The organism is Xanthomonas sp. NCPPB 3442, from assembly GCF_056725145.1.
Genome location: NZ_CM161514.1, coordinates 1,267,564 through 1,382,906 on the forward strand (window position 1 = coordinate 1,267,564; position 115,343 = coordinate 1,382,906).

Below are 115,343 nucleotides of genomic sequence, written 5' to 3' on the forward strand. Positions count from 1 at the left end.
CCGCACTCTCGCCAGACACCGATGTCTTCGATGCCGTTCTCGTCCCCTGAAGCCGCCACCTCGCCAGTCGCTGGCGATGGAGTGCGCCCAGCGCTTGCAGAACTGATTGCGCTGCGCGGTACTGCAATCCATCGCGGTCAACCGGGACGTGGCCGGCACGGGGTGGTGGGGCCGGTGCCGGCCGCCACGCGCGGGCGCGGCATGGAATATGCCGAGTCGCGTGAGTACGTGGCTGGCGATGATGCGCGGCATATCGATTGGCGCGTGACCGCGCGAACCGGGCGAGCGCACACCAAATTGTTTCAGGCTGAGCGCGAGCGTTTGAGCCTGATCGTGGCCGATACCTCGCCTGCGCTCTTCTTCGGTACGCGCGTGCGCTACAAATCGGTGCAGGCCGCACGCGCCGGCGCGGTCGCCGCATGGCTGGCGCAGCGCCAGGGCGATCGTATTGCAGCCTTGCGCGGCACCGCGAGCGAGGCGCCGATTGCGCCGCGGTCCGGTCAGCGTGGTGTGCTGCCGGTGTTGGATGCCTTGGCGCGTTGGTATGCCCAGCCGCCGTCCGGCGATGCGGGGCTGGAGGTGGCGCTGGATCATGCGGCGCGCCTGTTGCGCCCCGGCGCGCGCCTGACCGTGCTGGCCGATGCGCGCAGCGCCGGCCGGATTTCTGCCACGCGCTGGTCGGGCTTGGCCTTGCATCACGAGGTGGTGGTGATCGTGCTGGTCGATCCGCTGGAACTGGCGCCACCGGCACGTGCAGTCACCTTCGACGTGCGTGGCGAGCGCATCGCGATCGATCTGTCGACCCAGGCCGGACGTGCACGCTGGCAGGCCGAATTCGTCGCGCCGCTGGAGCATTTGGGATCGCTCCTGCAGGCACGCGGCGTGCGCTTGCATCGCCTGTCCACCGACGATGCCAGCGATGCGTGGTTGGGCGGCAGCCCTGCCGCGCGGAGTCGCTGACGATGTCCCCGCAGTCGCTGCCGCTGCGTGATGTGCATCTGCCGCCGTCGCCGTCGTGGTGGCCGCTGGCACCGGGCTGGTGGCTGGTGATCGCGGTTGTCGTGCTGGTGGTGGGGAGCGCATGGGTCTGGTGGTGGCGCCGGCGTCAGTGCCAGCGCCGCTGGCTGGCTGCGTTCGATGCGGAACTAGCGCGCGCCACGACGCCTGCGCAGCGCTTGGCGGCCGTGTCGGTGTTGCTGCGACGTGCGGCGCGGCGCGTCGACCCGCAGGCCGACCGCTTGCAGGGCGAGGCGTGGTTGCAGTTTCTGGATGGGCGCAAGCGCAAGGACCAGGTGTTTTCGCAGGGGCCGGGCCGGGCTGTACTGGAAGGCGGCTTTCAGCGCGCACCCACCATCAGCGATCTGCCTGCGGTAGAAGCGTTGGCGCGGCAGCGCTTTGTGGCGTTGATGCGGGGCCGGCGATGAACTGGTTGCAGTGGTCGCAATGGCAGGATGCGTTGGCGCACTGCGCCTGGCCGTGGGCGTGGTGGCTGATGCCCTTGCCGTTGCTGATGTGGTTCTGGCCCCAACGCCGCGCCGATGCGGCCGCACTCCGCGTGCCATATGCGGAGCAGTTGCAGGCGGTGGCGCAGGCCAAAAGCGCGCCGGTGCTGCGGATGCCGCGTTGGCTGGCGTGGCTGGCTTGGTTTTTGTTGTGTGCCGCGCTGGCACGTCCGCAGCAATTGGGCGAGGTGATTCAACCACCGCGCGAGGCGCGCCAGATGATGTTGGCGGTGGATCTTTCGGGCAGCATGAGCGAGCCCGACATGGTGCTTGGTGGCAAGGTGGTAGACCGGCTCACCGCCGCCAAGGCCGTGCTGTCGGACTTTCTGGATCGGCGCGACGGCGACCGCGTCGGTCTGCTGGTATTCGGCCAACGCGCGTATGCGCTGACACCGTTGACCGCGGATCTGACCTCCGTGCGCGATCAGTTGAGCGACAGCGTGGTGGGCTTGGCCGGGCGCGAAACCGCGATTGGCGATGCGATCGCCTTGTCGGTCAAGCGCCTGCGCGAACAGAAGCAGGGCCAGCGCGTGGTGGTGTTGCTCACCGATGGCGTCAATACCGCTGGCGTGCTCAATCCCCTGAAGGCCGCGGAACTGGCCAAGGCCGAAGGCGTGCGCGTGCATACCATTGCCTTCGGCGGCAGTGGCGGCTATTCCTTGTTCGGGGTACCGATTCCGGCCGGTGGCAACGACGACATCGACGAAGACGGGCTGCGCAAGATCGCCCAGCAGACCGGCGGGCGCTTCTTCCGCGCCCGCGATACCGAGGAGCTTGCCGGCATCTATGCCGAGCTGGATCGGCTGGAACCGGTCAAGGGACTGGGGCCTTCGGTGCAGCCGCGCGTCGAGCGTTACTACTGGCCATTGGGCGCGGCAATCGTCGTTGCCCTGTTGGCCTATATGCTGCCGCGGAGGTGGCAATGGACGCGCTGACCGAGCTGGCGGGGTGGCTGCAGTCGTTACATCTGTTGCGCCCGACGCTGTTGTGGGCGCTGTTGGCGATCGTACCGGCGGCTGCGCTGTGGCACTGGCGTCGCCGCGATGCCGACGTCTGGCGGCAAAGCGTGGATGCGCATCTGTTGCCGAAGCTGTTGGTCTCCGGCGGTCGGCGCGGATGGCTGGGATTCGTGCTGGCTGCGCTGACCTATGCGTTGGCCGTGATTGCGATGAGCGGGCCGAGCTGGCGGCAGACCGAGCGCCCGGTGTTTCAATCGAGCATGCCGCTGGTGGTGGTGCTGGACCTGTCGTCCAGTGCCAACGCAACCGACCTGCCGCCTTCGCGCCTGCTGCAGGCGCGCGCCAAGCTGGCGACGCTGCTGCGCAAACGTGCCGGTGGCGAAGTGGCATTGCTGGTCTATGCAGGCGAGAGCTTCACGGTTGCGCCATTGACCGAAGACAGTGCCAACGTGGCCTTGTTTCTGGATGCGCTGTCGCCGTCGGTCATGCCGGTCGATGGCAAGCGTGCCGACCGGGCGATCGATGCGGCCGCGCAGTTATTGCAGCAGGCCGGCTTCAAGCAAGGCGAGATCCTGCTTGTCAGCGATAGCGCAGATCGCTCCGCCGAAAGTTCGGCGCGGGTGGCACGTTCGCGCGGCTTCAGTGTCTCTGCGCTCGGTGTGGGCGGCGAGCGCGGTGCGGCGTATCGCACGGCCAGCGGTGAAATTGCGCAGGCCAAGCTCGACGAGGGCAGTCTGCGCACCCTGGCCGCGCAGGGGGGCGGGCGCTATGCGCGCATTGCGGCGGACGATGCAGACCTGCGGACGTTGGGCGTGCTCGATCCATCGCAACAGCCGTTGGCCGATGAAACCGCCGAGTCCGATGGCGGCAAGAGCTGGCTCGATGAAGGCTATTGGCTGGTGCTGCCGGTGATGCTGCTGTCCCTGCTGGCGTTTCGTCGCCGCGCGGTGGTGGCCGTGCTGGCGATGGTGTGCGTGCTGGCGATGGTGTGCGTGCTGCCGCTGGCGCAGCCCGCGCACGCGGCCGATGGCACCTTGTGGCAGCGTGCCGATCAGGTGCAACAACAGCGCCTGGATGCCGGGGTGCAGGCGTATCGCAAGGGCGATTTCGCAGCGGCGCAGAAGGCCTTCGAAGCGGTACCGACCGATGAGGGGCTGTACAACCTCGGTAACGCGCTGGCGCGACAAGGCCAGTACGACGCGGCGATCGCGGCCTACGACCGTGCGCTCAAGCAACATCCGAATCAGCAGGACGCCATCGCCAATCGCGCGGCGGTCGATGCGGCGCGCAAGCGCCAGCAGCAGAACAATAAGGATGGCGAGGGGCAGTCCAAGGACCAGAAGCCATCCGGCCAGGATGGGAAGGGGCAACAGCAGGCGGGCCAGAATCAGCAGGACAAGCAATCCGGCCAGGATGGGCAGAATCAGCACGACAGCAAGAACCAACCCTCTGAGGCGCAGCCGCCACAGGACGGCAGGCCACAAGATGCGCAGGCCAAGAACGGGCAGGGCGAGCAACGCAAGCAGGACACGCCGCCGCAATCTGCCGATGCCAAGGCGCAGCAGCAGGCCGATGAGGCACAGCGTCGCAAGATGCAGCAGGCCATGGCGCAGGCGGGCAACAAGCAGGCCGATGCCAGCGGCAAGCAGGAGGCCGCCGTCGCGGGCGAGACGCCGGAACAACGCGAGCAACGTCAGGCGGTGGACGCATGGCTGCGGCGGGTGCCGGACGATCCGGGCAGCCTGCTGCGTACCAAATTCAGGCTGGAATACGAACGCAGGCAACGGGACGGACGATGATCGGCAGACAGCATTTACGTCGCGCGGCAATCGGCATGCTGGCCAGCGTGGCACTGTTGGCGTGCGCGCCGGTGGGTGCGGTCACGCGCGCGTGGCTGGATCGCGACAGCGTCAATGTCGGCGATGTGGCGATGTTGAATATCGAAACCGACCAACGCGGCGTCGACCCGGATTACACGCCGCTGCGCAGCGATTTTTCGCTGGGCGCCAAGAGCGCCAATCAGCAGATGCAGGTGACCAATGGGTCGGTGACGGTGCGTGCCTTGTTCGGCGTGGTACTGACGCCGCGCAGGAGCGGCGAACTCATCGTGCCGGCGATACGCGTGGGCAATGAACGCACCGAACCGCTGCGCCTGCAGGTGGTTGGCGCGGCGAACGATCCCGCGAGCAGCTCCGGCAACGCTGCCGGCGCGCCGAGTGCGGCGCAGGGCAATGAAGAAGCCTTCGTCCAAACCCAGGTGGACGACCCGCAACCCTACGTGCAGCAAAGCGTGGGCGTGGTGGTGCGGTTGTACTTCGCCACCCAACTGGCATCGGGCGAATTGGATCTTGAGGCACCCGATGGGGCATCGATGCAGCGCGTCGGCGACGACGTCAGCTCGGTCAAGGTCGTCAATGGACGCCAATACAATGTGGTGGAGCGGCGCTACCTGCTGGTGCCCGAGCGCAGCGGTCGCCTGCTACTGCCGCCGGCACGTTTCAACGGGCGTTCGGTAGGCGGGTTTTTCGACGATTACTTCGGGCGTGGCAACGGTGAGTTGAGTGCGCGCAGTGCGAGCATTCCGCTGCAGGTGCGCGCGCAACCGGCCAATGCGCCGCAGCCGTGGCTGCCGTTGCGCAGCCTGCAGTTGCGCTACACGACCACGCCTCAGCGGGCGAGAGCCGGTGAGGCGGCCCAATTCGTGGTGGAAGCCAGTGCGCGCGGCGCGACCCAGGCGCAGTTTCCCGAATTGCCCACGCCCAGCGTGCCCGACGCGCAGGTATTCGCCGAGCCGCCGCAATTCGAGGAGCGCTTTGTGGACGGCTCGCCGCAACTGCGACTGACCCGGCGCTATTCGATCGTGCCCAACCGCGCCGGTCCGTTGGTGGTGCCCGGGCTGCAGATGGCATGGTGGGATGTGGGGGCAGGCGCAGCCAAGACCGCGTCACTGCCCGGCCTGACGCTTGATGTGGCGGCAGGTAGCGGTGCGTTTGCGACGCCTGCGCCGGCATCGGCGCCGACTCCGGCACCCGATCAATCGGCGCCGACACCCGATCGCACGCTCACCCTGCAAGCACCATCTCCCGCGCGAACGCCGTGGGGATGGATCGCGGCGGCGATCGGATTTGCGCTTTTGTGGATCGCCACGCTGGTGTGGGCGTTATTGCGTCGGCGCGGTGCTCCGCGCGGTGCATCAGGCGGCAATGAGGGCAACGGCAGCAACGTGCCAGCCCAGGGCAGACGTGCGACCCACGGCGTTGCCGAGTTGCGCCGCGCGCTCGACACCGGCGGCATGGACGAGGTAGCGGCGGTGCTCTGCGGCATGGCCGGCGTTGCCGATATCGATGCAGTGATGGCGGCATTGGCCGACCCGGCGCAGCGTGCAGCCGTGGCGCGCATGCAGCGGGCACGCTGGGGCGGCGACGGCGATGTGACCGGCGCGCGCGCTGCCTTGCGTGAAGCGTTCGCCAAGGGGCCGCGCTGGCGGCATGCAAGTGCGGCCGAACCGGAGGTGCTGGCGCCGCTGTATCCGCCTGCGCCTTGACTGACGGGTTGCTTTGGTGGCGTCCTGGAACGACTGACATATTGGCCGCGCAGTTGCAGCCGGTGTGACGAAGGGTCTGCAACAACGGTACTTCGATTGCTGGTGGGGGATCTGCACACCTAGCAGTGGCTCGTTAGATTTTGTTGGCCGCCATTACTTGCTCTGAGCGGCGACATTGCCTTCCAGCGCGGATAACGCGTCGATTTTGGATGCGCGTGATCTGCAAACTATGGGGCACAGAGCAAGGAGTATTGGCGCTAGGTTAGCCGCAGTGCCCTTGCCCGCCCACCCTCGCCGGACACGCTGCAAGTACGTCCTTGTAAGCTCGGTGGCGGCATCCATGGCGCCAAGGGTCCCGCGACGGTGGGCAAGGACCGGTCAAGTTGGTCGGTGTGCAGAGTTTTCAACAAGCGATCAGCGCTGTCGACACGGCGTATTCGCTCTTCAACGAAACCACCAGCCAACTGTCTAGTGTGGTGTCCTTGCCGATTGCGGGACCGTTGGCGGCATGGACGCTGCCATCGAGCCCCCAGGGATGGGTTTACGGCGTGTCCCGCGAGCGGCGAGGGCAGGCATCGCGCACTCGACAGGCGGGCTCTCGCTTTCAGCCATCTGATTTCATCTGAACGCCGCGACGGCTCGAAATGCCGGCCGTCCTGCTTTGCGCCTAAACAGCAACTCCTACAGCCAACTGCAAAACGCCTGCCTCACCCGACAGCGAGAAGCTCGCCTACCCGCACCAGGCATATAGCAGCACCCGGGTAGGTGGCCGCATCCATGGCGTTTGTTAAGCTCCGGTCTTTGTGTCCACCAAGGCCTGACCAGATGACAGCATCCCCAGCCACGCGCCGCCCGGGCCTGCCCCTGCATTGGAAGATGGGAATTGGCTTTGCCGTTGGCCTGTTGTTGGGCCTGGCTGTCTATTACCTGGCCGGCAGCGACGCTGAGTGGGTGCGCCTGGCGACCAAGTACGTCACCACGCCGTTTTCGCAGGTCTTCCTCAATCTTATCTTCATGCTGATCGTGCCGCTGCTGTTCTCGGCGCTGGTCATGGGCATTTCCGAAATGGGCGACATCCGCGCGCTCGGGCGGGTGGGGTGGCGCACCCTGGGCTATACCGTGGTGCTGTCCGGTGTGGCGGTGTTGCTGGGGCTGGTGCTGGTCAACGTGCTCAAGCCCGGTGCGGGCGTGGACCCGCAACTGGCCAGTCAGCTGATCCAGGAAAATGCCGAGCGCACCCGCGAGATCATTTCCAGCTCCGGCACGCAGCCGCAGGGCATGGACATGCTGCTGTCGATCGTGCCCAGCAACGTGATTGCCGCCGCGTCGAGCAACGGCGCGATTCTGTCGCTGATGTTTTTTGCGGTGATGTTCGGCGTGGGCATGGTGCTGACCGAAGACGAAAAGGTCGCCACATTGCGGCGCGGCATCGAAGGGGTCTTCGAGATTTCGATGACCTTGATCGGGCTGGTGATCCGCCTGGCGCCGTATGCGGTGGCGTGTTTCATGTTCAACCTGGCCGCGCTGTTCGGCTTCGATCTGCTGATTCGTCTGGGCGCCTACGTGGGCGTGGTGGTGTTGGCGCTGGGCCTGCACATGGTGGTCAGTTACGGCATTGCGGTGAAATTCGCCGGACGCTCGCCGCTGGGCTTTTTCCGCCAGACCCAGGAAGCGACGGTGATGGCGTTCTCGACCGCGTCCAGCAACGCAACCCTGCCGACGGCGCTACGCGTGGCCGACGAGATGGGCCTGCCGCCGCGCGTGTCGCGTTTCGTGCTGACCGTGGGCGCCACCGCCAACCAGAACGGCACCGCACTCTTCGAAGGCGTCACGGTGATCTTCCTGGCGCAGTTCTTCAACGTGGACCTGAGCCTGGGCCAGCAGTTCATGGTGATGCTGGTCTGCATCCTGGGCGGGATCGGCACGGCCGGCGTGCCGTCCGGCTCGCTGCCGGTGGTGGCGCTGATCTGCGCGATGGTCGGGGTCAACCCGGTGGGTATCGGCATGATCCTGGGCGTCAACCACTTCCTGGACATGTGCCGCACGGCGCTGAACGTGACCGGGGATCTGGCGCTGACGACCTTGGTGGCCAAGGGCGAAGAGTAGGGATTTGGGAGTCAGGATTGGGGATTCGCTAAAGCGGGCTGTTGCGATCGTGTGGTGCCATCGGGCCTTCCTGGATGAAGGTCAGGTCGCCCGTGCCTTCGCCAATCCCGATTCTCCAATCACCAATCCCGGCCCCCTAACGCTGTGTATGGGAGAATAGGGGCCTCCGCTTCCAGCGGTGTTCCCTCCGCTTCCATAGACGCCCATGACCCAGCCCACCCGCCGCCAGCTGGCCAACGCCATCCGTTTTCTTGCCGCAGACGCGGTCGAAGCCGCCAAGTCCGGTCATCCCGGCATGCCGATGGGCATGGCCGATATCGCCGAAGTGCTGTGGAACGACTTCTACCGGCACAACCCGAACAACCCTCAGTGGTTCAACCGCGACCGTTTCGTGCTCTCCAACGGCCACGGTTCGATGCTGCAGTACGCGCTATTGCACCTGTCCGGTTACGACCTGCCGATCGAGCAGCTCAAGCAGTTCCGCCAGCTGCACAGCAAGACCGCCGGCCACCCCGAGCGCAGCGAAACTCCCGGCGTGGAAACCACCACAGGTCCGCTCGGCCAGGGCTTCGCCAATGCGGTCGGTTTCGCGTTGGCCGAGAAGTTGCTGGCGCAGCGCTACAACCGCCCGGAGCTGGAAATCGTCGATCACCGCACCTGGGTGTTCATGGGCGACGGCTGCCTGATGGAGGGCATTTCGCACGAAGCCGCATCGCTGGCCGGTACCTGGGGCCTGGGCAAGCTGGTGGCGTTCTGGGACAACAACCAGATTTCCATCGACGGCAATACGGCCGGCTGGTTCAGCGACGACACCCCGGCGCGTTTCGAGGCCTATGGCTGGCACGTGATCCGCGATGTGGACGGGCATGACGCCGACAAGATCAAGGCCGCCATCGAGGCGGCGCTGGAAAACACCGACAAGCCCACGCTGATCTGCTGCCGTACCAAGATCGGCTTCGGTGCGCCGACCAAGGCCGGCAAGGAATCCTCGCATGGCGCGCCGCTGGGCAAGGACGAACTGGAAGGCGCACGCAAGGCGTTGGAATGGCCGTACGGCCCGTTCGAAATTCCCGAAGAGATCTACGCCGGCTGGCGTGCCGGCGGTACCGGTACCTTGCGTCAGGCCGAATGGGAACAGCTGTTCGACAAGTATGCCAAGCAGTACGCCAGCGAAGCCGACGAGCTGACCCGTCGCTCGCACGGCGAGTTGCCGGCCGACTTCATCGCCAAGGCCGATGCCTACATCGCCAAGGCGCAGGAAGAGGGCCAGACCATTGCCTCGCGCAAGGCTTCGCAGCTGGCGATCGAAGCGTTTGCGCCGCTGCTGCCGGAGTTGATCGGTGGTTCGGCCGACCTGGCGCATTCCAACCTGACCTTGTGGAAGGCCAGCAAGTCGGTCGCCACCGACGACCCGGATGCCAACTACGTGTACTACGGCGTGCGCGAGTTCGGCATGACCGCCATTGCCAACGGTCTGGCGCTGCATGGCGGGTTCATTCCCTTCGACGCCACCTTCCTGGTGTTCAGCGACTACGCACGCAACGGCGTGCGCATGAGCGCGTTGAACCCGGCGCATGCGATTCATGTGTACACGCATGACTCGATCGGCCTGGGCGAGGACGGCCCGACCCATCAGCCGGTGGAACACCTGGCATCGCTGCGCTACATCCCCAACAACGATGTGTGGCGCCCGGGCGATGCGGTGGAATCGGCAGTGAGCTGGAAGGCGGCCATTACCCGCAAGGACGGCCCGAGCTGCCTGATCTTCAGCCGTCAGAACCTGCAGCATCAGCCGCGCAGCGCCGAGCAGATCAAGTTGATCGAACGCGGTGGTTACGTGCTGGCCGATGCCCAAGACGGTACGCCGGACGTGATCCTGATCGCCACCGGCTCGGAGGTAGGCCTGGCAGTAGAAGCCAAAAAGACGCTGGATGCGGCCGGCCTCAAGACGCGCGTGGTGTCGATGCCGTCGACCGATGTGTTCGACCGCCAGGATGCGGCCTATCGCGAGTCGGTGTTGCCGAATGCCGTGCGCAAGCGCGTGGCGGTGGAAGCGGGCGTGACCGGCTTCTGGCGCAAGTACGTCGGCCTGGATGGCGATGTCGTCGGCATGGATACCTTCGGCGCCTCGGCACCGGCCGATCAGCTGTATGCGTACTTCAAGATCACTGCCGAGCACGTGGTGGCCGCAGCGAAGGCGCTGTAGCGCGCTGATATGAGTCACAAAGACGCCGGCGAAAGCCGGCGTTTTTGTTTGTGGCGGATGTCCCAACGCGCTGCGTTTCGCGCACTCGCGGTGCGATGTCTCCATTTCGAGTGCTGCGTGGCCGGCGGAGGGGGGCGCCCGCATCTCTGGCAACGCCGCATGTCGCGAGAATTTGCGCAATTCGATGCGAGCGCTTCCTGCAGCGGTGGATCGGAGCGCCGCAGTCTTAGGGACGATCGCCATCGCAACAGTACGCAAACCCGCGGCATGCATCATTGCGGCAACCGTGGCGGCCGACGGGTTGCCAGATGCATGTGTAACCGCAATGGCTGCGCGGGAGGGCCTGCACAGGGTGGCGCCAACGCGCGAGGCCATGCCCGCCACGTATGACGGCTGATGGCAGAAGCGGGACAGCTGCGGCCCGTGGACCTGGCGCCGGCGAGCCGATGCGTACGCGGCGGCTCTTGCACGCCATGGTCTCCCACGCGTGATATCGCGACCCGGCAGGGCGTGGAGCCAGGGAGCCAGGGAGCCAGGGAGCCAGCGTTCGCCTTGTGGCGGTCGATACCAACGAGGTGCTACGCGGGCTATTTAAAATGTGAATCATTCCCATTAAAATGATGCGCTGCCGATGGTATGGCGCACCGTTCCTCCCCCTTGTTGCCGGCGCTGCGCCTATGCGGTGCGTACGGCCCGATCCGCCTGCGTTGGAGTCACCCGATGATCCGTAGTACCGAAATGCGTCTTATTTCTGTGGGCGCACGCCGCCACGCCCTGCCCCGCGCACTGTTCGCTGCGCTTTGTACGCTGGCCGCCGGCCAGGTCTTGGCAGAAGCGCCCACCGCCGATGCCGAGGTCACCACACTGGACCGGATGACCGTGCAGGGTGAGCAGGCCAAGGGCTATACGGTGGAGAAAACCTCTGCCGGGACGCGGATGAACCTGGCGCTGCGCGAGATTCCGCAGTCGGTCACCGTGATCACCCGCGAGCGCATGGACGACCAGAACCTGCAGAGCATCACCGACGTGCTCAACAACGTCACCGGTATCTCGGCTTCGCAGAATGACAGCGAACGGTTGGACTTCTATGCACGCGGCTTCTATATCGATAACTACCAATTCGATGGCATCCCGGCCTACATGGAGCAGGCGTGGAGCTACGGCGATTCGGCACTGGACGTAGCGCTGTACGACCGGGTGGAAGTGGTGCGCGGCGCAACCGGTTTATTGACCGGCTCGGGTAATCCGTCGGCCTCGATCAATCTGGTACGCAAGCATGCGCTCAGCCGCGACTTCACCGGCACCGTGTCGGTGGGCGGGGGAGACTTCAACAAGACCCGCAGCGTGGCCGATCTCACCGTGCCGCTGAGTCCCGAAGGCACCGTGCGCGCACGCGTGGCGGGCGTGTATCAGGATGGCGAATCGGACATGGATCGCTACAGCCTGCGCAAGAAGATCGGCTCGGCCATCATCGATGCCGACCTCACCGAGAGCACGCTGTTGAGCGTGGGCTATGAGTACCAGAAAAAGGAATCGGACGATGTCACCTGGGGCGGCTTCCCGCTGTTCTACAGCGATGGCACGCGTACCGACTACAAGCGCTCGTTCAATCCGGCGGCCGACTGGACGTTCTGGGACACGCGCCTGCAGCGCACCTTCGCCAGCCTGCAACAGAGCTTCGACAACGGCTGGACCCTCAAGGCCAATGTGAGCCACGAAAACACCGAAGCGACGAACCACCTGTTCTATCCGTTCTACACCATCTTCGGCTTCGACCGCACCACCGGCGGTGGGGTGGTGCCGTATTCGGGCAACTACCAGACCGAGCGCAAGGCCGACGGCGCCGACGTGTATGCCCAGGGCCCGTTCCAGCTGTTCGGCCGCGAACATCAACTGGTCGCCGGCGCCAGCTACAACCGGCGCGAGTACGTCAATAACGGTACCTTCGACTTCCCCGCACCCCTGGACAGCTACCTGGGCTGGAATGGCGCGTATCCGGAGCCCAACTGGAGCCCGCGCACGGTGCAGAGCGATGGCACCATCAAGCAGAAGGCCGCCTACGTGGCCGCACGCTTTTCGCTGGCCGATCCACTGACGTTGCTGGTGGGCGCGCGCTATACCGATTGGCAGATTGACGGCCGTAACGCCGATGCGACGCAGGGGCTGGTGCCGTTCTCCGACACCCAGACCGAAGTCACTCCATACGCCGGGCTGGTCTACGACATCGACGATGTCTGGTCGACCTATGTCAGCTACACCGAGATCTTCAACCCGCAGACCTTGCGCGATGCCAATGGCGGCTACCTGGATCCGTTGAGCGGCAAGGGCTACGAAGCCGGCGTCAAGGCGGCCTGGTTCGACGACCAGCTCAATGCCTCGCTGGCCCTGTTCCGCATCGAGCAGGACAATCTGGGTGTAGCGACGAGCACGCTGGTGCCGGGCAGCAGCGATTTTGCTTACGTCGCTGCCAATGGTGTGGTCAGCGAAGGCTTCGATTTCGAACTCTCCGGCCGCCTGACTCAGGGCTGGAACGCGACTTTGGGCGCCTCGCATTACACCGCACGCGACGACAGCGGTGCCTCGATCAACACGCAACTGCCGCGCACCACCATCAAGCTGTTCAGTAGCTACACCCCGCAGGACGCGTGGAGCGATCTGACCGTGGGCGGTGGCGTCAACTGGCAGAACCGTACGTACTATGTGGACCCGGTGTATGGCACCTTCCAGCAGAGCCCGTACGCAGTGGTCAGCGCGTTTGCGCGCTATCGCCTGTCGCCGCAGTTTTCGGTGCAGCTCAATATCGACAACCTGCTCGACAAGCGTTATTACGCGCAGTTCAACAATGGCTATGGTGCGTGGGGCGCTTCGCGCAACGGCATGCTGACCTTCAACTACACGTTCTGATCTGAAGCGACATCGGGCGTCTGCAACGCTCGCTGCGATTGCGCCATGGCACGGGCATCTTGCGAAAGATGCTTGTGCTTTTTGGTGTTCCGAGTTTCAGCAGATTGCAGGGAATTGCACTGCCGAACAGGGCCTCTGTCAGCCGCGCTGATTGCGCGATCAGGGCGCGCGGTGCATCGAGACCTCGATTGTCGTGAGGCAGCGTGTCGCGTCATCGAGTCAACATGCATGCGATGCACTAGACATCAGCGCCACACGTGCGCTGCGAAGTCCGCAATGCAAGGGGTTCGCTGTGCATGACTGCCGATCGGCGTAGCGCGCTGCGCCGATGTACCTGCTGCTTATTGCACAAGCGGCTGCAGATACGGTGCCATGACCTCTGCCAACCAGTCGATGAAGGCGCGCAGGCGTTGCGGCAGATGGCGGCGCTGTGCAACAAACGCAGGCCGTAGCGAGGCCCATTTGGGCGACCATCTCACTGCAGGAGCTGGTCCCCGTGCAACACCGGATAGGGATTGAGCGCCTCGCCCTTCCACCATTGTTTTTCCGGCCCCAACCGATGGATCTCGAAGTGCAGATGCGGTGCGGCAGGATTGGCGTTGCCAGTGCTGCCGACATAGCCGATGACCTGGCCTCGCTTGATCGATTGTTTCTCCGCCAGGCCGTCGGCATAGCGCTCCAGGTGCGCGTAGTAATAGCAGTATTTGCCGCCAGGCTCGAACTGGTAAATCGTCAGGCCGCCCCGGTCGCTGGTGAACAGTTTCTCCACCGTGCCGTCGGCAACTGCCACAACCGGTGTGCCGGTAGGAGCGAGGATGTCGATGGCATCGTGCACGCGGCCTTCGCTGCGCGCATCGGTGAAGGTGTCCTGCAACTGGCTGGCGCCGATGCCCTCTACCGGAATCAGCAAGTCGCTGCCCGGTGCCGCAGCGGCAGGCGGCTGCGCTGGCGTTGTTGCGGCAGGCATGCCGGCCGGCGCGGGATCGGACAGTGGTGCTGAGGCAGCCATCGGTGCCGCCGTGGCGGCCGCTGCAGGGGCTGCCATCGGCGCAGCACTCGCTGCGCTGCGATCTGTTGCGATGGGTGCAGCGCTGGATGAGGGTTCTACTTTCGCTTCCGGTGCGGTGCGTTCCAGCCACCAAAAGCCGGCCGCGCCCAGCACGACGCCCACCACCAAGGTCATCAGCAGTTTCATGTCTATTCCTGCATCACCACCGGCACCGACGGGCCGACCACGCTGGCGAGGTTGACCACGTCCCAGTTGGTCAGACGCACACAGCCATGCGATTCGGTCTTGCCGACATGGCCGGGCTCGGGCGTGCCATGCAAGCCGTAATGCGGTTTGGACAGATCGATCCAGACACGGCCGACCGGATTGTTTGGGCCCGCTGGCAAGGTGGCCTTCTGATCGCCCTTTTTCGCATCCCAGAACAGTTTGGGGTTGTACTTGAAAACCGGGTCGCGCGAGATGCCGAGAATTTTCCAACGGCCAATGGGCAGCGGGTCGTGCTTGCTGCCGGAAGACACCGGGAATTGCGCATAGACCTTGCCGTCGGCGTCCAATAGCCGCAGCGTCGAATCGGACTTATCCACCACTAGCTTGGCTGGCTTGGCCAGGGGCGGCACCCCGTCGATGTTGGGTACCTGAATCACGCTGCCGGCCTTGCTCAGATCCACGCCAGGGTTGAGTTGGGCCAGCAGCGCGGGGTCTGCGTGGAAACGTTCGCCCAGCGCTTCGTCGACGGAGGCATAGCCAAGCGCAGTCAGCTTGGCCTGCTCGGCAGGCCCCTTGGGAATGGGTTGGAACGGGCCGGCGACATCGGCGTCGGTAAGCGTGTACTGCACCAGGGCCGGTGTGGTGTCGGCCTGCAGGGCTTGCCAGGTCGCGTCATCCAGCTCGCCGGTGGCCTTGATGTTGTGGGCGGCCTGGAACCCTGACACTGCGCGCTTTTGATTGGAGCCGCGCTCGCCGTCGATCTGGCCCGGCGAAAAATGCGCGCGATCCAGCAACACCTGCGCGTGCAGGTCCGAGCGCGCCCCGGTGGGAACAACCTTGGCCGCGGGAGCTGCGGCCGATGCAGGCGCAGCGGCAGGCGCGGGCTGTTGCGCCTGCGCCAGCGCAGACAAGGAAGTACCCAATGCAAGGGCAAGCAAGCAGGCGCGAGCGTAGGGGCGTGGTGGCATGTGCAGGTCCGAAAGAGGCATGCGCGCACCTTGCCGCAGCCGCCTGCGTTTTCTGCGTGAAATCGCTGCACCGGTACTGACTGGGCAAGCGGCGCGATGCGGCATTGCGGTGGGCATTGCGCGCCGCGCAATCGACTGACGCAGTACACCTGTGATGGAGCCTCACTACCGATACCGATACCGATACCGCGGCGCGATGATGCGGCGGCGCAATCGCGGATCGAGCAATGGCGCTGCGACAGCCGCTGGATAGCAGGTGGCAATCGCCGCAGCGGCGTACTTTCCGTTGAAAGATCACCGCTGCAGCGTGCCGGCCTATGATCAGTACGTGTAGCCCAAGGTCAGCATGTAGGTGCGCCCGGTTTGCACATAGGCACCGTCGGCGCCGGGATCGTAGGCCATGTAGCGCTTGGACTTGCCCTGCGTTTCGTAGAACGTGGCGGCATTGAGCAGGTTCTTTGCCGACACGCCGACATCGAGATGGTGCGGCAAGTGATAGGTCGCATTGAAATCCAGCGACTTCACCGGCTGCAGGTAGTAATTGAGGCGGTCGGTGGTGAGCCCCAGCAGTTGCAGGCCGGTGTAGTTGTAGCTCAGGTCCGTGCGCAGGTGCGTGTCGTCGTAGAACAGATCCAGGTTGTAGATGCGTTCGGGTGCGCGCGGCAGCCAGGTCTTTTCCGGCTGGTCGCTGCGTTTGCTATCTGCCTGGCTGTGCTGCAGCGTAAGGTTGGCGGTGACGCCGAAGTTGCTCCAGAGGCCGGGCAACTGTTGCAGGCGCTTGCTCGCCGCCAACTCCAGCCCATAGAGCTTTGCGGTGCCGCCATTTTGCGGCATGGTCACCGGCACGCCATTTTCGAAGGTCGTGCCGGTTGGCACCAGGCCGCCCAGGGTGCTGTCGTTGCTGGTGGCCGATTGCGAGGTATAGATGAACCCATTGATGCGCTTGTAGTACGTCGAGGCGCTGAGCACGCCGCCCTGATGATCGTAGAACTCGGCAGACAGGTCGGCGTTGTCGGCGGTGCTCGCCTGCAGGTTGGGGTTGGGCTTGGAGATGCCGACCACTTTTTGGGTGTCATCGATCGAATACACCGTCTCGCCGGAAATCAGCCCGAATGCCGGGCGACTGAAACTGCGGCGCAACGACGCGCGATATACGGTGAGATCGTCCGGCCGATAGTTGACGCTGATGCCTGGCAAGACCTTGCCGTAGGTACTGCCGCTGCCGACGAAACTGCCGGTGCTGCCATCGCCGCTGGATTGCCAGGAGTCGGCCGAATACTGGGTCAGTTCGTAACGCACGCCGGGCAGTATGCTCACCTTGCCAAGATGCAGCGCGGCCATCGCATAGCCCGAATAGATCGCTTCGGTGCTGGAGGTGGTGTTGGCGTTGTAGTCGTTGGCGGTATAGATGCCTGCGCCGTTCGGGTCGTCGATGTACTTGTAAGGCAGCGCCTGCGCGCGCATCCAGCCGCGATCGAGCAGCTTGAACGGCCCCGCATAGTGACCATCGAATGCGTTGTACGTGATGCGGCCGGGAATCGCGCTCAGCGGCGGGCCGCCGGCGGTGGGAAACGCGTAATTGGGGCCGCCAAAGTACGGGCCGTTGGTGACGAAGTTGCCATCCTTGTGGAAGAACGGGTGGTCATAGGCGTCGCGCTCGGAGTGATCGGCCGACAGGCCAAGTTTGACGCTGTCCAGCACAGCGCCATCGACCTGGTACGCAATGTCGGTATGCGCGTTGAAGCGGTTATCGTGACTGCCGGCGTCGTGGCCCTGCACCTTCCACAACAGCGAAGAATCCAGGTTGTAAAAGAAGTCCTTCAACGCCGGCGAGCTTGGGCCGATGCTCGGGTAGGTGGGGTCGCTGAGGTCGAAGGCGAAGCTGCCCGGGGTAAACCCATACAGACTGGCCGACACATAATCCGGTCGGCTGCGCGTGCCGCGGCCGAACGAGGTACCGTAGTCCAGGTGCAGCCGGTCGAGCGTGGTCTGCCCGCCCAGTTGCACCGTGGCCAGCGTCTCGTCGATATCGTGGGTATTGAAGTACCCGCCGCGCACCGCCGTGGGCTGGTTGCGATAGGTCTCCAGGCGCGCACTGGACTGGTCCTGCGTGCCGGTGACGCCGTAACTGCCGTAGATGGCACGTGCATACAACGCGCTCGTGTCGCCCTGCCAATCCAGCGACAGGTTGCCGCCATAGCGTTCGATCTGGCTGGCGTAGAGGCTGTACTTGTAGCGGGTGCTGATCAGCGGGCCGACATCGCGCAAATCGGTGGCGGCGGCGAGCGCAGGGTCGGCGGGCACGTATTTGCTGTTGGGCGCAGGGGCCTGCGCCATGTTGTTGTTCTTGCCGTAATAGGCCGAGGCGTAGATGCCGAACGCATCGCCTTCCCCGAACTTCCAGGCCAGCTCTTGCTGGAAGGTGCCGCCGCTGTCCTTGCCACCCAGGTGGTGGGCCAATGCATTGAACTGACCTTGCGCGGTGCTCTTGGCATAGAGGTCTTGGTCGAAATCAAATGCATTGGGGGTGCGCATATCGATCGCGCCGCCGATCGAATCGCCGGGCATGTCGGGCGTCGGCGATTTGGAGACCTGCACCGACTGGATGCCGAATGGCGCCAGCATGTTCAAGGAAATGGCGCGCGTCGAGGAGTCGGTTTCCGGCATGCCAAAGCCGTTGAGCGTGTATGCGTTATAGCTGGCGTCCATGCCGCGGATGCTGACGTAGGCGTTCTCGCCGGTGGTGGCCTGGCCAAGATGCATGTCGCTGTAGGCCGATAATCCCGGCATGTGCGCCACCACATCGGCAATGCCGCCGGAGGGAATCGCATCGATCTGCTGCTTGCTCATCACGCTGTTGACGCTATTGGACAGGCGCTGTTCGTTGAGCGAGCCCGGCGCCGCGGCCTGGGTGGCTTGCACGTTGACCGAGTCCAACGTGGTGGTGGTCATCTCTGCAGCGCACGCCAGCGATGGCGCGCAAAGCGCCGCGGCAATGGCGCAGGTCAAGCGATGGAGGGGGCGGGAAAACTGCATCTTGATGCTCGCGTGATGGGGAAGGGGAGGCTCGCGCCCGGGCAGCGGGCACGGCCATGGATCGCCGACGCTTCCATTGCGACAGGGCTGATGCGTAGGGCCGCTTGTGCGCGTTGCTGCCCTCAGTGGTGCAGGTCGATGCCGTCGCAACCCGGGTCCGGTCGCTGCGGATTGCAACGCGCCACCGCGCCGCCATCGAAGCGCACCACGTAGCCGTTATCGGCCGGCTCGTTGATCGGGAAGTCGGTACTGAGCAATTGCGCGCCGCTGGCCAGCATGGCGTCGCGCCGGGCGGTGTCGTTGTGCTGGGCTTCCTGCAAATCCGCATCGGTGCGTGTACGTACCAGATAGCCCGCCTTGACCAGCTTTTTGATGTCATCGGCAGGGCCGTCGTTGCGTTCGACGAAGGCCGCATCGTCTTCGCCTGGCACCGCATTGGTGAAACACACCCGGCCACGCAGCGATGGGTGGCCGGGCAGATAGCTGGCACCGGCAACGCGTTGGTCGAGCAGAAATACCACCTTGCCGCGCGCCTGGGCCAACGACGGCCAGCCATGCGCGAGCACGCCTGCGTTGAGCGTAGGCGCGCGGCCCCGCACCTGATCGGGGCTGATGTATTCACCGGGCTGGAAGACCGAACGCAGTTCGGCATCCAGTGCATCCATCGCCTTTGCATCGAAGGGTTCGGGTTGTACGGTGGGAAACGTCAACTGGATCGGCGCCTGCTTGGTTTCGAGCAGGATGAAGATGGGCACGTGGCCCGGGTGCTGCTTCGACCAGGTGCGGATTTCCTGCAGGCAGGCAATCAACGGTTGGCAGTTGCTGCGCTGGTCCAGATCCTGCACATGCATGACCTTGAAGCCGGGCCTGTCCATCACTCCGGTGGGCGCGCTTGCCGGTGCGGTCGGCAGACCGGCCTTGGCGATCTGCGCAACGATGGCCGGATGTGCGTAGCGCCCGCCCTGTGCATCGGCGAAGACGTCCAGTTCAAGTTGGCGCACGCCATCGTCAAGTTGCTGCGTCAAGGCGGGATGGCGGTAATCCAGCGCGGCAAACAGTGTCGGGTCCAGTTGCTTCAATAACGCCGCTTCGCTGGGCGCAAAGCCGGCGTGGTAGCTGTTGTGGCTGCCGATGTACTGCAGGTCGGTCAGGCGCGGTGCGGCTTGCGCGACAAGACTGCTCAGCAACAGCACGGCGAAGATGGCGGTGCGCTGCGTCTTGCTTCGCTTTGGGCGCACCAACTTCGTTTTGCGATCGAACCCTGACGTGACAGCAGTAAACACGCGAAAAAGATGCATGCAGCACAGCCGGAAAGCGACGAGGTCGCCATCATCACGGCCCAGTTTGACGCATATCTTTCCGCTGTGTGTCCGTGATGCGTCAGTGCTTGCCGCGGTGCGTTCGAGCCGGTGGCAAATCGCGGCACTGTTTCTTCATGGCGCGGCGGTCTGTCGCAAGGCATGGGTCAGCAGCCGCGCCTGCAGGCGATCACCAAGGCTGTTTGGCGCATCCAGTGCCATGCGTTGCAGGCAGGCAACATCATCGGCACCGGGCGCTTGGCGCGTGAGCAGTGCGCGGGCCACCGTGGCGATCTTTCCGCCAGTGCTGGCAGTTGCGCCCTTGAGCCAGCCCAATGCGGGCAGCAGACGCCGTTCGATCTTCGTGAAGTCGCTGCCGAGCGGGTAATCGGGCAGGCTGCCGTCGCGTCGAAATGGGGCCAGTGCCTGTTCCAGTGCACGTGGTGTGTTGCGCTGCGCGCGTACCGGCAGTGCAGGCGCTGTGCGCAACTTGCGCGACCGTTCCGCCTGGGCAAGCAATTCACCCTGGAAGCGGGCATCGCAGATGGCGGCCATTTCCAGCACGCAGTCCTGGTCGGTCTTGTGGCGTAGATCGGCGATGCCGTATTCGGTGATGTAGAGGTCGCGCAGATGGCGTGGAATGGTGGTGTGGCCGTAGTTCCAGCGCAGGTTGCTGGCGGTGTGTGCGCCAGCCTCGCGGGTGGCGCGCAGCATCAAGGCGCTACGTGCCTGCGGCAGTGCATGCGCCATCGCCACGAAGTTGTACTGCCCGCCGACACCGGACACGATGCGGCCATCTTCCAGCCCGTCGGAGACTGCCGCGCCCAGCGCGGTCGCCATCATGCAGGAGTTGAAGAACCGTGCATCCTTGCGTTTCAAGCGGTTTAATGTCTCGTTGCCGCCGTAGAGCTGATTGATCTCGCTGATGCGGCGCATGCCGATCGCCGCGCGTGTCGGGGCATCCAGATCGCGCAGCCATTGATAGAACGCGGGCGAGCCGAGATAGAACGCGCCATGCAGGAACTCGCCTTCGGCGGCAAGACGTGCGTGATCGGCTATGTCGGCGCTGCCATCGGCAATGCGCTGCATCAGCGGCAGATCGTCGTGCACCTTGCGACGGATCACGCCGCTGTCCACCAATTGCTTGAAGCCTTCGTTGAGCATCTCGCTGCAACCGTACAAGCCGACGGAAAACGGCTCCAGGCCGCCGCTGGCCTGCACGGCCGGGTGGTGTTCCAGTGCCGGATCCAGCGCATGCAGCACACGGCGATAGGTCGCGTTATCGGTATGCCGCAGCACCAGTGCATGGCTCAGTGCATCGGCCAGCGTGCCGATGCCAATCTGCAAGGTGCCGCCATCGCGCACCAGGGCACTGGCATACAAGCCGATGGCGTAGTCGACGCTGCTCACCGCTTGCCGCGGCAAGCCGAACAGCTGTGGGAACGGGCCTGGCAAATCGATGATCAGATCGAAGAATGCGGCATCTACCGCTGCGGTGCCTCCCATCCACGGCAACAGCGGATCGACTTCCGCCACCAGCATCGGGCGCGGCAAGCCGAGTGCCTGCACCGCGTCCAGCGTGATGTCGTTGTTGCACGACAACGACAGCCGCGTGCTGCCCGGTTCGCGCGCCACTTTCTGCACGATCAGGTTGGGCGCGCGTTGCGCCACCGCTGCAGCGGCATGCGTGTAGTTGAGGCTTGTGTAGTCGGCCTGGGCCTGGGTGGAATGCAAGAGCCCGCCGGATTGCATGTAGAACTCTTCCACCTGCACATGCGCGGGCAAGGCATCGCGCAGCATGGCGTCGACATAGGCAAGGCGAGGGAAATCCTCGCCAAAGTGGCGCGCGATGAACGGTGCGGCAAAGCGCGCCTGGAGTCCGGTACCCGGCCTGGGGGGATTGAGCGAGAGCGCCGTGTAGATTGCCAGTGGCCGCGACGGCGTGTCCTTGAGCTGTGCGTAGAGCGCGTTCAACAGACGGTGCGGCTTGCCGATGCCCAGCGGCGCGCCCACGCGCAGCGGGCCGTCGATGCGTTGCAGGATCCGCTCCACGGCGGCGCTCAGGTCGGTGAGGTGCTCGGTCATCCACGCAGAGTAGCCGAGCCGGTCGCGTGCTGCCTGCATCCCGATACTCGTGCGCCATGCTTGGCCGCCATCAATGCGGGCAGGCGTCGGGAGCCCGTTCGATCACTGCTTGACAAGCAAGCTGTTTACGCGCGTAATCGATAAAAATTACGGATGTAATCGCATGCCGATCAGCGACGCCGAAGCGGTGGTGATGCAAGTGCTCTGGGATGGTGCGCCGCGCACCGCAGAAGAAGTGATCGCCGCGTTGGCGCACACCGGCTGGGCCGAGCCCACCATCAAGACCTTGCTGAATCGGCTGCTCACCAAGGGCGCCGTTGCGGCAGAAAAACACGGCCGCAGGTATCACTACGCGCCGCTGCTGGCGCGCGAACAGTGGGTGCAGCAGCAGAGCGAAGGATTGCTGCAGCGGCTGTTCGGCGGGCGCGTTGCACCGCTGGTGGCGCACTTCAGCGAACGCGGGCAACTCAGTGCCTCGGACATCGCAGAATTGAAGCGTCTGCTCAAGGAGTTGGACGATGCACCTTGAGCTGCCATTGCTGTTGCGCGTCACCTTGTATAGCAGTGCCGCATTGGTGGCCTGTCTGGTGCTGCGGCGCGCACTGCGTGGCTGGCTGGGCGCAACAGCGGCGTATGCGATCTGGCTCGCCGTGCCACTTGCCGTATTGGCAGCTGCAATACCAGGGCCGCCGCTCGCGTCAGCGTTGCCGAAGATGCCGGCGATGGTCGCGATGCCGCTCAACCTGCAGGAGGGCGATCACGCATGGGCGGGGACCTTGATGGCCACCTGGCTGGCCGGTGCGGTCGCGATGACCGTAGCGCTCTGGTGGCGACAGCGGCGATTCGTACGCAGCTTGGGCGCGTTGCATGCGCTCAAGGGCGAAGTATGGGCGGCAACGCACGATGTAGGCCTGCCGGTATCGTTGGGACTCTGGCGCCCACGCATCGTGCTGCCGATGGATTTCGATACGCGCTACAGCGCCGCCGAACGCACCTTGATCCTGACGCATGAGCGCCTGCATCTGCGGCGCGGTGATCTGTATGCCAATCTGCTGGCCGCGCTGTTGCTGTGCATCGGCTGGTGGAATCCGTTGATGCATCTGGCATTGCGCGCGTTCCGGCTGGATCAGGAACTGGCGTGCGACGCAGAGGTGCTGACGCGCTATCCGGGCAAGCGCCGCAGTTACGCCACCGCGATGCTCAAGACCCACTGTGGTGCCGGCTGGACGCCGACGGCCTGCCGTTGGAATGCGCCGCATGCGCTCACCCAACGCGTGGCAGCCTTGCTGAAGCCTACGGTGGAGGCGCCCCGCGCGCGATGGAGCCTGCGCGTGGTGGTGGCATTGGCGGTGATGGTCAGTGGCGCCTGCTGGGCCCTCCAACCTGCGCGATTGCATGGAATGCGCGTGCCCGGCGATGCGCTGGATTTTGGCACCATGCAGCCGCCCAGGTATCCGCCTGACGCCGTCGCTGCAGGCCTGGCGGGATTTGTCGAACTGCAGATCGCCGTGAGCCCGACTGGAACACCCGACCATATCGCCATCGTGCGCAGCACGCCGGCAGGCGTGTTCGATCAGACCGTGCTCGACGCAGCACGCCACTGGCGCTTCACACCTGCGCTGGAGGATGGCAAGGCGGTCGCGTCCGAGGTGCGCGTGCCGGTGAAATTCGAACTGGATCCACCAGATGCGGCATCGGCAGTTGCAGATATCCATTCCGGTACCGAAGCTGCTGCAGGCCCACACGCTGCCGACCGGTCCGAACGTGTGGCCAGCTGCGCACCTGCGGGATGCGCCTCACGCGGGGCGTTGCAATGAACCGCTGCCTGATCGGTAGCCTCGCCCTGATGCTGGCCATGAGTAGTTGCGCCACGCGCCAACTGGCCGAGCAGCAACGCAGCCAGCGCGAGGATTCGGTGGATCAACGCATGCTGCCTCCACAGCCGGACGGCGGCGGCGCTGCGGGCGTCCAATCCTATACGCTGGCACCAACGCAACGCTTTCGCATGCCACGCGCGGCGCGCAGCGACGCCCCGGTGCTGCCCCCCGATTCGCCACGCCAGAGCCTGGCGCCCACCACCGTCTGCGCGCATCTCATTCTGAGCGCAGAGGGCACGGTGCAGCGCGTGGATCCGATGTCCGACCGCGACGAATGCGCCGCCGGGCTGCTGCCGGACAACGCCGATCTCATGCAAGCGGTGCGCGCCGCCGCGCTGCGATGGCAGTTCGTTCCGGCGGCGATGTGCACGTATCCATCAGGCGCTGCGCAACCGTCAGTGCCAGACGATTGCACTGGCGCCGCCCAGATCGAGCCGGTACCGGTGACGTTGTCGTTCGCGTTCACCTTCGAGGTGCGGCAAGGCAAGGTGAGCGTGCGGACCGGGAAGGTGGTCCGATAGCTGCTGCAGCCGTTGCGCAGCATGTCCAGTCACCAACAACGCGGCGCCCTCTCATAACGCGTCAACCGCTAACGCCCTATCCCCGCCCACACCGCCTTCAATCCAGCACGTGCACGCTGTCGGCAATGCGCTGCACTTCATCGGGGTTGTGGCTGACGTAGAGCATTGGCAGGCGAATCTCGTCGCGCACGCGCTGCAGGTAAGGAATCAACTCTTCGCGGCGCGCATGATCCAGGGCCGACAACGGTTCGTCGAACAGCAGAATCGCCGGTTGCGCCAACAACGCTCGGCCAATCGCCACGCGCTGCGCTTCGCCGCCAGAGAGGTTGCGCGGCCGGCGTTGCAGCAGCGGTGCGATGCCGAGCAAGGCCACCACATCGTCGAAGCCGAACGGCGCCTTGCCGCGCGCATGCCGGCCGTAGCGCAGGTTGCGCCGCACATCCAGATGCGGAAACAGCCGCGCATCCTGGAACACATAACCAATCCGGCGCTGATGCGTCGGCAGGTCGATGCCTTGCCCGGCGTCGTACAGGCAGCGCCCATCGATGCGGATATGCCCGGCCTGCGGACGCACCAAGCCGGCAATTGCATTGAGCACCGTGGTCTTGCCCGCGCCGGAGGGCCCCACCAGCGCCACGACACGCGCATCGTCGTGGATGCGGATGCGGCGTTCGAAGGCGCCGCGCTGCAGCTGCAGGTCGATATCCAGCATCACGCGTCCTCGCGCGGATGCGGCCGGCGCACCAGCCATTCGGACAGCAGCAGCGCCGCCAGCGAGATCGCCAGCGCCACGCCGGCCAGCCGCCAGATGCCCGATTCCATCCCCGGGACCTGCATCAGCCCGTAGATGGCCGACGACAAGGTCTGCGTTTCGCCAGGGATATTGGACACGAAGGTGATGGTGGCGCCGAACTCGCCAAGCGCCTTGGCGAACGCGAGCACCATGCCGGCGACCAGGCCCGGCCAGGCCAGCGGCAAGGTGATGCTGAAGAACACCCGCCACGGCCCGGCCCCCAGCGTGGCGGCGGCCGCTTCCAGGCGACGATCGGTGGCTTCGATGGACAGACGGATCGCGCGCACCATCAGCGGAAATCCCATGACCGCGCACGCCAACGCCGCGCCGGTCCAGCGGAAGGCGAACTGGATACCGAGATGTTCCAGCAACCAACTGCCCACCGGCCCCTGCGTGCCCAGCACCACCAGCAGCGCATAGCCGGTGATCACTGGCGGCATCACCAGGGGCAGATGCAGCAGCGCGTCCAGCAGGGCCTTGCCGGGGAAGCGGCGGCGCGCCAGCAGCCAGCCGCAGGCAATGCCCGGCGGCAGGCTGGCGAGCGCTGCCACGATCGCGACCTTGAGACTCAAGCCGATCGCGGTCAGCTCTTCCGGGGTGAACATCGACAAACGGTGTGCCTCAATCCTTCAGCGAAAAACCACGGCGCGCAAAGATCGCCTTGGCCGGCTTGCTTCCCAGCCAGCTGACGAATGCGGCGGTGGCGGGGTTGTTGCTGTTCTTCAATGCAGCAACCGGATACACGATGGGGCCATGGCTGTCGTCGGGGAAGGTGGCGATGACGCGCACCTTGGCATCGGCGCGCGCGTCCGAGCCATACACGATGCCCAGCGGCGCTTCGCCACGCGAGACCAGCATCAAAGCCGCACGCACGCTTTCCGATTCGGCAAGCCGGTTGCCGACGCTGTCCCATTGGCCGAGCTTGCGCAGCGCGGCGGCTGCGTACTTGCCGGCCGGCACACTGGCGGTCTGGCCTACGGCCAGGCGTCCGCCCTGCCCAAGCGCCTTGGCAATGGCGCCGGGGGTGCGCAGGTCAACGTGCAGCTTGCTGTTCGCCGGCGCGATCAATACCAGTGTGTTGCCGAGCAGGTTGTGCCGCTGCGCCGGCAGCACCAGCCCACGCTGCTGCAGATAGTCCATCCACTCCAGGTCGGCCGAAAAGAACACGTCCGCCGGCGCGCCCTGTTCGATCTGGCGTGCAAGCGCAGAACTCGCTGCATACGACACGCGCACCGGCGTGCCGGTGGCTTTTTCGTACGCGGCCGCGGCTTCGTCCATCGATTCTTTCAGGCTCGCGGCCGCAAACACCGTCACCGGTGCGGTCTGCGCACTCGCCAGCAGGGGCAACGCCAGCATCAGCACGCACAACGCGCGCTGCCAGAAACCGATCATGCGCATCGAAGGCTCCTCACCAGGACAGGGCCCCGATCATAGCGGCTACGCGATGCGTACCGCGTGGCGAGCCTGCGCGCGCTACAGGACCACTCCGGCGCAACGCCCGGCCTGAAGATTGGTCTGCAGGGCCGGGCGGATTAGCTTGGGCTCGGGCAAGGTGGCATCGCGCGCCTGCCTCTGCGCCACGAAGGTCTCTACGTCCACGCCGTCGCGCACATGGATATTGCTGCGCCGCTGCGCGCCGATACTGGTCTGATGCGCCACCGCGCGCCCGCCCGGGCCATAGTCGTGGCAGACGAACACGCGGGTGCTTTCCGGCAGCGCATACAGGCGCTGGATCGAGGCAAACAGCTGGCGTGCATCGCCGCCGGGAAAATCGCAACGCGCCGTGCCCGCATCCGGCATGAACAACGAGTCGCCAGGAAACAACGCATCGCCGATCAGATACGCAATGCTGTCGCTGGTGTGGCCGGGCACCGCGATGACGCGTGCTTCGATATCGCCAAGCTTGAAGCGCTCGTCGTCGGCAAACAGATGATCGAATTGCGAGCCATCGGCGCGGAAGTCGGCCGGCAATGCGTACTGCGCGGCAAGGGTGCGTTGCACTTGGCAAATACCCTCGCCGATACCGATACGCGCCTGCGGCCAATGCTGCTTCAGCCACTGTGCTGCAGACAGGTGATCGGCATGCGCGTGAGTTTCCAGCAGCCATTGCACCTGCCATCCGTGTTGCTCGATGGCCGCAAGGATGGCCTGCGCCGACTGGCTGCCGACGCCGCCGCTCTCGGCCGCGTAGTCCAGCGCCGGGTCGATCACTGCCGCCGCACCGGTGGCCGCATCGGCGACCACGTAGGTGAAGGTGTTGCTGTCGGCATGAAAGAAGGCAAGCACCTGGGGCTGCATCGGCGTCTCCACGTCAGGGGCCGGCCAGCGCCGCGTTGAGGATGGCGGCAAGCCGGTCACCCGCGATGCGCAGCTGGGTTTCGGCGATCGGGCGATAGGTGGCGATGTAGGTGGCGGGCAACACGTGCGCGCTCGGGTAGACGCCCCGCGTGATGGCGATCTTGCACGAAGCCTGCGCCCATGCCGCAGCCGGCGGCGGCAGCGCCGCAGACCCGGCAGTGGCGGCCGGCAATGCCAGCAAGCGTTGCAGGTACGCATCGTCGCTCAGATGGCGGTCGTTGAGCATGCCGCTGTCCCACAGCGCATGCAGGTTGCTGCCCTTGCCGTCGATCTGCAGCTGGAAGTCGTTACCGCCCTTGTCGTGCGCATAGCCGGCGTGCATGGGCTGATGGATGTCGCCGACGAAATGCACCACGAACTTCAAGGCCTGGCGGCGTACGTCCAACGGCTGGGTGCGATCTGCGAGCAGGGCGGCTTGCTGGTCGAGCGCAGCGATCACGCAGTTGCCGTCCGGGCAGTCGCGCGGTGGCGAGTACGTGCAGTCGTGTTCGCCCAGGTTGACGTAGTGCCACGGCCCGGAGCGCTTGCCCAGGTCAGGGTCGTGCTCGCGCAGCTCATCGGCCCAGGTGGCCACGCCGTGCAGGGTCGGGTCCGGCTCGCCTGCCAGCAATTGCGCCACTTGCGTGCGTGCCTGCGGGCTAAGCTCGGTTTCGGCGATGCGCGCCACCAGGCGGTGGCCTTGCGGGCCCCAGGCCAGGGCGGTGCTTGGGTGGATTGTGGCGGCCATTGCCGTTGCAACAACGAATGCAGAGAGGGAACGTGTTTTCATCCGGCGATTGTACGCATCGGTCCGGGACGGTTTGATGGCCCTCCCGGAGCTGCGACAGCCACGCCTCAGCATGGTGCCGGCACGTGCCTGGAGCGCGCCCGGATGGAGCAAACAGTTGCACGCAAGCGGCAACTGCAGCATCCACGTGGGGGTATGCCGCAGCCGGCGCTGGCCGCGCCCATCTGGCGATGAGCGCAGTCGTGTTGCTAGGCGCTCTTAGTAATACACCAGGTACGACACGCCGAAGGTCAACGGATCGATCCGTGCCTTGCCCAGCCGCCCGCCGTTGAGGTCGACGTTGCTGCGCGAATCGGTCCAGCGCGCATCCACGCGCAGGCCGCTACGGTCGTTGAAGATGAAGTCCACGCCGACATGCGCAGTGGCGCCGACCGAATCGTCGAAACGCAGATCGCCGCTGGTAACCGTCGGCTCGGTGTCTTCGCCCAGGAACGTGGTGTAGTTGATGCCTATGCCCACGAACGGCGACACCGTGCCATAGCCATTGATGTGGTACTGCAGCAGCACGCTCGGTGGCACCGTCCAATAGCTGCCCACCTTGCCGATGCCCTGCAGCTCGAGGTCGTGCTTGCCCGCAACTGCCGCATGCACTTCGATACCCAGGTTGTTGCGCAGGAAGTATTCGTAGGTGAACGACAGTGCCGGCGCGCCCTTGATCTCGGCCTGGGTGCCGCCGAAAGTGCCGTTATTGGACTTGGGCGAGACATAGCCGGCACCGTAACCGGTCGTCCAATGACCGGCCGACTGTGCAAGGGCGGGTGCGGCCGAGGCGGCCAGTGCGATGGCGAGGGCGGTGCGAGTCAGCGTGTTCATGGAATCCCCGGTAGGTCGGACAGGCGGGCGACGTGACCGACCTGTCCGCAACTCCGGCGGTGATGCACGTCCCTGGACGGCAAGTGTGCCAGAGATGCGCCGCCCACGCCGCGGGGATCAGAACCGGTGCACGTAGGCCAGGCCGTAGACCAGCGGGTCGATATTGACCGTGCCGATACGGTTGCCGTCCAGGCGCGCTCGGGTATCGATATCGATCCAGCGCAGGTTGACGCGCAGCGCGCCGCGGTCGCTGAGCTTGTAGTCCACGCCTGCATGCAGTGCCAGGCCCCAGGAATCGTCCAGCTCCAGCTTGCTGCCGGCCAGCGCGCCGCGGGTGTCGGTGTCGAAGAAGCGCGTGTAGTTGATACCGGCGCCAACGAACGGCGATAGCGTGCCCTGGGCGTTGAAGTGGTACTGCAGTGAGATCACCGGCGGCAGATGCTTGGTGCTGCCCACCCGGCCCAGGCCGCCAATCGCAATGTCGTGCTCGAACGGCAGCGCAGCCAGCACCTCGATGCCCAGGTTGTCTGCGACGAAATATTCGGCGGTAAACGTGGGTTTGATGTCTTTGCCCACATCCACGTCGAGGGTGCCGCCGACCAGGCTGCCATTGTCGGATTTGGGAGCGACCTGGTGGGCACCGACGGCAACGGTCCAGTCGCCTTTGGATTGCGCCAGTGCGGGGAGGCTGACGCAAGAAGCGGCCAGAGCGGCGAACAGAAGGGTAGAGCGCATACGCATGAGAAGTCTCGTGGGGTGCAATGGACGTGGGAAGTCTTCGCGCTTGGCGTCGCCGCTGCCTTGATCCTGATCAATTTGGCCGTGCGCCCAGGTGTGCGGGCCTGCAATGGCTGTTGCCACACCCTGCGCGGAAGACGGCGTTGCGCGCCGTGCTGGGGCTCGCAGCGCGCATCGCACGCGTGGCATCGTGCGATGCGCTTGGCACAGCTGTCGGCGGCGGGAGGGACGCCGACGGTTGCGTGCGCAGTGGCGTCGACAGCGATCGATCGCCGGTGCGATGTACCGCTTACTTGACCTTGGCGACCTTGGGTGCATCCACTTCCGGCATCGCCGAGCTGTGGTGGTTGATGATCAGCCACTTGCCGTCGCGCTTTTCGTATACGAAGGTGTAGCGGGCCTGCACGTTGCTCTTGTTGCCGTGCTTGTCGGTCAGCGTGAAGGTGTACACGCCGGCATCCACGGCGCTGTCGTCATCGAGCACGCGCACGGTGCGGTAATTGACCACGCCCTGCGGCTTCTTGGTCAGGAACATCGCGAAGTAGTTTTCGATCTGCTCGCGCGAGGCGCGCACTTCGTTGGAGACCGTCGGCAGCAACACGCCGTCCGGTGCGTACAGGTCGGCCACCTTGTGCGGGTTGCCCGTGGCCAGCGCCGCGTTCCAGGTGTCGAACAGGGCAGCGACCTCGCGTTCTTCGCCGCCGGCCGGCAGCTTGGCCTTGTCGGTGTAATGCATCACGCCGCCAGCCAGCGCCGGGGTGGCAGCCAGAGCCAGAACCAGAGAGAAGAGGGTACGACGCATGGGAATCTCCGTGTGTTTGATGGGGGGTGCCTCAGCGGGCAGGGCCAGTATCGAAATCCACGGGGTGCCGAAATTCTGCTGTTCGGCATAGTATTGAATATGCTTTTCAGCGTATTCTATTATTCTTTAAGTGATTGAAATGTTTGGGCGTGTGACCGTTTTATCGTGCCCAATGCAATGTCGCTTGATGCGACCGGCATGGGCGCATCCGGACGCCGTCGGTCATCGATGCCGTGGCGCGCGGATCGGCCGCTCACGCGCGTTCCCGCAGGGACCGAGCGCAGTTGCGGCCCGGTGGCTCACCAGGCGACGCACAGAGCACTGGCGAGCCGCCACCAATCCCGAATGCCCATTCCCAATCCCGGCCCACAACAACACGGCTGCCGACAGTGACGCTGCTAGAATGACAGCCCCTTTCCATCCGCCGCGCTGTCGCGGTCGCAGGAGCTAGTGAACATGGCAATCAAGGTTGGCATCAACGGATTCGGTCGCATCGGACGCAACGTGCTGCGCTCTGCGGTGCAGAACTTCGCCAATGACATCGAGATCGTGGCCATCAATGACCTGCTCGAGCCCGACTACCTGGCCTACATGCTGCAGTACGACTCGGTGCATGGCCGCTTCAAGGCCGACGTCTCGGTCGACGGCAATACGCTGATCGTCAACGGCAAAAAGATCCGCCTGACCCAGGAGCGCGACCCGGCCAACCTCAAGTGGGATGCCGTCGGCGCCGACGTGGTGATCGAGTCCACCGGCCTGTTCCTGACCAAGGAAACCGCTCAGAAGCACATCGATGCAGGCGCCAAGAAAGTGATCCTGTCGGCGCCGTCCAAGGACGACACCCCGATGTTCGTCTATGGCGTCAACGACAAGACCTACAAAGGCGAAGCGATCATCTCCAACGCCTCGTGCACCACCAACTGCCTGGCGCCGCTCGCCAAGGTGATCAACGACAAGTGGGGCATCAAGCGCGGCCTGATGACCACCGTGCATGCGGCCACTGCGACGCAGAAGACCGTGGACGGCCCGTCCAACAAGGATTGGCGCGGCGGCCGCGGCATCCTGGAGAACATCATTCCGTCCTCCACCGGCGCGGCCAAGGCCGTGGGCGTGGTGATCCCCGAGCTCAACAAGAAGCTCACCGGCATGAGCTTTCGCGTGCCGACCTCGGACGTTTCGGTGGTCGACCTCACTGTCGAACTGGAAAAGCCGGCCACCTACGCCGAAATCTGCGCCGAAGTGAAGGCACAGAGCGAAGGCGCACTGAAGGGTGTGCTGGGGTATACCGAAGACAAGGTCGTGGCCACCGATTTCCGCGGCGAAACCTGCACCTCGGTGTTCGACGCCGACGCTGGCATCGCGCTGGACTCCACCTTCGTCAAGCTGGTGTCCTGGTACGACAACGAGTGGGGCTACTCCAACAAGTGCCTGGAGATGGTGCGGGTTGTCGCCAAGTAAGTGTCTGGCGCAGTGATGAAACAGGCCCCGGCATGCCGGGGCTTTTTCATTTGTAAGCGATGGATGTTGCGTTTCTTGCACTGCAACGCCTTCGGCGGCTGACCGGAAGTGGACTTTGCTGGACTCACGTGCGCTAATTTGCACGCACGGCGGCCGTTCCCGTGTCGTGTACGAAGGATCGGGGAACTCCATGGATCGAGAGAAGAGTGATGAATAAGTTTTTGGCAAGCGCCCTGGCGCTGAGCGTGGTAGTTGCGTGTTCCGTGCCGTCGACCAGCTGGGCTGCAAAAAAGCAGACCGGGACGCCGGCCTGGATGAATGCCGATGGTGAGGTGATCAAGTCGTCCGATGTCGAGGCGGGCTACGGCGAGACCGTCAAGGGCATCAACGATTACGAGGGCGAGATCACCGGCAAGCCGGCGCCTGGCAGCAAGTTCACCCAATTGAAAATCGGTATGCCGATGAAGCAGGTCACCGACCTGATTGGTCAGCCGGACGACCAGGGTGCTTACGTGACCGGCAAGGCATTTATCCCGTTTTTCTTCGGTGGCGACCGCTACCGTTATGAAATGGCCTACAAGGGCCAGGGACGCCTGGTGTTCGCGGGCAAGTCGATGGGGACCGGCGGCAACCTGATCTGGATCATCCATAACAAGAACGACAGCGGTTACCGCGAATAATCGTTCAAAGCGCCCGGTTTTCCGGGCGTTTTCTTGTGTGATGCATCCACGCAAGCACGCGTGCGACTGCAGCTTGCCGACGCTCCATCCGTCGTCTGAGCGAGAGGCTGGCTGCCCAGCCGTAGCCCGAGGCTGTATGGTGCGCGCATTCGGCTGGACGCCGGCTCGGGGATTGCTGCGTTGGAAACGATAATCGTGTTGGTGGCCCTGGTGCTGCTCGCCGTGCCGGTGGGTGTGGTGATCGCGCTGGTGTGGATGGCCGGGCTGCGGAGACGGGTGGCGGCGCTGGAGCAGCGGCTTGCGCAGTGGCAGCGCAGTGGTGCCGAGCCTGCGGATGCGCCAGCGCAAGCACCCGCGGACGCGCAGGGCAGGGCATGGGAACGACCGGGCGAGGCGTCCGCTGTCGGCACTGGTCCGGGCTTTATTGCCGACGGCGATCTACCTGGGTACCGCATCTCCGATGCAGCGCGTCAGGCCGTTGGCTGGCAGGCGCCGAGCGCGGACCACGACGCGGTTGGCGTGTCTGCCTCGGCGGTGCCGCCGCCATTGCCGGCGCAGGCACCCGCAGAGGCGATGGCGCACAGTGCGATCGCGGGGTCGGAACGTCCGAGCCCGCAAGCGCAGGCGACGCGCGCCGAGCCGGCGCAGTCGCAATCCGCACAATCGCAACCACCCCGGCCTCCGGCCGCGCCCAGCGCCATCGCGCGCGCGGCCAGCGCCTTGAAGCGTTGGTTCACCCAGGGCAATGTGCCGGTCAAGGTCGGCATGCTGGTGTTGTTGGCCGGCGTGGCGTCGCTGTTGAAGTACGCCAGCGACCAGGGCTGGATGCGCATGCCGATCGAGCTGCGCTTGGCCGGCATCAGCGTCCTGGCATTGGCCGGTCTGATCTTCGGTTGGAAGCAGCGCGCGCAGCGGCCGGGCTTTGCGTTGGCCTTGCAGGGCGGCGCCATCGGCGGCTTGTTGTTGACGGTGTTCGCGGCCTTCAAGTTGTACGGCTTGCTCGATGCCGGAACGGCGCTGGGCATCAGCGTGGTGCTGATCGCGGGCATGTGCGTGCTGGCGGTGCTGCAGGATTCGCGCACGTTGGCGGTGCTGGGCGTGCTGGCGGGTTTTCTTGCGCCGATCTGGTTGTCTACCGGCAGCGGCAATCATGTCGCGCTGTTTTCGTACTACGCCGTACTCAACGCCGGCATCGTGGCGATTGCATGGACACGCCCGTGGCGCGTGCTGAACCTGCTGGGGTTTGCTTTCACCTTCGGCATCGGCACCGTGTGGGGGGCGCTGCAGTACTCCCCGGCGAAATTCGCCACGACCGAGCCGTTCCTGTTGCTGTTTTTCGCCATGTACGTGGCGATTCCGGTCCTGCATGCGCGCCGCGGCGACGGCAGTGCCGGCAGGCTCATCGATGGCAGCCTGTTGTTCGGAACGCCGCTCGTCGCCTTCGCGTTGCAGGCGCGCCTGCTTGAAGGCGATCGGCTGCCATTGGCGTTGTGCGCGGTGGCGGTGGCAGCGTTGTACGCGGGCCTGGGCAGCTGGCTGCTGCGCCGCGCGTCCACGCGCGTGCTGGGCCAGGCGCACGCGATGCTGGCGGTCGGGTTTGCAACCCTGGCCGTACCGCTGGCGCTGTCGGCACGTGCCACTGCGAGCGTGTTTGCGCTGGAAGGCGTGGGGTTGCTGTGGCTGGGGCTTGGCCAACAACGGCGGGTCTCGCAGGTCGGCGGTGTCGCGCTGCAGGTGTTTGCGGCGGTGGGTGTCGCGTTCGGCGTGGATGCCTGGCGCTACGATGCGGTCGCGGTGGCCAACGCAACCTGCATGAGTACCGTGCTGCTGGCGCTTGCCGGCTGGGCCAGTGCCTGGTTCCTGCGCGATGCCGGGCATCGGCGGCGTGCGCTGCTGGCATATCTGTGGGGACTGGGCTGGTGGACGCTGTGCGGCGTGCACGAGATCGTGCGTTTTGCCGATCTGCGCAGCGAGCCGGATCTGCTGCTGGGCTTGGTCGCACTCAGTGTATGGCTGGCGGCCGAAGTGCATCGCCGCCGTCCTGCAGCGGCGCTGGTATGGACGGTGATGTCTGGTCTGGCGCTGGCGGCGCCATTGGCGCTGTGGCAGGGCGCAGCGCACACCCAGCCATTCGCGCATTGGGGCGCGCTGGCATGGGGTGTGTTTGCGGTGGCGGGCGCGCGTGCGCTGTGGTGCTTGCGCACGCAGCAGGGCGCTGGCGCGATGGCGGCGCAGTTCATCTGGTGGCTGCTGTGGCCGTTGGTCATCTCGTTGGGCGCGGCCTGGCTGGCCGACGCGTTCTTGCTGTCCAATGGCTGGCGTTGCGCCTTGCTGGCGGCACCGTGGTTGTTGGTGGCGACGCTGGGGCTGTTGCGTTGGCCATGGCTGGCCTGGCCGCAGGGAACCGGCTTCGACCCTGCACGCAACGCGTTGCTGAGTTGCGTGTTCGCGGTACTGGGACTCGGCTGGCTGCGCGCATTGCTGGATCCGGTGAGCGCCGCCCCGTTGCCATGGTTGCCGTTGCTCAATCCCGCCGAGCTGGCGCAATTGGCGGTCCTGGCCTTGCTTGCGCGCTGGGCCTGGTCGGCAGCTGCGCCGACAGTGCTGCAACGTTGGCGGGTGACCGCGCTGGGTGTGCTGGGTTGGGCGTTGATCACCGGCAGCACCTTGCACAGCGTGCACCACTGGGGCGGTGTGCCGTGGGATTCGGCGCTGATCGGCGCCACCTTGTCGCAGACCAGCCTCACCATTGTCTGGAGCGTACTTGGCGTGCTGGGCTGGGTGATCGGCTCGCGTCGTGGTCAACACGGGCTGTGGCTGAGCGGCGCGCTGCTGATGGGGCTGGTCCTGGCGAAGTTGGTGTTGGTCGACCGCCAGCATCTGGGCAATCTTCTCGGCATCGGCTCGTTCATGGCCTATGGCCTGTTGTGCACCGTGGTGGGCTATCTGGCGCCGGCGCCGCCGCGTGCGGTCGCGACCGAAGGTCATGCTGTCCAAGAGAACGGCGTCGAAAAGGATCAGGCATGAACACGATGCGATGGGCACTGCTGCTGATACTGATGCCGCTGCTGGCGCAGGCCGCCGATGTGCGGCAGGACTACCGCCAGCAGTGGCCGCTGCAGGTCACCGGCGCGGATGTCGGCCTCTATCAGGTGAGCTTGGATGCGGCGGTGTATCGCACCGCGCACGACGCGGCGTTGCGCGATGTCACGGTGATCGATGCGCGTGGACAAGAGCTGCCCACCGCCTGGCTGCCGATGGATGCAGCACCGGCGGCTGCGGTACGCCGTCAGCGCCTGCCCCTGTTTGCGCTGCCGGCCGGTGCCGCGCCGGCCAACGGCGACCTGCAGTTGATTGCCGAGCGCGACGCCAGTGGTGCGGTGCGCCGCCTGGAAGGTCGCTTTGCGACCGGGGCTGTCGCTGCGGGCCGCGGTGTCAGCTGGCTGATCGATGCCAGCGCGCTGCGCGATCGCCCGCGTGCGCTGGTGCTGGATTGGGAGGGCGACATGCCGGTGCAGGCCCAGGTGCGTGTGGAAGGCAGCGACGATCTGCGCGACTGGCGCGTGCTCGTCTCCAGCGCCACGGTCATGGCGCTGGACAATCAGGCGCAGCGACTGCAGCAGCGTCGTATCGCCCTGGACGATGGGGCGCGTTACTTGCGCCTGGTCACCGCATCGGGCGAGCTGCCAGCATTACGCGTGGTCGAGGCGGAGCTGGATGGCGTCGCCATGTCCACACCGCCGCAGTGGCTGGACTTGCCAGGCACCGCAACAGATGCGGCGCTGGTGTATGCCTTGCCCGGTCGCTTTCCGATCAGCCAACTGGATGTCGGCGGCAGTCAGGCCGAGGCGGTCGAGTGGATCGTGGCAAGTCGCGATAGCGACGATGCGCCGTGGCTGCAACGTGCCGGCCCCTGGTTGGCGTATCGACTGGGCCAGGGCACGGCAGCCGCGTCGCCGCCGCAACTGCTGACTGCCCCCGTGCGCGATCGCCAATGGCGGTTGGTCGCCGCCCAGGGGCGCAGCACCGCCGTGCCGACGCTGCGCGTCGGGTACCAACCGGAGCGGTTGATGTTTCTCGCCCAGGGCCAGCCGCCATATGCGCTGGTCGCCGGCAGTGCGCGTGCGCAGCGCACCGACGCACCACTGGGCGCAATGCTGCAGGCACTGCGGCGCGAACGCGGCGCACGGTGGCAGCCGGCGCAGGCCCGCCTGGCTGCGCAGGCACAGCCGCTGGCGGGGGATGCCGCGTTGCAACCGGCCGCCGCGCCGCGCGACTGGAAGCGTTGGCTGCTGTGGGGTCTGTTGGTCGGTGGCGCCTTGCTGGTCGGCGGTTTCGCGGTGAGCCTGTTGCGTAGCGCATCGGCCAATCGCAACGGCTGATCGCGCCCGCTTCGCATGGCGGTTTGCCGCTGCGGCGCGAAGGTCGGACAATAGGCGTCCCCCGTGACCAAGGCAGCCGTATTGCCCGTCGTGTTCGACCAAGCATCCCGCGCCTTGCCAGCCGTCCTGGCGGCCTGGCGCGTGGTGGGCAACCGGCGCTGCGCGGTCCACATGCGGGCGCAACGAAGGCGCGATGGCGACCCACAGCCGGTTGCCGCTAAGGCAAAGCGCTCACAATGTTTGCACCGGCGCCTCTGCTGGGTGCGTCTGCATGTCCATTCCCATTCCCCCTCCCTAGACCGAACGAGCTGAGCCCATGTCCATTGTCCGCATGACCGACCTCGATCTCTCCGGCAAGCGCGTGCTGATCCGCCAGGATCTCAACGTGCCGATCGACAACGGCCAGATCACCTCCGAACAGCGCATCACCGCCTCGGTGCCCACCATCAAGCTGGCCCTGGAAAAAGGCGCGGCCGTGATGGTGACCTCGCACCTGGGCCGCCCCAAGGAAGGCAGCTGGACCGAAGAAGATTCGCTGGCGCCGGTGGCCACGCGCCTGGCCGCGTTGCTGGGCGTGGACGTGCCGCTGGTGCGCGACTGGGTCGACGGCGTGGACGTCGCGCCGGGCCAGGTGGTGCTGCTGGAAAACTGCCGCATGAATGTCGGCGAGGGCAAGGACGATGAGACGCTGGCGCGCAAGTACGCCGCGTTGTGCGACGTGTTCGTGATGGATGCCTTCGGCACCGCGCACCGTGCGCAGGCCTCCACGCATGGCGTGATCCGCTTCGCGCCGGTCGCCGCAGGCGGCCCGCTGTTGATGGCCGAACTCGACGCCCTGGCCAAGGCGCTGGACAACCCGGCCAAGCCCCTGCTGGCGATCGTGGCCGGCAGCAAGGTCTCGACCAAGTTGGAGTTGCTGTCCAACCTGGTCAACAAGGTCGACCAACTGATCGTCGGCGGCGGCATCGCCAACACCTTCATCGCCGCGGCCGGGCATGCCGTGGGCAAGTCGTTGAACGAGCCGGACTTGATCCCGACCGCCAACCAGATCGTGGCCGATGCCAAGGCGCGTGGCGCCGAGATTCCGCTGCCCACCGATGTGGTCGTTGCCAAGCAGTTCCTGCCCGATGCGCAGGCCAGCGTGAAGTCGCTGGACGCGGTCGACGCGGACGATCTGATCCTGGATATCGGCCCGCAAACCGCGCAGCGCTACGCCGAGCTGATCGCCAGTGCCGGTACCGTGGTGTGGAACGGGCCGGTGGGCGTCTTCGAATTCGAGTCCTTCAGCCACGGCACCGAAACGCTGGCGCGCGCGATCGCCAGTTCCAAGGCGTTCTCGATCGCGGGCGGTGGCGACACCCTGGCCGCAGTGGACAAATACGACATCGCCCAGGACGTCACCTACATTTCCACGGGTGGCGGTGCGTTCCTGGAGTTTCTGGAAGGCAAGACCTTGCCGGCGGTGGCCGCACTCCAGGCCCGCGGTCAGTGAGTGCAGCCACGCTGTTTTTCGATCTGGACGGCACGCTGGTCGATTCGGAGCCAGGCATCGTTGCCAGCATCGTGCACGCCTTCGACGAACTCGGCCAGCCGCGTCCGTCGGCGCAGACCTTGCGCGCCTGGATCGGCCCGCCGTTGCGCGACAGCTTCACCGAGTGTTTTCCGGACGATCCGGAGTTGGTGCAGCGCGCGCTCGGGCTCTACCGCGCACGCTACGACGCGGTAGGCTGGACCGAACTCAGCGTGTTCGACGGCATCGGCGAGGTTGTCACCGGCCTGCAGCGCGCCGGTCATCGTCTGGCCGTGGTGACCTCGAAGAATGAGCGCTACGCGCGGCGCATCGTCGAGCATCTGCCCTTCGGCGCGTGCTTCGAAGAGGTGATCGGTGCCAGCGAAGACGGCGAACGTCGCTTCAAGCCGGATCTCATTGCCGAAGCGCTGCGCCGTTTGCAGATTGACAAGGCCGGCTGCGTGATGATCGGTGACCGGCGCATGGATATCGATGGCGCCAATCACCACGGCATCCACAGCATTGGCGTGTTGTGGGGCTTCGGCGACGAGGGCGAATTGCGCGCCGCCGGTGCCGGTGCGCTGGCACGCACGCCGGCTGAACTGGCGGCGTTGCTTCAGTGATGGGCAGTGCGCGTCGGCCGTTGCGTTCGCTTGGTCGCCGCGCCTGCAGTTGCGGTTCGAAGCGCGCAGAACACTCTTCACCGTCGCCGGGTTAGGGTGGCGACCGTTCGCATTGCTCATGGCAGCGCGGGCGCAGGCGTACGTACTGTCCCGCACTGTCTATAAGACATGCCGCAATCGGAGGAAGGCTATGCCGCAATGCCATCCTCGGTACGTGACGTGTGTGTTAAGTTTCGCGGCTTTTACAGGGAGGCCATCATGAAAGAACGTCAACGCCGCACCAAGATCCTCGCCACCCTCGGACCGGCAACGGATGCGCCCGGTGTGCTGGATACGCTGTTCAAGGCGGGCGTCAACGTGGTGCGCCTCAACTTCAGCCATGGCGACCCCTCTGGCCAGGCCAAGCGCGCCGCCGAAGTACGTGCCGCTGCGGCCCGCGTCGGTGCCGAGGTCGGCATCCTGGCCGACTTGCCGGGCCCGAAGATCCGTATCGAACGGTTTGCCGAAGGCAAGATCAAGCTGACCATGGGCGATCGCTTCGACCTGGTGGCCGATGCCAACGCGCCGGCTGGCGACCAGACGCAGGTTGGCGTCAGCTATCTGGGGCTGCCGCAGGACGTGACCGCCGGCGACGTGCTGCTGCTCGACGATGGTCTGATGCAGTTGCAGGTGACCGATGTGCAGGGCGAGCGCATCGTCACCAAGGTGTTGAACGATGGCGTGCTGTCCGACCGCAAGGGCCTCAACAAGCAGGGCGGTGGTCTGTCGCTGGGCGCATTGACCGAGCGCGACAAGGAACTGATCGGCATCGTGGCCAAGATCGGCGTGGACTTCATTGCGGTGTCGTTCTGTCGCAATGCGCAGGACATGCACGACGCGCGTCAGATCGCCCAGCAGCACGGCTGCGATGCGCAACTGGTGTCCAAGATCGAGCGCACCGAGGCGATCGAAAACCTGGTCGAGATCGTCGAAGCCTCCGATGTGGTGATGGTGGCGCGTGGCGATCTGGGCGTTGAGATCGGTGACGCTGAATTGCCCGGCCTGCAGAAGAAGATCATTCGCGAATCGCTGGCGCAGAACAAGGTGGTGATCACTGCCACGCAGATGCTGCAGTCGATGGTCGAAAGCCCGATCCCTACCCGCGCCGAAGTGCTGGACGTGGCCAACGCGGTCATCGACGGTACCGATGCGGTGATGCTCTCGGCCGAGACCGCCGCCGGCGCTTATCCGGTGCGTGCGGTGGAAGCGATGGCGCGCATCTGCCTGGGAGCCGAACACCAGTTCGAATTCGACACCGACTTCGAAGCGGCGCAACGCAACCTGCAGCGCGCCGACCAGGCGATTGCGATGGCAACCATGTTCCTGTCCGAGCACATCGGCCTAGGCGGCGTGGTGGCGTTGACCGAATCCGGCGGCACGCCGCGCTTCCTGTCGCGCTTCCGCTCCAATATGCCGATCTACGCCTTCACCCGTCATGATGGCGCGCGCCGCCAGATGGCCATGATGCGTGGCGTGTTCCCGATCAGCTTCGATAGCCGCGGCCTGACCCCGCGCGAAGCCGCGCGTGCGGCGATCCGTCTGCTGGTGGAGAACGAGCGCATGGGGCCTGGCGACCGCGTGGTGTTTACCAGTGGCGAGCACATGGAAACCCATGGCGCCACCAACACGCTGCGCCTGCTGGAAGTGGGCGAAGACGGTCGCGCCACTGGGCTGGGCGAGCTCTAACGCTTGTGGACTGCATCCGGCGCATGACCTGAGCCGGAACAGAGGCGACACACGACGGCGGCCCCAGGGCCGCCGTCGTGCTGTGTGGCGACCTGGCCGCTGGACGCGCACCCGGTCGTGGCCGGATCGTTGGTCAACGGCCGGATCCGGCAGGTACCCGGTCCCCACCACATCGCACGCGCGCTGCCGCAACGGTGCTGGTCATGGCGGAACAAGACGCTGTCTACGATGTAACGTACGCCGCAGGCGCAGCGCTATTGCGACGGACGAAGCAGCGACGCGGCCAACCTTCAAAAATGCCGGCTGACTCACGCATGGCTCCATATCAACGCGCCAGCGCAGTCATTGCAGCCATGCATCACGGCACCGCAAGCGCCGCGCCGCGCACCATGCTCAGCTTTCCCGATTCCCGATTCCCGATTCCCGCGATGCGAGCATCACCACACATCCTGTCACGCAGATCACGTGTAATCGGTTGCAGGCATTCCGTGAAGGAATGTGTACGACTTTCGTCGCTATACTTTCGTTCTCCCCCGCAGCTGCCACAGGAACTACATGAGCATCGAACAGCTTGCCGAAACCGCCCAGGCGATGGTCGCCCCGGGTAAGGGCATCATCGCCATCGACGAATCGACCAGTACGATCGCCAAGCGTTTTGCCAGCGTCGGCATCGAGAACATCGAAGAGAACCGTCGCGCCTACCGCGAACTGTTGCTGACCACGCCCAAGCTGAGCGACTACATCTCCGGCGCCATCCTGTTCGACGAGACCATCCGTCAGAAGACCAAGGATGGCGTGCCGTTCGCCGAGTACATGACCGCCCACGGCATCATCCCGGGCATCAAGGTCGACAAGGGCGCGCAGCCGCTGGCCGGCATGCCGGGCGAACTGGTCACCGAAGGCCTGGACGGCCTGCGTGCACGGCTGGAGGAGTACTACACGCTGGGTGCGCGCTTCGCCAAGTGGCGTGCGGTCATCAACATCGGCGAAGACATTCCGTCCGGCACCTGCATCGAGGCCAACTCGCATGCGTTGGCGCGCTACGCAGCGCTGTGCCAGGAACAAGGCCTGGTGCCGATGGTCGAGCCGGAAGTGATCATGGACGGCAGCCACGACATCGAAACCTGCTACGAAGTCACCGAAGCCACGCTGCGCTCGCTGTTCGGTGCGCTGTATGAGCAGAACGTCGTGCTGGAAGGCACCATCCTGAAGGCGTCGATGGTCATCTCCGGCAAGAGTTGCGAAGAGCAGGCCAGCATCGAAGAAGTGGCCGAGTCCACCGTGATGTGCCTGAAGTCCACCGTGCCGGCGATCCTGCCGGGCATCGTGTTCCTGTCCGGCGGCCAGACCGACGAGCAGTCCACCGCCCACCTCAACGAAATGCACCAGCTCGGCAATCTGCCCTGGCCGCTGAGCTTCTCCTACGGCCGCGCCATGCAGCAGGCCGCGCTGAAGCTGTGGGCCAAGGACATGACCGGCAACTTCGCCAAGGCGCAGCAGGTCATCTACGAACGCGCCAAGGAAAACGGCCTGGCCGCGCTGGGTAAGTGGAAAGGTTGATCGATTGATGGCGGCTGCAAGGCCGCCGCATCGATGAAACAAACACGCCGGCAGCGATGCCGGCGTTTTTTGTTTGCTGCATCCGCAGGTGCGCTTCGATGCCGCGCGAAAAAACGCAAAGGGCGCCTTTCGGCGCCCTTTGCTCAATCGGAATCGCTCAATGGCTTGTGCAATCCAGCCGGTCGATGCGGCAGGCCGCCAACGTCAATCCGATCTCAGGCCGCTGCAGTTTCCTGCGTGGCCAACGCCTGCTGATAGGCCTTGTAGGTCGCCTCGTTGTAGGCCACCAGGACGATGTGCTTAGGCACCTTGTGCGAGCGCTGCCAATCGCGTGTTTCGGTCACGGCGATGCGCGCTGCCTGATACAGCGGATAGCCGTAGATACCGCAGCTGATCGCCGGGAACGCGATCGAGTGCAGCATCATCTGTTCGGCGAGTTTCAGCGATTGCCAATAGCAGTTGGCCAGCTGTTCGGGTTCGTTGTGCTTGCCGTCGCGCCACACCGGGCCGACGGTATGAAAGACATGGCGGGCCTTCAAATTGAAACCGTCGGTGATGCGGATTTCGCCGGTGGGGCAACGCACGCCCGGGCGCACCTGCGGCAACGCTTCGCAGGCTTCCAGCAAGCGCGGGCCGGCGGCACGGTGGATGGCGCCATCGACGCCACCACCGCCGAGCAGTGATTCGTTGGCGGCGTTGACGATGACGTCAACGTCGAGTTCGGTGATGTCGCCTTGCCAGACTTCGATTCTCATAGCGCGATAATTATGCGAATTGCATGATGGGCGCGTGATGGGGAGCACGCTGCGGAATCCGCACGCTATCGGCCATTCATCTCATCTGCTGCGACTGTCCGACGGGGTGGAATGTATGCCGCCCCGCGACATCTGGGCGCTGCCTCGGGGCGATCGGCGACAACCTTCGCAACGCACGAGGCGATGCATGTCGGGTCTACAACCAGCGGCGGACACGCGCGCAGTAGTCGTTGTAGTGGCGGCCGAATTCGGCGCGCAGCCGCGCCTCTTCGAACGGAATGACATAGCGCTGCAGCGCAAGCCACGGCAGCGGCACCAACACAACCGCCCACAGCAAGCCGAGTTGCAGGCACAGGCCGACGTAGCTCAGCACCAAGGCCAGGTACATCGGGTTGCGGGTGACGCGATACGGGCCGTCCAGCACCAGGCGCGAGGGATGGCCGCTGGGCATGATGGTGGTGCGCCGACGCGCAAACAGCACGAAGCAGCTCACCGCCAACCCCAGGCCGAGACAGGCGATGCCGCCGCCAGCCAATTCGATCCAGGCCAGCGGCGCGGGAGGAGGGAGAGGCAGGTCCAGCGCCTCTTGCAACCACGCGCCCAGCCCCAGGGCGAGCGCAAAGTGGACCGGGGAGGTCATTTTTACCAGCCATGGCGCCCGTGCGGCACGGGTCTCGCTGTGTCCATACGGCTGGTTGCTCACACATCTCTCCCTACATTACGGCCGCCATCCTAACGTTTCCTTGACATGGACGGGAGTGCGGGCGTCCCGACATCCGGAAAACCGGGCGGATGCTGCGCCCAGCGCGAGGCGTGCCGGGCACGTGTCACGCCTGGTCTCGGCAATACCGCGTGCGCCTTCACCTCGGGGCGGTCACGGATCGTGGGCACGACGTGGCCGCCGCGACGCCGCGTCTTTCGGCGCAAGTGCACTGTTCGGCCGGGGCCAAAAAAAGCCGCGCATTGCGCGGCTTCGGGCCTGGTCATCGACTGCGCCCGATCAGGGCAGTCCGGCCAGCCAGTCGTCGTCGGAGCCTTCGTTGATGTCGGCAAAGAGCGGGGTCGAGAAGTAGCGTTCGCCGGTGTCCGGCAGCATCGCCAGGATGACGGCGCCAGATGCGGCGCCTTCTGCCACGCGCAGCGCGGTGGCGACGGTGGCACCGCCGGAGATGCCGGTGAAGATGCCTTCTTCGGCGGCCAGGCGCCGCGCGACGGTGATGGCGTCTGTGTCTTCCACGCTCAGAACCTGGTGGGCGGCCTCGCGGTTGAGCACCTCGGGCACGAAGTCCGGCGTCCAGCCCTGGATCTTGTGCGGCTTCCAGTCCTGGCCTTGCAGCAGGGCGGCGCCAGCCGGCTCCGAGGCGGTGATGCGCACTTCCGGTCGCGCAACGCGCAGGACCTCGCCCACGCCGGTGAGGGTGCCGCCGGTGCCCCAGCCGGTGACGAAATGGTCCAGCCGGTGGCCGGCGAAGTCACGCAGGATTTCGGCAGCGGTGGTGTTGCGGTGGTAGGCCGGGTTGGCCGGATTGGCGAACTGGCTGGCCAGGAACCAGCCGTGCTGTTCGGCCAGTTCCTTTGCTTTACGCACCATGCCGCTGCCGCGCTCGGCAGCCGGGGTCAGGATGACCTTGGCGCCGTAGGCACGCATCAGCTTGCGGCGTTCGATGGAGAAGGTTTCCACCATGGTGGCGACGAACTTGTAGCCGCGCGCTGCGGCCACCATCGCCAGTGCCACGCCGGTGTTGCCGGAGGTGGCTTCGACGATGGTGTCGCCGGGCTTGAGCAGGCCGCGTTGTTCGGCGTCGAGGATGATCGCCAGCGCCAGCCGGTCCTTGACCGAGCCGCCGGGATTGAACGATTCGACCTTGACGTACAAGGTCACGTTGTCCGGGGCGAGGCGTTGGAGCTTGATCACCGGGGTGTGGCCGATGGTGTCGAGAATGTTGTCGTACAGGGCCATGGGGTCTCCGTCGGGGTCAGGCTGCGTGGGCCAGTGTGGGCGTGTGGGGCGTTGCGCCGGGTGAGTGCGGCGGCGAGGCGCTCAGCGGCGCGCTGCCGAACCAGTGCAGCGTCTGCGCCAGCGTCGCCACCTCGCCCAGGATCAGCAGCGCCGGGGCGGTCACGGCATGCTGCCGGGCGCTGGCGGCCAGGCTGGCGAGCGTACCGAGGATCACGCGTTGCTGCGGGCGCGAGCCGTTTTCGACCAGCGCAAACGGGGTGGAGGCTGCGCGCCCGGCCTGCAGCAGCCGCTGCTGGATGGCGTCCAGGCCGGCCACGCCCATGTAGAAGGCCAGCGTCTGCCGCTCCTGGCCGAGCGCCTGCCAGTCCAGCGTGTCCAGCGAATCCTTGCAGTGCGCGGTGATCAGGCGCAGCGATTGCGCGTGGTCGCGGTGGGTGAGCGGGATGCCGGCATACGCAGCGCAGGCGATGGCGGCGGTGATGCCGGGAATCACCTGAAAGCCGATGCCGTGCGCGCGCAGGAATTCCAGCTCTTCGCCGCCGCGGCCGAACACGAACGGGTCGCCGCCCTTCAGCCGCACCACGCGGCGACCGGCGCGGGCGTGGTCCAACATCAGGGCGTGGATCTGTTCCTGCCGGGTGCTATGGCCTTGCGCCGACTTGCCCACCTCGATGAGGTGCGCGCCATGCCGAGCCAGGCGCAGGATCTGCGGGCTGACCAGGCGGTCGTGCAGCACCACCTCGGCCTGACGCAGTGCGCGCAGCGCATGCCGGGTGAGCAGGCCGGGATCGCCGGGGCCGGCGCCGACCAGGCTCACGTTGCCGGGTGCCAGCGTGCCGATCGGGCTGCGCGGTGCGGGGGAGCGCGCAGGAGCCGTTGCGGACGCCGCAGGCGTCGCGATGTGGGTCAGCAGCCGGCGGGCGCTGGCCGCATGGCGCAGGGCGTCGTTGAGCGCTTCCGATTCGCTGGCGGCGATGGTGAGCCACAGCGGTTGGTCGGGTTGCGCCAGCCATGCCGGGTCGAACCGACCGGCCAACCAGCGCAGTTGCCCGGCCTGCGCCCAGTGCCGCAGCTGCGCCGTGAGCTCGGGCGCGCCCACTAGCGGCAGCGCACCGGCCTGCAGCAGCTGGGCAGTGGCGCGTTCGGCATCGGCACCGCCGCCGACCACCAGGACGGCACGGCCACGCAGGTCGGCAAGCAGCGGGAACGCAGGAGTCACGGTTCGGCAGCATCCTTGAGGGAGGGCAGACCGTAACGCCGGCTTATAGCCGTCGGAAATGACTTCATCCATCCTAAAAATAGCGTTCGGTTATAAGCTGGCCCGCAGAACTCCTCTACAGTCGAAGTCCTTGTAGCGCCTCGCGCTTTTTTGGATATAAGCCATGACGCTGACCCAACTTCGCTATCTGGTGGCCATTGCCGATGCCGAGCTGAACATCACCCTGGCCGCCGCGCGCGTGCACGCGACCCAGCCCGGCCTGTCCAAGCAGCTCAAGCAGCTGGAGGACGAACTGGGCTTTCTGCTGTTCGTGCGCAAGGGACGTAGCCTGGACGCAGTGACGCCGGCCGGTGTGGAAGTGATCGAGCGCGCGCGCGCGGTGCTGTCGGAGGCCAACAACATCCGCACCTATGCGGCCAACCAGCGCCGCGAAAGCCAGGGCCAGCTGACCCTGACCACCACCCATACCCAGGCGCGCTTCGTGCTGCCGCCGGCGGTGGCACAGATCAAGAATGCCTACCCGCAAGTGAGCGTGCATCTGCAGCAGGCCGCCGAAAGTGCGGCCCTGGATTTGCTGAGCCAGGGCGATGCGGACATCGCGGTGGTCAGCACCGCCGGTGGCGAGCCGAGCGCCGGCATCGCAGTGCCGCTGTACCGCTGGCGGCGGCTGGTGGTGGTGCCGCGGGGGCATGCACTGGATCACCCGCGCACGGCACCGGACATGCAGGCGCTGGCCGAGCATCCGCTGATCAGCTACGAATCCTCCACCCGGCCGGGCTCGTCGCTGCAGCGCGCGTTTGCGCAGGTGGGGCTGGAGCCGAGCATTGCGCTGACCGCGCTGGATGCCGACCTGATCAAGACCTATGTGCGCGCAGGGCTTGGCGTGGGATTGGTCGCGGAAATGGCGGTCAATGCCTTCGACGAGGACCTGCGCGCCTGGCCGGCGCCGGCGCCGATCGCCGAGTGCATCGCCTGGGCGGTGCTGCCGCGCGACCGCGTGCTGCGCGACTACGCGCTGGACCTGGTGCATGTGCTCGCGCCGCAAATCGACAAGCGCGACCTACGCCGCGTGCTGGACGGCAATCAGGCGCCCAACTGGCCGTTGCCGCCGACCTGGGAATCGTTGACCCAGACCATCACCAGCTGAGCGGCACGATGACCGAGCCATTGCGCCCCGCACTGAGCAGGCTGTGGTCGTCCGAGCCGGACGGCGGCATGTCGCTGCAGCTGTCGGCCAGCATCGCGGGCCGCGAACATGAGGTGCTGACGGTGCTGGCCGACCCGCGCGACGAAGCGTTATGGGTGGCGGTGCAGGCAGCAGCACGCGCGTGCAGATCCCGCTGGAAGTGCTGCGCAAGGCGCTGGACGTTGCGGCCGCGGATGTGCATTCGGCCGAGTGGTTCGCGCGCCAGGATGCGGATGCGTCCGACGTCTGAGGCCGGGATATGGGCGGCTAGCACAGCCCACCGGGCAGTGGTCAGGCGATGTGGACGGCGCACGGGAGCCGGAGTGGACGTGCGTGCATGCCCCTTCCAAACGGTGGCGGCTTGGCCGTGTGATCGGTGCGTTCGCGATGACCTCGGTGCTGCACTGCAGCGCAATCGCCGCAAAAAAATATCCGCAGGATCAATGGGATGCGTGCCTGCCGGCAGCGCTGCCATGCGTGCTGTGGGTGATTTTCCCTACCCGTGTCAGGGCGATGCAGTCGGCGTCGACCGGGCGCATCAAGTTGCGCGCTGCGTTGTCGAAAACCCTTATAGCAACCATGACGCGACACTCTCGAACGTCTAGGGGTGGACGGCGCAGAGCTGGCGATGCAGGTGATCGCATTGCCGGTGTGTTTCGCGGTGTCGTCGAAGGGTTGCTAGCGCTGTCGCATCACTGTTGCGCGAGGCTGTGCACAGAGCGGCTGGCGCATCCGGGTCCCTGGGGAGAGGCCTGGCGTGCTTGGCGGCGGACCCGGGTCGGGAGCCCGGGTCCGCTTTTTTTATGTTCCGCAGCGAGCATCGGTTAAAGATGGAACAGCGCCAAGTCCTGCCCCATGCACGGCAGGCAGTGCGCGATCGGAGCCGGTGCTGGATTCTGACACCTGCGGCGAGTGGCCGGGTCTGAGCGGTCGCCACTGAGGCGCGACTTGGCGTGGCGCGGGCAGCTGCAACGTCGGCTCGATGGGATGGAGGGTTCGCGCGTTGAGGTCTGGCCACAGACCGGTGCCCCACTAGGTGAGACCCAGGCGTTTGCCGCGCAGCCCGAACACGCGGCGAGCCACACATCTTTAGGCCAACGGAATCCGCACCGAAAAACAGGTCCCGCCCTGCGGCCGCGGCCGGACGTCCACTTCACAGCCCAACGTCTCGGCAGTGCGATGCACGATCCACAGGCCGATGCCCAAACCGTCGCTGCGCGGGTCGGCCTGGCGGAACGCCTGGAAGACCTGCTCGGGTTGGTCCATGTTCAAGCCGATGCCGCTGTCGATGATCTCCACTTCCGCAAAACCGGGGCGGCGGCGGGTGCCGACCAGCACGCGGCCACGCTCGGTGTACTTGATGGCATTGCCGACCAGGTTGCCGATCAAGGTGGTCAGCAGTGTGGGGTGGCTGCGCACGCGCAGCGAGGTGTGCACATAGCGAAGGGCCAGGTACTTGTCGATGGCCGGTTGACGCCACACGCCGAGGATCGAATGCAGCACGTCTTCCAGCTGCAGTGGCTGCAGGTCCGGCATGGCGGCCTTGCTCGCGGCCGCCAGCGTGGCCAGCTCGTCCAGGCTGCGGCCCACCAGGCTGATCGCATCGCGCGCGGTGACCAGGTTGGGAACGGCGTCGACGTCGGCGTGCCGGCGCATCTTGTCGATGGCGTAGGCGGCAGTGCGCAATGGGGTCTTCAGATCGTGCCCGGCGATGGCCATCAGGCGGCTGCGGTAGCGATCGGATTCCTCGGCGATTGCCAGTGCGCGGCGCAATTCCAGCTGCGCCATGGTCTGGCGTGCCAATGCGCGCAGGGCTTCCACCTGCTCCTCGGTGAGTTGGCGCGGCTGCCGGTCGAGCACGCACACCGTGCCTAGCGGCAGGCCGTCGGGTGTCTTCAACAAGGCACCTGCATAGAAATGCAGCGGCGCCTCGCCGGTGACCAGCGGGTTGCGCGCGAAGCGGATGTCATGGCGCGTGTCGGGCACCACCAGCACATCGTTCTCGAGCAGCGCATGCGCGCACATCGACTTGAACAGCGGGGTTTCGCGCTCGCCCATCCCGAGCTCACTCTTGAACCACTGGCGGTCCGCATCGACCAGGCTGATCAGTGCGATCGGCGTCTGGCAAATGATCGAGGCAAGCCGGGTGATGTCATCGAAGGCCGCTTCGCGCGGGGTGTCGAGAATGCCGTAGCTGCGCAGCGCCTGCAGACGCAATGCTTCGCTGGGGGGCTTGGGTGCGCAGGGAAGCGGTTCGGCCGCTCGATCGGACAGGACGGTACTCATGCGCGCGGCTACAGGGTGGAAGCGGCAAGCATAGGGCATGCCAAGGCCGATCGTGTGCTTGCGGTCACAGAGGCGGGACGAAAGTGTGACTGCCGACCAGGACGGCGGCGCGTGGACGGGGCCGGCATGCGGTAAACGGGCCTGGGGCTGAAGCGGCAGGCCCATCCGGTTCTGGCGCGCCGGCTCCGGCGCATGCTTGGGCGCGGGTCATCCGGGGATGACCGGGACAGCCAGGTGCGACATGCGGTCGCGCATCGGCCGCGACCATCGCCCCGGCCTGCGTGGCGGCTTACACTTCGACGCATGCTGCGCTTGTCCCGTCGCCACCGGTTGTTGCCCCTGCTTGCCTGTCTGGCGGTGGTGCTGATGCTGGTCGCTCCGCTGATCAGCCGCTGGAGCCAGGCGCAGCCGATCGAGCCGATGTGCATGGGTGCTGCGGCACTGTCTGCAGAGCGCGCGCTGCATGCCGGTCATCGAACCCAGCCGCCCGGTCTGGCTGCGGACGTGCACTCCGGCGCCGTAGTGAACATGCCGCACGCCGGCACCCATGATGCAGCGACGCATGGCGAAGCCTGCGATTACTGCGTCCTGGCCGCACGCTTGCTGCCATTGCTCATCGTGGCGTTGCTGTGCCTGCTGCAACTGCGGCCGACGCCGGCTCCGGTGTTCACCCAGGCAAGCGCACGCTCGGTCTTTCGATGGGCCGCACTCGGCGCACGTGGGCCACCATTGGGCGCATAAGGTGGCCCCTGTGCGGGCGTCCACGCAGCAAGGCCCCGTACGCGCCTGAGGTTGTCGGCGCCGCTGCCGGGCAGTGCGGACGACTCGCTTCTTATCGAGTGATGCCGATGCGCGCCGCGATGATGGTAGCGCACGGCTGTGCGGCCGTGCAGTCACGGCGAAGGGTTGGTCATGCGTTTGCGGTTGTTGAAAACGATGTGGTATGCGCCGTCGTTGGCGCTGGTGTGGGGGCCTGCATGCGATGTGCAGGCGCAAGACGCCGCACTCACGCTGGGCAAGGTGCAGGTGAGCGAACATGCGCAGCGCAGCCCGAGCACGGCACGCGTGCTGAGCTCGGTGGATGTGATCGGCGGCGAGCTGCTGCACGATCAACATGTGGACTACAGCTGGGAACTGCTGATGCGCGCGCCCGGGGTGCAGGTCACCCAGTTCCGCATGGGCACCGATGCGGGGCGCTTTTCGTTCCGCGGATTCAATGGCGAGGGGCGCATCAATGCGGTGAAGCTGCTGATCGACGGCATCCCCAGCAACGATAACGCCGGCGCCATGCCGTACCTGGACGCGGTGTTCCCGCAGGACATCAGCGCCATCGAGATCGTGCGCGGCACCAACGACGCGCGCTATGGCCTGAATGCCATTGCCGGCAGCGTGGACGTGCTCACCCGTACCGGCGGCAACGACGGCCGCTTGAGCGTGACGGCCGGCAGCTTCGATGCGCGCGAGGTGCAACTGAGCAAAGGTTTCGAACAGGGCGCCTGGAGCCAGAACTACGTGCTGGCCTGGCGCGACTCGGACGGGTATCGCGATCATGCCGACGCACGCAAGCGCAGCGTGGCGGGCAAGTGGTTCTACACCGACCCGGACGGCGCATTCCGCGCGGGGCTCACCACGCGGTACTACGACAACCATGCCTTGGAAGCCGGCTATCTGGATGCCGCCACCGCGCGTGCGGCGCCGCGCAGTTCGCCGGACTATGCGCAGAACGACCGAAGCGAGCGTCGTCTGCGCCAGACTGCGTTGCATGCGGACGGTGCGCTCGGTGAGCAGGCGCAATGGAGCGCCAAGGCCTACCAGAACGACTACCGCAACCAACGCTGGGTGCGGTTTTCTGCGGCCGGGCTGCAGCAGGAACGCGATACCGACGAAACCCATCGCGGGCTGCTGCTGCGTAGCAACTGGCAGCCGGACTGGGGTGCGCTGCAGGCCAACCTGGAAGCCGGGGTGGATGCGCAGTGGCAGGCCAACCAATCGCAGCGGTATCGCACGGTGGCCCGTGTGCGCGGGGCACAGCTGCGCGATTGGGACTACGACCTGCGCACGCGTGGCGCGTATGTGCAGGCGGTGCTGACCCCCATTGCGCGCCTGCAGCTGGTGCCGGGGTATCGCATCGATCGTGTCGATGGACAGCTGCACGACGTGCTGGCCGGCAGCATTGCGCCGGTCTACGACTACGGCACCATCAAGCAACCCAAGTTCAGTGCGAGCTACCGCGTGGGCGAGCAGAGCAGCGTGTATGCGAACTGGGGGCGCACCTTCCAGATCGGCAGCGGCGATGGCGCCTACCGTCGCCAGCCCGGCAACCTCGGGCCCTCGATCAACGACGGTTGGGAGACCGGCTTCAAGTTCGCGCCGTCGTCCCTGCTGGATGGGCGCCTGGCGTATTGGGAGCAGCGCGCATCCGGGGAGGTGGCGACCGTTCTCGGCGTCAATGGCGTGGTCGGCATCGGCGATGTGGCCAATGTCGGCCGTACGCTGCGGCGCGGCTGGGATGCGCAGCTCAACCTGCAGCCGGCCGAGCATTGGCGTGCATGGGTTTCGTATTCGCGGCAGAAGGCCAGCATCGTCACGCCCGATCCGAGCGCCCCGGCCACGCGTGGCAAGGAGATCGAAAACGTGCCGCACTGGTTGGCCACCGCCGGGCTGGAGTGGCAGGTCAGTTCGTCGGTGCAGGTGAGCGCCTGGGGCAACGCACAAGGCGATTACTACCTGGAACGCACCAACACGTTGGGCCGCACCGGTGGCTACGCCTTGCTCAACCTGGGCGCGCGCTGGGCGGTGGACGCGCGCAATGCGCTCAGCCTGCAGCTACGCAATGTCACCGATCGCGCGTATGTGTACGCCTGGTACGACAGCGGCAGCTCCGGTTACTCGCCCGGCGATGGGCGTGCGTTGTCGGTGTCGTGGGATTGGAGCTTCTGATGCATGCAACGATTGACCACGGTGGCGTGGACGAGTCGCGCCAAGCCAGCCGCTGGCGCTTCTATCGCGCGGTGTGGCGTTGGCATTTTTATGCCGGGCTGCTTGTGCTGCCTTTCATCATCTGGCTGGCGGTGACCGGGGCTGCGTTCCTGTACCAGGACGCCATCGACCGCAGCGTGCACCACGGGTTGAAGGTGGTGCCGGTAGGCGATGCGCGCCTGCCCGCGCAGCAGTTGGTTGCCGCTGCACAAGGGCGCTACGGCGGCCGCTTGTTTGTGTACACCACGCCCAAACGCGCCGATGCGAGCGCGGAGATCGGGTTGGTGGATGCGCACGGCGTGCGCCAGGTGGTGTATGTCGATCCGTACCGTGCGCGGGTGTTGGGCGCCTTGCCCGAGCACGGCACGCTCAGCTGGACGATCCGCCGGCTGCATAGTCTTGCGCTGGTGGGGCCATATGCCCGTGGCCTTATCGAAATGGCCGGCGGATGGGCCATCGTGCTGGTGCTCACGGGCGTGTATCTGTGGTGGCCGCGCGGGCGACGCGGCGGCGTGATCAGCGTGCGCGGCAAGTCGACACAGCGGCTGTTCTGGCGCGACCTGCACGCAGTGACCGGTGCCGGGGTTGGTGCGATCCTGCTGTTCCTGGCGCTGACCGGCATGCCGTGGTCGTGGCTGTGGGGTGCGCAGGTCAATCGCTGGGTCAATGGGCATGATTTCGGCTATCCCGCCGGGCTGCGCGTGCAGCAGCCGATGTCGCAGCAGCGCTTGACCGACAGCGGCGAGCCGGCATGGTCGTTGCGGCAGGCGCGCCTGCCGGAATCTGTGGTGCCTGCACAGCCAACTGGCGCGGTGGATGAGCACGCGCATGGCGAGCACGCACGTGCGTTGCAGGTGGGCGACGAGCATCCCGAGCGTTCCCGGCAGGGAGCGCTCCCGACAAGCGCAGCGCATGCAGGCCATGAAGAACACGCAGGGCAAGCAGAATACGCAGAGCAAGCAGAATACGCAGGGCACCTGGCGCAGGCGGAGCACGCGGCCCAACACGCGCATTCGGCAGACAACGCGCATGCCGATCACGGCGATTCCGCTGGATTCGCTGCGCCGGGACGCGGCGCGATCGGTCTGGATGCAGCGATGGCGCGTTTCGAGGCACGCGGCATCCAGCCGGGATATAGCGTGGCGCCGCCGCGTGGTGCGACCGGGGTCTATACCGCGTCGGTGTACCCGGCCGATCTGCAGCGGCAGCGCGTGATCCACCTGGATCAATACAGCGGTGCGGTGCTGCTGGACATGCGTTACCGCGACTACGGGCCGCTGGCCAAGCTGCTGGAATGGGGCATCAACGTGCACCTGGGGCAGCAATACGGCACTGCCAACCAGTTGATCCTGTTGTTCGCCTGCATCGCCATTGTGCTGTTGTGCGTCAGCGCGGCGGTGATGTGGTGGAAGCGCCGCCCAAGCGGGGGCCTGGGTGTACCGTCGTTGCCGGCCGACCCGTGCACGCTACGCGGCCTGATGGTGCTGCTAGTGCTGTGCGGGCTGATCTTTCCGCTGGTCGGCCTGTCGTTGTTGCTGATGTGGGCGTTCGATCGTTACTGGATGCGGCGCACGCACGCCGGTGCCTCGGCGCGGTGACGGGCGCGCCGGTGCATGAGCACGGCGCGCAGTGCACCACCATTGCATCCTGGATGCAGCCTGCCCATGCAGCTGCAGCACATGCTGGTCAAGCGTCACCCGCACAGGTGCACGTGACCGCTGCCGCTAGATGTCTTCGTGGATGCCACACTCGCGCTTCAGGCCGAAGAAACGCGTGTCTTCCTCGCGCATGCCAGGCTCCCAGCGACGGGTGGTGTGGAAATCGCCGATGGACACGTAGCCTTGTTCCCAGAGCGGGTGATACGGCAGATCGTGTGCTTGCAGGTATTGCCACACATCGCGATCGGTCCAGTCGGCGATCGGGCTGATCTTGTAGCGCTCGCCGCGCTTCTGCACGATCGGCGTCTGCGCGCGGCCGCCGGACTGGCTGCGGCGCAGGCCGGTAAACCAGGTGCCCACCTCGAGTTCGTCCAGGGCGCGCCGCATCGGTTCGACCTTGCGCAGGTTGTTGTATTGATCGATGCCGACCATGCCCTGTTCCCACAGGCGGCCGTGGCGCGCTTCCATCCAGGCGCGGCTGACCAGCGGGCGATACACCTTGAGGTTGAGCTTGAGTCGCTCGGTCAGGGCATCGGCGAAGCGGTAGGTTTCCGGAAACAGATATCCGGTGTCGATCAGGATCACCGGAATGTCGGGGCGTTGCTGACTGAGCAGATGCAAGGTGACGGCCGATTGCGCGCCGAAGCTGGACGACAAGGCCGCGTTCTGCGGGCCATGCTGCAGCGCCCAGGCCACGCGTTGGTCGGCGCGCAGCCCTTCCAGCTGCGCATTGAGCGCGTCCAGATCGTCGAACGCAGAAGAGGTAATCGATGCAGCAGGCAGCGCGGTCATGCGAGCAATTCCAGGTCGAGGCGACGGTGCGTGGGGTAGGGTGGCAACGCGATCACGCCGGCGCGGTGCAGGAAATCGCCGAAGCCTTCATCGTTGGCGTGGTCGCCTTCGGTGGCATAGCGCGCCAGCAGCGGTTGCAATGCGGCCAGGATCTCCGGCTCGGTGATGTTTTCGCGATACAGCGTATTGAGGCGTTGGCCGCGGCGGTCGCCACCCAGCATCAGGTTGTAGCGCCCGGGGGCCTTGCCGACCAGCGCGATTTCGGCCAAATACGGGCGCGAGCAGCCGTTCGGGCAGCCAGACACGCGCAGCACGATCGGCGTGTCGGCCAGTCCGTGTTGTTGCAGCAGCGGCTGCAGCGCGGCGCTGAAATCGGGCAGGTAGCGCTCGGCCTCGGCCATCGCCAGGCCGCAGGTGGGCAGCGCCACGCAGGCCATTGCGCCGCGCGCCAGGGCGGTGGCGGCGCGGTTGCCGGCATCCAGCGCGTACTGCGCCACCAGCGCGTCGACGCGTGCGCGCTCGCTGGCCGGTACGCCGGCGATCACCAGGTTCTGGTTGGGCGTCATGCGGAATTCGCCGACGTTCAACTGCGCGATTGCGCGCAACCCGCTCAGATGCGCAGCGGTGTCGGTGTCGGCAATGCGGCCGGCCGGCAAGGAGAGGGTCAGGTGCCATCGCCCGTCTTCGCCTTCGACCCAGCCATAGCGGTCGCCGTTGTGGTCGAACGCGAACGGCTGCGCCGGTTGCAATGCGAAGCCGGCGCGGCGCGCGATTTCGGCCACGATGGTGTCCAGGCCGTGGTCGTCGATGGTGTATTTGAAGCGTGCGCGCTTGCGCACCGCCCGGTTGCCGAAGTCGCGCTGCGTGGTGACCACGGCCGTGGCGATATCGAGCAACTGGTCGCGGGTGACGAAGCCGATCACGTTGGCGACCCGCGGCCAGGTCTCCGCATCGCCGTGCGAGGCGCCCATGCCGCCACCGATGCTGACGTTGTAGCCCAGCAACTGCCCCTCGCGCAGGATGGCGATGAAGCCCAGATCGTTGGCGAAGACGTCCACATCGTTAAGCGGCGGTGCGGCGAAACCGATCTTGAACTTGCGTGGCAGATACCGCTCGCCATAGATCGGCTCCTCCTCGCTGCCGGAGCCGGACACGCGCTCTTCGTCCAGCCAGATTTCGTAGTACGCCCGCGTGTTGGGCAGCAGGTGCTCGGACACGCGCGCCGCATCGGCATACAGCGTGGCATGCGCCTGCGACAGCAGCGGATTTGCGGCCACCTGCACGTTGCGATTCACATCGCCGCAGGCGGCCAGCGTATCGATCAAGGTGGCATTGATGGCCTGCATGGTGGCCTTCAATTCGCGCTTGATCACGCCATGGAACTGGAAGGCCTGGCGCGTGGTGACGCGCAGCGAATGATTGGCATAACGGGTGGCGATGCCATCCAGTGCCAGCCACTGCGTGGGCGTGATCACTCCGCCCGGCGTGCGCGTGCGGATCATGAACTGGTACGCCGGCTCCAGCTTCTGCCGCCGCCGCTCATCGCGGATGTCGCGGTCGTCCTGCTGGTAGCTGCCGTGGTACTTGATCAGCGTCTGATCGTCCTCACGCAACGCCCCGGTCACCGCATCGGCCAGGCTCTGCTGCAACGATCCACGCAGACGGCGGCTTTCGGATTTGATGTCTTCGACGGAGTGGCTCATAACGGGATTCGGCATTCGTGATTGGGGATTAGCAACAGCAAAGCGCGGGCATTACCCACACAGCACAAAGATCGCGGACACCCGCTCTCACGAATCCCCAATCCCCACTCCCCAATCCCGGCACTAATAGACATCCCGCGCATAGCGCCCCTCCACCTGCAATTGGGTGAGATACGCGGCGGCGGCCTCGGCATCCAGGGCGCCGTGGGTGGCGACGATGTCGAGCAGCGCGGCGTGCACGTCCTTGCCCATGCGGGTGGCGCCGCACACATACACGTGCGCGCCGCCCTGCAGCCAGGCATGGACCTCGGCGCCACGCGCGCGCAGGCGGTGTTGCACGTAGAGCTTTTCGGCCTGGTCGCGCGAGAACGCCAGGTCCAGCGCGTGCAACTCGCCGCGTTGCAGGGCCAGCTGCCATTCGGCCTGGTACAGGAAATCGGTATTGAAATGCTGGGCGCCGAAGAACAACCAGTTACGGCCCTTGGCGCCGGTTTCCGCACGCTCCTGCACGAAGCCGCGGAACGGTGCCACGCCGGTGCCCGGGCCGATCATCAGGATGTCGCGATCGGTATCGGCCGGCACGCGGAAGCGGTGGTTGGGTTCGATGTACACCGGCGCAGTGTCGCCTTCGGCAAGCGCGGCCAGAAAGCCGCTGGCCGAACCCAGGTGCGCATGCCCATGCGCCTGGTAGGCGACCTCGTCCACCGCCAGATGCACCTCATCGCCCACGCGCTTGCGGCTGGAGGCGATGGAATACAGCCGCGGGGTGAGCGGACGCAGCGCGGCGAGCAGGCCGGCGTGGTCCCAATCCGCCGGCCAGCGGCGCAGCACGTCGATCACCTGATGATCGGCGAGCAGCGACGCCAGGCCGGCAGTCTGGGTGGGGGCGAGCAACGCTTGCAGTTCTTGCGCGCCTGCGCGCTCGGCATGTGCGGTGAGAAACGGCCGCGACAGCTTGGTCAGTTCGCGCTGGGTGGCGAGCCATGCATGCAAAGCCAGTGTCTGCTCGCCGACGGTGACAACGGCGTTGCCGTCCAACCGCAATGTCTGCAGCACCGCATCGACCAACGCAGGCGGATTGCGGTGGCGGATGCCCAGCGCATCGCCCGGCTCATAGCTCAGGCCACTGCCTTCCAACGAAAATTCCAGATGACGCACGCGCTTGCCGGGGACCGCGTAGACGCGAAATCCCGGGCCCTTGAAATCGCGCCCGCTGATGATCTGATTGGACAACAGCTCGGCGGCGAACGGCTGCTGCTGCGACCACACCGGCGTGGCCGGGGTGCTGCGCAGTGGCGTGACCGTGGCCGAGTGCAGGCCGCCCTTGAGTTGCTCGCGCGCATGCGTGAGCGCCTGCGCGCGCCATGGCGCGGCGACGCTGTCGATGTCCAGATCGGCTTCGCCGCGCGGCTGCACGCGGCGGCCGCCCAGTTCGGCCAGGCGCTCGTCGATGCGTCGGGCGATACCGCAAAAATCGGCATAACTGGAATCGCCCAGCCCCAGCACTGCGTACTTGAGCTCGGGCAGCTTGGGCGCGCGACGGCTGGTCAGGAATTCCACCAGGCCGATCGCATCGTCTGGCGGGTCACCTTCGCCCTGGGTGCTGATCACCACATACAACAGCCGCTCACTGGCCAGCTCGCGGGTGGGGTAGGCGTCGGCGCGCAACAGGCGCACGCTCAGACCTGCGGCTTCGGCCTCGGCGGCCAGGTGCTCTGCCTGGCGACGCGCGTTGCCGGTCTGGCTGCCGTACACCACGGTCAGGCGCTGGCCTTCCAGGGCGATTGCCTGTGCTTGTCCGCCCGGCAACACGGCCAGCGCGCGCGGCGGATGGCCCTGCGCCAGCCCGGCGGTGTAACCGGACAGCCACCACAGCGATGCGGTATCCAGGCCGTCGACCAACCGGTCCAGCAGCGCCTTGCGCTCGTCGGGCAAGGGGCTGGGCGGTAGCGCGGAACTGGCGGCGGTCATTCGGATCCGGGGGATTTGATGAGAGGGACGATGTTAGGGAAGCGTTGCGCCCACCAGAAAGGAATTGCCGTTATCGCGTTATGCCGGGCGCTTATTTCGCGCAGTCATCAGGGCGGCACACACTGCAGCGCCTTGCCCTACCATCGGCTGGTCTGCCCGCCGACACCCACGACATTCCGATGACCCTGCCGCCGCTGTCCCATCTCGACCGGCTCGAAGCCGAAAGCATCCACATCCTGCGCGAAGTCGCCGCCGAGTTCCGGGCTCCGGTGATGCTGTATTCGGTGGGCAAGGACAGTTCGGTGCTGCTGCACCTGCTGCTCAAGGCGTTCGCGCCATCGCGGCCGCCGATCCCGCTGCTGCATATCGATACACGCTGGAAGTTCCGCGAAATGATCGCCTTCCGCGACCGCCGCGCGGCCGAGACCGGCGTGGACCTGCGCGTGCACATCAACCCCGACGGCGTTGCGCAGGACGTTGGCCCGATCAGCCACGGTGCCGCCGTGCACACCGACATCATGAAAACCCAGGGCCTGAAGCAGGCCCTGGAGCACGGCGGCTTCGATGCGGCGATCGGTGGGGCACGCCGCGACGAAGAGAAATCGCGCGCCAAGGAGCGCGTCTTTTCGTTTCGTACCGCACGCCACCGCTGGGACCCGAAGAACCAGCGCCCGGAGTTGTGGAATCTGTACAACGCGCGCACCGGTCCGGGCGAAAGCGTGCGCGTGTTTCCGCTCTCCAACTGGACCGAGCTGGACATCTGGCTGTACATCTACCGCGAGAAGATTCCGGTGGTGCCGCTGTACTTCGCCGCCCCGCGCCCGGTGGTGGAGCGCGATGGTGCCTGGATCATGGTCGACGACGCGCGCCTGCCGCTGCGCCCGGGCGAAACCCCGCAACTGCGCTCGGTGCGCTTCCGTACGCTGGGCTGCTACCCGCTCACCGGCGCCATCGACTCCGAGGCCGACACGCTGGAAGCGGTCATCGCCGAAATGCTGGTCAGCACCAGCTCCGAGCGCCAGGGCCGCATGATCGACCACGCCCCGGGCGCATCGATGGAACAGAAGAAGCTTGAGGGGTATTTCTGATGGGCAGTGAATGGGGAATGGAGAATGGGGAATCGCAACAGCGGTTGCCGGAAGACGTCACGTTGGCGGAGAACGCTTTTGCGATTCCCGATTCCCGACTCCCAATTCCCGGCACCATCGGCGCCTACCTCCAGCAACACGAATCCAAGCCGCTGCTGCGCTTCATCACCTGCGGCAGCGTGGACGACGGCAAGAGCACGCTGATCGGGCGGTTGCTCTACGACAGCAAGCGCTTGTTCGACGATCAGCTTGCCGCGCTGGAAAGCGATAGCCGACGGCATGGCACCCAGGGCGGGGGCATCGACTATGCCCTGCTGATGGACGGGCTGGCGGCCGAACGCGAGCAGGGCATCACCATCGATGTGGCCTACCGCTATTTCGATACCGACCGGCGGAAATTCATCGTGGCCGATTGCCCCGGACACGAGCAGTACACGCGCAACATGGCCACCGGCGCGTCGACCGCCGATGTGGCGGTGGTGCTGGTGGATGCACGCAAGGGCCTGCTGACGCAGACCCGCAGGCATAGCTACATCGTGTCGTTGCTGGGCATCCGGCATGTGGTGCTGGCGGTCAACAAGATGGACCTGGTGGATTACGACGCGCAGGTGTTCGCCGACATCGCAGAAGGCTACACCGCACTTGCCGCGCAGCTGGGCATCGCCCAGGTGCAGTGCATTCCGCTGTCGGCGCTGGCGGGCGAAAATCTGTCCAGCGCTTCGACGCAGATGCCGTGGTACGGCGGCCCGCATCTGCTGCAGCACCTGGACACCGTGCAGTTGGAGTCGCTGGACGCTGGTAGCGGCCTGCGCCTGCCGGTGCAATGGGTCAACCGCCCCAACGCGCAGTTCCGTGGCTATGCGGGCACGATTGCCGCCGGCCAGGTGCGTGCGGGCGATGCGGTGGTGGTCGTGCCGTCCGGGCGCCGCACGCAGGTGGCAAGCGTGCGCGATGCCAACGGCGAGGTCGACAGCGCACGCGCCGGGCAGGCAGTGACGCTGACCTTGCGCGATGAGATCGACATCAGCCGTGGCGACATCATTGCCGCCGTCGACGACCCGCCGGAGGTGGCCGACCAGTTCGCCGCGCATCTGCTGTGGATGGACGATGCTGCGTTGCTGCCCGGCCGCCCGTACTGGCTCAAGATCGGCACCCGCACCGTGACCGTGAGCATCAGCGAGATCAAGCACAAGGTCGATGTGAACACGCAGGAGCGGCTGGCCGCCAAGCGCCTGGAACTCAACGAGGTGGGTTACTGCAACCTGGCACTGGACGAACCGATCGCGTTCTCGCCTTACGCGCGCAACCGCGTGCTCGGCGGATTCATCCTGATCGACCGCCAAAGCAATGCCACCGTGGCCGCCGGCACGCTGGAATTCGCGTTGCGCCGCGCCGGCAACGTGCACTGGCAGCATCTGGACGTGGATCGCAGCGCACGTGCGCGCATCAAGGGCCAAGCGCCACGCGTGCTGTGGTTTACCGGGCTGTCGGGGGCCGGCAAGTCCACGGTCGCCAACCTGGTCGACAAGCGCCTGCACGCGCTGGGCTATCACACCTTCATCCTGGACGGCGACAACGTGCGCCACGGGCTCAACCGCGACCTGGGCTTCACCGACGAAGACCGCGTGGAAAATATCCGTCGCGTGGCCGAAGTGGCCCGGCTGATGGCCGATGCCGGCCTGATCGCGCTGGTGAGTTTCATTTCGCCATTCCGTGCCGAGCGGCAGCTGGCGCGCGAACGCTTCGACCAGGGCGAGTTCGTCGAGGTCTTCGTGGACGTGCCGCTGGCCGTTGCCGAGGCGCGCGATGTGAAAGGGCTGTACCGCAAGGCACGCGCCGGGCAGATTCCCAATTTCACCGGGATCGACTCGCCGTACGAGGCACCCCAGAATCCGGAGATCCATCTTCACGCCGATGGTGAGAATGTAGAGGCGCTGGCGCACCATGTGCTCGAATATCTGGGGCTGGAACGCTAAGCGCGGCTAGTAAAACTCCTGCGCAGCCGCCAGGCGGGCGCGGCCGGTGCTCGGAATCGGCATGTGCCACTCGTACACTCCGGTTCTGAGTGCGCCGTCCGCACCCACCTGACTGCTCGCTACGTTTTGTTCGCCGCTCTAAGGGCGGCGAACACGACAGGGCATGCGGTCGTCAGGCAAACGCGGTGCGTGTACGCAGCGGCGGTGTATGACCCCATACACGCCGTTATTGCATACCGGCGGCGCCCGTCTGGCGAATGCGCGGCCAGGTGCTGGCCGCGCTGACCAGCGCATCGTGCCAAGGACAGCAAGGGTCTTTGGTCATGGTGCAAAGCGCGCCCTTTCTGTCAATTCATGGCGGCTAGGTCGGTAAACTTTCGACGTACCCCGCCAGGATGTTCTGATGCCTGTTCTGCCCAGCGCGCGCGTTTGCGCCGCGCTCTTGTTGGCCGCTGTCCTGGCCGGTTGTAGCCGTCAGGCCAGCACGCCGGCCGCCGCCAAACCCATTCCGGTCTCGGTGCAGGCGGTGGCCACCCAACCCTGGAACTCGACCGTGCAGTCGATCGCCACCGTGCGTGCGCGCGAATCGGTGGCGCTCACCGCCGCGGTCAGCGATGTGGTGGAGCAGGTGTATTTCGACAGCGGCGACGAGGTCAAGGCCGGGCAATTGCTGCTGCGTCTGCGCGGCAATTCGCAGCAGGCGGCACTGACCGCCGCACAGGCCACCTTCGAAGAGACCGACCAGTTGTACCGCCGCCAGTTGAGTCTGGTTGGCCAGCAACTGGTGGCCAAGTCCACCGTGGACACGCAGCGCGCGCTGCGCGATGCCGCACAGGCGCGGGTGCAGCAGATGCGCGCGGAAATCACCGACCGCGAAGTGCGCGCGCCGTTTTCCGGCGTGCTGGGCATCCGCCAGATCAGCCCTGGCTCGCTGATCACCTCCAGCACGGTGATCGCCACGTTGGACGATGTGGCGCGCATGTATGTGGATTTCCAGGTGCCGGAATCGCAGTTCGGCCTGGTGCAACTCGGTAATGCCGTGAGCGGCAGCGCGGCGGCGTATCCGGGCGCGCAGTTCCAGGGCGAGGTGGTGACCATCGATTCGCGGATCGATGAGACCACGCGCTCGGTGACGGTACGTGCGGATTTCCCCAACGACGATCGCCGGCTGCGTCCGGGCATGCTGCTGGATGTGCGGCTGTTCCAGCCGGCGCGGCAGGCGGTGGTGATTCCGGAAATTGCGGTGGTGCAGGTGGGGCGCGAATCGTACGTCTTCCGGGTCAAGCCCGACAGCACCGTGGAGCGCGCCGATGTGCGGCTGGGCGAGCGTCGCGACGGCAAGGTGGAAATCCTCGAAGGCATCAAGGCCGGTGAGCGCATCGTGGTCGATGGCACCGGCAAGCTGCGCCCGGGCCTGAAGGTTGCCGATCAGGCCGCGCCCGCAGCGCCACGCCCGCAGGCGGCCGCACAATGAAACTCTCCGACCTGTCGATCACCCGCCCGGTGATGGCGGTGGTGATGAGTTTGCTGCTGATCGTGCTGGGGGTGATGTCGTTCACCCGCCTCACGCTGCGCGAGTTGCCGGCCATCGACCCGCCCATCGTCTCGGTGGATGTGGAATACACCGGCGCCTCTGCCGCAGTGGTGGAAAGCCGCATCACCCAGGTGCTGGAAGACGCGCTGGCCGGCATCGAGGGCATCTCCACCATCGAGGCGCGCAGCCGTAATGGCTCCTCCGACATCAGTATCGAGTTCGTGCAATCGCGCGATGTGGAAGCGGCCGCCAACGACGTGCGCGATGCGGTCAGCCGGGTGTCCGACCGCATGCCCGACCAGGCGCGTCCACCGGAGATTTCCAAGGTCGAAGCCGACGCCGACCCCATCCTGTGGCTCAACATGAGCTCCAGCACGATGGACACGCTGCAGCTGTCCGACTACGCCGAGCGCTACGTGGTCGACCGCTTCTCCAGCCTGGATGGCGTGGCGCAGGTGCGGATCGGCGGGCGCCAGCGCTATGCGATGCGTATCTGGCTGGACCGCGACCAATTGGCGGCACGCGAACTCACCGTGACCGATGTGGAAGCGGCGCTGCAGAACGAAAACGTCGAGCTGCCCGCCGGCAGCATCGAATCGGCGCAGCGCGATTTCACCTTGCGCGTGGAGCGCAGTTATCTCAAGCCCGAAGACTTCGCCAAGTTGCCGTTGAACAAGGGCGAGGGCGGTTACGTGGTACGGCTGGGCGATGTGGCCAGGGTGGAGCTGACCTCGGCCGAGCGGCGCGCCTATTTCCAGAGCAATGGCGTGCCCAACGTGGGGCTGGGCATCGTGCGCAACTCCACCGCCAATGCGCTGGACGTGGCGCGCGAAGCGCGCGCGCAAGCCGAAGAAGTGCAGAAGTCGCTCCCGAAGGGCACCAACATCTTCGTTGCCTTCGATACCACCACCTTCATCGATGCGGCGGTGGAGCGCGTGTATCACACGCTGGTGGAAGCGGTGGTGCTGGTGCTGGTGGTGATCTGGGTGTTTCTGGGCAGCGCGCGTGCCGCGCTGATTCCTGCGGTGACGGTACCGGTGTGCCTGATTGCCGCGTTCATTGCGCTATACGCCTTCGATTTTTCGATCAACCTGCTCACCCTGCTGGCCTTGGTGCTGTGTATCGGCCTGGTGGTGGACGACGCCATCGTGGTGGTGGAAAACATCCAGCGCCGGATCGATCTGGGCGAACCGCCGCTGGTGGCCGCCAAGCGCGGCACCGGGCAGGTGGCGTTCGCGGTGATCGCGACCACGGCCGTGCTGGTGGCGGTGTTTCTGCCGGTCGGTTTTCTGGAAGGCAATACCGGGCGGCTGTTCCGCGAATTGGCAGTGGCGCTGGCGGCGGCAGTGGCGATCTCGGCCTTCGTGGCGCTGACGCTGACGCCGATGATGTCGTCCAAGTTGTTGCGCGCGCATGGGCAGGCCAAGCCCAATCGCTTCCACCGCTGGTTCGATGGGCGCATGCAGGCGGTGTCCGGTGCGTATGGGCGCTCGCTGGAGCGGCATGTGCACCGCACCTGGATCTTTGCGCTGTTGATGCTGTTGGCACTGGGCGCCAGCGCATGGCTGATGGGCCGCATTCCTTCCGAACTGGCGCCGGCCGAAGACCGCGGCAATTTCCAGATCATGATCGACGGCCCGGAAGGTGCCGGCTTCGATTACACGGTGGGGCAGATGCATCAGGTGGAAGACATCCTGCGCCCCTTCGTGGGGCCGGACAAACCCATCGTGCGCGCCAACCCGCGCGTGCCCGGCGGCTTTGGCAGCAGCGAGGAAATGCACACCGGCCGGGTTAGCGTGTTCTTGCAGGATTGGGAAAAGCGCTCCCGCCCCACCACCGAAGTGGCCGATGAGGTGCAGCAGAAACTCAATGTGCTCAGCGGCGTGCGTGCGCGCACGCAGGTGAGCGGCGGGCTGGTGCGTAGCCGTGGACAACCGTTCCAGCTGGTGCTGGGCGGGCCGGATTACGCGGAGATTGCGCAATGGCGCGACCGCATTTTGCAGCGCATGGAAGCCAACCCCGGTCTGGTCGGCCCCGACTCCGATTACAAGGAGACCCGCCCGCAGATGCGCGTCAATATCGACCGCCTGCGCGCGGCCGATCTGGGCGTGCCGGTCACTGCCATCGGCGGGGCGCTGGAAGCGTTGATGGGCTCGCGCCGCGTCACCACCTTCGTCGACAACGGCGAGGAATACGACGTGATGCTGCAGGCCGGGCGCGAAGGCCGCATGTCGCCGGAAGACCTCACCGCCATTCGCGTGCGTTCCAACCGTGGCGAACTGATCCCGCTGTCCAACCTGGTGACCTTGAGCGAAGTGGCCGAAGCCGGCACCTTGAATCGCTTCAATCGCCTGCGTGCGATCACCATCACCGCCGGCCTGGCCCCGGGCTACCCGCTTGGCGATGCCATCGCCTGGGCGCAGCAGGCCGCGCAGGAAGAACTTCCCGAATATGCGCAGGTGGACTGGAAAGGCGAATCGCGCGAGTACCAGCAATCGGGCAGTGCGGTGTTGCTGACCTTCGGCATGGCGCTGCTGGTGGTGTATCTGGTGCTGGCCGCGCAGTTCGAAAGCTTCGCGCACCCGTTGGTGATCATGCTCACCGTGCCGTTGGCCGTGCTGGGCGCGCTGGTGGGGCTGTGGCTGACCGGCGGCACGCTCAATCTGTTCAGTCAGATCGGCATCGTGATGCTGGTGGGACTGGCGGCCAAGAACGGCATCCTGATCGTGGAATTCGCCAACCAGTTGCGCGACGAAGGGCGCAGTGTGCATGCAGCCATCGTGGAGTCGGCATCGGTGCGTTTGCGCCCGATCCTGATGACCTCGATTGCGACGGTGGTCGGCGCGATTCCGCTGGTGGTGGCCGGTGGGCCTGGCTCGGCCAGCCGCGCCACCATCGGCGTGGTGGTGATCTTCGGCGTCTCGCTGTCCACGTTGTTGTCGCTGTACGTGGTGCCGGCGTTCTACAGCCTGATCGCGCCGTTTACCAAGTCGCCCGAAGCGGTGGCCCGCCAGCTGGAAGCCCTGGAAGCGCAGACGCCGTCGGTGGGTGGGCATGCGTGAACGCGGTCGGCAGCGCAACGGCTGCCGGCGTCCGTCGAGGCGGGGAAGGTGTCAGGCCATCGAGGTGCTGGGCCGGTATGTGCATTCGTCCATCTGAGCGGCCGGTGTCGCTGTGCTGCGCGGTACGTTGCATGCGGCCGCGATGCCGCGCGCTGCGATACGTCTCATATGGTTGTGCACGGTAGGCCGTCGCTGCGAGCCTCATAACGGTGCCTAGCCAGGACTGGCGCGCATTGTCGCCGGTCCTGTGGGCGCGGCACAGCACGGGTGCGCGCCAGTCGCCAACCAATGGCCCATGACAGTCACGGATGGATATGGTGCACTTCGACGATTGCCATGACCGGAGTTGTCGATGCGTCGTCTTGCCTGCCTGCTTGCTCCTTCCCTTCTCGCGTTGTGCTGCGGCAACGTGTTGGCACAGTCGTCCGGCGAGCCGGTTCCCAATGGTCGTCTGCCGACCTGGGCAGTACCGGAGCGCTACAGCCTCGCGCTCAAGATCGACCCGGAGCAGACGCAATTCAGCGGCCGCACCACCATCCGCGTGCAGCTCAAGCAGGCGTCCGACCATCTCTGGCTGCACGGCAAGGAGCTGAAGGTCAGCAAGGTCACCGTCAAGCCCGGCAAGGGCAAGGCGCTGACTGCACGCTACGTGGAAGCCGATGCGCAAACCGGCGTGGCAAGGCTGGATTTCGGCCGCACGCTCTCGCCGCAGACGCTTACCGTGGAGATCGCCTACAGCGCGCCGCTCAACCAACAGCTGCAGGGCCTGTACCAGGTGAAATACCAGGGCAAGGCGTATGCGATGACGCAGATGGAGCCGATCAGTGCGCGCTACGCGTTCCCCGGCTTCGACGAGCCGGCGTTCAAGACGCCGTTCGACATCAGCCTGACCGTGCCCAGCGGTGACCAGGCGCTGGCCAACACCATCGCGACCTCGACCAAGCCCGCCGGCAAGGGCTGGAAGACGGTGACGTTCGCCCCGACCGTGCCGCTGCCGACCTATCTGGTCGCCTACGCCGCCGGCCCGTGGGACGTGGTGGATGTGGCGCCGATGCCGGCCACCCCGCAGCGCCCCAACGCCACGCCGTTGCGCGGCATTGCCGCCAAGGGCCAGGGCCCGCGCATCACCCCCGCACTGGACCAGACCCCGGCCATCATCGCCGCGCTGGAGGACTACTACGCCTTCGGTTATCCATTCGACAAGCTCGATCTGGTCGCAGCGCCGGACTTCAGCGCCGGCGCGATGGAAAACCCGGGGTTTGTGACCTTCCGCGATTGGCTGCTGTTGTTGGACAAGGATTCGCCGGCCGAGAACGTGCAGCGCTCCTTCAACGTCAATGCGCACGAGCTGGCGCATCAGTGGACCGGCGACACCGTGACCATGGCGTGGTGGGACGACCTGTGGCTCAACGAAGCGTTCGCGACCTGGATGCAGCAGAAGATCACCATGCAGCTGCATCCGGAATACCACGCCAATCTGGACCGTATCGGCGGTGCGCAGCATGCGATGGAAAACGACAGCCTGGTGAGCGCACGCAAGATTCGCCAGCCGATCACCGGCAATGGCGATATCGAAACCGCCTTCGACGGCATCACCTACCAGAAGGGCGCGGCGGTGCTGGCGATGTTCGAAGCCTTCGTTGGCGAAGACGTGTTCCGCCAGGGCATGCGCGCCTATATCGCCAAGCATAAGTTCGGCAACGCCACCGCCGATGACCTGGTCGATGCGATCGCAGAAGCGGCCGGCAAGGGCGATGATTTCAAGGCCGCATTCCGCAGCTTCCTCAACCAGCCGGGCGTGCCGTATCTGCAGACCCAGGTGGCGCGCGAAGGCGGCAAGACCGTGGTCAAGCTGCAGCAGCAACGCTACCTGCCGCTGGGCTCCAGCGGCTCTGCCGCGCAACAGTGGGGTGTGCCGGTGTGCGTGAAGTACGGCAAGGGCAAGAACCAGGTTGGCACCGCCTGCCAGTTGCTTGAAGGCGGCAGCGGCAGCATCGTGCTGGAAGGGGCCGGCAAGAACACCTGGGTGTTCCCGAATGCGCGTGGCGCCGGCTATTACCGTTTCTCGCTGCCCAGCAAGCAGTTGGCGGCGCTTGGCAAGCAGGTCGGCCAGCTGGACGATAACGAACAGCTCGCCTACGCTGATGCGATCAATGCGGCGTACCGTCACGGTGATGCCGACAACGCGGCCGTGCTGGCAGCGCTCGCGCAGTTGGCGCCGTCGGCATCGGCCGATGTGTCCACCGCGTTGCTGGACCGCTTCGGGTGGATCTGGCGTTACCAGGCCACCACCGAGGCGCAGCGCGGCGCATTGCGCAAGGCCGCCGAACAGGCGTACCTGCCGCGTCTGCGTGCGCTGGGCTACACGCGGCGCAGCGGTGAGTCGATCGACGACACCGCACTGCGCACGTCGCTGGCCAGTGTGTTCGCCTTGCGTCTGCAGAACGCAGAGGTCCGCAAGGCCCTGCTGGCGCAAGGCGATGCGGTGCTGGCCGGCGGCAAGGGTGCGCTGGATTTCTCCGCCGCCAACCCGGACTTGCTCGGCACCGTGCTGGCAGTGACTGTCCAGGAACGCGGCGCACCGGCAGTGCAGGCGCTGATCGATGCATTGCGCACGCATGCCGACCCGGCCCAGCGCAACGCCATGATCGCCGCACTGGGTGCGGTGCAGGACCCGGCGCTGCTGAAGCAGGTGCGCGATTTCGCGCTGACCGACGCGATCAAGGTAGGCGAGATGAAAAGCCTGCTGATGCGCGGGCACAGCGATGAGCGTTCGCATGAGTCGATGTGGGCCTGGTTCACCGCCAACTTCGACCGCATCGTGCAACGCAGTGGCTCGTTCGATGGTGGCGGGTTGCCGGCGCTGGGTGCTTCCGGTGGCTGCAGCGTGGACGAGGCCGATCGCCTGGATGCGTTCTTCAAGCCGCGCCTGGCCAAGCTCAGTGGCGCCGACCGTGGCCTGGCGCAGACCGGCGAGACCATCCGCCTGTGCGCTGCGTTGAAACAGGCGCAAACCGCCCAGCGCTGAGTTGCGGTGTGCGGCCGGTGTGCGCAGTATCGCGGGAGTCGCTGCTGCGCATGCCATGACCAACGCAATGGACCAATCGCTGATCGTGCACGGGGAAGGCTTCGTGCTGCGCCGCTGGCGCCAGGACGACCTGGATGCCTTGGTGCGGCATGCCAACGACCCGCTGGTGCCGCGCGGATTGAGCGAGCGATTCCCTCACCCATATACCCGTGCCGATGGCGAAGCGTTCCTAGCGGGTAGGGTTGTAGATTTGCGAGACCCGGTGCTCGCCATCGAGATCGATGGCCAGGCCTGCGGCACGATCGCAGTGCGCCCAGGGCAGGGCGAACGTCGCTACTCGGCCGAGCTGGGGTATTGGATCGGTCGCACGTACTGGGGCCGCGGCTGGATGACACGCATCGTGGGCACGTATGTCGCCTGGGCGATGCAGACACGACCGCTGTATCGCGTGCAGGCCACTGTGCTCGATAGCAATCCTGCATCGGCCACGGTGTTGCTGCGCAATGGCTTCGTCGAAGAAGGCGTCAGCCGCTGTGCGCTGCTCAAGCCGGATGGGCTGCACGATCTGCGTGTGTTCGCGCGGGTGAATCCACCCGTTGCGGTTGGCGTGCCGGTGTGCGTATCCGCCCCTGCGTGATTGCATGCACATGATGGCCAGCTGCAGGACGGGAAATGGCCGCCGCAGGAGTTTGGCAGATGCTGCGCGCAGTCGGCCACCTCAACCTCGCCCCCGCAGGGCGGCGCAACGTTCAACATGCTTCGGTGCAGCCGCCATGTACGGACCATCGCGCCGGTGGCTTACCATCGGCGTCACTGCCTGTGCGGCAGCGGCCCTACCGGTACTGCAACACGATCGACACGCAGACGGCGGAACGGCCGGAAGCAGCCGTTCCGCACTGCAAGCAACTTGAACTCCTGGATCCGACAATGACACAGCATGATGGACGCGGCGGACGGCCGCCACGCGACGGCGGCTCCGGCCCCTCGCACAACCCGTGGGGCCGCGCTGCGCCGCGCACACCTGCACCGCGCAGTGCCGCACCCCGCGCTCCAGCGCAGCACACTTCCGCTGTCACGCCACCTGCCGCTGCAGCAAGCGGCAACGCGCGTGAGGTGCGGCTGTACGGCATCAACGCCGTGCAGGCCGTGTTCAAGGCGCGCCCGCAGGCGCTGCGCAAGCTGTACCTGAGCGAGGCGCGCATTCCGCAGTTCAAGGCGCTGCTGGCCTGGTGCGTGACCCAGCGCATCGGCTATCGGGTGGTGGACGAGGCCGATCTGAGCAAGCTCGCTGCCAGTGCGCACCATGAAGGCATCGTCGCCGAGGTGCTGCGCGTCGCCCCGCAACCGTTGCAGGAATGGCTGGCAGCGTTGCCGCAGGGCCCGGTGCTGGCGCTGTGGCTGGACGGGGTGGGCAACCCGCACAACTTCGGGGCGATATTGCGCTCGTCGGCGCACTTCGGTGTGGCCGGTCTGTTGTTGCCGGCCGGCTCCACGTTGGGCCTGTCGGGCGCGGCGGCACGCGTGGCCGAAGGCGGCGCCGAAGCGGTACCGCTGGTGCAACTGCCCGACACTGCAACGGCGATGGCGCAGCTGCGCCAGGCCGGTTTTGCGATTGCCGCGACCTTGGTCGATGGTGGCCAGGACGTCTTCGCCGCCGCGCTGCCGCAGCGCCTGGTGTATGTGATGGGCGCGGAAAGCGAAGGCATGGACCGCGCCTTCGCGCGCGATTGCGATCTGCAGTTGTCGATCCGCGGCAGCGGCAAGGTGGAAAGTCTCAACGTCGCCTCGGCCACTGCGGTCTTCCAGGCCGCCTGGCACGCGCGCGTGCTCAACGGAGAACACTGATGGTGCGTTTTTGTGCGTTGTTGCTTGCGACCGGTTGCCTGTTCAGTGCCAACGCGTCTGCCGCCACGCCGGCGGCACCTCCCGAGGTGCGCACCGATCATGGTGTGGTGCGTGGCCAATGGCAGGACGACGGCAGTGCGGTCTTCCGCGCGATCCCCTTCGCTGCGCCGCCACTGGGCGCGCTGCGCTGGCGCCCGCCGCAACCGGTCGCCGCATGGACGCAGGTGCGCGACGCCACTCAGGCCGCCACGCCGTGCGTGCAGCCGGCGCTGGGCTGGAACAACGCCATGGCCAGGCGCGGCACCGAAGATTGCCTCTATGTCGAAGTGCAGACACGGCAGTTGCATCCGGCCAAGCCGCTGCCGGTGTTCGTGTGGATCCACGGTGGCGCGAACGTGGCCGGCGGCGCCGACGGACATCTGCCCACCAACCTGGTGGCGCAGGGCATGCTGGTGGTGACGCTGCAATACCGGCTGGGCGCGCTGGGGTTCCTGTCGTTGCCGGAGCTGACCGATGGCGACAACGAAGCCGCCGGCAATGTCGCCTTGCTCGATCAGATCGCGGCGCTGCAATGGGTGCGCGACAACATCGCGCAGTTCGGCGGCGACCCCGCGCGAGTCACGATTGCCGGGCAGTCGGCCGGCGGCCAGGACGTGGGCTTGCTGATGCTCAGCCCGCTCGCACGTGGCCTGTTCTCGGCAGCCATCGAACAGAGCGGCACTGCCGGCTTCGGCCTGCCGGCGCGCAGCCTGGAAGACAATCGCGCGCTGGGTGTGAGCATTGCCAAACGTGCCGGCATCGACGATTCGGCCACACGGCTGGCGCAGCTACGCGCGTTGCCGGCCGACCAACTGCTCAAGGCCGCGCAGGGCGTGGATGTGCCGGCCTTGGATGACGACGGCTATATCTGGTTGCAGGCGGTGGTCGACGGGCGCGTGCTGCCACGTGCGCCGGCCGAACTGCTGGCTGCCGGCGCGCAGGCAAAGGTGCCACTGTTGATCGGTTACGTGGTGCAGGAACTGCGCTATGGCGGCGAGGACGGCGCCGAGAAGCGAGTGCGCCGCGACTATCCCGACCACGCCGACACCATCCTGCAAACGCATCGTGCCGCTATCGCGCAGCGCGCCGCGCGGCAAGGCAATGCATCCATGCAATTGTCCACCGATCTCACCTTCCGCTGCCCGGCGGTGACCGTGGCGCAACGCCAGGCTGCGCTGGGCGTGCCGGTGTGGCATTACGTGTTCGATACGGCGGTGCCCGGTGGGCAGGTGACACATAGCGCCGAGTTGCCGTTCCTGTTCAAGAATCTGCCGATCGGCCAGCCGCCGGTGTCCCTGCAGCGCTATTGGGCCGCGTTCGTGCAGCAGGGCAATCCGAATGCCAAGGGCCTGCCGGCTTGGCCGGCATTTGCGCCGGCACAGGCGGGGCTGCAGTTCGATGCGCGTGGCGTGCAACCCATCAAGCACGCGCGTCCGGCGGTATGTGCAGGCGTGGACTTGCCCTGATCGATCGCGCGCACCAAACGGTGCGCGCGATCGACCCAACGCAACTCGATTCAGCGTTCGCAGCCCGGCCCACCGAAATAGAAACCACCATTCTGCATTTCCGGCGACAAGCCGGTGCGGGTGACGCCGGCATCCAAGGCATACGGATAGCTGTAACCGGCCATCGCCAGCGTGTAGCAGGACGGATGCTCCACGCTCAGCGATGACAGGCGCTGCACGGGATGGGTGACCATCGCCGCATCGCGGTAGAAGTGGTTGGCCTGGAATGCGGCCTGGCGATAGCCGGCCGCTGCGAACTGGCCGCTCCCCATGCGTGTGCTGGCTACACCGCTGTTGGTCGAGACCTCGCCGCCTGCGCTCACGTACGCAACGCGTCCATCGGCGAGATCGCCCGAATACAGTGATGCCTTGTAGTAACCGATCCATTCGCCGTCCAGGCGCAGCCACCAGTTGCCGTCGGTATTCTTCTGGAATTCGACACCCAGCAGGGTCTGCTTGCCGCCTGCAATGCTGAATCCTGCGGCCGGCTGAGCGCCCAGGACATGTCGCGTGCTGGTCTGCACGAAATCGCTGCAATCCAGATTATGACAACCTGTAGTGACGTAACCGTCCTGGGTGGAATAAATGAAAACGATCGGCTTGTTGCCCCAGCCTGCGTCTGGCTGGATCTCCCAGCCCACTTCAAGTGTTTGCACTTGCTCGCTTGCGCTTTCACCAACGATCCATATCTGACTGATGGTTTGTTTCTCGTTGGTGGAGCGTAACGTGGGTGCCCAAAGATTGATGTCGGCTCCCGCGCCTGTGACCGATGTGCCGGCGGTATCCAGAAAGACGCTGGAGTAGTAATGCGTTACCGGCGCCGCTTCCTGCACCGCCGGCACAGCGTCAGCCTGCTTGGGAGCCATCGCGCGCGGGGTTGTGCCGCGTAGAAAGCTACGCAGATTCGCATGCTTGCTCATCTCGGCCAAGCCGATGCGTTCGAACGGCACGCTGCCGGTGTCGCAACGTTGACCCGGGTTGACCGGCGCCACCGTCCCCTTGTTACTTGAGAGGGAGGGGGGTGCCGCCGGCGTGCTGCCATCGCGCAAGGCAGGTTGCTGCGCACTTGGAATGCAATCGAACACCTTGCCGTCCTGTTGCACGCTGCGCAGCACGGTCAGACCGTTGTAACGATTGAACAGATAACGCTGCATTTCGGCGAAGGCGGTGGGGTCGCTGACCTTGGCCGCAGCACCACGTGTTGCGTAACTGAGCTGCGCCTGCGCATCCAGAAACGCCTTGAAGTCGCGCGTGACCTGCGGAAATGCCCGGGATGCAGCCAGCGACGTGCCAAGCGCGTCGCGTTGGGTAGTTGCGACGCTTGCGGTGGCCGGTGTGCGAAGCAAGGGTGGCATCAGTGTATCAATGCTGCGGTCGCTGGTCGTCGAGATCGATGGCGATAGCAGCGTGGCAGCGCCGGCTGTGGGAGCCAGTGCAAAAACGCAAAGCGCAGCAATCGCGTGGCTGATCGATATCGGCCGATGAGAACGGAAGGTCATGTGTTGTCCCTTGGCGCCGGAATGAAACTGCCTGCACGCGGCGTACCATGCAGGACAGCAGCTTCAGTCCGCAGGTGCATTCCGAGTTCCGTTCGGGGCGCATGCCTGCGTTGAAGCGTGCGCAGTCTAGCTGTGCAAAAAACAACTGGATGGGCAACAATGCATTGCGTGACATCAGACACGAAGTAAGCGCAATGCGCTAAGCGGATGCCATGTCAATGGTCATGCACACCTTTGCGTACGGCGTTTGCTATTGCGCAAAGGTGTGCCAGTTCACTCCACTATCAGCATGGCTGCTCTTACTTTTTTTGCAGCCTCACTGCAGCGCCGCCGCCGGCAGCAAGCGCAAGCTGCAATGTGTCGTTACGTGTGAGCCTGCGTGTGTCGATGCGTACGTCGCTCGGGGTCTCTCCATCGGTATAGATGGTGGCGGTCCAACTGCCTTCGCCCAGGAACGAGAGCGGCAGGGTCAGCGTGCGCGCCTGCTCGTTGGTCATCGCACCCACATACCAGTCCTTGCCGCTACGCCGCGCCAGTGCGATGTGCTCGCCGATGGCGCCATCCAATGCGCGCGTCTGGTCCCAGCTTGCAGGCACATCGCGCAGGAACTGCGCGGCGGGCACGTTTTCGTATTGCTCGGGACTGTCGGCAACCACCGCAAACGGACTCTCGTAGACCACATACATCGCCAATTGCTGCGCGCGTGTGGTCATCACCTGCGGCCCGAAGTGCTGTGGCTTGAACTCGGCCGGGCGGACATTGCGGAAGCCACCAGGAGTGTAATCCATCGGCCCAAGCAACATGCGCGTAAACGGCAAGGTGAGGTTGTGGGTCGCGGTGATGCGTGCGCTCCACTTGTTGTACTCGGCGCCGAGCACGCCCTCTTGGGTGAGATAGTTCGGATAGGTGCGGGTCAGCCCGGTCGGGTGATACGCACCGTGCAGATCCACCAGCAACCTGTGCTCGGCGGCCTTGCTCAGCAGACGATGATAGAAGTCCACCATCTGCTGGTCGTCGCGGTCCATGAAATCGACCTTGATGCCCTTGATGCCCAGCTGTTGGTACCAGGTGAGCGCTTGGTCCATGTGCGCATCGAGCGCGCGCCAGTGCGCCCACAGCCACAGCCCCACATCGCGCTTGCGTGCGTAGTTCACCAGACCAGGCAGATCGAGTTGCTCGACCGGGCGGAGAATGTCTGCATCGGCGTTGTACTGGCCATCGCCGGTACTGCCGTAGTACCAGCCGTCGTCGATCAGCATGTATTGCAGCTTCAAATCCTGCGCATGATCGATATAGCGCTGGATGGTGGCGGTATTCATGCCCGGGTTCGCCACCCCGCTGGCCAGGCTGCCCGACCACCAATCCCACGCCGATTTGCCCGCGCGCACCCAACTCGCATCGAAGGCGGGCTGCGGGTTCAGCGCAGAAATCAAATTGGATTCGATCAGGCTCGCGGGGTTGTCGGCCAGCATGATCACCCGCCATGGCGTGGCGAAATCGCGTCCCTTCGCATCGATGCTGACCGCCACCGTGGGGTCGTCCAGGCGCGGCGAGAGTTTTGCCGAGACGCCCAGACCGCCATCGGAACGACCGGTGAGATACAAGCCGGCGTAATCGCGCAGATTCGCTTCGCCGATCGCAAGCGTGGTGCCGTTGGCGTCGGTCTGGCACACCAGCGGTAACTCGAGCAGATGATGCGCGCGCAATCTGGATGCGGCGATTGCATCGTATTCGCCCTCGTGGCTGGTTCCGAAGCGGCCCAGATTCAAGTTCCAGCATCGGTAATCGTGCGGGAATGCAAAGCTGGTGAGTTCGTCGCGAATGCGCACCTGGCCCGCATCCGGCAGGACGTAACGCAGCGCAACGCCGTCGTCATAGGCACGCAGTTCGATGTTGAGCTTGCGGTGTTGCGTATCTGCCAGTTGCACGCGCAGTGCTCGATAGTGGTCGCGTGCCTGTCGCGTCTTTCCCACCGTCAAGGTGAAGCGGCTGTCGTGCAGTTCGGTCGTGCTGCCTTCTAGCGTCATGTCACGGCCGAGCTTGTTGCCTCGGCCCAGATCCAGCCCGAGCGGTGCATCGTCGAGCACCAACGTGTTGCGATACAGCACGCGATAGCTGGGCACGCCACCTTCGCGCAGCGTGAATTCCACTTGCGTGCGTGCATCGGGCGACTGTACGCGCAAGCTCTGTGCTGCAGCGGGTGCAGCGATCAAACACAACAACGCACATGCCGCGGGGACTGCGGACTGGATCAGGTTTCGCATGATTCCCTCCTCCTGGGATTGCCAACCCTAACGCAGAAAGGTTGTTGTCGATATCCAGCTGGGGTAACGTTACCTCGCACCATGGCCGCTGAAACAGGGGCGGCAGCCACGGGCGGCATCACGGAGGTCATGACGCAGAACGTCTGCACGACGGGTTGCCGATTGCATCGAAGCGGTGTGCACCGTTGTGTGGCAGTAGAGCTTGGGAGAGGCCTCTAATGCTGATGGTTCGCAGGGCGTTCCGCCGCGGAGCGCTGTGGGTGTTGTGTGCTTGCATGGGTTGGACTGCAGTGCAGGCAGCGCCTGCCGACGATCCGCCCGGTCCGTATGACGTGCGCGTGCTTGCCGGCGGCGTTGCGCTGACCAAGAAGCTCGCCGCCCAGACGCCGTGGTTGTCTGCCGATGCGGACTGGAGCGTGGTTGGATGGGTGCGCCCATCACGGTCGATTACAGGTCCTGCATTGATTGCAGGCGTCGGCGATCCGCAAGGCGCAGGCCGCTACTTCGCGATCGATGGCGGCACACTCGGCTTTGCGCAGGGCGCCGACAATGTGCTGCGCAGTACGCAGACCTTGCGTGCAGGCAGCTGGACGCAAGTGGCCGCAGTTGCCCAGGGAGAACGCCTGACCCTGTACGCCAACGGCCGCAAGGTCGCCAGTGGTCGTGTGCAACGGACGGCCATCGCGCCGACGCTCGTCTTCGGTCCACGCCAGCAACCTGCGGCGTATACGCAACACTTCGGCGGCGATATCGCGGGCTTTACCGCGCAGGCGGGCGCGCTGGATGCACAGGCCATTGCACGGCTTGCCGCAAACGCGCCGGATCCGGCACTGCAGCGCTTCGAAGACGCATCGCCAGGCTGGCGCTTGCAGGTCAAGCAGATGGCCGGCCAGCTTGCGCCGCAGCCGGCTGCGACGTTGCCGCGCAGCAGCGCAGCGTTCTCGGCGCCGGTTGCACAGCCAGTACCGGATGCGCCTGCGCTGCAATCGCTGGATGCCGCATCCTGGCGCGTGGATGCATGGCAACTGGCCGCAGCACCGGAGCTTGGTGCAGCGACCGGCGCCACGCTGTCGCGTCGTGATGACACCACCGGCAATGCGTCGTGGCGTGTGGCGACCGTGCCCGGTACCGTGCTCACCACGCTGGTCGACCGTGGCGTGTATCCGGATCCGGACATCGGCCTGAACAATATGGCCATTCCCGAAGCGTTGAGCCGTCAGGACTGGTGGTACCGCAGCAGTTTCGATCTGCCTGCCGCCGCGCAAGGCAAGCGTCTGGAACTGCTGTTCAACGGCATCAACTATGCCGGCGAAATCTGGGTCAACGGCGTGCAGGTCGGGCGCACGCGCGGCGCATTCGCACGCGGTCGTTTCGATGTCAGCAGGCAGCTCAAGCCAGGTCGCAACGTCATTGCGGTACGGGTGTCGCCGCCACCGCATCCGGGCATTGCGCACGAACAATCGATGCGCGCAGGCGTCGGCGAAAACGGCGGCATGCAGGCCCTGGATGGGCCGACCTTTATCGCCAGCGAGGGTTGGGACTGGATTCCCGCGGTACGCGACCGTAATTCCGGTCTGTGGCAGGACGTGCAGTTGCACGCCAGCGGCCCGCTCGCACTTGGCGACATCCAGGTGCTGACCGCGCGCTTGGCGCCGGATCATCAACGCGCCGAACTGGAAATCAATGTGCCGCTGCGCAACGACACGCCTGCCGCAGTGCAGGGCAATGTGCAGCTGGCCTTCGGCGATGTGACCATCCAGCGCCAGGTCACGGTGCCGGCCGGCGGCAGTACGCTGAAGTTCACCGCGGCCGACACGCCGCAGTTGCGCCTCGTCAACCCGCGGCTGTGGTGGCCCAACGGCTACGGCGAGCCTGCGCTGTACACGCTGCAAGTGGGCGTCGACGTGGAAGGCGCGCGCTCGGATGCGCAGCAGCTGCGCTTCGGTATTCGCGAAGTGACCTACGAGCTGTCGTTATTCGACGACGATGGCGCATTGCGCCGTGTGCTGGTCGATCTCAACCAGGCCCGCCAGCGTGGCGAACGCATCGTCGATGTACGCCATGCGGCGATCCGGCCGGTACCCGGCGGCAACGCGCAGTCGCTGTATCCCGGTGCGCTGGGCTCGCCGGCGGTTCAGCAGCTGGACGATTCCACGCTGGCCCCGCATCTGGTCATCCGCATCAACGGTGTGCGCATTGCGGTGAAGGGCGGTAACTGGGGCATGGACGATTGGCGCAAGCGCGTGTCGCGTGAGCGGCTGGAGCCGTACTTTCGCCTGCAGCGCGATGCGCACTTCAATGTGGTGCGCAACTGGGTGGGGCAGAACACCGAAGCAAGCTTCTTCGAGCTGGCCGACGAATACGGCATGTTGGTGCTTAACGATTTCTGGCAGTCCACGCAGAACTACAACATGGAACCGGCCGACGCGGCGCTGTTCCTGGACAACGCGGCCGAGGTGATCAAGCGCTTCCGCAATCATCCGTCCATCGTGTTGTGGTTCGGGCGCAACGAAGGCGTGCCGGCCCCCATCCTCAACGAAGGCCTGGACAAGCTGGTCGCCGAACTCGACGGCACGCGCTGGTACACAGGAAGCTCCAACGAGATCAATTTACAAGGCAGTGGGCCGTACAACTATCGCGAGCCGGTGGCCTACTTCAACAAGCTGGCGCAGGGCTTCTCTGTGGAAGTGGGCACGCCATCGTTCTCCACGCTGGAGTCGTTCAAGGCCTCGGTGCCGGCGGTTGGCGACCAATGGCCAATCAGCGACGCCTGGGCGTACCACGATTGGCACCAGTCCGGTAATGGCGATACCAACAGTTTCATGCGCACGCTGACCGACAAACTGGGCGCACCGACCAGCCTGGCCGATTTCGAGCGCAAGGCGCAGCTGCTCAATTACGAAACCCATCGCGCCATCTTCGAAGGCTTCAACGCGCAACTGTGGAGCAAGAACAGCGGCCGCCTGCTGTGGATGAGCCATCCGGCGTGGCCGAGCAACATGTGGCAGGTGTATAGCCACGATTACGACACCCATGCCGCGTATTACGGCGTGCGCACTGCAGCCGAGACGCTGCATGTGCAGATGAATCTGCCGGGGCACGAAGTGGTCGTGGTCAACAACGCTGCCACGCCGGTGCGTGGATTGCGTGTGCGTGCACAGGTGTACGCACACGACGGCACGCTGCTGCAACAGCGCGAACAGCCGCTGGACGCCGCGGCAGTGTCAGTGTCGGCACCCGTGCTGCAGTTGGCGCCGTTGCTGAAGGACACCAACGGGCTGGGCTTTGTGCGGCTGCAGTTGCTCGACCGCGACGCGGTGGTGCGTTCGCGCAACTTCTACTGGGTGGCGCGCGATGCGGTGGCGATGCGTGGGCTGGATGCGCTCGCAAAGGTGCCGTTGCAGCTCACCACACAATTGCAGCAGGGCAACGAGGCCGTGCTGCGCGCCACTGTCCGCAACCGGTCGCAGCAGGTGGCCCTCAACACCAAGTTGACCCTGGTGGATGCGCAAGGCCAACGCATCCTGCCGGCCTATTACAGCGACAACTATCTGAGCCTGGTACCAGGCGAAGAGCGCGTGGTGGAAATTCGCGGGCCGTCCGCTGCCACCTTGCGCAACGCCACGCTGCAACTGCGTGGCTGGAATGCCGAACCATCGACAGGCGTCGCCAACGGGGCTCCGTAGCGACGTCTGCGTGTTGCCGCGCCGTGCCATGCACGGTGCCTCGCACTGACGCCCCGTCTGGTACGTCAGCCAATACCGCATTGCCGTGCCGGCAATGCCAGTCGAAACGGTCGTGGATTTGTCATCCCTGGGAGGGGACCATGAACAAGCTGCATTCGAATACCCGCCATACCCCGTTGGCCGCCGCGCTCGCGGCTGCGCTCACTCTGCTTGCCGGCGGCGCAAGCGCGCAAGACACCGCCACCGCTCCAGGCGTCACCGAACTGGACAAGGTGATGGTCAAGGGCGTGCGCGGCGCGCAGGCCGAAGCTATCGAGAACAAGCGCAGCGCGGCGCAGATCATCGATTCGATTTCTGCCGAAGACATCGGCAAATTGCCCGACGTCACCATCACCGATTCGTTGCAGCGCGTGCCTGGCGTGCAGATCCGGCGGTCGGCCGGCGAAGGTTCGCAGCTCAATATCCGCGGCATGCCGCAGGTGCAGACCACCATGAACGGCGAGTTGTACCTGAGTGCAGGCGGCGGCGATCAATATGGTCAGCCGAACATCGGCCGCGCGCAGCCGGATTTCGTGGACATTCCACCCACGCTGTTCAGTGGCGTGGACGTGATCAAGTCGCCCACTGCCGCCGATCTGGATGGCGGCATCAGCGGCACGGTCTCATTGAAGACGCGGCGCCCATTCGATCTGCCGGAAGGCTGGACCTTCAGTGGCCAGGCCGAAGGCTCGTACGGCGATCGGGTGCAGAAGGCCAACGCGCTGTACTCGGGGCTGGCCAGTTTTCGCACCGCGCGTTGGGGCGCGTTGCTGGCGGTGTCGTATTCGGATGCCACGCTGGAAAACAAGCACCCCAGCGTGTATTCCAACGGCGCACAGAAATCCACCGAACAGAACGTCGGCTTCGACTTCAACGGCGATGGACGTATCGGCAGCAATACCGACCCGGGCAATCTGCCGCGCGACTACTTCTACAACTGGGTGGCGACCGAGCTGGATAACCGCAGCACCGATCGCCAGCGCACCGGCATCAATGGCTCGTTCCAGTTCAACATCAACGATTCGTGGACCGTGTTGGCGGACGCGGCCTACACCAAGCTCGAAGACCACGACACCTCGGTTGCCGCGCAGCTGCACACCGGTTGGGCGACCAATCAGTTGCAGCCGGGATCTGTGGTCGATCCCAACGGCGTGTTGGAGTACGGCAATTTTCGTTACAACCGCTTTCAGGCGCATTCGATGGCCGGGGTGGCGGATTCGGATGCGCTCAATACCAATCTGGAATTGCGTTACGACGACGGCGGCCCATTCCGTGCCTCGTTCCGCTGGGTGCATGGCGATGCGCAGCGTACCTACGACGAAGCGCGTGCCGATGCAGCAGTGACGCGCGGCGACCAGATCCCACGTGCCGGCGGCGTGACCCAGTGGGCTAACGTCAATGGCCTGCCCACCGTGGATGCATCGGTGGATTTTCGCGGCACCTACCCGGCGGTCAACCTCGCGACCGATGTGTCCAATCCAGACAATTGGCAGCTGATGTCCACCTGGGCGCAGGGCAACAAGATCGACGCCAAGATGGACGCGTTCCGCGCCGATGGCACCTTCGAGTTCGACGAGGGCGTGGTACGCGGCTTCCAGTTCGGCATTCGCTACGGTGAGCGCGATTTCAAGCTCGATACCTATCGGTATCTGTCGCCGGTGTCGTCCAGCTGTGCCGACCCGAACCGTTCGCTGTACTACTACAAGGATCCGCTGATCGTCGATACCTGCAGCGGCGTGTCCGAAGCGCGCTTGCTGCCGTTCAATTCGATTCCCGGCTACTGGGCGTATTTCAACGACTTCGATCCGCTCAAGGTCACCGGCCTGGGCAGTCAGGGCCTACCGGCGATCAACCCGCAGGCGATGAAAGACCCGGTTGCTTATCTCAACAGCCTGTATCCGGGCAACGTGGCGTATCAGCAGGCAGCCGATTCCTACCAGGTCACCGAAAAAACCAGCTCGGCCTATTTCATGGCCAACCTGGAAGGCGGGACCGGCACGCGCGTGCCGTGGACGGCCAACATCGGTGCGCGCATCTTGCAGACCAAGCTGGCGATCGACCAGTACCTGAGCAGCGGCAACGTCTATATCGGCAATGTCGAATGGAACGGCGTCAGTCCCGCGATCGGCACCAACCGTCTCAATCGCCAGTACACCGATGTGCTGCCCAGCGCGAACCTGTCGCTGGACGTCACCGACGCGCAGAAGCTGCGTTTCGCCTACAACAAGGCGGTTGCGCGTCAGGACCTGCCCGATCTGGGCCGTGGTCTGGTGAGCTTCTATGCGGTCAACGGCACGCCGCCGCGCAATCCGTCGCTGCCATCGGATGCGGTGCTGTTCCTCAATGGCCGTTCGGGTAATCCGGATCTGGATCCGTATCGCGCCACCAACTACAACGCCTCGTGGGAATGGTATTTCGCCGATGCCTCGTTGATCAGCGTGGGTGCGTTTCTGATCGACGTGAAGTCGTTCCCCACCACCGTTACCAATATCGAAGCCTTGCCCGATGCCGATGGCGTCGTGCGTGCGGGCGGCCCGGTCGAGCGCATCGTCAATGGCGGCGGAGGCAAGATCAAGGGCTTTGAAATCGGCTACCAGCAGGCCTTCGATTTCCTGCCGGGCTGGCTGAGCGGCTTCGGCACCAACATCAACTACACCTTCTCCGATGCCGATACCGACAACACCGATATCGACGGCAACACGCTGCCGATCGGCGACAACTCCAAGCACCAGGCCAACGCGGTGTTGTGGTATCAGAAGGACAAGCTGCAGGCGCGCGTGGCCTACAACTGGCGCAGCAAGCGCTTCAGCCAGGTCAACAGTTCCGCATGGGGCGACGAGCTGGCGATCTGGAACGACGACGTCGGCTACCTGGACGCGTCGCTGAGCTACGACGTCAACGATCACCTGACCCTGTACGCCCAGGCCACCAACCTGACTGGCGAAAGCGAACGCCGTTACGCACAGTGGACCAATCACTACTTCGACCAGAACATCTTCGAGCGTCGCTACTACGCGGGTCTGCGTTTGCGCTTCTGATGCCATGCACTGATGCAAGACACTGCTGTGCGGCACGGTGCGTCCCCGCGCCGTGCTGCACATGCGGTTGTCCTCGTTCCTCTCCAAGCGGTCATTGCGCGTTCTTCCCGTCGCCGTTTGATACGGCGCTGCAGTACGTTCGGCGGTGACGTCGAATACCCTCCCATTCGGCTACATCGTCGGGAAGCGATGTGGCCGTTTTTTTGCGTGGTTGGGCGGGCGTCTGCGCAATCACGCCGGCAGTTGAATGCTGCAACTGTCAGTCTGATTGCTGTTGAAACGGCAGCGGTCGGCCGCGACGGCGCAGCGTGCGCACAGATTGAGGTGCTGCGTCTATGCCGACCCGGGATGGTGATGGCGCGCTGTGGCGCTATGTCTTCGGCGGCCCTGCCGTCGAGCCACGCTTGACCAGCGTGTACTTCATCACCTGATGCACGCCGGGTGCGGTGTCGCCCTTGCGGCGTTGACGAACCGCGTCGGCCAGCAGTGACACAGCAGCACGACCCATCGCAGTGACCGGTTGGTGCACGGTGGTGAGTTCGGGCCAGATGGTGGTGGCCACCGGCGTATCGTCGAAGCCGGCGATGGAGACATCTTCGGGCACGCGCAAGCCCAGTCCGTGCGCGACCGCCACCGCTGCGGCCGCCATGTCGTCGTTGCTGCAGAAGATCGCCGTGGGTGGTGGCCGCTGCGCCAACAGGCTGCGTGCGGCCAGAAGACCGGAGTGATAGGTGAACAGGCCCTCGGCGATCAAGCCATCTGCGACCGACACGCCGGCAGCGTGCAGGCTGTCGAGATAGCCGTTGGCGCGCAGTGCGCTCGGGGTGTGTTTGGGGTCGCCCTTGATCAACGCAATGCGACGATGCCCGAGCTCGATCAGGTGGTCGACGATGGCGCGTGCGGCCTGGTAGTCGTCGATCCGCACCGAGCTGATTTGCGCCATCGGTGCGCCGCTGGCCACCGCCACGACCGGAATGCCGCGCGCATCGAGTTCGGCGATGGTCTGGCGCGAGTCGCATAACGGCGGTGGCAGGATCACCCCATCGACGCCGGCAGCGAGCAGGCGCTCGGTGGCCGCACGCTGGCTGCGGATGGCGCCGCACTTCTCCACCATGACCTGGCTGCCGGTGAGGCTGCTCTGCTCAAGCAGGCCGAGCATGAATTGATTGAGGTATGCGGCGCTCGGGTTGCTGTACAGCACGCCGATACGCAGCAGCCCGCTGGTCCGCAACGAGCGGCCGGCGAGGTTGGGCCGGTAGCCCAATGCCTGTACCGAGGCCTCCACGCGCGCGCGCATCGCTTCGCCCACATGCGGGTGACGGTTGATCACACGCGAAGCGGTCATCGGCGAGACGCCGGCGTGTTTGGCGACATCCAACAACGTCGCCGCATTGTTCGCACTGCGTTGGCGCTTGGCCACCATTGTGTGTGCTCATCCTGGAGTAAGAGCGAATGCGCGCGCTACCGGTTCGACGTGTGAAGCGACCACGGAAAACAACCGACCTATCACCTGACGCAGTACCAGCGGCGGCTGCCGGTCATCGCCGAATCCACCGCCTACGCACCGCTGCCGAGCAAGTGATGTGCCTCTACCCGGTACGACCCGCGGTCAGTGGCAGCCGCTTCATCGCAACTGCGCACTTGCCAGACGAACGCGCCGATCTGCGCAAGCAGCAGCGCCAGGCATCGTGCGATTCCTGCATGCGCCTGGCGCTTGGAAACCGGCAAATCACGGCCGAATCGAGCGTTCGGCGCATGCGCTGCATCGTCCTGGCCATTCACTCGCTCGGCGGTTGCACGCTCTTCGCGCGGCTGCCGAAATCGCCATCGGCTTCTGCGGCGAGATACGCAAACACAGTGTAGGCGGCCACGTTCTGCGCGAGCGCCTTCGGGTCGATCTTGTCCAGCGTGTCGTCGGCGGTGTGGTGCAGGTCGAAGTAGTCGGTGCCATCCTGCGCCAGCCACCCCCAGGCTCCACCCTTGGCGGAAATCGGCCCGACATCCGGGCCAGGGCCGCCCTTGCCCGGTTCATACGCGATGCCCAGCGGTGCCAGCACCTCGGCAATCTGCCTGGTCGCTGCACGCGAGTCGTCCGGTGCGGCCGCGCCGGTGTTGAACGCATAGATGCGTCCGGCGCCGAAGTCGCTTTCCGCGCCGATCTGATGCAGTGCCATGTCCTTGGCATCGGTGCCATGCGCGGCGGCATACGCCTTGCCGCCGTACAGGCCTTGCTCCTCGTTGGCGAAGGCCACCACGCGGATGGTGCGCTTGGGTGGCTGCTTGAGTTGGCCGATCAGGTGGCCGGCAGCCATCGTGATCGCCACGCCGGCGCCATCGTCGATGGCGCCGGTGCCCAGATCCCATGAATCCAGATGTCCGCCGATCACCACCACTTCCTTGGGCTTGCTGCGCCCGGTGATTTCGCCGATCACGTTGTATGAGGTGGCCGTGCCGTCCCAGCCGCAATCCAACTTCAGGCGCACGCGCGTGCTGCCCAGTGCGGTGAGCCGCGCGAGCTGGTTGGCATCGGGCACCGACAGCGCTGCAGCCGGCACCGGCGTCAGGCCCTCATCGAAACGGGTGATGCCGGTATGCGGCACGCGGTGCGAGTCGGTGCCGGCCGAGCGCATGACAAATCCAATGGCACCCTTGCGTATCGCTTCGGACGGCCCCTTGCTGCGCACGGCGCCGCCATTGCCGTAATCCTTGCCGTCGCGCGCCTTGACCATCTGGTAATCGACGAAGGCAATCTTGCCGGCCAGCGAGCCGGCTGGCGCGGCCTGCAACGCAGCCAGCGTTTCGAAACGCACCACCTCGCCCTCGACGGTGCCGCCCGGGCTGCCGCCCAATGCGGTGATGGTCAACGGCTGCGCATGCGCCCCGATCACGACAGCGTGTTCGCTGCGACGCTCCCATTTCGGAAAGGTCACCGGCTCGGTCCATACCTTGTCGAAACCCAGCGAAGCGAATTTCGCCTTGGCCCAGGCCACCGCACGCGGGTCTGCTTCGCCCCCTGCAATGCGCGGGCCCACCTCGGTGGTCAACGATTGGACCACCGAAAAGCCGGTGTCATCGGCCAGCGCCTGCTCGCGTAGCTGCGCTGCGGTACGCAATGCGCTGTCGGGGATGCTGGTCTGCGCGGCGAGTGCGGAGGAGCAGGCGAGTAGGGCAGAGATGGCAACAGCGAGACGACGCATGCAGGGCGGCTCCAACGACAAGGGGACCCCGAGCTTATCAGCGCGAGGTCCCCCGTCTGCGTGCGAAAGGTCATCCTTCTGCGCGAAGTTGCGCCACAGGATGCGCCAGTTGGTTGTGCCCGCTTAAAGCGCGCCCGGCGGCTTGAGCGTGTCGTTCTTGAGCGCGTCGCGAATCTCGCGCAGCAGCAGTACTTCTTCGCTCGGGCCCTTCGGCGCGTCCGGCTTGCGATGGGTCACGCGGTTGATCAACTTGACCACCAGAAAGATCGCGAAAGCGATGATCAGGAACTGCACGACGGTGTTGATGAAATCGCCGTAGCCAATAGCAACGGCCGGGATTTCCTTGCCGGTGGCATCGACGCCGGCCGGCTTGAGTACCCACGCCAGGCGCGAAAAATCCACATTGCCGATGGCCCAACCGATCGGCGGCATGATGATTTTCTCCACCAGAGCGGTGACGATCTTGCCGAACGCCGCACCGATGACCACACCGACCGCCAGGTCGATGACATTGCCGCGCATTGCGAATTGCTTGAATTCGCTGACCATTCCCATAGTGCACTCCAACTGCGGTCGCGGACCAACTGCCGCAGCCCGATCGTAGCCGGCTCGATGTCAGCCCGCGATGATGCCGTGGCGCTCGGCGACGTTCTCCAGGCGCGCACTGAACTGGTCGCCCGGCAGCAACGGTCCGACGCCGGCCGGCGTGCCCATGAAGATCAGGTCGCCTGCGCGCAGTGCGTAGAGTTTGGAAAGCTCATGCAGGATCTCCGGCACGTTCCAGATCATTTGATCCAGCAACGACTGCTGACGCACCTGGCCGTTGACCTCCAGCGACAGATTCAGCGCCTCCAGCGCGCCGACTTCGCCGGCATGCACCAGCTCGCTGATCGGTGCGGAGTGATCGAAGCCCTTCGCGATGTCCCACGGCAAGCCCTTGGCCTTGGCCGCGGCCTGCAGGTCGCGACGGGTCAGATCCAGGCCCACGCCGTAGCCGTAGATCAGGCGCTCGGCCTGTTCCACCGGCAACTCGCCGGCCGGCGCATCGCTGCCCAGCGCCACCACCAGTTCCACTTCATGGTGCAGTTCCTTGGTGCCGGGCGGGTAGGGAATGTGGTCGCCGTGGCCGACCACGATGGCATCGGCAGGCTTCATGAAAAAGGTCGGCTGGCCACGCTCGGCCTTGGAGGCTGGTGCGGTGGCGCCCATCTCGCGCGCATGGTCGGCAAAGTTGCGCCCCACGCAGTAGATGCGATGCACCGGAAAACTACCACCACCCACCACAGGAATGCGCGGAACATCGGCGGCGGGAATCACATCGTGGGTCATGCGCGCATCCTCAACATACGGGCAGATGAGTCTAGCGGTTCGCCTGTGTACGACGGAACCATGACGCTTTGCATCCAGTGCATGACATGGCCGGGCTGGCAGCGCTGCGAGGCCTCTGAAGCGTCGACGCGTGAGTGGCAATGCGTACAACCAGACGATTGCGAACCCACTACAGAGCTGGCAGTGCGGCGCTGGCGTTCGATGCGAGCGCGGTGTGCATTGATGCGGCAGTGAGAAGACGTGCGCGCAGGGCGGTGAACTGGTGCTCGAAGCAGCACCCAATGCGCCTGTAGCCCATCAGCGCAGCGCAGCACCCGGCGACATGGCACTGCGCAACGCGCGGCAAGCCATCGCACGCCAGGTGTGGCGTGCTGGAATCAAATCATCATCGATGCAGGCATCGGCCAACCCCCGCACCTGCTGCGCAGGTCGAGACCGCGGCGCAGCGATGCAGTCGGCCAGGTGTCAGTGCGACAACGGCAACGCGGGCTTGCGCACCACGTGGTACTCGGCGTCGACCACGCGTGCCTGCTGCGGTGTGCGGCGGTTCGACTTGCTCAACAGCTTCCAGGCGATGCCGCCCAGGATCATTGCTGCGCCAACGAACACGCTGAAGAAGATTAGCACCGCAAGGATCACCAGACCGGCCAGGCCGGCGGCAACGCGCACCAATGGGTGACGCGGCTTGCGCGGCGCAAACAGGTGATGGAAGTTGCCGAATTGGAAGAGGCGTGCGGGCATGGCGGTGGGCTGCCGGGCAGGAAACGAGGGCGCAGTATCGTTGCGGTTTCATGTCATTGAGTGAAAAGTTCGTTAATTGACACTGCAATTTGCGAAGGCGATCACGTGCGGCAGGCGTCGATGACGGCGTATACGGCCAGTTGTGGCCGGTTGGCTGGGCAATGGCGTTGTCCCGCAGTCGCCGTCTGGGGCTCCCCGTGCTGGCCAGGCGCGCATGCCACAATCCAGGCCCATTGCCATCGTTGCCCGGTCCCCTGCATGTCGTTGCCATCGCCCACCACGCTTGCCACGTTGATGCAGATTCCCGATGCCGGGTTTCTGGAAGTGGAAGCACTGCTGGAGAGCGGTGCCGAATCGCTGGTGCTGTATCGCGAAGGCACCCAGGTCCGTGCGTGGTTGAACATCTGCCCGCATGCCGGCCGCCGGCTGGACTGGGCGCCGGGGCAGTTCCTGAAGACCAAGGAAGGGCAGTTGGTCTGCGCCGCGCACGGTGCGGCCTTCGAACTCAGCGGTGGCGAATGCGTCAGCGGCCCATGCCGCGGCCAGTCGCTGTTTGCGGTGCCGGTGCGGGTTGAAGATGAGCAGGTGCTGCTGGGGTAAGCGGCAGGAACGATTGCCGATGACGCTTTGTCGGCCGCTCGAAAAAAGCGCAACGCCGGATCAGCGCGCCGCCCACCAGAACATCAGGTTGATCACCGATACCATCACCACGATGTAGATCAGCGACAGCGGTGCGCCCACGCGCCACAACTCGCGCGGTTGATAGTTGGCCGGGCCGGCCACCATCGAGATCACCGGGTTGGACGCGGTCATCAGGTTGTTGGACGCCGACAACGCCACGATCAGCGCGAACGCGGTGGGGTTGCCGTTGGCGGCCAGCGCCAGATTGACTGCAATGGGCACCATCACGATGGTCGCGCCCACGTGGCTGATCACCAAGGAAAAAGCTGTGGTCAACAGTGCCAGGCTGATTTCCAGCGCCCACACCGGCACGCCTTCGGGCAGGCGGTCGATGGTGTGGCCGGCAACCCAGGCCGCGGTGCCGCTGCTGTCCATGGCCCAGCCCAGCGGAATCAGCCCGGCCATCATGAAGATGGTCTTCCAGTTGATCGAGGCGTAGGCCTCGTCCATGCGCAGCACGCCGCTGACCAGCATGCAGGCCACGCCGGTCATCAGTGTCAGCGCCACCGGCAGGCGCGAGGTCAGTGCGATCAGGATGGTGAAGGCGAAGATCGCCATCGCGATCTTGAACTTGTGCGGACGCTGCTCGCCTTTGGGGAAGTCGGTCACCGGCACGAAATCGCGGCTTTCCGCCGCCTGCACCAGGTCCTGCCAGATGCTGTGGAAGACCAGCATGTCGCCGGCGCGCAGCGGCACGTTGCGCACGTCTTCGCGGATGACCTGCTTGTCGCGGTTGATTGCCAACAGGCTGATGCCCGCCTGCTTGCGCAAGCGCAATTCGCCGGCGCTCTTGCCGATCAACCGCGAGTTCGGCGGAATCAACGCTTCGGAAATACCGGCCAGGCTGGGATTGAACAAATCGCCCAGGTTGCGCAGGCGCGAGGACATGCGCAGGAACTGGTTTTGCGCAAAGTCGGCCACTTCCTGGCGCGGGCCCATCGCGCCGAGCACGCTGCCGACCCAGATGCGCATATCGGCCGGCGGTGCCAGGCGGGTGTCGTTACCGGTCTTGAGCGCAAGCAGCAACGGTGCATCGTGCAAGGCTTCGGCCTCGCCCAGGGTCATGCCCACCAGCGGGCTTTCGGCGGTGACGGTCAGCTCGAACACATCGCCGTCGATGCCGTAGGTCTTGGCGAAATAGCTTTCGGTGCGCGAGGGCGTCACGCCTTCGTTGATCAGGCGTTCTTCTTCGATCAGCTTGCGGTCGCCGTAGAAGCGAAAGTACAGCAGTGCGGCGATCAGCAGCGCCACGCCGATCGGCAGCGGCGCGAACATCGTCAACGGCTCGATGCTGGCCATGCCCGAGGGCAGGTTGTTGTTGGCCGAGACCAGCAGGTCGTTGAGCAGGATCAGCGGCGAATTGCCCACCATGGTGAGCGCGCCGCCCATCACGATGGCCGCGGCGATCGGCAGCAGCATGCGCTGCAAGGTGAGCCCGGTGCGTGCGGCCAGGCGCGAGGCGACCGGCAGGTACAACGCCATCACCGAGGGGTTTTGCATGAACGAGGAGTTCAAGCCGGAGATGGCCAGCGTCATCATCATCAGGCGCTGCTCGCTGCCGTGCGAACGCCGCAACAACCAGGTGGCCAACCGGTTCAACGCACCGGTGCGCTCCAGCCCCGCGCCCAGAATGGTGGTAGCGATGATGCTCATCACCGCATTACCGGAAAACCCACCGAACAGTTCTTCCGGCGCCACCAGCCCGGTGACGCCCAAGACCACCAGCACGATCAATGCCACCACGTCGGCGCGAATGCGCTCGAACAGGAACATCGCCATCGTGAAACCGACCAGCCCGAGGACGAGCTTCATATCGTTGGTCAGCGTCAGCGCGGTGTCCATTGGGGGCCGGGATTCGTGATTCGGGAGTGGAGATTGGTTAAAAGCGCTGAAGCGTCTGGTTGCCGGGGATGCCGCTGTTACGAATCCCCAATCCCGATTCCCGGTCATAAAGCAAATCCCACACACCGTGCCCAAGCTTCTGGCCGCGCGTCTCGAAGTGGGTTTGCGGGCGCCAGGCCGGGCGTTCGACGTGGCCGCGTGGGCCGGCGCGATTGACCAGGCCCGGGGTGGCATCGAGCACGTCCCACATCTGTTCGGCGTAATCGGCCCAGTCGGTGGCCGCATGCAGGCGGCCGCCCTCGCGCAGCTTGCGCACCAGCAACTGCGCGAATGCCGGCTGGATCAGGCGGCGCTTGTTGTGCCGCTTCTTGTGCCATGGATCGGGGAAATAGATACGCACTTCGTCCAGCGCGCCGTCGGCGATTTCGTGTTCCAGCACTTCTACCGCGTCGTGGTGATACAGGCGCACATGGGTGCTGCCGTCTTCGTCCAGCGCGTTGAGCAGGCGGCCCACGCCAGGAGCATGCACCTCGATGCCGATGTAATCGCGGCTTGGGTCCTGCTGGGCGGCAAAGCGCAACGCGGCGCCATTGCCGAAGCCGATCTCCAGCACCTTGTGCGCATCGCGTCCGAAGGTGGCAGCCAGATCGCGCGGCGCACCGGTGTAGTCCAGCCCGAACCGCGGCCACAGGTCGTCGAAGGCGCGTTGCTGCGCGGGGGTGAAACGGCCCTGGCGCAGCACGAAGCTGCGCACCTGCCGGCGGCCCTCTTCGATGGTGAAGGGCTTGGGCGGCATCTTGGCGCCGTCGCTGGTGAAAGGATCAGTCATGAATTAAGTCATCGGCAAAACGAAAGCCCCTCTCCCACCGGAGCGAGGAGGCACAGTTGCGCGCCATGGCGCGCGTGCCTGGGAGCGCCCACGACGCAGGCACGGGCCGGGGCGCGGGGCGGGGCGGAGGTCGGGGTGAGGGTACGGCGTGAGGGGGGGCGCTCGCAGCAACGCGCGATCTGGCCGCGGTCATATCCGGTACTCCGCACTGCCAACCATTGCGCCTCGGCTGCAATGTCAACGCAGACCGCCCACTCATCCAATCACACCATCCACCGGGCTCGACGCCGATGCATAGCGCTTGCGCGGAATCCGCCCGGCCAGGAACGCCTCGCGTCCGGCCTCGATCGCCTTGCGCATCGCGCTGGCCATCAGGATCGGGTCGCGCGCACCGGCAATGGCAGTGTTCATCAGCACCCCGTCGCAGCCCAGCTCCATCGCAATCGCCGCATCGGAGGCGGTGCCGACGCCGGCATCGACAATGATCGGCACCTTGGCGTTTTCGATGATTTCCAGCAGGTTGTACTTGTTCTGGATGCCCAGTCCCGAGCCGATCGGCGCGGCCAGCGGCATCACCGCCACGCAGCCGATCTCTTCCAGGCGCTTGGCCAGGATCGGGTCGTCGGAGGTGTAGACCATTACCTCGAAACCATCGGCGACCAGTTGTTCGGCAGCCTTGAGCGTCTGCACCACATCCGGGTACAGCGTCTTCTCGTCGCCGAGCACTTCGAGCTTGGTGAGGTTGTGGCCGTCCAGCAGTTCGCGCGCCAACCGGCAGGTGCGTACCGCCTCTTCGGCGGTGTAGCAGCCGGCGGTGTTGGGCAGCAGCGTGTAGCGCTCCGGCGGCAGCACATCCAGCAGGCTGGGTGCGTTGGGATCCTGGCCGATGTTCACCCGGCGAATGGCGACGGTGACGATTTCGGCTGCGGCGGCTTCGGTGGCCAGGCGGGTTTCGTCCAGGTCCTTGAACTTGCCGGTGCCGGTGAGCAGGCGCGAACGGTAGTGTTTGCCGGCGATGACCAGCGCATCAGAAGGGGCGGGATTCGTCATGCGGCAATTATCACCGATCGGACGCGGATGCGCCGGCTTGCGCGGCGCATCAGCCTCCGCCCAGCGCGTGCACGATTTCCACCACATCGCCCTCGCGTAATGCGTGATCTGCATGCCGTCCGCGCGGCACGATTTCGCCATTGACCTCTACCGCGACGCGGCGTTGTGCTAGGCCTTCCTGCTCCAGCAGGGTGGCCAGCGGCAAATTGTCCGGAAGCGTGCGCGGGGTGCCGTTGAGTTGGATGTTCATGTCATCATTGTTGCATCGCGTGCCGCTCCGGCGCGCGTTTTTGCGTTATGCGGCAATGCAGCGTGAGCGCGGGCGGCCAGGGTGAAACCATGTGCCATTCGCCAGCGTACGTATGCACGCCGGTCCGGTCCCACTCACTATCAAGCAGGCATTCCGATGGCTTCCACACTTCGCCCGATCCGCTCCCTGATGGCTATGGCCATCGCTATTGCGGCCGCCCCGGCCATGGCCGAGTCGGCCTTCGACCAGACCGTGTTCTTCGGCGACAGCCTCACCGACAGCGGGTATTACAACCCGCTGCTGCCGGCCGCTTCGCGCGCGGTCACCGGCAAGTTCACCACCAACCCGGGTTGGGTGTGGGCCGAATATGTCGGTGACCATTTCGGCACCAATGCCGCGCCCAACGGGAACGGCCAGACCGGCGACAACTACGCTGCCGGCGGTGCGCGCATCCAGGCCAGCTCGGTCAGCGCACTCGGCGCTGCGCCGTCGGTGACCAGCCAGATCAACACCTATCTCACCGCCAACGGCGGCCGTGCTAACCCCAATGCGCTGTACACCGTGTGGGGCGGGGCCAACGACCTGCTCGCCGCGTCCCTCGCTCCGGCCCAGGCCCAGGCCATCATCGGCAGCGCAGTCACCGCCCAGGTCGGTGCCGTGGCCACCTTGCAGAATGCCGGCGCGCGTTACGTCATGGTGCCGACCATTCCGGACGTCGGCCTCATCCCGCGCTTCCGCGCCGGCGGCGCCGTGGGGATGGCGCAGGGCACCGCTGCGGCCACGGCCTATAACACCGCCTTGTTCAATGGCCTGCAGTCCGCTGGCCTGCGCGTGATTCCGGTCGACACCTTCCACATGCTGCAGGAAATCGTCGCCAACCCGGGCACCTATGGTTTCAGCAATGTCACCAGCACCGCCTGCAACCCGGCCGTGCCGTTGCCGGCCTGTAACCCGACCAGCCTGGTCGCCGCCAATGCGCAGAACACCTATGTGTTCGCCGATGGCATCCACCCGACCACGGCGGTGCACCAGATCCTGGGCGAATACGCCATCTCGTTGCTGGAAGCGCCGCGTCTGCAGCAGGTGCTGACGCATTCGGCGCAGGCCGGCGGCCGCGCGCGCGCCGACCAGGTGGCCTGGCATCTGGACGGCAAGCCGGACGCCGACGGCATGCGTTGGTGGGGCAGCGTGCGCGGCGACATGCAGCGTTACGACCACGCGGACCTGTACGACGGCATGGCGCCGGCCGGCCTGTTCGGTGTGGATTGGACTGCAGGCGACCTGGTGTTCGGTGGTTTTGCCGGTTTCGGCCGCATGGACGCCGACTTCGGTAACCGCAACGGCAGCTTCAAGCAGGACGACACCACCCTGGGCGGCTTCTTCGGCTGGTACACCGGCCCGGTGTGGGTCAATGCGCAGGTCAGCTACAGCTGGCTGAGCTACGACGTGGACCGCGAAGTCCAGCTTGGGCCAGCCACCCGCGTGCACAGCGGCTCCCCCGACGGCAGCAACCTCACCGCCGCCCTCAACGCCGGGTATTCGCTGGGCGAAGGCAACCTCAAGTACGGCCCGGTGGCCGGCCTGACCTGGCAGAAGATCAAGCTCGACGGCTATACCGAAAGCAACGACAGCGCCACCGCGCTGGGCTACGCCAATCAGGACATCGATTCGCTGGTGGGCCGCGTTGGCTTCCAGGTGCGTCTGGACGGCGCCATGGTCAAGCCGTACCTGCAGGCAACCTACGACCACGAGTTCAAGGACGGCGGCGAAGCCAGCGCCTGGCTGCAGTCGATGCCGGAAGTGGGCATGTACACCGTTCCTGGTCAGAACTTCGATCGCAACTACGCCACTGTCGTCCTGGGTGCCCGCACCGGGCTGTGGGGCTTGCAGAGCAACATCGGCCTGAGCACCACCACCGCCCAGCGCAGCGCCCGCGACGCGACCTTGTTCGTGAACTTCAGCGGCAACTTCTGAGGCGCGGCAAGCCACAGATAACTCACACGCAACATCTGAGGGCCGGGCAACCGGCCCTCGTTCTATCTGCGCACATTGCGCCGGACACCTGCGCCCGCATAAACTCTGTCAGCGCCAGGCGGGCGTAGCTCAATGGTAGAGCTGTAGCTTCCCAAGCTACTGACGTGGGTTCGATTCCCATCGCCCGCTCCATATCCGGCACGTTTTCTTGCCGAGCGCATCGCTCCGCAGTTCACTCTCCCCCGATTGATGCAGCCGGTGATCAGGTGATCGGCGCTACGCGATTGCGCATCACTCTGAGCCACAGCGCATCGACGTTGGTCATCGCGCGTTCGGTGTTGGCAGCGTCCCGCGCTGTACATGACGCATCGTGCGCAACGAGCGGCGCAATGTGCATGCTGAAGAAATTCGCCTCTGGCACCCGTCTGGTCATTGCTTCGGCTGAATATCCTCCAGCGAATTTTCGCGTGTCATCAATAGCGACAGAGCGCGCTTATCTGCCTGCGCGCCATCCATCACACTGCGTGCCCGCTCTGCGCATGGAAGACATCTGAAACCTGCACAAAGAACGAGCAAAAAGGATGGGCATCGCGGATGGATTGGCATACAGTGCCCGCCCCTGCGCTGGCATTGGTTGCCGGCGCAGATGTCAGGTTCGATGGAATGCTTGACCAGGCCGACCGGCTGCAGTGGCACTAAGGCAAGACACGCGGAGCGCAGTCTGCCGATTGGAAGGAAGTGGCTGTTGAAGTTGTTGAAGTTGTTGAAATGCTGGGTGTTGTCGGTACTGGTGCTTGTTGGTTTACCCGTAAGTGCTGCAGAGCTAGTTGGTCGTGCGACGGTGACCGACGGTGACACCATCACCGTTGCCCATCAGCGCATCCGTCTGTGGGGCATCGATGCGCCGGAGAGCGCGCAACAGTGCAGCGCACACGATGGCAGCGCCTGGCCGTGCGGCCGCCGCGCTGCAGCGGCATTGGATGGCTATCTGCTGGACAAGACCGTGCATTGCCAGCCGAAAGATACCGATCGTTATGGCCGCACGGTCGCCGAATGCTTCGTGCAGGGGCAGTCCGTCAATGCCTGGATGGTGCGCTCTGGCTGGGCGGTCGCCTATCGTCAATACGCTACCGCGTTCGAGGTAGACGAGGGCCTCGCGCAGCAGCAGCGCCGCAATCTCTGGCAGGGCGCGTTTCAGATGCCGGCAGACTACCGCCGCGACAAGAAGGCGCGGACAGCAACCACGCGCCAGGTTGAGGCATCGGCGCCAAGCAATTGCAGGATCAAGGGCAATATCTCCAGTGACGGCAAGAAGATCTTTCATATGCCGGGCCAGCGCGATTATGCAAAGACGCATATCTCGCCGGCGAAGGGCGAGCGCTTCTTCTGTTCGGTGAATGAAGCGGCTGCTGCGGGATGGAGACCGGCGCGGCGGTGATGGTGCTGCGGCGTACCGAGGCCCGCCGGCCTCCCGGCTTCTGAATTTTCTTGCGCAGAGTCGGGGAGATCCCGATTGAGCCTGCTCTAGCGCCGCCGCATAGTGCAGGCATGACCACCCATTCCCAACTCGTCGGCGCGCTGATCAAGGGGATGCGCCGTGCCGAGTCTGCGTGGGTGGCGTCGATCGCCTACGGCGCCGGGCTGGCAAGGCACGTGCGCACCGGCCATGTCACGCCGGACAATGCGGGCAAGGTCTTGGACATGTTCGCGCTCGATCCCGAACAGATCCGCGAACTCGGGCTGATTGGCGTGGAGGAGCTGGGCGAGGCGGTCTACCACGCCTGGTCGATCAATGCCGGCGAATTGGATCGGGTGGTGCAGTGGTTTCGCACGCCGCGGGTGGAATTCGTCGGCAAGCACTGCAGCGAACTGATCCGTGCCGGGCGAATCGGCCCGGTCCTGACCATGGCCCGCGAGCACGCCCTGCTGCGCCATCGCTGAGCGCCAGCAGACCCGCACGGGCCCGGGCGCTTTACGCTGGGCGGCCCAGCGGCAATACTCGTTGACCCGCCCATACCTCATGTTTTGCCAATGCGCCAGGATTCGCCCGCTTCACCCACCGCCGCCGCCCGGGCTCAACTGCTGGAAGAGCTGCGCAAGCTTGAGCAGGAAGAAGCGCAGCTGAAATACGCCCAGACGCTGGAAGCCTTCGACCAGGTGATCGAGGTGCTTACCCAGTTCGGCAACCGTTTCAATGCCAAGCAAAAATCCCAGATCGCCTCGCTGGCGATGACCGGCAAGACCAAGGGGCCGCTGTCTTCCACCGGCGAAGTGGTCGCCAAGTACTGGATTCCGCATTCCGGCGAAACCTGGTCCGGCCGTGGTCGTACGCCGCGCGCCTTCAAGGCCTGGGAAGGCACCAGCTCTTATAAAGAGTGGAAAGCCAATCATCCGGACAAGCGCTTCCCGCTGTATCCGGGTTGAGTCGCCCCACAAGGGATGTCGAAGGCCCGCAATGGGCAAGGCGTTGCTTTTGGCCTTCGATCTTTTGGTGAATGTCTGGCGCACAGCGCCCTGCTTTGCGCGTGTTATTCCAAGACACTTGGCTGATTTCGTTGGTCTGCGGAGCCATGCCGGACTTTTGATGATCTGGCAGCGATAGATGTTGTGGTGTTTGCACGCTTCAAGTCCGGTTGGCCGCAGATTTTTTGGTGGCGTCTGCTGGCTTTTGGCCGTGGAATGAACGCTCGAGTGCCGCAAGTTGCGTGTCTTCAAACAACGCATTCAATTCCCGATTTCAAGCAAAACCCACGCGCTCAATCATTGCGAGAAAGCGTTCGCCGTGTTTCCCGCGCAAATCTCAGCGATGGATGCTGACGCCTGCTGATTCCTGATCCAGGGAGAAAGCAATGATGACGCGGCCAACGTGAGAGATCGCACAGACTCGCTGGGGTGTTGCCATCGGCACATTACCCTGGCCACGCGCAAGCCGCGTGGCGCACGCAAGACCCTTCCGTCATTCCATCGTCGGAAACAAAAACGCTTGCTGCCTCTCCGATGCCGGTAGGCAGCAAGCATCGCTCCTGAGTGTGCGTTGCTGGGACGGCTTTACTGGTCGCTCTTGCACTCGAAGACCGACACGCTGCGCGGCGGGGCCAGGAATTCGCTGGCACCGGCCGGCATCATGTCCACTTCCAGCGCTTCGTCGGTGGAGAGCACCAGCTTCCAGTGCACCGGCTCATCGGAGGAGGGCAAGGTGAAGGTCACGCCCTCGTGATAAGCATTGATGACGATGAGCAAGGTGTCGTCATTGGCCAGTTCCTTGACCCCCGAGGTCTGCGCCTTGCCTTCCAGCAGCAGGCCCACCGAACGTGCGGCGGGGTCGGTCCAATGCGCATCGTCCATTTCGATGCCGCCCGGATTGAGCCAGGTGAGATCGCGCAGACCGGCTTCTTCGTTGTATTGGCCGTTGAGAAAGCGGCCCCGCGACAGGATCGGGTATCGCTTGCGCAGACGGGTCAGTGATTTCACAAACTCGGTCAGGCGGCCGTCGGTGGGATCGTTTTCCCAATCCAGCCAGGTGATCTCGTTGTCCTGGCAATAGGTATTGTTGTTGCCTCCCTGGGTCTGCGCGCGCTCGTCGCCGCTGAGCATCATCGGCGTGCCTTGCGATAGCAGCAGCGTGGCAAGCAGGTTCTTCATCTGCCGCTCGCGGATCTGCAACACCTCGGCGTTATCGGTGTCGCCTTCTTCGCCGTAGTTGCATGAGCCATCGTTGGACGAACCGTCGCGATTGTCCTCGCCGTTATCGATGTTGTGCTTTTCGTTGTAGCTGACCAGATCGCGCAGGGTGAAGCCATCGTGTGCGGTGATGAAGTTCACCGATGCCCACGGGCGCCGGCCGCGGCGATCGAACAGATCGGCCGAACCGGTGAAGCGGGTCGCAAATTCCGCCAGCTTGCCGTCTTCGCCTTTCCAGAACTCGCGCGCATTGTCGCGGAACTTGTCGTTCCACTCCGACCAACCCGGCGGGAAGTGACCCACCTGATAACCACCCGGGCCGCAGTCCCACGGCTCGGCGATCAGCTTGACCTCCGACAGCAGCGGGTCCTGGTTGCAGGCATCCAGGAAGCCGCCACGTTGATCGAAGCCGCTCGGCTCGCGGCCAAGAATGGTGGCCAGATCGAAGCGGAAGCCATCCACATGCATCTCGCCGGCCCAGTAGCGCAGCGAATCGTTGACGAACTGGATCACCCGCGAATTGCTCAGATTCAGCGTATTTCCGGTGCCGGTATCGTTGATGTAGTAGCGCTTGTCGTCGGCCAGGCGGTAATAGCTGGCGTTGTCGATGCCCTTGAACGACAAGGTTGGCCCCAGCTCGCTGCCTTCGGCGGTGTGGTTGTAGACCACGTCCAGAATCACTTCCAGCCCCTGCTTGTGCATGGCCTTGACCATGTCGCGGAATTCATCGCGATGGCCGCTGGACAGGTAACGCGACTTCAGCGCAAAAAAGCCGATGGTGTTGTAGCCCCAGTAATTACGTAGCCCCTTGTCGAGCAGATGCTGGTCGTCCAGGTAGGCGTGTACCGGCAACAGCTCCACCGCGGTGATGCCCAGGTCCTTGATGTACTGGAGTACCTGCGGCTGGGCCAGGCCGGCGAAGGTGCCGCGCACCGCCTCGGGTACCTGCGGATTGCGCATCGTGTAGCCGCGCACATGGGTTTCGTAGATGACCGTCTCATTCCACGGCTTGAGCAGGCGCGTGTCGTCTCCCCAGTCGTAGGTGTCTTCTACCACCACGCACTTGGGCATGAAGGGTGCGCTATCGCGCTCGTCGAAGCTCAGGTCGCCATCGGGATGACCCACCGTGTAGCCGTAGAGCTCGTCGGACCAGATCAGGTCGCCATCCAGCTCGCGCGCATACGGGTCCAGCAACAGCTTGTTGTGATTGAAGCGATGACCTTCGGTCGGCGCATAGGGACCATGTACGCGATAGCCATAGCGCTGGCCTGGCTTGGCATCGGGAAGATACCCGTGCCAGATTTCGTTGGTGTACTCCGGCAGGTCGACGCGGGTTTCGTTGCCCTGTTCGTCGAACAGGCACAGCTCGACACGCGTGGCATGCGCGGAAAACAGCGCGAAGTTGGTGCCCTTGCCGTCGAAGACGGCACCGCGTGGGAACGGGCGCCCCTGACGGATGCGGGAGGGATTGGCATAGGCCGCGCTTGCTGGACGTCGCATGGAGAGTCTCGGATGCGCCGGCACGCCGGCATTGAGGGGCCTCAAGCATTGCGTCTACAGCTGTGCAAAACGCGTTACGGCAACAGGGGTGTGGCGTGAGGGCGGCCGTCGGAATCGTTGACGTGGCGTGCCCTCGCAACGTCCCGTCGGCGCGCACGCGCGCCACAGTGCGGCCATGCGCAAGCAATCGGGCAAGGCCACCGACGGGTTGCGATCTGGATAAGGCACGCGCGAAGTGCGTTGCGCAACCACGCGTCTGCGTTGCTTGAGCGACGCGCCAACGCCCTGCTAGCATCGATCCGGTTGAGGCCGTGCAGCCACAGCGTTGTTGGACTTGTCGCGGTACTTCGCTCTTTCATTCTCGGGGCCGTCGCAGTCGGCCTGATCGCAGCGTACATCGCGGGCCTGCCGCGAACGCGCAATCGGCCTGCACTGTACGGACTTGGGTCACTTCGTCATCAGACTCTGCCCATGTCCAAGCCGCGCCGCGTACCCGCCGCGATGAAAATCGCCATCCTTTCCCGCAACAGCAAGCTGTATTCGACCCGGCGGCTGATCGAAGCCGGACGCAAGCGCGGGCACACCGTGCGCATCCTCGACCCGTTGCGCTGCTACATGCGCATCGCCGCCGACGGCTTCAGCCTGCACTACAAGGGCAAGCCGATCACCGGCTTCGATGCGGTGATCCCGCGCATCGGCGCCTCGGTCACCCGCTATGCCACCGCAGTGCTGCGCCAGCTCGAGTTCATGGGCACCTACACGCCCAACCCGTCGGACGCCATCCTGCGCTCGCGCGACAAACTGCGCGCGCACCAACTGTTGGCCGCGCAGGGCATCGACATGCCGGTCACCGTCTTCGGCGACAACCCCGACGACACCCAGGACCTGCTCTCCATGCTCGGCCCGCCGCCGCATGTGGTGAAGTTGAACGAGGGGGCGCAAGGCGCCGGGGTGATCCTGACCGAAAAGGCCAGCGCTTCGCGCGGGGTGGTCGAAGCGCTGCGCGGGCTGTACGCCAACTTCATCGTGCAGGAGTTCATCGGTGAAGCCGAAGGGGCCGACCTGCGCTGCTTCGTGGTCGGCGACAAGGTCGTCGCAGCAATGCGCCGCCAGGCGGCCGAAGGCGATTTCCGGTCCAATCTGCACCTGGGTGGCACTGCAGCCGTGGCCGAGGCAACCGAGCAGGAGCAGGAAGTGGCGGTGCGCTCGGCACGCGCCTTGGGCCTGGCAGTGGCAGGGGTCGACCTGATCCGGTCAAAACGCGGCCCACTGGTACTGGAGGTCAACTCCACCCCAGGTTTGGAAGGAGTGGAAGGCGTGTGCGGCGTGGACGTCGCCGCGGCGATTGTCCAGCACCTTGAGCAGTCCGTCCGCCGATCGGCCGGCTAACGGCTTTACCAAAAAATTAACGAAAATCTAATTACGGCCTCGCTAGCCTCTCCCGACCGTAGCTCCGCTCTCGGCAGTGACGGTGATCGGGATGAACTTTTGGCCCAAGTGCGGTGTCGCACTTGGGCCTTTTTATGGACGGCTTGCCGCTGTAGGGGTTCGCGTCTACATTCGCCAATGTTAAATCGGTCGGGCAAGGAGGCGTCGCATGGCAAAACGATGGAGTGTTACGGGACTGCTGCTCGCGACGGGCCTGATGAGCGGTCATGCATCGGCGGTGGTGCTCGATCTGGACAAGCCGTTCGAGCCTCAGGCGGCGCAGGTCCGTACCGATCTTGCCGACGGCGAGAAGTACTCCGAGATCAGTCAGGATGAGCGCGCTAAGGTGAACGCTGCGCTGGATCGAATCGAAGCAGCATTCCAGACGCAGCCAGATATCCAGGCACTGCAGCCAGAGCAATTGGCAGCGGTTCGCAACGATCAGGAGCTCGTCACCCGAATTTTGACCAAGGCACGCGAAGATAGCCGGCTGATTTGTCGGCGCGAGCGCGCGACTGGGTCGCAGATGAGTACGAAACAGTGCATGACGGCTGCCCAGCGGCGCCGTCAGACCACGGTGAGTCAAGACGAAATTTCTCGGCGCCAGCGCTAAAAACAGCTTAACGAACGAGGTTCCAGTGCGAATTCTAGTAATTGAAGACAACAGCGATATCGCCGCAAATCTCGGCGATTACCTCGAAGACCGTGGTCATACGGTGGACTTCGCCGCCGACGGGGTGACTGGCCTCCACCTTGCCGTGGTGCACGAGTTCGACGCCATCGTGCTCGACCTCAACCTGCCTGGCATGGATGGCATCGAGGTCTGCCGCAAGCTGCGTAACGAGGCGCGCAAGCAGACCCCGGTGTTGATGCTGACCGCGCGCGACTCGCTGGACAACAAGCTGGCCGGCTTCGACTCCGGCGCCGACGACTATCTGATCAAGCCGTTCGCGCTGCAGGAAGTGGAGGTACGCCTCAACGCGCTGTCGCGTCGCGGCAAGGGTGTGCACACCCGCGTGCTGGAAACCGGCGATCTGGAATACAACCTGGATACGCTGGAAGTGCGTCGCCGCGGCAAGCTGCTGCAACTCAACCCGACTGCGCTGAAGATCCTGCAGGCGCTGATGGAAGCCTCGCCGGCGGTGGTTACGCGCCAGGAACTGGAAACCCGCGTGTGGGGCGAAGAACTGCCCGACTCCGATTCGTTGCGCGTGCATATCCACGGCCTGCGCGCCGTGGTCGACAAGCCGTTCGATGTGCCGATGATCCAGACCCGCCACGGCATCGGCTACCGCATCGCCTCGCCCGATGCCTGAAAGTACGAGCGAGACGCGGCCGGCGCGCAGGCGCGGCCGCTATCGGCGGCGCCTGCGCAGCCGCATCATTCTGTCGTTCGTGTTGTTGGGCTTCTGCCTGACAACGCTGTTCGCCTTCGCCACCAACTGGGCGCGCTCGCGCGTGGAAAACCAGTTGGTGGAAGACGTGATGAACCGCAACATCGACGCCTTCGCGCAACGCTTTTACTCCGATCCGATGCGCAACCCCGATCTGCCCCTGCAGCAGATGCGCGGGCGCGTGGTCAAAAGCGACAAGTTCGAAGCGCTGCGCCGCGAACAACCGGAATGGTACCAGCTGCCCGACGGCATCCACACCATCACCGGCGTCGACGAAAGCGGCAATACCTATTCGTACAAGCTGGCGGTGCGCAAAACGCCGAGCGAATGGTTCTTCCTCGCCTACGACATGACCCAGGCGCTGAAGGGCGAAATCCAGCTCAAGCGCACCCTGATCTTGTCGGTATTAGTGTTCAGCGGGTTTTCGCTGCTGATCGGCTGGTGGTCTGCGTCCAAGGTGATGCGCCCGGTCTCCGATCTGGCTGCGCGCCTGCGGGCCTATCGTGGCGGCACTAGCCAACCCAAACCGCTGGCGGCGCATTTTCCGGACGACGAAGTCGGCCAGCTGGCCGAAGCGCTGGACGACTACTCGGCGCGTCTGACCGAAGTGGTGCAGCGCGACCGCGAATTCAACGCCGACGTCAGCCACGAACTGCGCACGCCGCTGGCGGTGATCCGCGGCGCTACCGAGCTGCTGCTGACCAAACCGAACCTGGACGAAAAGGTATTGCAGCGGCTGCAACGCATCCAGCGCGCCGAGCAGCAATGCAGCGATTTGATCGGCTCGTTGCTGTTGCTCTCGCGCAACGAGCGCGGGCAGGGCAGTAGCAACGTCGCCAAGGTGGCCGAACAACTGATCGACTCGCACCGCGCGCAGCTCGGTGGAAAACCCCTGGAGCTCGTGCTGGAAGGCGTGCGTGACCTGGTCATCGATGCCCCGGAATCGGCCCTGTCGGTCGCGCTCGGCAACCTGATCGGCAACGCCGTCAAATACACCCAGGATGGCCAGGTGCGCGTGCGCGTGCTGGGCGATGCAGTGGAAGTGATCGATTCGGGCCCCGGCCTGAGCGAAGAAGACGCCGCCAAACTATTCCAACGCGGCTACCGCGGCACCCATGCCGGGCACTCCCAAGGCGGCGGCATCGGCTTGTCGATCGTCAGCCGGCTATGCGACCTCTACGGCTGGCGGGTCAGCGTACGGCCAGGGCAGGAGCGGGGCGTGATTGCGACATTGGCGTTTCATCGCTAGCCAACCACCCGCGTTCGCGTAGGAGCGCACCAGGGCGCGATGGCCTTACCTGTTGCGCCCTCAGGGCAGCGCCCCCAGACAACAACCACACCCAAAACCCAGCTCAGCGCTCCACCACCGTCACCACCAACTTGCCCGCACGTGCAGTGATCTGCAGCTTGCACCCAACCGCAAACCCCAACTGCTCCAGCCACAGCCCGCGCAAGCGCAGGCTGGGAATCCGCTGGCTGTGCGGCCGGCCGGGTTCGGCCTCGTAAAACGCATAGCCCACCGTGCAAAGGGTGGGCCTGCGTGCCTTGCGCGGTGGCCGCGGCGGCAGATCGTCCACGGGAGGCCTGTGGCGACGGTCGAAGGCGAGGTTGTCCACATCAAACGTGGGCGAGGGCACCAGCCGCATGGGCTGCGTGTCCTTTACCGCCGTAGCTGCCCGCTTGGCGGTAGCGGTGCGTTTGGCGTTCGATTTGGACCGCTTGGCGGTTGGAGACTGTGCCCGGCTCATCGCCTCACCTCCGCTAGCACCACCGAGCGACGACGCCCACCAGCCAATACCGATGCATCTGTCATGACAACGCCTCCTTCGAAGAACAGGCACCGTCGCCGGCTGGCGACGGGATGTCGGGAGGTTAGAAACCGCTAGTAGTCGGCGGGCGTATTCCTCCCGAAGGAGTGTTGTATTAGCCGCCCTCCCGACGCAGGCATCGCGTCGGCTTGCACCTGCGAACAGGCACAAAAAACCCACCGGTTTCACGGAGGTGGGTACCGCTACTAGAGGAGTTTCTACGCTCCTTGAGGTAGAGGTTGCTACTGGTTGCTTGGGATGTCAACTGTGCAAAATGAGTGGAGTAGGATCAGATGAAAAGTAAGCTTTGTCGTACCAGCGGCCAGGGCAAATATCCTGATCGTGCGATCCGTTGCGATTTTTATCCGCAAAAGAGCTCCTGAAGGTTCTCAAGTTCAGCTCACTGTGCGCAACCGCTAACAGTGTGGCCGGCTACGGATATGGATATGGATATGGATTTTTCAGGCCTCCGTACTGTCCTTTATTTCATTTTGACTGGGCGTCGCAGCTGCTGAAATCAGCTTTAGGTCTTTCGCTCCAGTTGTGGCCAGTTACAGTACTAAAGCAGAGGTGGTAGCAGCCTCCGCCTACCTTATGTCCATCGGGACTGGATTGGCACGTGATCAGACAATCGGCAGAAGGGGTGCACTCTTTCTTGAGTAAGTTAATTTCACACTTCTCAATGTCGGAGAGTTGTCTTCTGGCAATGGCCTGGCAATTATGAAATTTTCCAAGATCGCCATAATCGCTGCCCGCGCTAATTTGCGTGGGCGGTTCGATGTCGCCTCGCCCACACGCCGTTGTTAGCATGGATATGCTGCCCGTAAAAAAGATAAGCAGGTATTTGAAAATATTATTCAAAGGCAGATCCGCAGCCAAAGCATTTTTGCTGCAAGTATCTAGCGACGCCCTCGTAGTTTTGCTGAAGGCTAAGCGAAAGTGGGCTGCCAAGTACCAAGTGCACAGCCTCATGGGCGATGACCGAGGCCATTGAGCAGCATCCTGCTCCTGAGAAGATGGCATTGCCGATGCCGATAGCATTTGGGTCCAAATTTGGATTTGCATAACCGCAGGTTCCGACAGAGTTGTCACGATAGATGGTGGCGAACATCACTTTGGAGATTACCTCCGCCTTCTGCGACTCGGTTATTTTGTAAGGGTTGCCCGGATCGCAATCTTCTACATTGCACCTTTGCAGCTTTGCAATCGCCTCGGCCCGGGCAAGCTCCTTGTGATTTTCGAATCTATAGCCAGGTCCTGGGGTTCCCAGTAAGCCGTTCCGATCCAGAGAGTTGATCGGATTGGCCGCTACGTAGCTATATGTGCTTGTCCCGCCTTTCAATCCAATCGGATCACTCTGTCCATACCGACCGGTAGCCGCTTCGTAGTCCCGGAAGTAGTTCTGATTCAACCCACTCGCCGCATCGAAGCGCTGCCCCGGAAACCGCATATCCAACACCAGCGCAGCCCCATCGCCATCCGGATCCTGATTCGGCGCGGTGTTGCCGAAGGCTTCGCCCTTCAAGCTCCACGTCCATACCGCCACATCGCGGGCTGGGTCGATGACGACACGCGGGCTGCCCAGGTGATCGGGCTCGATGTAGTGCAGTTTGTTGGCGTTTGCGAGCAGGCCGACCGGTAGGTCGTCCAGCCAGATCGCCTGTTGCTTGGGCGCGCCATTGCTGTCGTAGTCGCCCAGCCAGTGGCCGGCTTCATCGTAGAGCGTGTAGGTGTTGGTGGTGCCGAGAAAGCGGCGCACCTGTTCGCCTTTACCGTTGTAGCGGTAGTTCATGGTCACCGCGCCGGCGCGGCGGGCCTGGGTCATGCGGCCGGTGGTGTCGTAGGTGTACTGGCGGGCGGTGCCGCCGATGGCGGTGGTGTTGCCGGTGGCGTCATAGGTGCGGGCCACACCGGCGACGGCGCTGAGGCGGTGGCTGTCGGCCGGATAGCTATAGATCTGCGTGGCCGTGCCGACCTTGGCGCTGAGGCGGTTGCCGGTGGCATCAACGCTGTAGCCGTCGATCAGGGTGCCGGTGCGACCGTCCTTGAGGCCGGTCAGGCGGCCCAGCGCGTCGTAGCCCAGGCCGATCTCCGGCGTTGAATTGCCGGCTGGCGTCAGTGCGGTGAGGTTGCCGGCCGGGTCGAAGCCGAAGCCTACGTCAAGACCGCCCGGGCGGGTGTCCTGGATCGCCTGCGGGCGGTAGTCCAGATCGTACTGGCGGGCGAGGGTGCGGCCATTGCCGTAGGTCCAGCCGGCAGCCGGGCCGAATGGGTAGTAGCTGGCGTTGCTCAGCAGCACCTGCCGGCTGCCGCCGGCCGGGGTCACGCCGACCTCGGTGGTTTGGCCTTGCGCGTTGCGCACGTAATCGACCACCGCGCCGTCTGGATAGGTCATGCGGCGCAGCTGGCCGCCGACGGTGTAGTCGTAACGCAGCACCAGCGCGGTGCCGTTGCTGGTCTGTACCTTGCGCACCAGATCGCCGAAGCGGTTGTAGCAATACTGGGTAATCGCGCCGCCATCCTGCATCCTGGTCAGGCGGCCGATGGAGAAGGTCTCCCCGCTCGTGCAGGCCGTCTGGGTCACGTCGTAGGTGTAGGTAACGTTGAGGCTGGTGGTGGGGTAGGTGACCTTGGTCAGGCGATTGAGCGCGTCGTAGCTGTAGGCGGTGGTGTTGCCGCGCGCATCGGTCTGGGTGGCGCGGTTGCCGGCACTGTCGTAGGTGTAGCTGGTGACGCCGGTGTCCGGGCTGGTGAGCTTCACCAGATCGCCAAACCCGTTGTAGTCGTAGGTGGTGTCCAAGCCCTTGGGGTCGGTGACCTTGGTCAGGTTGTCGAGTGCGTCGTATTCGAACTTCGTGTCGGCCTTGATGCCGGCGACATCCTGCAGCGTGCGCGACAGGCGATTGAGCGGGTCGTACTCGTTCTGCGTCGCGGTTGCCAGCGCATCGGTCACGGTGGTGGCATTGCCGTTGGCGTCGTACGCGAAGTCGGTCGGGTCGCTGGCGGCAGTGGCCTGCGTGTTGAGCTGGCCGAGCTGGTTGTAGACGCGCGAGAGCGTGCGCTTCAACGTGCCCGACGCATCGCTGGTGTCTTCCTTGATGCGGTTGCCGGCATTGTCCAACGTGTAGTGGACGGTACTGCCCGCGTTGTCGGTGATGTCGGTCAGCCGATGCGCCGCATCGTAGGTGAAGGCGGTGAACGCGCCATCGGGCTGGGTGACCTGCTTGACCAGGCCGGTGGGCAAGTAGTCGATGCGGGTAATGCGGTCATCTGCCTCGCTGGAGGCATCGGCCCCACGCACCTTGGTGGCGGTCAGCCAACCGCGCGGGTGATAGGTGTAGTCGGTGACGATGCCGTTGGTGTCCTTGATGGACAACGGGCGACCTGCGCCGTCGTAGGCGAGGTATTCGGTGATGCGGCCTAGGGCATTGGTGATTTTCCAGAGGTCGCCTTTGCGGTGCGGGCAGCTGCTGGTGGAAGAAGCGCAGCCTGCGTCGTCGGTCATGTAGTAGTTGAAGCGTGTAATTCGCCATTGAGTGCCATCGTAGTGCTGGGCTGTCAGTTGCAACCCCGCGCGTGGGCAACCGGAACCCGCATCAACATCTGATTGTTCACAGAAGCTGCTCATATTCTTTCTGACAGTGCCGGTTTTGCCATCCGTGATAGCGGAAGTCAGGATCTGCCCACGTTGGGTGAGCGTCCACTCCTGCTTCTGATAGAGGTCGCCAGCGCCAGAATAAATCGATCTGGCGACGGGAGTAGGCAGGGTCGGATGCCAGTCGACTGCAACTTTTTTGATGGTCAGGCCGTCGCGCGATGTTGTTTCCAGGGTGCGAAGCCCGCGCGCGTTGTAATCTTCATCTACCTTCGTGCCATTAAAGTACTGCTTGACATCGGCATAGCCCAAGACATCGTAGGTTTGGCTCTTGATGCTCTGCGCGGTACCGCACGCAGGACAATTGGTAGTTGCCGACGCAAATTTGGCTCGCCCGTAGCTGACGTTCATGGCAAACGAAGAGGAAGCGCCTAGCGCGCTTGTTACCGTTGCTGAGCCTTGGCCGTAGGCGATCTTTGTGTCATCCGCCGGATCCGAGGTTGGACCATGATAGCTGCGTGTTCCGCGACCTGACTGATCGTATTCCCAGGATGCGAATCGGGTGCCTTGCTCATCGACGATTCCCGTCAGGGCACTGGGGAAGTTGTTGTCTTGGTAGAGATAGGATCTGACTGAGCCATCCTGCATCGAGGCGCTTTTCAATCGGTTTTTATCATCAAACGCATACGTCAGCCTCCCCCCATCCGGCAGCGTAATAAAATCTAGGTGCCCATATTTGTATGAAAAGGCAAGACTTCGCCCATTCGCATCAGTCGCTATTGAAACTTTCCCCTCACTGTAGTGAAAGGTTATAAAATCGCCGTCAGGGTAGTCGATTTTCTGCAAGTTGCCAGCTGCATCAAACTCTTCAATGGTCTGATCGGGAGCGTGGACATGCCAGCTCACCAGCGCCCCGTCCTCCCTAACTTCCTCGAGTACGTAGCGCACGTCGCTTTCTGCATGCCATTCGCCACTTCCCACGTCCTTGAACAAATAAGAGTTGCCACTTGGTCTTGTTAGCAGAACTGTTTTTGCGCCCGATGTTAAGTTGGCTCTGATGGACCGCATGTAAGAATGTCGCCACTCAATGCCTAGCGGAGAGCCGGCATCAAGCCCAATATTTCCGCTGGTGTAAAAGCGAGCGAATTGGAGTTTAGTTGCGGGTGCAGAGAAATCTATATCTTTCTGTAGCTTGGTGCCAGTAAAAAAATTGACCGGATTTCCTGCGGTGCAAGAGCCAGATGTTGGTGCATCACATTGGTTGTTCTTGCCCGGGTCAACTGGCCGACGAATGCATGTCATTATGTTATTTGGATTGGGATCAAATCCGGCTGGGCATTGCCAATGTTTTGCCAACAATGTAGGGAAATAACCGCTGCTTGAAGGTCGGCAAGTGGAATTGTCTGTGGTGCAATTATTTGCGCTTGAAAATCCAGCCGCAATGTAAGGGCGAAGTTCTGGTCCCTCCGGTCCTGTGTAGCTGATAACCACTATTGATGCGGGTTGTCCATTCCATAGTCCGTTGCCTTGTCCTCCACATTGGAGGATTCGGCAGCCAGCGCCATAATTGTCAATCTCAGGGTTGAATTCACCGGGTAGCGGTGGGATTTTGCTAACTTCGAAGTCTTGAGCGAGTACAGCAGACGTAGGAAGGCAGAGCGCCGTCGTTAAAACAAGTTTTGATGCTTGTTGCAGCGCGATTGCCGTGAATCGCTTTTGAGAAATTAACGGTGAATTATTTGACTGGGTGATAAATGAATTGCTGCTTCTGGCATGCATTGCTCTCTTCCTTGATGGCTAAAATAATGGCTGGGGCAAGGGGTGTATTCATGCAACTATGCCCGAAGTGTCACTTGGGCGCATTGTCTGCACTTCTGCAATGCGAAAAGTAGCGTTTTTCGCCGATGTTCGTGACATGGTTTGCAACCACGGCCGCACCATCGTTGCCTACGATCAAGCGCTAATGCTCTGAAGCGGCTACCCGATAGACAACATCCAACCTGCGCGCTTCCTGCTCCAATTGTTCCGGAGTGCGGTCATTGCTAACAATATCGTCTGCGATGGCTTCTCGCTGTTCGCGCGTTGCCTGCGCGGCGATCATCCGACTTGCCAATTCGGGTGTTGCGCCATCGCGACGCATTAGGCGCGCGTGCTGCAAGGCGGCCGGGACATCGACGACTAGGATGCGGTCCAGCCACGGGTAGGTGGCACGTCCCCCGGCTTCGGCAAGCAGCGGGATCGCCACGATGGTGTACGGTCCCGGGGCAGCCAGTGCCGCGCGACGCAGTTCGGCGCGGATGGCGGGGTGCGTGATGGCTTCGAGCGCCTTCCGTTGAATTGGATCGGCGAAGACAATTTGGCGCAGCGCTCGGCGGTCCAGTGTCCCATCCGGTAACCGGATCCCGTGGCCGAATTGCTCAGTGATGGCATCGAGAATGGGACCTGGCGCCACCACCTGCCGCGCAATCACATCGGCATCGATAACCGGTACACCCAGCTTCTCGAACTCGGCGGCCAGCGCGCTCTTGCCTGACGCGATGCCGCCCGTAAGACCGACGATGAAATCACTCATCGTCCTGCCAGGGTCAACGCAGGCCTGCGAAGTGCAGGTAGCCGTCCACCAGGTCGTTGCCCCAGAAGAACACCACCCAGCCGGCAATGGCCAGGTAGGGGCCGAACGGGATCGGGGTAGCGCGGTCGCGGCCCTTGGCCACCAGCCAGATCGAGCCGAGGATGGCGCCGACCAGCGAGGAGATCAGAATGATGGGCAGGATGCCTTTCAGGCCGCACCAGGCACCGAGCGCGGCCAGCAGCTTGAAGTCGCCATGGCCCATGCCTTCCTTGCCGGTGAGCTGCTTGAACAGCCACCACACCGTCCACAGCGACACATAGCCGACCGCAGCGCCCAGCAGGGCAGGCTTGGCCGGCATGTACAGGTTGTCCATCGATCCGACCAGGCCCAGCCACATCAACGGCAGGGTCAACTGGTCGGGCAGCAGCTTGTGGCGCAGGTCGATGCCCGACATTGCCACCAAGAAGCAGCTCAATACGATCGCGCCGAAGCCCTGCCAGCCAAAGCCGAAGCGCCACACGCTGGCGACGCACAGGATGGAGGTGAGCAACTCGACCAGTGGATACTGGATGGAGATCGGCTTGCCGCTGTAGCGTGACTTGCCGCGCAGCATCGCCCAGCTCAGGACCGGAATGTTTTCCCACCACTTGAGCTTGTCGCCTGTCACCGGGTCGTGCGACGGCTCCACCACGATCCCGGGCGGCGGCGGCTCGTAGATATCCGGCAGTTCCAAAATCTCGCGCGCATCCCGCCGCCATTGCCACTCCATACGCTTGGGCAAGCGCAGGATCACCACGTTCAGGAAGCTGCCGATCAGCAGTCCCAGTCCGGCCGCGGCAGGAAAGCCGAGACCGGGATGCTGGTCGAGAAATGCCATTACGTCTTATCCAACCACTGCGCCGAGTTTGAAGATCGGAAGATACATGCCGATGACCATGCCGCCGACGATAGTGCCAATAAAGATCATGATCATAGGCTCAAGCAGGCTGCTCAATGCATCGACGGCGTTGTTGACTTCTTGCTCAAAGTATTCAGCGACCTTGAACAGCATGGCATCCAGCGCACCGGCCTCTTCGCCGATCGCAGTCATCTGAATCACCATGTGCGGAAAAAGGTTGACTTGCTTCATCGACAGATTGACAGGGTAGCCAACAGATACGTCGTCTCGCATCCTCAGGACTGCTTCCTCATAGACCTTGTTACCAGTCGCGCCCGCGACGATTCCCAGCGCTTCGACCAAAGGAACGCCTGCCTTGAAGGTGACGGCGGTTGTTCGTGCAAATCGGGCAATCGAACTGTCGTGCATAATCTTGCCGATTACTGGCACTTTTAAAATCAGACGATCAAATAAATGTTGCATCCGGGGTGACCGCTTGTAGGCCATTATCAGCCCAACGGCCGACCCAACGATCACTAACAGGATTGGGAACCACCAGGAAACCATGAATCGAGAAAGATTCACGATCATCTGGGTGAACGCAGGTAATTCCGCCCCGAAGCTGGAGAATACCGTCTCAAACTGTGGTACCACCCAGATCAGCAATATGGAACTGACGATCAACGCTACTGCCATCACCATTGCAGGATAAAAAAGGGCTTTTTTAATCTTGCCCTTCAGTGCTTCGATATTTTCCTTGTAGGTCGCCACGGTATCTAGCACGGTATCCAGCACGCCGGCGCTTTCGCCGGCCCGGACCAAGTTGCGATAGAGCTCGTCAAACTGCACTGGATGTCTGCTGATCGCTTCGTTGAGCGACGATCCGCCTTCGATGTCGGTACGAATCTCGCCAACCATCTTTCGCATGCGGGGGTTTTTGGAGCCCTCGCCGATGATTTCCAGAGTGCCGACCATCGGGACACCGGATTTCATCATGGTCGCGATCTGGCGACTGAAAAATGCGATGTCCTTAGGTTTGATCGGCTTGCCAGTTGCGCCAAACAGCGGCTTAGGCTTTGTCTTGACGACAGTGGGATTGATCCCCCTGCGACGGAGTTCGGCGCGCAACATATTTGCATTGCGAGCCAGTTCATCCCCCTTCATCTTGACGCCGCGTTTGTCTGTCCCTTCCCAAACGAACGACGTCATCGCGTTTACGCGATTGGCCGGTTTAGCCCCCTTCTTCACAGTGCTGCCAAGTGCTGACATTGCCAGATCTCCCCACCGGCACCCCATGCCGGTATACGTGATGATAATAGCGGGTCGCGCACCTGCTGGGCCAGCAGCGGCACGAACCGCCCTGCCTTCATCGTGCCTCTTCAGTGCAAGCCTTGCTGGCCATGCTCCGCTGCGTAGCTGTTGATTTCTTTCAGCATTGCGCGCAGAGCAGCGCCGCGCGAAGCGCCCTCCAGCTCGCTTACGCTGGTGTAGCGTGCGCGACGCATGACATCCCAAAATGCGGCCTTGGCCGCATTCAGGTCGCCGGACCGCAGGAGAAGTTTCACATGAAACAATGCGATTGTTGGATCTGGGCTGCGCGACCACGCAATTCTCGTCTGTTTGAGAGCGTCGCGCCAGTCGCCTGCTTGGTCGTGTGCTAGCGCCGCGTTGTATCGCAGGGACCATTTTGCCTGGGAGGCTTCACGCTGGCCTGTCGCCCGTGCCAGAACGTCCTCGATCGTCTCGGCCAATACCGCCGAGGTGACGCGGCCGCAACCATGGCGTGCATGGACTTCCATCAGGTTCGAGATTGCGTACGGCAGTACCGGATTGATGAAAGCGGTGGACTGGCGCCCAGCTTGTAGCAGCAGCTCGGGATCGCTGTCGCTTTTCAAATGACAGTTCAGCACGGTAAGTTCGACCTTGCCAATCGCAGCAAGCGCAGGGTCGGGATTGGCGGCCAACTGTTCGAAAACCCGATACGTATCCCCGACAAGTCCTGCCTGCATCGCCGCAAAACCGAAGGCGACGTGAGCTCGTGCCGAATTTGGGTGGGTTTCGATCGCTGTCAAACTGATGCCCAGTGAGGTCTGCCAGACCATGACCCTCGACCAGGTCTGGATGCTCAGCACTACGATGAAGCCGCCGGCAAGGGTCAAGCCCAGCATGCGTGCCTTCATCCCCGACTTGTCCAGGTGACGAAGTGCGGCTGCGGCTAGGTCAATGAGCATGAGCCAGATGCCGAATTGAGGCAGGTAGTTGCGATGCTCATAGTAGAGTTCGATCGGCACGATGCTTGCCTCGACCGAGTGCGCCACCAGAAACCAGAACCAGCCGACGAACGTCGCCGGAAGGCGCTTGCGCACGCGCCAGGCAACGACACTGATCAGAATGAGCCCGGCGCCCGAGAGCAGGGTCGACACTGGGCTGAGCAGGCTGCTTGAGATGGCAATGTCGTCGTTATAAATGCCCATCGCCGGCGAGTAGGGAGCGACGAGCATGCGCAGGTACTGCCAAAGCACTCGTGGCTCGGTCAGCAGTCGCTCGGTAGGGGTCATGCCCCAGTCAAGCATGGCAGCCTCAAGTGGCTGCCAGTAGTGGTGCAGTACCAGCGGGAAGGCCAGTAGCGGTACTGCAACGAAGACCAGATAGAAACTTTTCAATACCCAGGGCCAGTCGCGCGGCTCCTGGAACCACCCGAGCTCGACCACCAGGCACAGCCCGATGAGCACTACGGCACTCTGTTTGCCCTGGATGCCTAACAGGGTCAGCAGTGGGATGCCGAGGAACAGCAATACCAGAGCTGGGGTTGCCCTAAGCCGCCCTGCCAGCATGCGGTTGCGGATGGTTGCGTAGAGTGCCACTCCCAATAAAGGGAATATGGCGGCGATTTCGCTCATGCGTTGCACGACATAAAGCACCGTGCTGACATTGATCGGGTGCAGCAGCCAGAGGCTACAGATCAGTGTGGCGATCAGCCCGGCATGAGCTGAGAGGTTGCGATCGCGAGCAAGAAGCTGGCGGAACAGAGC

The 115,343-nt window shown here is 64.6% G+C and carries 83 protein-coding genes, 1 tRNA gene, 2 other RNA genes and 2 pseudogenes (2 of these 88 only partly in view); 46 read left to right on the forward strand and 42 right to left on the reverse strand.

The window, feature by feature from the left end; genetic code table 11:
* The 8 genes from AC1POX_RS05555 to fhuE all read left to right on the forward strand — a co-directional run.
* A protein-coding gene (locus AC1POX_RS05555) for a DUF58 domain-containing protein (RefSeq protein WP_011348454.1) crosses the window boundary here: on the forward strand, positions 1-960 show its 3' portion. 3 nt of this gene lie to the left of the window's left edge; 960 of the gene's 963 nt are visible here — the last part of the coding sequence; its start codon lies beyond the left edge, outside the window; it ends in the stop codon at positions 958-960.
* A 2-nt stretch (positions 961-962) separates the two neighbouring features.
* Complete coding sequence (locus AC1POX_RS05560; RefSeq protein WP_029820182.1) at positions 963-1,424, forward strand: DUF4381 domain-containing protein; 462 nt, start codon at positions 963-965, stop codon at positions 1,422-1,424.
* A complete protein-coding gene (locus AC1POX_RS05565) occupies positions 1,421-2,437 on the forward strand; it encodes a vWA domain-containing protein (protein ID WP_041469803.1) in 1,017 nt (338 codons plus the stop codon). Before AC1POX_RS05560 ends, AC1POX_RS05565 begins: the two co-directional genes overlap by 4 nt.
* Positions 2,425-4,260: a VWA domain-containing protein gene (locus AC1POX_RS05570; protein WP_372356839.1), complete on the forward strand. Its 1,836-nt coding sequence runs from the start codon at positions 2,425-2,427 to the stop codon at positions 4,258-4,260. The genes AC1POX_RS05565 and AC1POX_RS05570 overlap by 13 nt, the downstream gene beginning before the upstream one ends.
* Positions 4,257-6,005 (forward strand): BatD family protein, encoded by a 1,749-nt coding sequence (locus AC1POX_RS05575; protein WP_372167181.1) that lies wholly within the window; start codon positions 4,257-4,259, stop codon positions 6,003-6,005. The genes AC1POX_RS05570 and AC1POX_RS05575 overlap by 4 nt, the downstream gene beginning before the upstream one ends.
* A gap of 825 nt (positions 6,006-6,830) precedes the next feature.
* Positions 6,831-8,111 carry a dicarboxylate/amino acid:cation symporter gene (locus AC1POX_RS05580; protein WP_029820178.1) on the forward strand — a complete coding sequence of 427 codons (1,281 nt, stop codon included), beginning with the start codon at positions 6,831-6,833 and terminating at the stop codon, positions 8,109-8,111.
* 205 nt (positions 8,112-8,316) lie between these two features.
* Positions 8,317-10,317: a transketolase gene (tkt, locus tag AC1POX_RS05585; RefSeq protein ID WP_122272391.1), complete on the forward strand. Its 2,001-nt coding sequence runs from the start codon at positions 8,317-8,319 to the stop codon at positions 10,315-10,317.
* Positions 10,318-11,037: 720 nt separating this feature from the next.
* Positions 11,038-13,221 (forward strand): ferric-rhodotorulic acid/ferric-coprogen receptor FhuE, encoded by a 2,184-nt coding sequence (gene fhuE, locus AC1POX_RS05590; protein ID WP_372356840.1) that lies wholly within the window; start codon positions 11,038-11,040, stop codon positions 13,219-13,221.
* A gap of 475 nt (positions 13,222-13,696) precedes the next feature.
* Here fhuE and AC1POX_RS05595 read toward each other — a convergent pair whose 3' ends face one another.
* The 5 genes from AC1POX_RS05595 to AC1POX_RS05615 form a co-directional block, all read right to left on the reverse strand.
* Positions 13,697-14,416, reverse strand: coding sequence for a M23 family metallopeptidase (locus AC1POX_RS05595; RefSeq protein ID WP_372356841.1), 720 nt, complete (start codon positions 14,414-14,416; stop codon positions 13,697-13,699).
* A gap of 2 nt (positions 14,417-14,418) precedes the next feature.
* On the reverse strand, positions 14,419-15,348 hold the full coding sequence (locus AC1POX_RS05600) for a L,D-transpeptidase family protein (RefSeq protein ID WP_029820174.1): 930 nt from the start codon (positions 15,346-15,348) through the stop codon (positions 14,419-14,421).
* A gap of 378 nt (positions 15,349-15,726) precedes the next feature.
* Complete coding sequence (locus AC1POX_RS05605; RefSeq protein WP_014090946.1) at positions 15,727-18,441, reverse strand: TonB-dependent receptor; 2,715 nt, start codon at positions 18,439-18,441, stop codon at positions 15,727-15,729.
* Between the two features lie 122 nt (positions 18,442-18,563).
* Positions 18,564-19,739, reverse strand: a complete 1,176-nt coding sequence (locus AC1POX_RS05610) for a phosphatidylinositol-specific phospholipase C1-like protein (protein WP_372356842.1) — start codon at positions 19,737-19,739, stop codon at positions 18,564-18,566.
* Positions 19,740-19,874: 135 nt separating this feature from the next.
* Complete coding sequence (locus tag AC1POX_RS05615; protein WP_372357141.1) at positions 19,875-21,824, reverse strand: acetyl-CoA hydrolase/transferase C-terminal domain-containing protein; 1,950 nt, start codon at positions 21,822-21,824, stop codon at positions 19,875-19,877.
* A 163-nt stretch (positions 21,825-21,987) separates the two neighbouring features.
* Here AC1POX_RS05615 and AC1POX_RS05620 point away from each other — a divergent pair, with 163 nt between their 5' ends.
* The 3 genes from AC1POX_RS05620 to AC1POX_RS05630 are packed head-to-tail and all read left to right on the forward strand — an operon-like array spanning position 21,988 to position 24,222.
* The gene (locus AC1POX_RS05620) at positions 21,988-22,353 is read left to right on the forward strand and encodes a BlaI/MecI/CopY family transcriptional regulator (protein WP_008575878.1); all 366 of its coding nucleotides are present in this window, start codon (positions 21,988-21,990) and stop codon (positions 22,351-22,353) included.
* Positions 22,343-23,641 (forward strand): TonB family protein, encoded by a 1,299-nt coding sequence (locus AC1POX_RS05625; RefSeq protein WP_372356843.1) that lies wholly within the window; start codon positions 22,343-22,345, stop codon positions 23,639-23,641. The genes AC1POX_RS05620 and AC1POX_RS05625 overlap by 11 nt, the downstream gene beginning before the upstream one ends.
* Complete coding sequence (locus tag AC1POX_RS05630) at positions 23,638-24,222, forward strand: hypothetical protein (RefSeq protein WP_008575882.1); 585 nt, start codon at positions 23,638-23,640, stop codon at positions 24,220-24,222. The genes AC1POX_RS05625 and AC1POX_RS05630 overlap by 4 nt, the downstream gene beginning before the upstream one ends.
* 97 nt (positions 24,223-24,319) lie before the next feature.
* Here AC1POX_RS05630 and modC read toward each other — a convergent pair whose 3' ends face one another.
* From modC to AC1POX_RS05670, 8 genes are all read right to left on the reverse strand, one after another.
* Entirely contained in the window at positions 24,320-24,934 is a 615-nt protein-coding gene (modC, locus tag AC1POX_RS05635) for a molybdenum ABC transporter ATP-binding protein (RefSeq protein WP_372356844.1), read from the reverse strand.
* Complete coding sequence (gene modB / locus AC1POX_RS05640; RefSeq protein ID WP_008575885.1) at positions 24,934-25,620, reverse strand: molybdate ABC transporter permease subunit; 687 nt, start codon at positions 25,618-25,620, stop codon at positions 24,934-24,936. Before modB ends, modC begins: the two co-directional genes overlap by 1 nt.
* 16 nt (positions 25,621-25,636) lie before the next feature.
* Positions 25,637-26,413: a molybdate ABC transporter substrate-binding protein gene (modA, locus tag AC1POX_RS05645; RefSeq protein WP_218496942.1), complete on the reverse strand. Its 777-nt coding sequence runs from the start codon at positions 26,411-26,413 to the stop codon at positions 25,637-25,639.
* Between the two features lie 75 nt (positions 26,414-26,488).
* The gene (locus tag AC1POX_RS05650) at positions 26,489-27,313 is read right to left on the reverse strand and encodes an MBL fold metallo-hydrolase (RefSeq protein ID WP_372356845.1); all 825 of its coding nucleotides are present in this window, start codon (positions 27,311-27,313) and stop codon (positions 26,489-26,491) included.
* A gap of 13 nt (positions 27,314-27,326) precedes the next feature.
* Positions 27,327-28,100: a S1/P1 nuclease gene (locus AC1POX_RS05655; protein WP_209261421.1), complete on the reverse strand. Its 774-nt coding sequence runs from the start codon at positions 28,098-28,100 to the stop codon at positions 27,327-27,329.
* Positions 28,101-28,358: 258 nt separating this feature from the next.
* Complete coding sequence (locus tag AC1POX_RS05660) at positions 28,359-28,973, reverse strand: OmpW/AlkL family protein (RefSeq protein WP_303399752.1); 615 nt, start codon at positions 28,971-28,973, stop codon at positions 28,359-28,361.
* A gap of 117 nt (positions 28,974-29,090) precedes the next feature.
* Positions 29,091-29,714, reverse strand: a complete 624-nt coding sequence (locus AC1POX_RS05665) for an OmpW/AlkL family protein (RefSeq protein WP_011348431.1) — start codon at positions 29,712-29,714, stop codon at positions 29,091-29,093.
* 286 nt (positions 29,715-30,000) lie between these two features.
* Positions 30,001-30,513, reverse strand: coding sequence for an SgcJ/EcaC family oxidoreductase (locus tag AC1POX_RS05670; protein ID WP_014090936.1), 513 nt, complete (start codon positions 30,511-30,513; stop codon positions 30,001-30,003).
* A 456-nt stretch (positions 30,514-30,969) separates the two neighbouring features.
* Here AC1POX_RS05670 and gap point away from each other — a divergent pair, with 456 nt between their 5' ends.
* From gap to AC1POX_RS05710, 8 genes are all read left to right on the forward strand, one after another.
* Positions 30,970-31,971 (forward strand): type I glyceraldehyde-3-phosphate dehydrogenase, encoded by a 1,002-nt coding sequence (gene gap, locus AC1POX_RS05675; RefSeq protein WP_003490161.1) that lies wholly within the window; start codon positions 30,970-30,972, stop codon positions 31,969-31,971.
* A 209-nt stretch (positions 31,972-32,180) separates the two neighbouring features.
* Entirely contained in the window at positions 32,181-32,651 is a 471-nt protein-coding gene (locus AC1POX_RS05680) for a hypothetical protein (protein ID WP_014090934.1), read from the forward strand.
* Positions 32,652-32,846: 195 nt separating this feature from the next.
* Entirely contained in the window at positions 32,847-35,678 is a 2,832-nt protein-coding gene (locus AC1POX_RS05685) for a DUF2339 domain-containing protein (protein ID WP_372356846.1), read from the forward strand.
* A complete protein-coding gene (locus tag AC1POX_RS05690; protein ID WP_218539219.1) occupies positions 35,675-37,033 on the forward strand; it encodes a DUF3999 domain-containing protein in 1,359 nt (452 codons plus the stop codon). Before AC1POX_RS05685 ends, AC1POX_RS05690 begins: the two co-directional genes overlap by 4 nt.
* Before the next feature lie 316 nt (positions 37,034-37,349).
* Complete coding sequence (locus AC1POX_RS05695) at positions 37,350-38,525, forward strand: phosphoglycerate kinase (RefSeq protein WP_031424127.1); 1,176 nt, start codon at positions 37,350-37,352, stop codon at positions 38,523-38,525.
* Entirely contained in the window at positions 38,522-39,166 is a 645-nt protein-coding gene (locus AC1POX_RS05700) for an HAD family hydrolase (RefSeq protein WP_008574673.1), read from the forward strand. The genes AC1POX_RS05695 and AC1POX_RS05700 overlap by 4 nt, the downstream gene beginning before the upstream one ends.
* 258 nt (positions 39,167-39,424) lie before the next feature.
* Positions 39,425-40,891 carry a pyruvate kinase gene (gene pyk / locus AC1POX_RS05705; RefSeq protein ID WP_011348424.1) on the forward strand — a complete coding sequence of 489 codons (1,467 nt, stop codon included), beginning with the start codon at positions 39,425-39,427 and terminating at the stop codon, positions 40,889-40,891.
* 555 nt (positions 40,892-41,446) lie between these two features.
* The gene (locus AC1POX_RS05710) at positions 41,447-42,451 is read left to right on the forward strand and encodes a class I fructose-bisphosphate aldolase (protein ID WP_003487259.1); all 1,005 of its coding nucleotides are present in this window, start codon (positions 41,447-41,449) and stop codon (positions 42,449-42,451) included.
* A gap of 215 nt (positions 42,452-42,666) precedes the next feature.
* Here the strand turns inward: AC1POX_RS05710 and AC1POX_RS05715 are convergent, their stop codons facing one another.
* The 4 genes from AC1POX_RS05715 to cobA form a co-directional block, all read right to left on the reverse strand.
* Positions 42,667-43,206 (reverse strand): O-acetyl-ADP-ribose deacetylase, encoded by a 540-nt coding sequence (locus tag AC1POX_RS05715; protein ID WP_008574675.1) that lies wholly within the window; start codon positions 43,204-43,206, stop codon positions 42,667-42,669.
* 196 nt (positions 43,207-43,402) lie between these two features.
* Positions 43,403-43,909: a methyltransferase family protein gene (locus tag AC1POX_RS05720; protein ID WP_065627662.1), complete on the reverse strand. Its 507-nt coding sequence runs from the start codon at positions 43,907-43,909 to the stop codon at positions 43,403-43,405.
* A gap of 297 nt (positions 43,910-44,206) precedes the next feature.
* On the reverse strand, positions 44,207-45,166 hold the full coding sequence (gene cysK / locus AC1POX_RS05725) for a cysteine synthase A (protein ID WP_338334242.1): 960 nt from the start codon (positions 45,164-45,166) through the stop codon (positions 44,207-44,209).
* A gap of 16 nt (positions 45,167-45,182) precedes the next feature.
* Positions 45,183-46,385, reverse strand: a complete 1,203-nt coding sequence (gene cobA / locus AC1POX_RS05730) for a uroporphyrinogen-III C-methyltransferase (protein ID WP_219196805.1) — start codon at positions 46,383-46,385, stop codon at positions 45,183-45,185.
* Between the two features lie 163 nt (positions 46,386-46,548).
* Here cobA and AC1POX_RS05735 point away from each other — a divergent pair, with 163 nt between their 5' ends.
* Both AC1POX_RS05735 and AC1POX_RS05740 read left to right on the forward strand, forming a co-directional pair.
* Entirely contained in the window at positions 46,549-47,532 is a 984-nt protein-coding gene (locus tag AC1POX_RS05735; RefSeq protein ID WP_008574681.1) for a LysR family transcriptional regulator, read from the forward strand.
* Between the two features lie 68 nt (positions 47,533-47,600).
* A pseudogene (locus AC1POX_RS05740) lies at positions 47,601-47,821 on the forward strand (hypothetical protein).
* Positions 47,822-47,836: 15 nt separating this feature from the next.
* On the opposite strand, the gene AC1POX_RS05745 reads toward AC1POX_RS05740, so the two are convergent.
* Positions 47,837-47,910: non-coding RNA, sX9 sRNA (locus tag AC1POX_RS05745), on the reverse strand.
* Between the two features lie 750 nt (positions 47,911-48,660).
* Positions 48,661-49,857, reverse strand: a complete 1,197-nt coding sequence (locus AC1POX_RS05750; protein ID WP_031424111.1) for a sensor histidine kinase — start codon at positions 49,855-49,857, stop codon at positions 48,661-48,663.
* A 303-nt stretch (positions 49,858-50,160) separates the two neighbouring features.
* Here AC1POX_RS05750 and AC1POX_RS05755 point away from each other — a divergent pair, with 303 nt between their 5' ends.
* The 3 genes from AC1POX_RS05755 (at position 50,161) to AC1POX_RS05765 (ending at position 54,434) form a co-directional block, all read left to right on the forward strand.
* Positions 50,161-50,598, forward strand: a complete 438-nt coding sequence (locus tag AC1POX_RS05755) for a DUF2946 family protein (protein WP_029820159.1) — start codon at positions 50,161-50,163, stop codon at positions 50,596-50,598.
* A gap of 195 nt (positions 50,599-50,793) precedes the next feature.
* A complete protein-coding gene (locus tag AC1POX_RS05760; protein ID WP_209261419.1) occupies positions 50,794-52,797 on the forward strand; it encodes a TonB-dependent receptor in 2,004 nt (667 codons plus the stop codon).
* Positions 52,797-54,434, forward strand: coding sequence for a PepSY-associated TM helix domain-containing protein (locus tag AC1POX_RS05765; RefSeq protein ID WP_372356847.1), 1,638 nt, complete (start codon positions 52,797-52,799; stop codon positions 54,432-54,434). Before AC1POX_RS05760 ends, AC1POX_RS05765 begins: the two co-directional genes overlap by 1 nt.
* A gap of 126 nt (positions 54,435-54,560) precedes the next feature.
* Here the strand turns inward: AC1POX_RS05765 and AC1POX_RS05770 are convergent, their stop codons facing one another.
* From AC1POX_RS05770 to AC1POX_RS05780, 3 genes are all read right to left on the reverse strand, one after another.
* Positions 54,561-55,286, reverse strand: a complete 726-nt coding sequence (locus tag AC1POX_RS05770) for a phosphoadenylyl-sulfate reductase (protein WP_031424105.1) — start codon at positions 55,284-55,286, stop codon at positions 54,561-54,563.
* Positions 55,283-56,989: an assimilatory sulfite reductase (NADPH) hemoprotein subunit gene (cysI, locus tag AC1POX_RS05775; protein WP_277571031.1), complete on the reverse strand. Its 1,707-nt coding sequence runs from the start codon at positions 56,987-56,989 to the stop codon at positions 55,283-55,285. Before cysI ends, AC1POX_RS05770 begins: the two co-directional genes overlap by 4 nt.
* Before the next feature lie 123 nt (positions 56,990-57,112).
* The gene (locus tag AC1POX_RS05780; protein WP_011348411.1) at positions 57,113-58,960 is read right to left on the reverse strand and encodes an assimilatory sulfite reductase (NADPH) flavoprotein subunit; all 1,848 of its coding nucleotides are present in this window, start codon (positions 58,958-58,960) and stop codon (positions 57,113-57,115) included.
* A 179-nt stretch (positions 58,961-59,139) separates the two neighbouring features.
* On the opposite strand from AC1POX_RS05780, the gene cysD reads away from it, so the two are divergent.
* From cysD to AC1POX_RS05825, 9 genes are all read left to right on the forward strand, one after another.
* A complete protein-coding gene (cysD, locus tag AC1POX_RS05785) occupies positions 59,140-60,048 on the forward strand; it encodes a sulfate adenylyltransferase subunit CysD (RefSeq protein ID WP_031424099.1) in 909 nt (302 codons plus the stop codon).
* A 17-nt stretch (positions 60,049-60,065) separates the two neighbouring features.
* Positions 60,066-62,024: a sulfate adenylyltransferase subunit CysN gene (gene cysN / locus AC1POX_RS05790; RefSeq protein WP_372356848.1), complete on the forward strand. Its 1,959-nt coding sequence runs from the start codon at positions 60,066-60,068 to the stop codon at positions 62,022-62,024.
* A gap of 61 nt (positions 62,025-62,085) precedes the next feature.
* Positions 62,086-62,159: non-coding RNA, sX9 sRNA (locus AC1POX_RS05795), on the forward strand.
* 268 nt (positions 62,160-62,427) lie between these two features.
* Positions 62,428-63,498, forward strand: coding sequence for an efflux RND transporter periplasmic adaptor subunit (locus AC1POX_RS05800; RefSeq protein ID WP_008571895.1), 1,071 nt, complete (start codon positions 62,428-62,430; stop codon positions 63,496-63,498).
* Positions 63,495-66,620 (forward strand): efflux RND transporter permease subunit, encoded by a 3,126-nt coding sequence (locus tag AC1POX_RS05805; RefSeq protein WP_372356849.1) that lies wholly within the window; start codon positions 63,495-63,497, stop codon positions 66,618-66,620. Before AC1POX_RS05800 ends, AC1POX_RS05805 begins: the two co-directional genes overlap by 4 nt.
* 352 nt (positions 66,621-66,972) lie before the next feature.
* A complete protein-coding gene (locus tag AC1POX_RS05810) occupies positions 66,973-69,648 on the forward strand; it encodes a M1 family metallopeptidase (RefSeq protein ID WP_372356850.1) in 2,676 nt (891 codons plus the stop codon).
* Between the two features lie 67 nt (positions 69,649-69,715).
* A complete protein-coding gene (locus AC1POX_RS05815; RefSeq protein WP_071118494.1) occupies positions 69,716-70,285 on the forward strand; it encodes a GNAT family N-acetyltransferase in 570 nt (189 codons plus the stop codon).
* 290 nt (positions 70,286-70,575) lie between these two features.
* Positions 70,576-71,493 carry a TrmH family RNA methyltransferase gene (locus AC1POX_RS05820; RefSeq protein ID WP_033479195.1) on the forward strand — a complete coding sequence of 306 codons (918 nt, stop codon included), beginning with the start codon at positions 70,576-70,578 and terminating at the stop codon, positions 71,491-71,493.
* Positions 71,493-72,998 carry a carboxylesterase/lipase family protein gene (locus AC1POX_RS05825; protein ID WP_372356851.1) on the forward strand — a complete coding sequence of 502 codons (1,506 nt, stop codon included), beginning with the start codon at positions 71,493-71,495 and terminating at the stop codon, positions 72,996-72,998. Before AC1POX_RS05820 ends, AC1POX_RS05825 begins: the two co-directional genes overlap by 1 nt.
* Before the next feature lie 50 nt (positions 72,999-73,048).
* Here the strand turns inward: AC1POX_RS05825 and AC1POX_RS05830 are convergent, their stop codons facing one another.
* Together AC1POX_RS05830 and AC1POX_RS05835 are read right to left on the reverse strand one after the other, a co-directional pair.
* A complete protein-coding gene (locus AC1POX_RS05830; RefSeq protein WP_218534276.1) occupies positions 73,049-74,536 on the reverse strand; it encodes a neprosin family prolyl endopeptidase in 1,488 nt (495 codons plus the stop codon).
* Between the two features lie 299 nt (positions 74,537-74,835).
* Positions 74,836-76,800 carry a glycoside hydrolase family 97 protein gene (locus AC1POX_RS05835; RefSeq protein WP_372356852.1) on the reverse strand — a complete coding sequence of 655 codons (1,965 nt, stop codon included), beginning with the start codon at positions 76,798-76,800 and terminating at the stop codon, positions 74,836-74,838.
* 218 nt (positions 76,801-77,018) lie between these two features.
* On the opposite strand from AC1POX_RS05835, the gene AC1POX_RS05840 reads away from it, so the two are divergent.
* Both AC1POX_RS05840 and AC1POX_RS05845 read left to right on the forward strand, forming a co-directional pair.
* Positions 77,019-80,486, forward strand: coding sequence for a glycosyl hydrolase 2 galactose-binding domain-containing protein (locus AC1POX_RS05840; RefSeq protein WP_372356853.1), 3,468 nt, complete (start codon positions 77,019-77,021; stop codon positions 80,484-80,486).
* Between the two features lie 140 nt (positions 80,487-80,626).
* Positions 80,627-83,563 carry a TonB-dependent receptor gene (locus tag AC1POX_RS05845; protein ID WP_372356854.1) on the forward strand — a complete coding sequence of 979 codons (2,937 nt, stop codon included), beginning with the start codon at positions 80,627-80,629 and terminating at the stop codon, positions 83,561-83,563.
* 370 nt (positions 83,564-83,933) lie between these two features.
* On the opposite strand, the gene AC1POX_RS05850 is transcribed toward AC1POX_RS05845, so the two are convergent.
* From AC1POX_RS05850 to AC1POX_RS05870, 5 genes are all read right to left on the reverse strand, one after another.
* Positions 83,934-84,986: a LacI family DNA-binding transcriptional regulator gene (locus AC1POX_RS05850; protein WP_008576822.1), complete on the reverse strand. Its 1,053-nt coding sequence runs from the start codon at positions 84,984-84,986 to the stop codon at positions 83,934-83,936.
* Between the two features lie 355 nt (positions 84,987-85,341).
* The gene (locus tag AC1POX_RS05855; RefSeq protein ID WP_014090907.1) at positions 85,342-86,760 is read right to left on the reverse strand and encodes a M28 family peptidase; all 1,419 of its coding nucleotides are present in this window, start codon (positions 86,758-86,760) and stop codon (positions 85,342-85,344) included.
* A 123-nt stretch (positions 86,761-86,883) separates the two neighbouring features.
* Positions 86,884-87,315 (reverse strand): large-conductance mechanosensitive channel protein MscL, encoded by a 432-nt coding sequence (gene mscL, locus AC1POX_RS05860; protein ID WP_003487203.1) that lies wholly within the window; start codon positions 87,313-87,315, stop codon positions 86,884-86,886.
* A 60-nt stretch (positions 87,316-87,375) separates the two neighbouring features.
* Positions 87,376-88,089, reverse strand: coding sequence for a fumarylacetoacetate hydrolase family protein (locus AC1POX_RS05865; RefSeq protein WP_008576826.1), 714 nt, complete (start codon positions 88,087-88,089; stop codon positions 87,376-87,378).
* Positions 88,090-88,554: 465 nt separating this feature from the next.
* Positions 88,555-88,830 carry a hypothetical protein gene (locus tag AC1POX_RS05870; protein WP_008576828.1) on the reverse strand — a complete coding sequence of 92 codons (276 nt, stop codon included), beginning with the start codon at positions 88,828-88,830 and terminating at the stop codon, positions 88,555-88,557.
* Between the two features lie 258 nt (positions 88,831-89,088).
* Between AC1POX_RS05870 and AC1POX_RS05875 the strand changes: the two genes are divergently transcribed.
* Complete coding sequence (locus AC1POX_RS05875; RefSeq protein WP_008576830.1) at positions 89,089-89,430, forward strand: Rieske (2Fe-2S) protein; 342 nt, start codon at positions 89,089-89,091, stop codon at positions 89,428-89,430.
* Positions 89,431-89,490: 60 nt separating this feature from the next.
* Here AC1POX_RS05875 and AC1POX_RS05880 read toward each other — a convergent pair whose 3' ends face one another.
* The 4 genes from AC1POX_RS05880 to thiS form a co-directional block, all read right to left on the reverse strand.
* Positions 89,491-91,353 (reverse strand): SLC13 family permease, encoded by a 1,863-nt coding sequence (locus AC1POX_RS05880; RefSeq protein ID WP_029820147.1) that lies wholly within the window; start codon positions 91,351-91,353, stop codon positions 89,491-89,493.
* Between the two features lie 37 nt (positions 91,354-91,390).
* A complete protein-coding gene (gene trmB / locus AC1POX_RS05885; protein WP_029820146.1) occupies positions 91,391-92,182 on the reverse strand; it encodes a tRNA (guanosine(46)-N7)-methyltransferase TrmB in 792 nt (263 codons plus the stop codon).
* A gap of 255 nt (positions 92,183-92,437) precedes the next feature.
* Positions 92,438-93,232, reverse strand: a complete 795-nt coding sequence (locus tag AC1POX_RS05890) for a thiazole synthase (RefSeq protein WP_029820145.1) — start codon at positions 93,230-93,232, stop codon at positions 92,438-92,440.
* A 49-nt stretch (positions 93,233-93,281) separates the two neighbouring features.
* Positions 93,282-93,482 carry a sulfur carrier protein ThiS gene (thiS, locus tag AC1POX_RS05895; protein WP_008576838.1) on the reverse strand — a complete coding sequence of 67 codons (201 nt, stop codon included), beginning with the start codon at positions 93,480-93,482 and terminating at the stop codon, positions 93,282-93,284.
* A 189-nt stretch (positions 93,483-93,671) separates the two neighbouring features.
* Here thiS and AC1POX_RS05900 point away from each other — a divergent pair, with 189 nt between their 5' ends.
* From AC1POX_RS05900 to AC1POX_RS05925, 6 genes are all read left to right on the forward strand, one after another.
* On the forward strand, positions 93,672-95,456 hold the full coding sequence (locus AC1POX_RS05900) for an autotransporter outer membrane beta-barrel domain-containing protein (RefSeq protein ID WP_372356855.1): 1,785 nt from the start codon (positions 93,672-93,674) through the stop codon (positions 95,454-95,456).
* Positions 95,457-95,574: 118 nt separating this feature from the next.
* Positions 95,575-95,648: transfer RNA gene (locus tag AC1POX_RS05905), tRNA-Gly, on the forward strand.
* 203 nt (positions 95,649-95,851) lie between these two features.
* Positions 95,852-96,010 (forward strand): hypothetical protein, encoded by a 159-nt coding sequence (locus AC1POX_RS05910; protein WP_159065595.1) that lies wholly within the window; start codon positions 95,852-95,854, stop codon positions 96,008-96,010.
* Between the two features lie 191 nt (positions 96,011-96,201).
* Positions 96,202-96,894, forward strand: coding sequence for a thermonuclease family protein (locus AC1POX_RS05915; RefSeq protein WP_029820074.1), 693 nt, complete (start codon positions 96,202-96,204; stop codon positions 96,892-96,894).
* Positions 96,895-97,004: 110 nt separating this feature from the next.
* Complete coding sequence (locus tag AC1POX_RS05920; RefSeq protein WP_008576845.1) at positions 97,005-97,397, forward strand: hypothetical protein; 393 nt, start codon at positions 97,005-97,007, stop codon at positions 97,395-97,397.
* A 90-nt stretch (positions 97,398-97,487) separates the two neighbouring features.
* A complete protein-coding gene (locus tag AC1POX_RS05925) occupies positions 97,488-97,880 on the forward strand; it encodes an H-NS histone family protein (protein WP_008576847.1) in 393 nt (130 codons plus the stop codon).
* 624 nt (positions 97,881-98,504) lie between these two features.
* Here AC1POX_RS05925 and glgX read toward each other — a convergent pair.
* The gene (glgX, locus tag AC1POX_RS05930; RefSeq protein WP_031423887.1) at positions 98,505-100,637 is read right to left on the reverse strand and encodes a glycogen debranching protein GlgX; all 2,133 of its coding nucleotides are present in this window, start codon (positions 100,635-100,637) and stop codon (positions 98,505-98,507) included.
* A 501-nt stretch (positions 100,638-101,138) separates the two neighbouring features.
* Between glgX and rimK the strand changes: the two genes are divergently transcribed.
* The 4 genes from rimK (at position 101,139) to AC1POX_RS05950 (ending at position 104,708) form a co-directional block, all read left to right on the forward strand.
* On the forward strand, positions 101,139-102,026 hold the full coding sequence (gene rimK, locus AC1POX_RS05935; RefSeq protein WP_029820072.1) for a 30S ribosomal protein S6--L-glutamate ligase: 888 nt from the start codon (positions 101,139-101,141) through the stop codon (positions 102,024-102,026).
* A 208-nt stretch (positions 102,027-102,234) separates the two neighbouring features.
* A complete protein-coding gene (locus AC1POX_RS05940) occupies positions 102,235-102,678 on the forward strand; it encodes a hypothetical protein (protein ID WP_039582692.1) in 444 nt (147 codons plus the stop codon).
* 25 nt (positions 102,679-102,703) lie between these two features.
* Positions 102,704-103,381 carry a response regulator transcription factor gene (locus tag AC1POX_RS05945; RefSeq protein ID WP_003490678.1) on the forward strand — a complete coding sequence of 226 codons (678 nt, stop codon included), beginning with the start codon at positions 102,704-102,706 and terminating at the stop codon, positions 103,379-103,381.
* The gene (locus AC1POX_RS05950; protein WP_008576864.1) at positions 103,374-104,708 is read left to right on the forward strand and encodes a sensor histidine kinase; all 1,335 of its coding nucleotides are present in this window, start codon (positions 103,374-103,376) and stop codon (positions 104,706-104,708) included. The genes AC1POX_RS05945 and AC1POX_RS05950 overlap by 8 nt, the downstream gene beginning before the upstream one ends.
* A gap of 103 nt (positions 104,709-104,811) precedes the next feature.
* Here AC1POX_RS05950 and AC1POX_RS05955 read toward each other — a convergent pair whose 3' ends face one another.
* From AC1POX_RS05955 to AC1POX_RS05990, 8 genes and pseudogenes are all read right to left on the reverse strand, one after another.
* The gene (locus AC1POX_RS05955) at positions 104,812-105,207 is read right to left on the reverse strand and encodes a SymE family type I addiction module toxin (protein ID WP_136732875.1); all 396 of its coding nucleotides are present in this window, start codon (positions 105,205-105,207) and stop codon (positions 104,812-104,814) included.
* Between the two features lie 546 nt (positions 105,208-105,753).
* Positions 105,754-106,128 carry a hypothetical protein gene (locus tag AC1POX_RS05960; protein ID WP_127171639.1) on the reverse strand — a complete coding sequence of 125 codons (375 nt, stop codon included), beginning with the start codon at positions 106,126-106,128 and terminating at the stop codon, positions 105,754-105,756.
* Complete coding sequence (locus AC1POX_RS05965; RefSeq protein WP_481108607.1) at positions 106,121-109,855, reverse strand: RHS repeat-associated core domain-containing protein; 3,735 nt, start codon at positions 109,853-109,855, stop codon at positions 106,121-106,123. The genes AC1POX_RS05960 and AC1POX_RS05965 overlap by 8 nt, the downstream gene beginning before the upstream one ends.
* 54 nt (positions 109,856-109,909) lie before the next feature.
* A pseudogene (locus tag AC1POX_RS05970) lies at positions 109,910-110,641 on the reverse strand (DUF6531 domain-containing protein); the annotation flags it as partial.
* Positions 110,642-110,822: 181 nt separating this feature from the next.
* Positions 110,823-111,434, reverse strand: a complete 612-nt coding sequence (gene coaE / locus AC1POX_RS05975; RefSeq protein WP_277572157.1) for a dephospho-CoA kinase — start codon at positions 111,432-111,434, stop codon at positions 110,823-110,825.
* Positions 111,435-111,447: 13 nt separating this feature from the next.
* On the reverse strand, positions 111,448-112,311 hold the full coding sequence (locus AC1POX_RS05980; RefSeq protein ID WP_003491180.1) for a prepilin peptidase: 864 nt from the start codon (positions 112,309-112,311) through the stop codon (positions 111,448-111,450).
* A 6-nt stretch (positions 112,312-112,317) separates the two neighbouring features.
* On the reverse strand, positions 112,318-113,580 hold the full coding sequence (locus AC1POX_RS05985) for a type II secretion system F family protein (protein WP_069288196.1): 1,263 nt from the start codon (positions 113,578-113,580) through the stop codon (positions 112,318-112,320).
* Positions 113,581-113,690: 110 nt separating this feature from the next.
* Positions 113,691-115,343 carry the 3' portion of a hypothetical protein gene (locus AC1POX_RS05990; RefSeq protein WP_071117393.1) on the reverse strand. 309 nt of this gene lie beyond the right edge of the window, so only the last 1,653 of its 1,962 coding nucleotides appear in the window; its start codon lies beyond the right edge, outside the window; its stop codon occupies positions 113,691-113,693.

Excerpts from the sequence above, each read along its gene's own strand:
- AC1POX_RS05560 (WP_029820182.1), top strand. The coding sequence starts at position 963 with ATGTCCCCGCAGTCGCTGCCGCTGCGTGATGTGCATCTGCCGCCGTCG.
- AC1POX_RS05565 (WP_041469803.1), top strand. The coding sequence starts at position 1,421 with ATGAACTGGTTGCAGTGGTCGCAATGGCAGGATGCGTTGGCGCACTGC.
- AC1POX_RS05570 (WP_372356839.1), top strand. The coding sequence starts at position 2,425 with ATGGACGCGCTGACCGAGCTGGCGGGGTGGCTGCAGTCGTTACATCTG.
- AC1POX_RS05575 (WP_372167181.1), top strand. The coding sequence starts at position 4,257 with ATGATCGGCAGACAGCATTTACGTCGCGCGGCAATCGGCATGCTGGCC.
- AC1POX_RS05580 (WP_029820178.1), top strand. The coding sequence starts at position 6,831 with ATGACAGCATCCCCAGCCACGCGCCGCCCGGGCCTGCCCCTGCATTGG.
- tkt (WP_122272391.1), top strand. The coding sequence starts at position 8,317 with ATGACCCAGCCCACCCGCCGCCAGCTGGCCAACGCCATCCGTTTTCTT.
- fhuE (WP_372356840.1), top strand. The coding sequence starts at position 11,038 with ATGATCCGTAGTACCGAAATGCGTCTTATTTCTGTGGGCGCACGCCGC.
- AC1POX_RS05595 (WP_372356841.1), bottom strand. The coding sequence starts at position 14,416 with ATGAAACTGCTGATGACCTTGGTGGTGGGCGTCGTGCTGGGCGCGGCC.
- AC1POX_RS05605 (WP_014090946.1), bottom strand. The coding sequence starts at position 18,441 with ATGCAGTTTTCCCGCCCCCTCCATCGCTTGACCTGCGCCATTGCCGCG.
- AC1POX_RS05610 (WP_372356842.1), bottom strand. The coding sequence starts at position 19,739 with ATGCATCTTTTTCGCGTGTTTACTGCTGTCACGTCAGGGTTCGATCGC.
- AC1POX_RS05615 (WP_372357141.1), bottom strand. The coding sequence starts at position 21,824 with ATGACCGAGCACCTCACCGACCTGAGCGCCGCCGTGGAGCGGATCCTG.
- AC1POX_RS05620 (WP_008575878.1), top strand. The coding sequence starts at position 21,988 with ATGCCGATCAGCGACGCCGAAGCGGTGGTGATGCAAGTGCTCTGGGAT.
- AC1POX_RS05625 (WP_372356843.1), top strand. The coding sequence starts at position 22,343 with ATGCACCTTGAGCTGCCATTGCTGTTGCGCGTCACCTTGTATAGCAGT.
- AC1POX_RS05630 (WP_008575882.1), top strand. The coding sequence starts at position 23,638 with ATGAACCGCTGCCTGATCGGTAGCCTCGCCCTGATGCTGGCCATGAGT.
- modC (WP_372356844.1), bottom strand. The coding sequence starts at position 24,934 with ATGCTGGATATCGACCTGCAGCTGCAGCGCGGCGCCTTCGAACGCCGC.
- modB (WP_008575885.1), bottom strand. The coding sequence starts at position 25,620 with ATGTTCACCCCGGAAGAGCTGACCGCGATCGGCTTGAGTCTCAAGGTC.
- modA (WP_218496942.1), bottom strand. The coding sequence starts at position 26,413 with ATGCGCATGATCGGTTTCTGGCAGCGCGCGTTGTGCGTGCTGATGCTG.
- AC1POX_RS05650 (WP_372356845.1), bottom strand. The coding sequence starts at position 27,313 with ATGCAGCCCCAGGTGCTTGCCTTCTTTCATGCCGACAGCAACACCTTC.
- AC1POX_RS05655 (WP_209261421.1), bottom strand. The coding sequence starts at position 28,100 with ATGGCCGCCACAATCCACCCAAGCACCGCCCTGGCCTGGGGCCCGCAA.
- AC1POX_RS05660 (WP_303399752.1), bottom strand. The coding sequence starts at position 28,973 with ATGAACACGCTGACTCGCACCGCCCTCGCCATCGCACTGGCCGCCTCG.
- AC1POX_RS05665 (WP_011348431.1), bottom strand. The coding sequence starts at position 29,714 with ATGCGTATGCGCTCTACCCTTCTGTTCGCCGCTCTGGCCGCTTCTTGC.
- AC1POX_RS05670 (WP_014090936.1), bottom strand. The coding sequence starts at position 30,513 with ATGCGTCGTACCCTCTTCTCTCTGGTTCTGGCTCTGGCTGCCACCCCG.
- gap (WP_003490161.1), top strand. The coding sequence starts at position 30,970 with ATGGCAATCAAGGTTGGCATCAACGGATTCGGTCGCATCGGACGCAAC.
- AC1POX_RS05680 (WP_014090934.1), top strand. The coding sequence starts at position 32,181 with ATGAATAAGTTTTTGGCAAGCGCCCTGGCGCTGAGCGTGGTAGTTGCG.
- AC1POX_RS05690 (WP_218539219.1), top strand. The coding sequence starts at position 35,675 with ATGAACACGATGCGATGGGCACTGCTGCTGATACTGATGCCGCTGCTG.
- AC1POX_RS05695 (WP_031424127.1), top strand. The coding sequence starts at position 37,350 with ATGTCCATTGTCCGCATGACCGACCTCGATCTCTCCGGCAAGCGCGTG.
- pyk (WP_011348424.1), top strand. The coding sequence starts at position 39,425 with ATGAAAGAACGTCAACGCCGCACCAAGATCCTCGCCACCCTCGGACCG.
- AC1POX_RS05710 (WP_003487259.1), top strand. The coding sequence starts at position 41,447 with ATGAGCATCGAACAGCTTGCCGAAACCGCCCAGGCGATGGTCGCCCCG.
- AC1POX_RS05715 (WP_008574675.1), bottom strand. The coding sequence starts at position 43,206 with ATGAGAATCGAAGTCTGGCAAGGCGACATCACCGAACTCGACGTTGAC.
- cysK (WP_338334242.1), bottom strand. The coding sequence starts at position 45,166 with ATGGCCCTGTACGACAACATTCTCGACACCATCGGCCACACCCCGGTG.
- AC1POX_RS05735 (WP_008574681.1), top strand. The coding sequence starts at position 46,549 with ATGACGCTGACCCAACTTCGCTATCTGGTGGCCATTGCCGATGCCGAG.
- AC1POX_RS05750 (WP_031424111.1), bottom strand. The coding sequence starts at position 49,857 with ATGAGTACCGTCCTGTCCGATCGAGCGGCCGAACCGCTTCCCTGCGCA.
- AC1POX_RS05755 (WP_029820159.1), top strand. The coding sequence starts at position 50,161 with ATGCTGCGCTTGTCCCGTCGCCACCGGTTGTTGCCCCTGCTTGCCTGT.
- AC1POX_RS05760 (WP_209261419.1), top strand. The coding sequence starts at position 50,794 with ATGTGGTATGCGCCGTCGTTGGCGCTGGTGTGGGGGCCTGCATGCGAT.
- AC1POX_RS05765 (WP_372356847.1), top strand. The coding sequence starts at position 52,797 with ATGCATGCAACGATTGACCACGGTGGCGTGGACGAGTCGCGCCAAGCC.
- AC1POX_RS05770 (WP_031424105.1), bottom strand. The coding sequence starts at position 55,286 with ATGACCGCGCTGCCTGCTGCATCGATTACCTCTTCTGCGTTCGACGAT.
- cysI (WP_277571031.1), bottom strand. The coding sequence starts at position 56,989 with ATGAGCCACTCCGTCGAAGACATCAAATCCGAAAGCCGCCGTCTGCGT.
- AC1POX_RS05780 (WP_011348411.1), bottom strand. The coding sequence starts at position 58,960 with ATGACCGCCGCCAGTTCCGCGCTACCGCCCAGCCCCTTGCCCGACGAG.
- cysD (WP_031424099.1), top strand. The coding sequence starts at position 59,140 with ATGACCCTGCCGCCGCTGTCCCATCTCGACCGGCTCGAAGCCGAAAGC.
- cysN (WP_372356848.1), top strand. The coding sequence starts at position 60,066 with ATGGAGAATGGGGAATCGCAACAGCGGTTGCCGGAAGACGTCACGTTG.
- AC1POX_RS05800 (WP_008571895.1), top strand. The coding sequence starts at position 62,428 with ATGCCTGTTCTGCCCAGCGCGCGCGTTTGCGCCGCGCTCTTGTTGGCC.
- AC1POX_RS05805 (WP_372356849.1), top strand. The coding sequence starts at position 63,495 with ATGAAACTCTCCGACCTGTCGATCACCCGCCCGGTGATGGCGGTGGTG.
- AC1POX_RS05810 (WP_372356850.1), top strand. The coding sequence starts at position 66,973 with ATGCGTCGTCTTGCCTGCCTGCTTGCTCCTTCCCTTCTCGCGTTGTGC.
- AC1POX_RS05815 (WP_071118494.1), top strand. The coding sequence starts at position 69,716 with ATGGACCAATCGCTGATCGTGCACGGGGAAGGCTTCGTGCTGCGCCGC.
- AC1POX_RS05820 (WP_033479195.1), top strand. The coding sequence starts at position 70,576 with ATGACACAGCATGATGGACGCGGCGGACGGCCGCCACGCGACGGCGGC.
- AC1POX_RS05825 (WP_372356851.1), top strand. The coding sequence starts at position 71,493 with ATGGTGCGTTTTTGTGCGTTGTTGCTTGCGACCGGTTGCCTGTTCAGT.
- AC1POX_RS05830 (WP_218534276.1), bottom strand. The coding sequence starts at position 74,536 with ATGACCTTCCGTTCTCATCGGCCGATATCGATCAGCCACGCGATTGCT.
- AC1POX_RS05835 (WP_372356852.1), bottom strand. The coding sequence starts at position 76,800 with ATGCGAAACCTGATCCAGTCCGCAGTCCCCGCGGCATGTGCGTTGTTG.
- AC1POX_RS05840 (WP_372356853.1), top strand. The coding sequence starts at position 77,019 with ATGCTGATGGTTCGCAGGGCGTTCCGCCGCGGAGCGCTGTGGGTGTTG.
- AC1POX_RS05845 (WP_372356854.1), top strand. The coding sequence starts at position 80,627 with ATGAACAAGCTGCATTCGAATACCCGCCATACCCCGTTGGCCGCCGCG.
- AC1POX_RS05850 (WP_008576822.1), bottom strand. The coding sequence starts at position 84,986 with ATGGTGGCCAAGCGCCAACGCAGTGCGAACAATGCGGCGACGTTGTTG.
- AC1POX_RS05855 (WP_014090907.1), bottom strand. The coding sequence starts at position 86,760 with ATGCGTCGTCTCGCTGTTGCCATCTCTGCCCTACTCGCCTGCTCCTCC.
- mscL (WP_003487203.1), bottom strand. The coding sequence starts at position 87,315 with ATGGGAATGGTCAGCGAATTCAAGCAATTCGCAATGCGCGGCAATGTC.
- AC1POX_RS05865 (WP_008576826.1), bottom strand. The coding sequence starts at position 88,089 with ATGACCCACGATGTGATTCCCGCCGCCGATGTTCCGCGCATTCCTGTG.
- AC1POX_RS05870 (WP_008576828.1), bottom strand. The coding sequence starts at position 88,830 with ATGCCCGCACGCCTCTTCCAATTCGGCAACTTCCATCACCTGTTTGCG.
- AC1POX_RS05875 (WP_008576830.1), top strand. The coding sequence starts at position 89,089 with ATGTCGTTGCCATCGCCCACCACGCTTGCCACGTTGATGCAGATTCCC.
- AC1POX_RS05880 (WP_029820147.1), bottom strand. The coding sequence starts at position 91,353 with ATGGACACCGCGCTGACGCTGACCAACGATATGAAGCTCGTCCTCGGG.
- trmB (WP_029820146.1), bottom strand. The coding sequence starts at position 92,182 with ATGACTGATCCTTTCACCAGCGACGGCGCCAAGATGCCGCCCAAGCCC.
- AC1POX_RS05890 (WP_029820145.1), bottom strand. The coding sequence starts at position 93,232 with ATGACGAATCCCGCCCCTTCTGATGCGCTGGTCATCGCCGGCAAACAC.
- thiS (WP_008576838.1), bottom strand. The coding sequence starts at position 93,482 with ATGAACATCCAACTCAACGGCACCCCGCGCACGCTTCCGGACAATTTG.
- AC1POX_RS05900 (WP_372356855.1), top strand. The coding sequence starts at position 93,672 with ATGGCTATGGCCATCGCTATTGCGGCCGCCCCGGCCATGGCCGAGTCG.
- AC1POX_RS05910 (WP_159065595.1), top strand. The coding sequence starts at position 95,852 with ATGCTGAAGAAATTCGCCTCTGGCACCCGTCTGGTCATTGCTTCGGCT.
- AC1POX_RS05920 (WP_008576845.1), top strand. The coding sequence starts at position 97,005 with ATGACCACCCATTCCCAACTCGTCGGCGCGCTGATCAAGGGGATGCGC.
- AC1POX_RS05925 (WP_008576847.1), top strand. The coding sequence starts at position 97,488 with ATGCGCCAGGATTCGCCCGCTTCACCCACCGCCGCCGCCCGGGCTCAA.
- glgX (WP_031423887.1), bottom strand. The coding sequence starts at position 100,637 with ATGCGACGTCCAGCAAGCGCGGCCTATGCCAATCCCTCCCGCATCCGT.
- rimK (WP_029820072.1), top strand. The coding sequence starts at position 101,139 with ATGAAAATCGCCATCCTTTCCCGCAACAGCAAGCTGTATTCGACCCGG.
- AC1POX_RS05940 (WP_039582692.1), top strand. The coding sequence starts at position 102,235 with ATGGCAAAACGATGGAGTGTTACGGGACTGCTGCTCGCGACGGGCCTG.
- AC1POX_RS05950 (WP_008576864.1), top strand. The coding sequence starts at position 103,374 with ATGCCTGAAAGTACGAGCGAGACGCGGCCGGCGCGCAGGCGCGGCCGC.
- AC1POX_RS05955 (WP_136732875.1), bottom strand. The coding sequence starts at position 105,207 with ATGAGCCGGGCACAGTCTCCAACCGCCAAGCGGTCCAAATCGAACGCC.
- coaE (WP_277572157.1), bottom strand. The coding sequence starts at position 111,434 with ATGAGTGATTTCATCGTCGGTCTTACGGGCGGCATCGCGTCAGGCAAG.
- AC1POX_RS05980 (WP_003491180.1), bottom strand. The coding sequence starts at position 112,311 with ATGGCATTTCTCGACCAGCATCCCGGTCTCGGCTTTCCTGCCGCGGCC.
- AC1POX_RS05985 (WP_069288196.1), bottom strand. The coding sequence starts at position 113,580 with ATGTCAGCACTTGGCAGCACTGTGAAGAAGGGGGCTAAACCGGCCAAT.